This is a genomic window from Pseudanabaena sp. UWO311 (assembly GCF_006937785.1).
Lineage (GTDB): Bacteria > Cyanobacteriota > Cyanobacteriia > Pseudanabaenales > Pseudanabaenaceae > Pseudanabaena.
The window spans coordinates 1-115,343 of record NZ_SJEE01000008.1; the positions used below are offsets into that span (position 1 = coordinate 1).

Annotated in this window: 96 protein-coding genes and 1 pseudogene (1 of these 97 running past the window's edge); 55 read left to right on the forward strand and 42 right to left on the reverse strand. The window is 41.5% G+C overall.

What is annotated here, in order from left to right:
• Positions 1-116: 116 nt before the first annotated feature.
• From PseudUWO311_RS08305 to PseudUWO311_RS08325, 5 genes are all read left to right on the forward strand, one after another.
• Entirely contained in the window at positions 117-314 is a 198-nt protein-coding gene (locus PseudUWO311_RS08305) for a type II toxin-antitoxin system HicA family toxin (protein ID WP_223807508.1), read from the forward strand.
• Positions 315-481: 167 nt separating this feature from the next.
• A complete protein-coding gene (locus PseudUWO311_RS08310) occupies positions 482-1,390 on the forward strand; it encodes a restriction endonuclease (RefSeq protein ID WP_142654735.1) in 909 nt (302 codons plus the stop codon).
• Positions 1,391-1,491: 101 nt separating this feature from the next.
• Positions 1,492-1,809, forward strand: a complete 318-nt coding sequence (locus tag PseudUWO311_RS08315; RefSeq protein ID WP_103666538.1) for an RNA-binding protein — start codon at positions 1,492-1,494, stop codon at positions 1,807-1,809.
• A 312-nt stretch (positions 1,810-2,121) separates the two neighbouring features.
• Positions 2,122-3,009 (forward strand): hypothetical protein, encoded by an 888-nt coding sequence (locus tag PseudUWO311_RS08320; protein ID WP_142654736.1) that lies wholly within the window; start codon positions 2,122-2,124, stop codon positions 3,007-3,009.
• A gap of 20 nt (positions 3,010-3,029) precedes the next feature.
• Positions 3,030-3,752: a rhomboid family intramembrane serine protease gene (locus PseudUWO311_RS08325; protein WP_142654737.1), complete on the forward strand. Its 723-nt coding sequence runs from the start codon at positions 3,030-3,032 to the stop codon at positions 3,750-3,752.
• A 136-nt stretch (positions 3,753-3,888) separates the two neighbouring features.
• On the opposite strand, the gene ilvA is transcribed toward PseudUWO311_RS08325, so the two are convergent.
• Both ilvA and hemC read right to left on the reverse strand, forming a co-directional pair.
• Positions 3,889-5,400 (reverse strand): threonine ammonia-lyase, biosynthetic, encoded by a 1,512-nt coding sequence (gene ilvA / locus PseudUWO311_RS08330; protein WP_142654738.1) that lies wholly within the window; start codon positions 5,398-5,400, stop codon positions 3,889-3,891.
• A 185-nt stretch (positions 5,401-5,585) separates the two neighbouring features.
• Positions 5,586-6,536 carry a hydroxymethylbilane synthase gene (gene hemC / locus PseudUWO311_RS08335; protein WP_142654739.1) on the reverse strand — a complete coding sequence of 317 codons (951 nt, stop codon included), beginning with the start codon at positions 6,534-6,536 and terminating at the stop codon, positions 5,586-5,588.
• Positions 6,537-6,775: 239 nt separating this feature from the next.
• On the opposite strand from hemC, the gene PseudUWO311_RS24350 reads away from it, so the two are divergent.
• From PseudUWO311_RS24350 to PseudUWO311_RS08355, 5 genes are all read left to right on the forward strand, one after another.
• Complete coding sequence (locus PseudUWO311_RS24350) at positions 6,776-6,877, forward strand: Rpn family recombination-promoting nuclease/putative transposase (RefSeq protein ID WP_223807502.1); 102 nt, start codon at positions 6,776-6,778, stop codon at positions 6,875-6,877.
• A gap of 82 nt (positions 6,878-6,959) precedes the next feature.
• Positions 6,960-7,352 carry a DUF4351 domain-containing protein gene (locus PseudUWO311_RS08340; protein ID WP_223807503.1) on the forward strand — a complete coding sequence of 131 codons (393 nt, stop codon included), beginning with the start codon at positions 6,960-6,962 and terminating at the stop codon, positions 7,350-7,352.
• Between the two features lie 324 nt (positions 7,353-7,676).
• Positions 7,677-8,111 (forward strand): putative toxin-antitoxin system toxin component, PIN family, encoded by a 435-nt coding sequence (locus PseudUWO311_RS08345; RefSeq protein ID WP_142654740.1) that lies wholly within the window; start codon positions 7,677-7,679, stop codon positions 8,109-8,111.
• Positions 8,108-8,341 carry a hypothetical protein gene (locus PseudUWO311_RS08350; protein WP_142654741.1) on the forward strand — a complete coding sequence of 78 codons (234 nt, stop codon included), beginning with the start codon at positions 8,108-8,110 and terminating at the stop codon, positions 8,339-8,341. Before PseudUWO311_RS08345 ends, PseudUWO311_RS08350 begins: the two co-directional genes overlap by 4 nt.
• Before the next feature lie 334 nt (positions 8,342-8,675).
• On the forward strand, positions 8,676-11,774 hold the full coding sequence (locus PseudUWO311_RS08355; RefSeq protein ID WP_142654742.1) for a CHAT domain-containing protein: 3,099 nt from the start codon (positions 8,676-8,678) through the stop codon (positions 11,772-11,774).
• A gap of 34 nt (positions 11,775-11,808) precedes the next feature.
• Here the strand turns inward: PseudUWO311_RS08355 and PseudUWO311_RS08360 are convergent, their stop codons facing one another.
• Both PseudUWO311_RS08360 and bchM read right to left on the reverse strand, forming a co-directional pair.
• Positions 11,809-12,477, reverse strand: a complete 669-nt coding sequence (locus PseudUWO311_RS08360) for a restriction endonuclease subunit R (RefSeq protein WP_142654743.1) — start codon at positions 12,475-12,477, stop codon at positions 11,809-11,811.
• A 114-nt stretch (positions 12,478-12,591) separates the two neighbouring features.
• The gene (gene bchM, locus PseudUWO311_RS08365; protein WP_142654744.1) at positions 12,592-13,299 is read right to left on the reverse strand and encodes a magnesium protoporphyrin IX methyltransferase; all 708 of its coding nucleotides are present in this window, start codon (positions 13,297-13,299) and stop codon (positions 12,592-12,594) included.
• A 119-nt stretch (positions 13,300-13,418) separates the two neighbouring features.
• On the opposite strand from bchM, the gene sppA reads away from it, so the two are divergent.
• On the forward strand, positions 13,419-14,429 hold the full coding sequence (gene sppA, locus PseudUWO311_RS08370; RefSeq protein WP_142654745.1) for a signal peptide peptidase SppA: 1,011 nt from the start codon (positions 13,419-13,421) through the stop codon (positions 14,427-14,429).
• Positions 14,430-14,487: 58 nt separating this feature from the next.
• Positions 14,488-15,486, forward strand: coding sequence for a 2OG-Fe(II) oxygenase (locus tag PseudUWO311_RS08375; RefSeq protein WP_142654746.1), 999 nt, complete (start codon positions 14,488-14,490; stop codon positions 15,484-15,486).
• 30 nt (positions 15,487-15,516) lie between these two features.
• Here PseudUWO311_RS08375 and PseudUWO311_RS08380 read toward each other — a convergent pair whose 3' ends face one another.
• Both PseudUWO311_RS08380 and PseudUWO311_RS08385 read right to left on the reverse strand, forming a co-directional pair.
• On the reverse strand, positions 15,517-15,756 hold the full coding sequence (locus PseudUWO311_RS08380; protein WP_142654747.1) for a hypothetical protein: 240 nt from the start codon (positions 15,754-15,756) through the stop codon (positions 15,517-15,519).
• Positions 15,757-16,117: 361 nt separating this feature from the next.
• Positions 16,118-16,255, reverse strand: coding sequence for a photosystem II reaction center protein K (locus tag PseudUWO311_RS08385; RefSeq protein WP_103668670.1), 138 nt, complete (start codon positions 16,253-16,255; stop codon positions 16,118-16,120).
• 106 nt (positions 16,256-16,361) lie between these two features.
• Here PseudUWO311_RS08385 and PseudUWO311_RS08390 point away from each other — a divergent pair, with 106 nt between their 5' ends.
• A complete protein-coding gene (locus PseudUWO311_RS08390; RefSeq protein ID WP_142654748.1) occupies positions 16,362-16,823 on the forward strand; it encodes a hypothetical protein in 462 nt (153 codons plus the stop codon).
• Between the two features lie 111 nt (positions 16,824-16,934).
• On the forward strand, positions 16,935-17,210 hold the full coding sequence (locus PseudUWO311_RS08395; protein WP_103668672.1) for a MoaD/ThiS family protein: 276 nt from the start codon (positions 16,935-16,937) through the stop codon (positions 17,208-17,210).
• A 38-nt stretch (positions 17,211-17,248) separates the two neighbouring features.
• Here PseudUWO311_RS08395 and PseudUWO311_RS08400 read toward each other — a convergent pair whose 3' ends face one another.
• Positions 17,249-17,557: a hypothetical protein gene (locus PseudUWO311_RS08400; RefSeq protein ID WP_142654749.1), complete on the reverse strand. Its 309-nt coding sequence runs from the start codon at positions 17,555-17,557 to the stop codon at positions 17,249-17,251.
• Between the two features lie 157 nt (positions 17,558-17,714).
• Between PseudUWO311_RS08400 and PseudUWO311_RS08405 the strand changes: the two genes are divergently transcribed.
• Complete coding sequence (locus PseudUWO311_RS08405) at positions 17,715-18,371, forward strand: 4'-phosphopantetheinyl transferase family protein (protein WP_142654750.1); 657 nt, start codon at positions 17,715-17,717, stop codon at positions 18,369-18,371.
• On the opposite strand, the gene PseudUWO311_RS08410 is transcribed toward PseudUWO311_RS08405, so the two are convergent.
• The 6 genes from PseudUWO311_RS08410 to PseudUWO311_RS08430 form a co-directional block, all read right to left on the reverse strand.
• A complete protein-coding gene (locus PseudUWO311_RS08410; RefSeq protein WP_142654751.1) occupies positions 18,358-19,044 on the reverse strand; it encodes a hypothetical protein in 687 nt (228 codons plus the stop codon). The two genes, PseudUWO311_RS08405 and PseudUWO311_RS08410, sit on opposite strands and share 14 nt — an antisense overlap.
• 73 nt (positions 19,045-19,117) lie before the next feature.
• On the reverse strand, positions 19,118-19,468 hold the full coding sequence (locus PseudUWO311_RS24355) for a Uma2 family endonuclease (RefSeq protein ID WP_223807504.1): 351 nt from the start codon (positions 19,466-19,468) through the stop codon (positions 19,118-19,120).
• The gene (locus PseudUWO311_RS24360; RefSeq protein ID WP_223807505.1) at positions 19,425-19,760 is read right to left on the reverse strand and encodes a hypothetical protein; all 336 of its coding nucleotides are present in this window, start codon (positions 19,758-19,760) and stop codon (positions 19,425-19,427) included. The genes PseudUWO311_RS24355 and PseudUWO311_RS24360 overlap by 44 nt, the downstream gene beginning before the upstream one ends.
• A gap of 265 nt (positions 19,761-20,025) precedes the next feature.
• Complete coding sequence (locus tag PseudUWO311_RS08420) at positions 20,026-20,376, reverse strand: DUF1257 domain-containing protein (protein WP_103668677.1); 351 nt, start codon at positions 20,374-20,376, stop codon at positions 20,026-20,028.
• A 174-nt stretch (positions 20,377-20,550) separates the two neighbouring features.
• A complete protein-coding gene (locus tag PseudUWO311_RS08425; RefSeq protein ID WP_142654752.1) occupies positions 20,551-22,071 on the reverse strand; it encodes an AAA family ATPase in 1,521 nt (506 codons plus the stop codon).
• A gap of 77 nt (positions 22,072-22,148) precedes the next feature.
• Positions 22,149-22,466: a hypothetical protein gene (locus PseudUWO311_RS08430; RefSeq protein ID WP_142654753.1), complete on the reverse strand. Its 318-nt coding sequence runs from the start codon at positions 22,464-22,466 to the stop codon at positions 22,149-22,151.
• A gap of 287 nt (positions 22,467-22,753) precedes the next feature.
• Here PseudUWO311_RS08430 and PseudUWO311_RS08435 point away from each other — a divergent pair, with 287 nt between their 5' ends.
• Entirely contained in the window at positions 22,754-23,245 is a 492-nt protein-coding gene (locus PseudUWO311_RS08435) for a hypothetical protein (RefSeq protein ID WP_142654754.1), read from the forward strand.
• The gene (locus PseudUWO311_RS08440; protein ID WP_142654755.1) at positions 23,242-23,694 is read left to right on the forward strand and encodes a hypothetical protein; all 453 of its coding nucleotides are present in this window, start codon (positions 23,242-23,244) and stop codon (positions 23,692-23,694) included. The genes PseudUWO311_RS08435 and PseudUWO311_RS08440 overlap by 4 nt, the downstream gene beginning before the upstream one ends.
• An 84-nt stretch (positions 23,695-23,778) precedes the next feature.
• On the opposite strand, the gene PseudUWO311_RS08445 is transcribed toward PseudUWO311_RS08440, so the two are convergent.
• Complete coding sequence (locus PseudUWO311_RS08445) at positions 23,779-25,428, reverse strand: ABC transporter substrate-binding protein (protein ID WP_142654756.1); 1,650 nt, start codon at positions 25,426-25,428, stop codon at positions 23,779-23,781.
• Between the two features lie 177 nt (positions 25,429-25,605).
• On the opposite strand from PseudUWO311_RS08445, the gene PseudUWO311_RS08450 reads away from it, so the two are divergent.
• Positions 25,606-26,097, forward strand: coding sequence for a hypothetical protein (locus PseudUWO311_RS08450; protein ID WP_142654757.1), 492 nt, complete (start codon positions 25,606-25,608; stop codon positions 26,095-26,097).
• Positions 26,098-26,110: 13 nt separating this feature from the next.
• Entirely contained in the window at positions 26,111-26,509 is a 399-nt protein-coding gene (locus PseudUWO311_RS08455; RefSeq protein ID WP_142654758.1) for a GFA family protein, read from the forward strand.
• Between the two features lie 92 nt (positions 26,510-26,601).
• Here PseudUWO311_RS08455 and PseudUWO311_RS08460 read toward each other — a convergent pair whose 3' ends face one another.
• The gene (locus tag PseudUWO311_RS08460) at positions 26,602-26,955 is read right to left on the reverse strand and encodes a HesB/IscA family protein (RefSeq protein WP_103669143.1); all 354 of its coding nucleotides are present in this window, start codon (positions 26,953-26,955) and stop codon (positions 26,602-26,604) included.
• A 422-nt stretch (positions 26,956-27,377) separates the two neighbouring features.
• Between PseudUWO311_RS08460 and PseudUWO311_RS08470 the strand changes: the two genes are divergently transcribed.
• The 4 genes from PseudUWO311_RS08470 (at position 27,378) to PseudUWO311_RS08485 (ending at position 35,555) form a co-directional block, all read left to right on the forward strand.
• The gene (locus PseudUWO311_RS08470) at positions 27,378-28,547 is read left to right on the forward strand and encodes an LL-diaminopimelate aminotransferase (RefSeq protein ID WP_142654759.1); all 1,170 of its coding nucleotides are present in this window, start codon (positions 27,378-27,380) and stop codon (positions 28,545-28,547) included.
• A gap of 328 nt (positions 28,548-28,875) precedes the next feature.
• The gene (locus PseudUWO311_RS08475; RefSeq protein WP_142654760.1) at positions 28,876-33,957 is read left to right on the forward strand and encodes a pentapeptide repeat-containing protein; all 5,082 of its coding nucleotides are present in this window, start codon (positions 28,876-28,878) and stop codon (positions 33,955-33,957) included.
• Between the two features lie 82 nt (positions 33,958-34,039).
• Entirely contained in the window at positions 34,040-34,447 is a 408-nt protein-coding gene (locus PseudUWO311_RS08480) for a thiol-disulfide oxidoreductase DCC family protein (protein WP_142654761.1), read from the forward strand.
• Between the two features lie 238 nt (positions 34,448-34,685).
• Positions 34,686-35,555, forward strand: coding sequence for an aldose epimerase (locus tag PseudUWO311_RS08485; protein ID WP_142654762.1), 870 nt, complete (start codon positions 34,686-34,688; stop codon positions 35,553-35,555).
• Between the two features lie 39 nt (positions 35,556-35,594).
• Here PseudUWO311_RS08485 and PseudUWO311_RS08490 read toward each other — a convergent pair whose 3' ends face one another.
• Positions 35,595-36,539, reverse strand: a complete 945-nt coding sequence (locus tag PseudUWO311_RS08490; RefSeq protein ID WP_142654763.1) for an NAD-dependent epimerase/dehydratase family protein — start codon at positions 36,537-36,539, stop codon at positions 35,595-35,597.
• Positions 36,540-36,717: 178 nt separating this feature from the next.
• Here PseudUWO311_RS08490 and PseudUWO311_RS08495 point away from each other — a divergent pair, with 178 nt between their 5' ends.
• The 3 genes from PseudUWO311_RS08495 to PseudUWO311_RS08505 all read left to right on the forward strand — a co-directional run bounded on the left by PseudUWO311_RS08495 (position 36,718) and on the right by PseudUWO311_RS08505 (position 40,377).
• Positions 36,718-38,541, forward strand: a complete 1,824-nt coding sequence (locus PseudUWO311_RS08495) for an N-acetylmuramoyl-L-alanine amidase (protein ID WP_142654764.1) — start codon at positions 36,718-36,720, stop codon at positions 38,539-38,541.
• A complete protein-coding gene (locus PseudUWO311_RS08500) occupies positions 38,528-39,484 on the forward strand; it encodes an AEC family transporter (RefSeq protein ID WP_142654765.1) in 957 nt (318 codons plus the stop codon). Before PseudUWO311_RS08495 ends, PseudUWO311_RS08500 begins: the two co-directional genes overlap by 14 nt.
• Before the next feature lie 344 nt (positions 39,485-39,828).
• Positions 39,829-40,377 (forward strand): transposase, encoded by a 549-nt coding sequence (locus tag PseudUWO311_RS08505; RefSeq protein WP_190303437.1) that lies wholly within the window; start codon positions 39,829-39,831, stop codon positions 40,375-40,377.
• 376 nt (positions 40,378-40,753) lie between these two features.
• Here PseudUWO311_RS08505 and PseudUWO311_RS08510 read toward each other — a convergent pair whose 3' ends face one another.
• From PseudUWO311_RS08510 to PseudUWO311_RS08540, 7 genes and pseudogenes are all read right to left on the reverse strand, one after another.
• On the reverse strand, positions 40,754-41,380 hold the full coding sequence (locus tag PseudUWO311_RS08510; RefSeq protein WP_142654767.1) for a hypothetical protein: 627 nt from the start codon (positions 41,378-41,380) through the stop codon (positions 40,754-40,756).
• Positions 41,381-41,428: 48 nt separating this feature from the next.
• Positions 41,429-42,010 carry a hypothetical protein gene (locus PseudUWO311_RS08515; protein ID WP_142654768.1) on the reverse strand — a complete coding sequence of 194 codons (582 nt, stop codon included), beginning with the start codon at positions 42,008-42,010 and terminating at the stop codon, positions 41,429-41,431.
• 201 nt (positions 42,011-42,211) lie between these two features.
• A pseudogene (locus tag PseudUWO311_RS08520) lies at positions 42,212-43,275 on the reverse strand (ISKra4 family transposase).
• Between the two features lie 505 nt (positions 43,276-43,780).
• The gene (locus tag PseudUWO311_RS08525; protein ID WP_142654769.1) at positions 43,781-44,086 is read right to left on the reverse strand and encodes a hypothetical protein; all 306 of its coding nucleotides are present in this window, start codon (positions 44,084-44,086) and stop codon (positions 43,781-43,783) included.
• Between the two features lie 212 nt (positions 44,087-44,298).
• Positions 44,299-45,330, reverse strand: a complete 1,032-nt coding sequence (locus PseudUWO311_RS08530; protein ID WP_142654770.1) for a YhcG family protein — start codon at positions 45,328-45,330, stop codon at positions 44,299-44,301.
• A gap of 9 nt (positions 45,331-45,339) precedes the next feature.
• Positions 45,340-45,705 carry a type II toxin-antitoxin system RelE family toxin gene (locus tag PseudUWO311_RS08535; RefSeq protein WP_142654771.1) on the reverse strand — a complete coding sequence of 122 codons (366 nt, stop codon included), beginning with the start codon at positions 45,703-45,705 and terminating at the stop codon, positions 45,340-45,342.
• Positions 45,695-45,949, reverse strand: a complete 255-nt coding sequence (locus tag PseudUWO311_RS08540; RefSeq protein ID WP_142654772.1) for a hypothetical protein — start codon at positions 45,947-45,949, stop codon at positions 45,695-45,697. Before PseudUWO311_RS08540 ends, PseudUWO311_RS08535 begins: the two co-directional genes overlap by 11 nt.
• 354 nt (positions 45,950-46,303) lie before the next feature.
• Between PseudUWO311_RS08540 and purS the strand changes: the two genes are divergently transcribed.
• From purS to PseudUWO311_RS08565, 5 genes are all read left to right on the forward strand, one after another.
• Positions 46,304-46,567 (forward strand): phosphoribosylformylglycinamidine synthase subunit PurS, encoded by a 264-nt coding sequence (purS, locus tag PseudUWO311_RS08545; RefSeq protein WP_142654924.1) that lies wholly within the window; start codon positions 46,304-46,306, stop codon positions 46,565-46,567.
• Entirely contained in the window at positions 46,564-47,274 is a 711-nt protein-coding gene (purQ, locus tag PseudUWO311_RS08550; protein WP_142654773.1) for a phosphoribosylformylglycinamidine synthase subunit PurQ, read from the forward strand. The genes purS and purQ overlap by 4 nt, the downstream gene beginning before the upstream one ends.
• Positions 47,267-47,773, forward strand: coding sequence for a phosphohistidine phosphatase SixA (gene sixA / locus PseudUWO311_RS08555; protein ID WP_142654774.1), 507 nt, complete (start codon positions 47,267-47,269; stop codon positions 47,771-47,773). The genes purQ and sixA overlap by 8 nt, the downstream gene beginning before the upstream one ends.
• Before the next feature lie 455 nt (positions 47,774-48,228).
• The gene (locus tag PseudUWO311_RS08560) at positions 48,229-49,053 is read left to right on the forward strand and encodes a leucine-rich repeat domain-containing protein (protein ID WP_142654775.1); all 825 of its coding nucleotides are present in this window, start codon (positions 48,229-48,231) and stop codon (positions 49,051-49,053) included.
• A gap of 96 nt (positions 49,054-49,149) precedes the next feature.
• Positions 49,150-50,235 carry a leucine-rich repeat domain-containing protein gene (locus PseudUWO311_RS08565; protein ID WP_223807506.1) on the forward strand — a complete coding sequence of 362 codons (1,086 nt, stop codon included), beginning with the start codon at positions 49,150-49,152 and terminating at the stop codon, positions 50,233-50,235.
• Between the two features lie 140 nt (positions 50,236-50,375).
• Here the strand turns inward: PseudUWO311_RS08565 and PseudUWO311_RS08570 are convergent, their stop codons facing one another.
• Both PseudUWO311_RS08570 and PseudUWO311_RS08575 read right to left on the reverse strand, forming a co-directional pair.
• The gene (locus PseudUWO311_RS08570) at positions 50,376-51,551 is read right to left on the reverse strand and encodes an esterase-like activity of phytase family protein (RefSeq protein ID WP_142654776.1); all 1,176 of its coding nucleotides are present in this window, start codon (positions 51,549-51,551) and stop codon (positions 50,376-50,378) included.
• A gap of 4 nt (positions 51,552-51,555) precedes the next feature.
• A complete protein-coding gene (locus PseudUWO311_RS08575) occupies positions 51,556-52,539 on the reverse strand; it encodes a tRNA dihydrouridine synthase (protein ID WP_142654926.1) in 984 nt (327 codons plus the stop codon).
• Between the two features lie 123 nt (positions 52,540-52,662).
• Between PseudUWO311_RS08575 and PseudUWO311_RS08580 the strand changes: the two genes are divergently transcribed.
• Together PseudUWO311_RS08580 and PseudUWO311_RS08585 are read left to right on the forward strand one after the other, a co-directional pair.
• The gene (locus tag PseudUWO311_RS08580) at positions 52,663-53,343 is read left to right on the forward strand and encodes a GIY-YIG nuclease family protein (RefSeq protein ID WP_142654777.1); all 681 of its coding nucleotides are present in this window, start codon (positions 52,663-52,665) and stop codon (positions 53,341-53,343) included.
• 51 nt (positions 53,344-53,394) lie between these two features.
• On the forward strand, positions 53,395-53,589 hold the full coding sequence (locus PseudUWO311_RS08585) for a hypothetical protein (RefSeq protein WP_142654778.1): 195 nt from the start codon (positions 53,395-53,397) through the stop codon (positions 53,587-53,589).
• Positions 53,590-53,606: 17 nt separating this feature from the next.
• On the opposite strand, the gene PseudUWO311_RS08590 is transcribed toward PseudUWO311_RS08585, so the two are convergent.
• The gene (locus PseudUWO311_RS08590) at positions 53,607-54,785 is read right to left on the reverse strand and encodes a glycosyltransferase family 4 protein (protein ID WP_142654779.1); all 1,179 of its coding nucleotides are present in this window, start codon (positions 54,783-54,785) and stop codon (positions 53,607-53,609) included.
• A gap of 298 nt (positions 54,786-55,083) precedes the next feature.
• Between PseudUWO311_RS08590 and PseudUWO311_RS08595 the strand changes: the two genes are divergently transcribed.
• From PseudUWO311_RS08595 to PseudUWO311_RS08615, 5 genes are all read left to right on the forward strand, one after another.
• Entirely contained in the window at positions 55,084-56,277 is a 1,194-nt protein-coding gene (locus tag PseudUWO311_RS08595; RefSeq protein ID WP_142654780.1) for a hypothetical protein, read from the forward strand.
• A 103-nt stretch (positions 56,278-56,380) separates the two neighbouring features.
• Positions 56,381-56,668 carry a DUF3288 family protein gene (locus tag PseudUWO311_RS08600; RefSeq protein ID WP_142654781.1) on the forward strand — a complete coding sequence of 96 codons (288 nt, stop codon included), beginning with the start codon at positions 56,381-56,383 and terminating at the stop codon, positions 56,666-56,668.
• 122 nt (positions 56,669-56,790) lie between these two features.
• Positions 56,791-57,042 carry a response regulator gene (locus PseudUWO311_RS08605; protein WP_142654782.1) on the forward strand — a complete coding sequence of 84 codons (252 nt, stop codon included), beginning with the start codon at positions 56,791-56,793 and terminating at the stop codon, positions 57,040-57,042.
• Positions 57,039-57,632: an Hpt domain-containing protein gene (locus PseudUWO311_RS08610; RefSeq protein ID WP_142654783.1), complete on the forward strand. Its 594-nt coding sequence runs from the start codon at positions 57,039-57,041 to the stop codon at positions 57,630-57,632. The genes PseudUWO311_RS08605 and PseudUWO311_RS08610 overlap by 4 nt, the downstream gene beginning before the upstream one ends.
• 154 nt (positions 57,633-57,786) lie before the next feature.
• The gene (locus PseudUWO311_RS08615; protein WP_142654784.1) at positions 57,787-58,752 is read left to right on the forward strand and encodes an exopolyphosphatase; all 966 of its coding nucleotides are present in this window, start codon (positions 57,787-57,789) and stop codon (positions 58,750-58,752) included.
• A gap of 292 nt (positions 58,753-59,044) precedes the next feature.
• Here the strand turns inward: PseudUWO311_RS08615 and rdgB are convergent, their stop codons facing one another.
• From rdgB to PseudUWO311_RS08645, 6 genes are all read right to left on the reverse strand, one after another.
• Positions 59,045-59,641 carry an RdgB/HAM1 family non-canonical purine NTP pyrophosphatase gene (rdgB, locus tag PseudUWO311_RS08620; RefSeq protein ID WP_142654785.1) on the reverse strand — a complete coding sequence of 199 codons (597 nt, stop codon included), beginning with the start codon at positions 59,639-59,641 and terminating at the stop codon, positions 59,045-59,047.
• Between the two features lie 359 nt (positions 59,642-60,000).
• Positions 60,001-61,974: a DUF3352 domain-containing protein gene (locus tag PseudUWO311_RS08625; RefSeq protein ID WP_142654786.1), complete on the reverse strand. Its 1,974-nt coding sequence runs from the start codon at positions 61,972-61,974 to the stop codon at positions 60,001-60,003.
• Between the two features lie 115 nt (positions 61,975-62,089).
• Positions 62,090-63,232: an Hpt domain-containing protein gene (locus tag PseudUWO311_RS08630; protein WP_142654787.1), complete on the reverse strand. Its 1,143-nt coding sequence runs from the start codon at positions 63,230-63,232 to the stop codon at positions 62,090-62,092.
• Between the two features lie 172 nt (positions 63,233-63,404).
• Positions 63,405-63,995 carry a GUN4 domain-containing protein gene (locus tag PseudUWO311_RS08635; protein WP_142654788.1) on the reverse strand — a complete coding sequence of 197 codons (591 nt, stop codon included), beginning with the start codon at positions 63,993-63,995 and terminating at the stop codon, positions 63,405-63,407.
• Positions 63,996-64,050: 55 nt separating this feature from the next.
• Positions 64,051-66,066, reverse strand: a complete 2,016-nt coding sequence (locus PseudUWO311_RS08640; protein ID WP_142654789.1) for a chloride channel protein — start codon at positions 66,064-66,066, stop codon at positions 64,051-64,053.
• Positions 66,067-66,168: 102 nt separating this feature from the next.
• Positions 66,169-68,493, reverse strand: a complete 2,325-nt coding sequence (locus tag PseudUWO311_RS08645) for a ribonuclease R family protein (protein ID WP_142654790.1) — start codon at positions 68,491-68,493, stop codon at positions 66,169-66,171.
• Positions 68,494-69,351: 858 nt separating this feature from the next.
• Here PseudUWO311_RS08645 and PseudUWO311_RS08650 point away from each other — a divergent pair.
• The gene (locus PseudUWO311_RS08650) at positions 69,352-70,992 is read left to right on the forward strand and encodes an iron uptake porin (RefSeq protein ID WP_142654792.1); all 1,641 of its coding nucleotides are present in this window, start codon (positions 69,352-69,354) and stop codon (positions 70,990-70,992) included.
• Positions 70,993-71,067: 75 nt separating this feature from the next.
• Here the strand turns inward: PseudUWO311_RS08650 and PseudUWO311_RS08655 are convergent, their stop codons facing one another.
• Both PseudUWO311_RS08655 and PseudUWO311_RS08660 read right to left on the reverse strand, forming a co-directional pair.
• Entirely contained in the window at positions 71,068-71,745 is a 678-nt protein-coding gene (locus PseudUWO311_RS08655) for a HEAT repeat domain-containing protein (RefSeq protein ID WP_142654794.1), read from the reverse strand.
• A 15-nt stretch (positions 71,746-71,760) separates the two neighbouring features.
• A complete protein-coding gene (locus PseudUWO311_RS08660) occupies positions 71,761-72,003 on the reverse strand; it encodes a hypothetical protein (RefSeq protein WP_142654796.1) in 243 nt (80 codons plus the stop codon).
• A 182-nt stretch (positions 72,004-72,185) separates the two neighbouring features.
• On the opposite strand from PseudUWO311_RS08660, the gene PseudUWO311_RS08665 reads away from it, so the two are divergent.
• The 5 genes from PseudUWO311_RS08665 (at position 72,186) to PseudUWO311_RS08685 (ending at position 76,752) form a co-directional block, all read left to right on the forward strand.
• A complete protein-coding gene (locus tag PseudUWO311_RS08665) occupies positions 72,186-72,590 on the forward strand; it encodes a DUF3119 family protein (RefSeq protein ID WP_142654798.1) in 405 nt (134 codons plus the stop codon).
• Positions 72,591-72,648: 58 nt separating this feature from the next.
• Positions 72,649-73,926 carry an FGGY-family carbohydrate kinase gene (locus PseudUWO311_RS08670; protein WP_142654800.1) on the forward strand — a complete coding sequence of 426 codons (1,278 nt, stop codon included), beginning with the start codon at positions 72,649-72,651 and terminating at the stop codon, positions 73,924-73,926.
• Between the two features lie 190 nt (positions 73,927-74,116).
• Entirely contained in the window at positions 74,117-74,797 is a 681-nt protein-coding gene (locus PseudUWO311_RS08675; RefSeq protein ID WP_142654802.1) for a hypothetical protein, read from the forward strand.
• A 154-nt stretch (positions 74,798-74,951) separates the two neighbouring features.
• A complete protein-coding gene (locus PseudUWO311_RS08680; protein ID WP_142654804.1) occupies positions 74,952-75,302 on the forward strand; it encodes a DUF1830 domain-containing protein in 351 nt (116 codons plus the stop codon).
• A 142-nt stretch (positions 75,303-75,444) separates the two neighbouring features.
• Entirely contained in the window at positions 75,445-76,752 is a 1,308-nt protein-coding gene (locus PseudUWO311_RS08685; protein WP_142654806.1) for a homoserine dehydrogenase, read from the forward strand.
• Positions 76,753-76,821: 69 nt separating this feature from the next.
• Here PseudUWO311_RS08685 and PseudUWO311_RS08690 read toward each other — a convergent pair whose 3' ends face one another.
• From PseudUWO311_RS08690 to PseudUWO311_RS08705, 4 genes are all read right to left on the reverse strand, one after another.
• Positions 76,822-78,072, reverse strand: a complete 1,251-nt coding sequence (locus tag PseudUWO311_RS08690; RefSeq protein ID WP_142654808.1) for a dihydroorotase — start codon at positions 78,070-78,072, stop codon at positions 76,822-76,824.
• Between the two features lie 83 nt (positions 78,073-78,155).
• On the reverse strand, positions 78,156-79,175 hold the full coding sequence (locus tag PseudUWO311_RS08695) for a hypothetical protein (RefSeq protein ID WP_142654809.1): 1,020 nt from the start codon (positions 79,173-79,175) through the stop codon (positions 78,156-78,158).
• A gap of 81 nt (positions 79,176-79,256) precedes the next feature.
• A complete protein-coding gene (mscL, locus tag PseudUWO311_RS08700; protein ID WP_142654811.1) occupies positions 79,257-79,682 on the reverse strand; it encodes a large conductance mechanosensitive channel protein MscL in 426 nt (141 codons plus the stop codon).
• Positions 79,683-79,861: 179 nt separating this feature from the next.
• Positions 79,862-80,290: a hypothetical protein gene (locus PseudUWO311_RS08705; RefSeq protein ID WP_142654813.1), complete on the reverse strand. Its 429-nt coding sequence runs from the start codon at positions 80,288-80,290 to the stop codon at positions 79,862-79,864.
• Positions 80,291-80,737: 447 nt separating this feature from the next.
• Between PseudUWO311_RS08705 and PseudUWO311_RS08710 the strand changes: the two genes are divergently transcribed.
• Together PseudUWO311_RS08710 and PseudUWO311_RS08715 are read left to right on the forward strand one after the other, a co-directional pair.
• Entirely contained in the window at positions 80,738-81,553 is an 816-nt protein-coding gene (locus PseudUWO311_RS08710; RefSeq protein ID WP_142654814.1) for a mechanosensitive ion channel family protein, read from the forward strand.
• Between the two features lie 54 nt (positions 81,554-81,607).
• Positions 81,608-82,513 (forward strand): LD-carboxypeptidase, encoded by a 906-nt coding sequence (locus tag PseudUWO311_RS08715; RefSeq protein ID WP_142654816.1) that lies wholly within the window; start codon positions 81,608-81,610, stop codon positions 82,511-82,513.
• Positions 82,514-82,643: 130 nt separating this feature from the next.
• Here PseudUWO311_RS08715 and surE read toward each other — a convergent pair whose 3' ends face one another.
• The 3 genes from surE to hisH all read right to left on the reverse strand — a co-directional run bounded on the left by surE (position 82,644) and on the right by hisH (position 84,764).
• Positions 82,644-83,420, reverse strand: coding sequence for a 5'/3'-nucleotidase SurE (surE, locus tag PseudUWO311_RS08720; protein ID WP_142654818.1), 777 nt, complete (start codon positions 83,418-83,420; stop codon positions 82,644-82,646).
• A gap of 166 nt (positions 83,421-83,586) precedes the next feature.
• Positions 83,587-84,102 carry a DUF2808 domain-containing protein gene (locus PseudUWO311_RS08725; protein ID WP_190303438.1) on the reverse strand — a complete coding sequence of 172 codons (516 nt, stop codon included), beginning with the start codon at positions 84,100-84,102 and terminating at the stop codon, positions 83,587-83,589.
• A 38-nt stretch (positions 84,103-84,140) separates the two neighbouring features.
• Positions 84,141-84,764 carry an imidazole glycerol phosphate synthase subunit HisH gene (gene hisH / locus PseudUWO311_RS08730; protein WP_142654822.1) on the reverse strand — a complete coding sequence of 208 codons (624 nt, stop codon included), beginning with the start codon at positions 84,762-84,764 and terminating at the stop codon, positions 84,141-84,143.
• Between the two features lie 213 nt (positions 84,765-84,977).
• On the opposite strand from hisH, the gene PseudUWO311_RS08735 reads away from it, so the two are divergent.
• From PseudUWO311_RS08735 to PseudUWO311_RS08775, 9 genes are all read left to right on the forward strand, one after another.
• Positions 84,978-85,424: a hypothetical protein gene (locus tag PseudUWO311_RS08735; protein WP_142654824.1), complete on the forward strand. Its 447-nt coding sequence runs from the start codon at positions 84,978-84,980 to the stop codon at positions 85,422-85,424.
• A 342-nt stretch (positions 85,425-85,766) separates the two neighbouring features.
• Positions 85,767-93,230 carry a PAS domain S-box protein gene (locus PseudUWO311_RS08740; RefSeq protein WP_142654826.1) on the forward strand — a complete coding sequence of 2,488 codons (7,464 nt, stop codon included), beginning with the start codon at positions 85,767-85,769 and terminating at the stop codon, positions 93,228-93,230.
• On the forward strand, positions 93,227-99,265 hold the full coding sequence (locus tag PseudUWO311_RS08745) for an AAA family ATPase (RefSeq protein ID WP_142654827.1): 6,039 nt from the start codon (positions 93,227-93,229) through the stop codon (positions 99,263-99,265). The genes PseudUWO311_RS08740 and PseudUWO311_RS08745 overlap by 4 nt, the downstream gene beginning before the upstream one ends.
• Positions 99,243-104,777 (forward strand): AAA family ATPase, encoded by a 5,535-nt coding sequence (locus PseudUWO311_RS08750; protein WP_190303439.1) that lies wholly within the window; start codon positions 99,243-99,245, stop codon positions 104,775-104,777. The genes PseudUWO311_RS08745 and PseudUWO311_RS08750 overlap by 23 nt, the downstream gene beginning before the upstream one ends.
• Positions 104,767-106,191 (forward strand): ABC transporter substrate-binding protein, encoded by a 1,425-nt coding sequence (locus tag PseudUWO311_RS08755; RefSeq protein WP_142654829.1) that lies wholly within the window; start codon positions 104,767-104,769, stop codon positions 106,189-106,191. The genes PseudUWO311_RS08750 and PseudUWO311_RS08755 overlap by 11 nt, the downstream gene beginning before the upstream one ends.
• Positions 106,192-106,193: 2 nt before the next feature.
• Positions 106,194-108,401 carry an ATP-binding protein gene (locus PseudUWO311_RS08760; protein ID WP_142654831.1) on the forward strand — a complete coding sequence of 736 codons (2,208 nt, stop codon included), beginning with the start codon at positions 106,194-106,196 and terminating at the stop codon, positions 108,399-108,401.
• Between the two features lie 86 nt (positions 108,402-108,487).
• Positions 108,488-109,774: an ATP-binding protein gene (locus PseudUWO311_RS08765; RefSeq protein ID WP_142654833.1), complete on the forward strand. Its 1,287-nt coding sequence runs from the start codon at positions 108,488-108,490 to the stop codon at positions 109,772-109,774.
• Positions 109,775-109,905: 131 nt separating this feature from the next.
• Positions 109,906-113,334 (forward strand): PAS domain S-box protein, encoded by a 3,429-nt coding sequence (locus tag PseudUWO311_RS08770; protein ID WP_142654835.1) that lies wholly within the window; start codon positions 109,906-109,908, stop codon positions 113,332-113,334.
• A 72-nt stretch (positions 113,335-113,406) separates the two neighbouring features.
• Positions 113,407-115,164 (forward strand): putative bifunctional diguanylate cyclase/phosphodiesterase, encoded by a 1,758-nt coding sequence (locus PseudUWO311_RS08775; protein ID WP_142654837.1) that lies wholly within the window; start codon positions 113,407-113,409, stop codon positions 115,162-115,164.
• A 63-nt stretch (positions 115,165-115,227) separates the two neighbouring features.
• On the opposite strand, the gene PseudUWO311_RS08780 is transcribed toward PseudUWO311_RS08775, so the two are convergent.
• Positions 115,228-115,343, reverse strand: the 3' end of a protein-coding gene (locus tag PseudUWO311_RS08780) for a response regulator (protein ID WP_142654857.1). Its footprint extends 955 nt past the window's final position; only the last 116 of its 1,071 coding nucleotides appear in the window; its start codon lies off the right edge, out of view — the gene reads right to left on this strand; the stop codon is at positions 115,228-115,230.

Here is a 115,343-nt window from a genome sequence, read left to right on the forward strand (position 1 = left end):
GAAGTCGCTGATGGTTTCAAGGAAAATCTACCTATCATTTTTGATGAATATCTTCCTAAATGGAATTATAGAGCTATTCCTCAAAATAACTGAAATGCATAAGTTATTTATTTTTCATTCCTAAGAAGCTATCTAAGCTTGGGTGCGAAGAAATTCCTAAACGTGGTGGTGGTTCACATCGTAAGTGGTTTAATCCAGCTACCGAGAAGGCAACAGTAATTCCTGATTGGAGTGGTCGCGATCTCAAACTTGGAACATTAAGAGCGGCTATCAAACAACTAGGAATTGAATGGTCTGCCTTTGATGGTGCATGATCAATCAGTGGATCTAATCTCTATTTCAACATCAATAATTATTAAGCGATCAGGTTACAATATATGCCTAAGATCAACACATAAATATATTTAGTTTTTTAGCTGAGTTTACTTAGCTTAGCCATCTCAATTCAATCGTTAGACTGTAAGATTACATTATTTGAATTATGCTTGACGTTTTTACAGAAGAAGTTGAGGTTATAGTAAAGGATGGCATCGCAAATCTATATTGGTACAAAAGCGATTTACACAAGGCTTGGCTCCGTTCAGGTGTACCTGCAACGATTCGTGATGAGGTAATTCGTCTTCGCACCAAAGACGATCAGGAATTCTCTAAGCGTCGTCAAATGGATGCCTTGTATGACAGGTTGCGATCTGGAGAATATAATCGTCGCCTAGAAATATCGCGAAATTTTGTTCGTATACTTATTGAACAAAAAATGTTTGTTCCCCAGAGCGAAATGCATCGTGTTGAAATTGCAGAGCGTTGTTCTTTAAAACTCCGAGAACTTATCCGTCAGCAGGAAAAAGAACGAGAACATAATGACAGTCTCCGTGCGAACATCGAGAGGACAAAACGAGAGACATACGAATCAAGAATAGCAAATCTTCAATTAAAATTTGCAGAAGCTCATAACCTTCCACCACAAAAGAAAGGCTATGAACTTGAATCATTGTTTAACGAACTTATGATCATCAGTGGGATTACTGTTGAAGAGCCGTTTAGGATTGAGGGTGAACAACTAGACGGAGCCATAAAATACGATGGTCACTACTACCTAATTGAGTTGAAATGGACATCAGACAAAAGCGACCCAAAGGAAATCGGTCATTTCTTTTACAAAGTGGAAGGAAAACTTCAAGCTCGTGGAATATTTCTATCAATGAATGGATTCACGAATGGAGCAATAACGACTCTACCCAAAGGAAAAAACCTTAAAATTATACTGCTTGATGGAAATCATTTAGCTAACGTGATTTACAATACGTACAAATTTCAAGATCTTCTTGAGTATTCTATTCGCCAAGCTTCGCTAAAAGGTGAAATATACTGTTCACATAATATTTATGGCTGAAGTTCTTCTAACAGCTTATTCCTCGTATCACAGAAAACAGTGGGACTAACTGTTATGCCGATAACACTAAGTTTTTCTTGTTTGAAATAATGGTAAACAGTATGGAGTGCATAAGTTGGGAACAAATCAAATCTAAGTACAAGTTAGGTGAGTTTGTGCAAGGAAAAGTGGAGTTTCATGCGCCATTTGGAATTTTTGTAAAAATTGACGAATCTTCAGTTAAAGGCTTAATTAAAATTCCAGACTTTTTGGATGAAGGTGCGATGAGTCCAGAAATGTACCCTGAAATTGGAACAACAATTGGCGCAATAGTTGTTGGATACAATGAAAGCAATTGTCGCGAGATATATTTAAACGCGAAACCTAGTGTTTTACACAAAGCACTCGTACCCTTGAGAATTCCTGCTTTAACGAGTTAGATCTATATTGCTGTTTTTTGATGAGGGGTGTGAAGCGATCGCATTACATCGACTTGATATTTTGTGGGACTGAATGCGCATGATGAGATCGCAAATCATCAATGATTATTTGGATTGCATTTGACAAAAAAATTATTTAGAAGTAATTTGACAAGAAAAAAAGTTGACTTTAGAGATAAGTGTTGTAAAGTGACTTTCGATCCACTAGCATGGATAGATATTATTTGATCGTGACAAGCCAGAAATGATTTCACCTTTGGTGAAGTTACCTATAAGAGAACTATTTAGAGGTTATTGAAGGAGTTCCATCTAATGTCAATACACATAAGTTGTCAGTGTGGAGAATCTTACGACTTAAAAGATGAATATGCAGGAAGAACACTTAAATGTTCCAAATGTGGCGCAAGTCTTCAGGTTGGCAGTGAGCAAGGTATTCGCGAAAACAAGTATTCATCTGATTCGGCTTTTAACCGAGACAAGTTTCTTCTTCGCCAAAAACTCTTGGCTATTTCTGAAAAGTATGATGTTTGCGACGAGCAAGCAAAGCCTATTCTCTATGTCGAGCGCCCTGCCCATCTACTGAGAAACTTGGGGGCATCCCTAGCAGGGATAATTGCTGGAATTGCTTTTGTCATCTTTATTGCCATGATTTTTCGTGCTGTACCTGAACAGCTAAAGGGTTTTCTCATAGTGTTTGCAATATTTGGATGGCTAGCAGTGACATTTGTCGTTAGCATCTTGCTTTATAAAAAGCGAAATGTAACTATTTATCGCGATAAAAGTAAGCAAGATCCAATTTTGAAAATTTTACAAGATAAGAAGGTTGAAATCCTCACAGCAACTTTTACATTGAGAGATACTAACGGTGACTTAGCAAGATTTCGCAAGAACTATTTATATGACATCTTTCGCAAACGCTGGAACTGTTATGCCCCCGATGGTTCTCTAATCTGCGTTGCAAAGGAAGACTCACTTATTTTGTCACTGCTTCGACGGTTTTTAGGTACATTTTTTGGTCTACTCCGAACTAACTTCATCATCGTTCAAGGCAATAGCGATCGGGTTATTGGTGAATTCAATCGTAATTTTACGATCCTAGATCGTTACGTGCTAGATATGAGTGCTGACCAGCAACACATTCTAGATCGAAGAATTGCGATCGCGATAGGCATTATTCTTGATACTGGCGAACGGCGATAAAAAGTTGCAAATTAAACCTCATGACAACGGAACCAAATCCATCTCCAGATCCCAACTCTAATGAGGAGGTTTCTTCTGAAGAAGAACCTCTTTTGATTACCGATGAAATGTTAACCGATCATCCCGAAAGAGGCAGAGCTGACTTTGAAAGTGGAATGTCTAGCTTTCCACCGTTAACTCTAATATTAATTGCCTTAAATATTGCAGTATTTGTGTGGCAAATTAATACTGGTTCACTATTGAGTAAGGATGCAATTATTGCATCTGGAGCATTAGAAAGATCGCATCTATTCCGAGGCGAATTGTGGCGACTATTCAGTCCAATGTTCCTACATGGAAGTTTAGACCATTTGATTGGCAACTGTTTTGCTCTGTATGTAATGGGAATCGCCTGTGAACATGCGCTTAGATTCAAACAGTTTGGAATTGTCTACTTTTTTAGTGGCTTTTGTGGTTCTTTACTTAGCGTTATGGTGCAGCCAGGTCCATCTGTGGGTGCATCTGGAGCAATCTTTGGACTAATGGCTTTCATCGTTGTATTCCTATATAAGTATCAAAAAACTTTTTTTATTAGAGATCGTCGTATTGGTTTTGTTATAGCAGCTTGGGGACTTTTGACAATTGTGTTTGGGTTTCTCTCCCCATATATTGATAATTTTGCTCACATTGGCGGAGCAATCGGTGGGGCGATCGCGATTCTATTTCAAAAACCTTTTCTGTTAACTAAAGTACATCGCTCTTAAAAAATTTGGTCTATTTATACCAAAACACTAAATGGCGTAGCCATTTTGTGTTTTTAAAACCCTTATAGGGTTTGGTTTTTAATTCGATAATCGCGCTCGCACTTTTCTTTGAAGGTATAAAAAAGCTAAAAACAACTCAACCTAAAAACAACTTATAGACTGGATTTTGGCTCTCATCCCAATAGCGATAGCCGAGAGTATCGAGAAAAGCTTGCCACTCTTCCATCTCTGACGGAGGTACTTGCACACCGACAACAATCCTTCCATAATCCGCGCCATTATTACGATAATGGAACAAACTAATATTCCAATTGGGACTCATCGAACTAACAAACTTCATCAACGCACCTGGACGCTCAGGAAACTCAAAACGATAGAGAAGCTCATTATGAGCAAGAGGCGATCGCCCTCCGACCATATGTCGTAGATGTAGCTTCGTGAGTTCATCATCGGTAATCTCGATCGCAGTGAACGCATTCTCAGCAAAAGTGGTTGCGAGGTTTGCCGCATCTGCGCGATTGACAATCTGCACACCGACAAAAATATGAGCTATTTCTTGATCGGCAATCCGATAACTAAACTCAGTTAGGTTTCGCCGACCCATTAGTTCGCAAAACTTCCGCAAACTGCCAGCATGTTCAGGAATCGTCACTGCAAAAATCGCCTCGCGATGTTCCCCTAGTTCCGCTCGTTCAGCCACAAATCGCAGACGATCAAAGTTCATGTTCGCACCACAGGCGATCGCAACTAGAGTCTGTCCTTCAATACCTTCACGTTCTACATATGCCTTTGCACCTGCGATCGCCAAAGCTCCAGCAGGTTCTAAAATCGAGCGCGTATCCTCAAAAACATCCTTAATCGCCGCGCAAGTATTATCAGTATCAACCAGCAAAATCTCATCAACATATTGTTGGCAAAGGCGAAAAGTCTCTTGCCCAACTTCGCGCACCGCTACACCATCGGCAAATAGACCAACTTGATCGAGGCGCACTCGATGTCCAGCCTGTAGCGATCGGGACATTGCATCAGAGTCAACTGGTTCTACGCCGATGATTTTAATCTCAGGACGTAATCGTTTCACATAGGCTGCTATGCCAGAGATCAGACCACCACCACCGATCGCTATAAAAATTGCATGGATTGGTTTCTGATATTGGCGCAAAATCTCCATGCCAATCGTTCCCTGTCCTGCAATCACATCAGGATCATCAAAGGGATGAATAAAGGTGAGATTCTTCTCTGCTTCCAATTGCCTCGCATGGGCATAGGCATCGTCGTAGGTATCACCATGCAAGACCACCTCACCACCACGCATTTTTACAGCGTTCACTTTTACCTGTGGTGTAGTCACTGGCATGACTATAATTGCTTTTGTCCCTAACTCGCGAGCGCTGAGGGCGACTCCCTGAGCATGGTTTCCTGCCGATGCAGCAATCACACCCTGAGCAAGCAAGTCAGGAGATAATTGCGCCATTTTGTTATAAGCTCCACGCAATTTAAAAGAGAAGACTGATTGCATATCTTCTCTTTTCAGCAGCAACCGATTATTCAATCGCGCCGATAGGTTAGGGGCAAATTCTAATGGTGTTTCTTGCGCGACATCGTACACGCGAGCTTTGAGGATACGTTCTAAATAGTCAGTCTGCACAACGCTATCAACTTAATTATTAATTTTTATAGGTTGCTATGCTATGAGAGACTGCAAACTATAAAAATTGGTTTAGTGATCTATAATTCTACTCTTTTTCTCGTATCTTTAATCAGAAACTTACCCAAAAAAAGCAAAGCGCCCACTAAATAGGCGCTTTGCTTTTTTGAGTAAGGGACTCATCCTCAAGAACGAACTTCTGAGAAAATCTTGTTGAGAATATCTTGAGCGCCCTTATCCTTGAGTTGATGGGCTAGCTCTAGACCGATCGCATCAGGTTTGGTTAAGTCCCCAGTGACTTCTCCTTTGATTAGAGTTTTACCATCAAGGCTAGCAACAATTCCTTTTAATGTGAGCTTGTCAGCATTAATGGAAGTATTCACCCCAATGGGAACTTGGCAACCACCTTCAAGTTCGCGCAAAAATGAACGCTCTGCGAGGCAGCGTTGAGTGGTGGGATAGTGGCTGATTGGTGCAAATAAAGCAAGGATTTCTGGATCTTCATCTCGACATTCGATCCCTAAAGCACCTTGTCCAACTGCATGAAGAGAAATCTCTGCATCGATGATCTCATGAACGCGATCGCCCATTCCTAAACGTTGCAAGCCTGCGGCTGCAAGAATTAGCGCATCATATTCACCAGAATCTAGCTTTTGCAGACGAGTATTGAGATTGCCGCGTACATCTTTAAAAGTAAGGTGTGGGTAATAATGGCGCAATTGAGCCAAGCGACGGAGTGAAGATGTGCCAACGACAGTACCTGATGGCAAAGTTTCGAGGGTTTTGTCCTTAAGCTTTTCATGAACAACCAAAGCATCAGCAGGATTTTCGCGCTCAGTTACAGCCCCAAGCATTAGCCCTTCAGGCAAATTTGTGGGTAGATCTTTGAGGCTATGCACTGCTAAATCTGACTGCTTAGTCAGCATTGAGACTTCTAATTCTTTGGTAAATAAGCCCTTGTCGCCGATTTTAGCAAGAGGAACATCAAGAATCTTGTCACCCTGTGTGCTCATGGTGACGACATCAAACTGGAGATTAGGATGTGCTTTGCTTAGTTCAGCCTGTATCCAATGGGTTTGTACCAGTGCTAGCTGACTTTTGCGAGAACTAATGCGAACTGTTGAGGATGCGACCATAGGACAAACTAAATAATATGAAAAACAATAAAAAACAACAGAATTTAAAAATGAGTAGGGGAGGTGCGTTACGCTAGCTCTACTAAATTAAAAGCACTCTTAAAAGCACTATTTTCTATTCAAACAGGTTTTGCGGCTATTTCGATGCGATCGCCTAAATATAAAATGTAAAGAATTCTTACAGGTCAAAGCTCAGCAAGATCTAGTGGCTTGTAATTAAAATTCGCTAATATAACTTGATGCGAACTGACACAATATTTTTTCAGCTATTTCAAACCTTTGATAGTTTGCTGTTTGAATTGGTGGGATTACCGCCAGAAACAGCAGCAGGATATCGCTAGTTAGCTGATCGAGTGGGGCAAGGCGATCGTGAGAGGAAGATAGAATTTATTGAGACAGTTTTGCTGTATTAAGTTTCCGCAAATGAGTCGAGAGGAGGTTGAAGCGATGTTTACATTAGGTGATCTCAAGAAAACAAGGGTTTATCGGGATGCGCTCCAAGAAGGTCAGCGTCTTGGCAAGCTTGAAGGTAAGCTTGAGGGCAAGATTGAAGGCAAGCTTGAAGGTAAGCTTGAGGGTGTAAAAATCGGGACGCAGCACGGTCAAGTTTTGGGACTAAAGCAGGGGCTAAAGCAGTTTGCGGTAAAGTTGCTGACGAGGAAGTTTGGTAAGGTGACGCTGAAGATGGTTAAGCGGTTGGATAAGTTGTCGGCGGAGCAGTTGGAGGAGTTGGCGGAGGCGGTGTTGGATTTTGAGAAGGTGGCGGATTTGGAAGCATGGTTGTCAAGTAGAAAGGTAAAAGGAAAAAATTTGTAATGGTCAAGCATTTGCGCCACAATATTCAAACTCCTCACAAAAAATCCATGTACGCAAATGCTTAACCCTCTTTGCTCTCGCCGATCGCTTGTGGCTGCGCTGTGAAGTTTGGGCGTAGCATTACCGTTTAGAGGTTGTGGTGAAATGCCTAAATGGTGGCGGTAATGCTGCGCCCCTACGATAATTTTTACTTTCTACTTTTTCCTTTTTCCTTGCTTGGGTGAATGCTTAAAAAAATCGGGGAGATGGAGACACAAGAAAATTTAGTGATATATTGACTGTGCGGTTCATTAGGGTTTGGAAGTATGAGGTGTAAATAGACAATTGTCAAAGATTTATCAAATAGTTGTTGATACTAATGTGCTAATTTCTGGGTTAAGATCCAGTCTAGGTGCATCGTACAAATTGCTTTCTATCCTTAACGATCGCCGTTGGCAAGTTAATGTATCTACAGCTTTGCTTTTTGAGTACGAGGAGATTCTAAAAAGTGCTAGCAACGATTTTGGTTTAACGTTACAAGAGTTGGATTTAGCGATCGCAGCTATTTGTAATATTGCTAATTTCCATCCAATTTTCTTTCTATGGCGACCAATGCTCAAGGATGCAGATGATGAGTTCTTAATTGATCTCGCTTTGAAAGCACAAGCAGATTTTATCATCACTTACAATCAAAGGGACTTGCAACCAGTTGAGAGGTTTGGGATTCAAGTTGTTACACCTAAACAATTTTTACAGATAGTTGGAGAGATTGATTCATGAGAGTTATTGCTGATATTCCTGATGTTCTATACCAACAATTGGAGTCTTTTGCTCAAAGAGAACAAATTCCTATAGATGGATTAGTGGCGATCGCATTGTCGTCTCAGCTTGCTGTGTGGTCAACTAGGGATTATCTAGCAGAGAAGTCAAGGCGGGTGAGTTGGGATGCGTTTGAGAAGGTGTTGGCGAAAGTTCCTAATGGGGAACCTGATGAGCACGATCGCTTGTAAGCGATCGCCAAAAATAACGCCGATCTGTAGGGGTTAAGCATTTGCGCCACAATATTCAAACTCCTCACAAAAAATCTCGATCGCGAAAAATGCTCAACCCTCTTTGCTCTCGCCGATCGCTTGTGGCTGCGTTGTGAAGTTTGGGCGAAGCATTACCGTTTGGAGGTTGTGGTGAAATGCCTAAATGGTGGCGGTAATGCTGCGCCCCTACGATAATTTTTACTTTCTACTTTTTCCTTTTTCCTTGCTTGGGTGAATGTTTAAAAAATTCGGGGAGATGGAGACACAAGAAAATTTAGTGATATATTGACTGTGCAGAGCATCAAGGTTAAGTATGCAGAGTCGCCAAAAATCATCAAAATTTGCCCATCTTTTCCTTTTGCCTTTTTACTTTTTCCCTGTTGGTGGGACTGAGGTAGCGAAAGCGCAAGTGAGACGAGAGGGTAATGCGGAGATAGCTCAGAAATCGACAAATGATACTAATATTCTTGCTAACAGATTTGATCCAAATTCTCGTAATAGAGGTATAGATATAAATCCATCGAATGTAGATGTTTTTATTATTAATCCATCTATTTTTAATCCATCTGTTTTTAGAGATCCATATCAAGAAGCAGAATTACTATACAAACAGGCACAACAGCAATATCAAGCCAATCAATTTGAGATAGCTTTGCAATCATGGCAGAAAGCATTAACTATTTATAGACAAATTGAAGATCATAACAACGAGGCAAATTCACTGCATAGCTTAGGCTTAACCTACGCAAACCTCAGACAATACCAAAGAGCAGTCGACTTATATCAACAATCCCTAGAAATCAAAAAGCGAATCGGGGATCAAAAGGGTGAGTCAGATATACTCGATAGTCTGGGGCGTGCCTACAGAAATCTCGAACAATACCAAAAGGCAATTGATGTCTACCAGCAGGCTTTAGCAATTAAAAAGCAAATCGGTGATCGAAAGGGTGAGTCAGATATACTCGATGGTTTGGGGCGTGCCTACAAAAATCTTGAACAATACCAAAAGGTAATTGATGTTTACCAGCAGGCTTTAGCAATTGATAGAGAATTAGGTAATCGTGATACTGAAGTAAGATTACTCTCTATTCTAGGCGGTGCATATAACATCCTCGAACAATATCAAAAGGCAATTGATTTCTATCAGCAATCCCTAGCTATCGTTAAGCAAATTAGTTCTGTTGCTTGTGCTCTTGACAGCATAAGTACAGATTGTCTTAAAGAGCGCAATATCGAAGGAGATTTGCTCTTTTCTATTGGTAATGCCTACTACCAGATTAGCGATTATCAAAAGGCAATTGATCTATTTCAGCAGTCCCTAGCAATCAAAAAGCAAATTGGAGATCTTAATGGACAAGCAGATTCACTTAGTAATTTAGCCAGTGTTTACCTCGCAATTGGGCAATACCAAAAGATAATTGATTTCTACCAGCAGGCTTTAGCAATCAAAAGGCAAATCGGTGATCGAAAAGATGAAGGGAAATTACTCAGTAATCTAGGTAGCGTCTACCTCAGTCTCGGACAACATCAAAGGGCGATTGATTTCTATCAGGAGGCTTTAGCAATCGCGAAACAAATCAGAGATCGCGATAGTGAAGTAAGCTCGCTCTCCAATCTAGCCAGTGTATACAATCTCCTCGGACAATATCAAAGGGCAATTGATCTCTATCAGCAGGCTTTAGCAATCGTAAAGCAAATTAGCAATCGTGGCTATGAAGGAGCTTTGCTTGTTAATCTGGGCATTGCTTACAGTAGTCTCGAACAATACAAACAGGCAAATGACTTCTTTCAGCAGTCCCTAGCAATCAAAAAGCAAATTGGTGATAGCAGAGGGGTAGGAATTGTACTTGCTAACCTAGGGGCTAACCAATACCGTCTTGGACGATACAAACAGGCAACTGACTTCCTTCAGCAGTCCCTAGCAATCCACAAGCAAATTGGTGATCTTAATAGTGAAGGAACTTTACTCAATAATCTAGGGTCGTTTTTTAACTACCTCGAGCAATCTGAACTCGCAATCCTCTTTTACAAACAATCGATCAACGTCCGCGAAGCGATCCGCAAAGACATCAAAAAACTCGACAAAGACCTCCAACAATCCTATTTAGCCACAGTTGAAGATAGCTATCGCCGACTCGCAGACATCCTCCTCCAACAAAACCGCATCATCGAAGCCCTCCAAGTCCTCGACCTTCTCAAAGTCCAAGAACTCGAAGACTACCTCAAAAACATCAAAGGCAGCGACAGATCCGCACAGGGAGTCAGACTATTAGCACCAGAGCTAGCTCTTAGCGATAAGCTGTTAGCTGTTAGCTTTGACAATGCTCCAGAACTCAATCGACAACTAGCAAACCAAATCCAACAACTTCCCAAATCCGAAATCAACAAAGTTCCCGACTATCTCAACCAAATTCCAAATGGAACCGTATTACTCTATCCATTCATCTTAGGCGATCGCCTCGAAATCATCCTCTTTGCCCCCAACAAACTCCCCATCCGCCGCACCACCAAAATCTCCAAAGACCAACTAGAAACCTTAATTATTGATTTTAGAGCAGGACTCCTTGATGCTGGCTCCGAAGATTTTAGAGAGCCATCAATCCAACTCTATAACCTGCTGATTAAACCCATCGAAACCGAACTCGCCCAACTCAACACCAAAACTATCCTCTATGCACCCGATGGACAACTCCGCTACATCCCCATCGCTGCACTCTATGACGGCAAACAATGGCTAGTCGAGAAATACCAGATTAGCAACCTCATCGCCTATACCCTCTCCGACTTTACACCACAACCCAAAAGCGCACCCAACATCCTCGCAGGAGCCTTTGGTGGTAAAGCAGGCGATCGCAAATTCGGACAAACAGCCTTACCCGCAACCGTCAGAGAAGTCCAAGCGATCGCAAATTCATTTCAAAATTCAGTTACCCTCATAGAAGATCAATTTAGTCGCCAAGCGATCGAATCAAAATTCAAAAATCATAATATTCTCCACCTTGCCACCCATGCCGAATTTAACAGTGGTGCGCCAGACAACTCCTTTATCATCTTCGGTAATGGCGACAAAATCCGTCTCAATGAAATCACTGATTGGCAGATTCCGAACATCGATTTGATTATCTTGAGTGCCTGTCAGACAGGAGCAGGAAAACTTGGCAGTGGCGTTGAAATCTTAGGCTTTGGCTATCAAGTCCAAAAAGCAGTCGCAAAACAGGCGATCGCCTCGCTGTGGTCTGTCAATGATGAAGGTACTCAAGCCCTAATGGAAGCATTTTATGACGAACTGAAAAAAGGTGATGTCTCATCCACTGAGGCTTTGCATAGAGCACAAGTTGCTATGATTAAATCCAAGAAATACAATCATCCAAATTATTGGTCAGCTTTTTTTGCGATCGGCAATGGACTGTAAGATTTGATATCTGAACTAATGCTCTTTTAGAGAGCTATATACTAACCACAGCATTTTGCAATTTGCAAATCGCTTTTAAAACTTGTAGTAACTTTTCTGAAGACTCAGGCTCCATGAGATGTAATGATGGCAATGGTTGGTAAGTTGGTGATGAAGCATTCTGAGGATTTTGCTGAATGTAGAAAAACTCGTAATACACTCCATTAGTAGTTAATCCCCAAACTGTCTGTTGCTGTTCTAAACTTTTATAGGCATAGGTAAATAACTGTGGCAGTCCCTCCGATGCACTAATGCTCGTATTTTTTGCCTCGATCGCTAAAATCCAAAAAGCAATATCGCTAATTGTCGGACGATTCTTATTAATACAAATTAGGTCTAATCTACCTGTAATACTAATATCGCCATCTTCAAGATTAATTCGCTCTATTTCCTGTTCCATTCGCATCTTGATTGGCGCACGATAAAAACCTGCTAGCCGCAGCAATGGCATCACCGTCAGCGCCATTACCATATCTTCTAGCACTTTCCCATCGTTAAGATAGTTCTTGAAGTCATTACGAATTTGAGCTAGTTCGGAAATTTCAAATTCTGACAATGGCTCCAATTGCAGCAGGGATTTGAAAGTGCCATAGGATAGCTCTTGAAATTTGAGGTGAACATAAACTTGATCTAGGGTCAAGGTACTGGCATTGAGGACAGGCATAATTTTATTTTGGCAATCCTTTTGTAAATTATACGAGATTGATCTGTTCAAACCCCAAAGAGTGAGATGCGGCGCGAAGCGCCGCATCTCACTCTTTGGGGTTTATAATTTATTTTAATTGCGGACAGCTTCAATCAGACGAGAGAAATAAAATGAGGTAGCCGTAAATTCTTTGCGCTTGATTGTGAAACCTAACTTTTTCAGAACTTGGTGCACATCAGACTCCTTATGCAAATAAGCGCGAGTCGCTTTGCTTGGACCTGGAACCATATCGCCAACCTTCTTCATCAATATATAGTAAGGATTTTTCGGGGCAAAACTGAGGATTAGACGAGATTTAGCAAGAGAAGCTAAATGGGCGATCATTGCTTCTGATTCGCGATCGGGATAGTGAATCAATACATCTAGACAAATTACAGTGTCATATTCTCCAGACAGCGAAGATAAATCCTTGACCGCAAAGATCGGGTTTTCAGGATCGGCGGCGCGGCTTTTGCCTTCACCTACCATCTTTTCGGAAATATCACTTGCCTCTACCTTTGCACCCATAGCCGCAAGAGGAATGCTGAGACTACCAGTACCGCAACCTGCATCACAGACCGTTTGTCCTATAGCATTTTTGTCATTTTTAAACCAATCTAAAACATAATCGACGGTTTGTTGATGTCCAGTCCGAATATCGCGCTGCACTCGGTTGACATCACCTTCACCATAAATACGCCGCCAGCGATCGAAGCCTGTGGAATTAAAATAATCGCGAACTATTTCTTTGTCTTTAGGGGATTCTTTAGTTGATGTATTGTTGAGTGCTTTATTAGCCATGATTGTGAAGAAAGCTTACAAAAAAATGATTTTAACCTAGAAAGGAGAAGCAGCAAGAAGCGAGGCATCGCCTTTCTAGGTTTTATACTAAACTAAAGCAGCCGCCAGAAAAATTTGCTATGCAACTCAATCGCATCATTGCTCTCGTTTTAGTCGCCGTTTGCTTTATCTCAGCCACATTTGGTATTCAGCGCCGCCAAATGGATGAGGCTTTAAATTTAAAGAAAGTACTCGATCGCGATCGCCTTGAATTAGTCTCCCTAGATGGTGCAATTTCTGGAGCAAGGGCTTCATCATCGAGTGCGATGGCAGTACGCGATCGCCTCCGCGAACTGATCGACGAAGACTCTGTAAAAGGGGTGTTGCTATCAATTAATAGTCCTGGAGGAACCGTTGGCGCAAGTAAAGAGCTGTATGAAGCGGTTAAAGACTTAAGCGAGAAAAAGCCCGTTGTGGTAAGTATGCTGGATCAAGCAACTAGTGGCGGCTACTATGCAGCTAGCTCAGCGACAAAGATTTATGCCAATGCTGGAACATTGACAGGTAGTATCGGCGTAATTTTGAGTGGTTTTAATGCCAAGGAATTACTAGATCGCTTAGGTATCCAATCCCAAACGATTAAAACTGGCCCCTACAAAGATATTTTTTCGCCATTTCGTGAGCTAGGTGATCCAGAGCGTGCCCTATTGCAAGAACTGTTGCAAAGTACCTATCAAGAATTTATTACCGATGTATCCAAGGGGCGCAAACTAGATTTAGAAGTGGTGCGCAAGCTAGCAGACGGACGCATTTATACGGGACAACAAGCTAAAGATAATAAGTTGGTTGATGCCTTAGGAACTTTGGATATAGCGATCGCTGATTTAAGAGATTTAGCTAGAAAAAAATTCAAGTTGCCTGAGCAAAGCGAATTACCAATTCGTAAATCTCCCGCTTCCTTTGAAAGACTTTTAGATCAATTGCTCAGTCAAACTAGTGTTAGTATTGCCTTGCCGTTTTTTGATATTGCTGGTGCTGGTAAAATGTCTGGTGCGATCGCAGATCAGCTCACCTCAAAACTAACTGGTCACAATATGCAAGCAGGAAATTACGATCCACCAATTTTATTAATGCCAAGCTGGTTTAACTAAAGTGGCTTGAGACATATTTTAGATGGCTTAAATCGTCAAAAAGCAGTTGTTTAAATTTATGAAAGCTCAGCATCTGAAATCCAAAACAATTTCTGAAGATACTAATTATCAAGTCGAGCAATTAATTCAGCAGCTTGACAATGTAAAACATATTGCTGATTCGGATTTTTGGATTTCAACTGATGAGATTAAGATTTTACTAAGTCTTGATGATAGCTTCTTTGAAAGACTTAATAAAAAAGTAGCATCTCAAATTCAAGACTATAGATTTTCTTGGCGAAACTTTGAATGTATTTTAGTTGATCGTCAATTTGGGAAAGGCTTTTGGGCTATTAGAAAAAAACTAGATGTATTGTTAAACACTAATAATAGTTCTGCTCAAATACCATCATATCTTCCAGTAATTCAAGATCCCAAACCATCCACAACTAGCGATTCAATCCTCTTAAAGATTCCACCAGATCCAGATGTCATTCCCTCTCCCTACGCGCTAATTGATGATTTTCTTTCACCAAATCAACTAAACGACTTATTGCGATATAGCATTAGTAAACAGCCTGAATTTATCCCCACCACTAACTCAGCTGGTGACCCCAACTATCGGCGCTCATTTTATCTGATACATTTCCCTGAATTCTCAGAGTTAATGATTAAGCTAGTCCGAAAAATTACACCGCAAATTATCGCGCACTTAGATATAAATAACTTTGAAATCGGGCAAATTGAGTCGCAAATGACCGCCCACAATCACGGCAATTATTACAAAATCCATAATGACAGTGGCAGTCCAGACAGTGCGACAAGAGTTCTTACCTATGTATATTACTACTATCGCGAGCCGAAACCTTTCACTGGTGGAGAGTTAGTAATTTATGACAGTAAAATCGAAAATGGCTATTCTGTTGCCGCAGACTCTCGCAAAGTAATTCAACCCACTAAAAACACAATTATATTTTTCCCTAGCGGATGTATGCACGAAGTATTACCTGTGAGTTGCCCAACAGAATATTTTGCCGATAGCCGCTTCACGATTAATGGGTGGGTCAGACATACTTAGCCAAGAAAGCGCTTTGTACCTTCTTAAGCGTTAAGGTTTAGCTAGTTTTTGTTTAACCTTTGAGATTACGCCACTTGCGATCGCACCAGCCATGACAATGCCTAGTACTGGTTGAATCAATGGCTCCCATAGTTGTCGCCATAGCTCCAAGCCAAGATTTATTTTTAATGTTTCGCCGCCGAGTGCAACTAGCAGCCATGCAAAGAAGAAAAATACTAAGAACAAATTAAACATCAAAAATTTGTTCGTCCAACGTCCGAGGGTTTCCATATTTCATTAAAAATAATTTTTTTAGTAAATTAAGTGTGTGCCTTGCAGCAACACACACTTACAGCAATTCCCGATCAAACGAACCACAAGAAACTTTTAACAAGCGTTGCTTAGCAACGCTTGTTAAAAGTTTCTTAGTTTGGGTTTGAGCGAAAGGCGCTATATGAAGCAATTTTTAGCTCCTCTATATATAGTGCATGAGGCTTCACGGCACACACTTATAAAGCAATCGGGGTAACGTTGCCGCTACCCCGATTGCTTATATCGTTTTTGTTTTATAAATGAGCCAGTATAAATGTACAGAATGTACCTAAAAGTTTTTTATAAGTTTTTTTATTAAGTCAAGACTTAAAATTGAAACCTATTTGAAACCGACTGAAGCTTGCCATACAAAAGCGAGTAGCAAGAAAAATACAGGAATCACGGGAAGAACGTTTACCAGTGGATCGAAAATTCTATACGCTTCAGGTAAAGTTGCAATCAATAGACTAAGTGGCATTAAAAATAGACCTCCTTCAAGAGCTAAGATGAATTTTACCACGTCAAAGAAGACATTCTTTTTTCTGAAAATTTTTTATCAAAGGGTTTATAAAATAGGTTTATTTATGGCGATCGCAAAGACTGAAAATCTCAAAAAATTATTACAGGTTTGTAAGGCTATTGTCTTGTCTCTCCTACTATGTATTTGTACCTTTGCCATTAGTGCCAATGCTTGGGCAAGTGTGCAAATAAAGCTGACTAATGTTACCTACGAGTTATGTACTGGCGATGCTGGTAAAAACATGGTGCTAGGCGGTGGCGTGATGTCGGCAAAGTGCTACATGATCAAGGGAAATGCAAGCAATCCTTCAGGCAAAGTTGTGTACAATGCCGATATTTTTGGGCGTATATATGATGCCAATGGCAATGATGCTATGCCTGAAAGAGCGAGACTGGGTGCTGTTGAGGAGATTCCCGCAGGTAATAGCGACTTTCAAATTATGGTAGCGATTCCTGCTGAACAGCCTGAACCTTTAGAGCTTAAGCAATTTAAAGCTTCGGGATTTGCAGGCAAAGTTAGGCGGTAATCGCACTCGCGTTAAAATATAACAAATCCAGTCATATAGAAGCGGAGTTTTGAGCCGCCTCTTTATGACTGTCCAAAAAAGTCTAAAGTTCTCTGAATTGATACAAAAAATATGACCGTTAAAGTTTTAATTCCCACTCCACTCCAACAATTGACCAACAATCAAGCTACTGTCGAGTGTACTGGTGATTCCGTTCAAGCAATTATTGATTCGCTCGAAACTAGTTGCCCAGGCATCAAAGCCCGCATTTGTGATGAAAAAGGTAATCTCCGTCGCTTTGTTAATTTTTATGTCAACAGCGAAGATATCCGCTTTCTTGACGGAGCTAATACTGCCCTCAATGATGGTGATGAAGTAAGCATTATTCCTGCGATCGCAGGAGGCTAGTCCCAACAACAAAGGGATGCAAAGCATCCCTTTTTGTTTCATGGATTGATTAAGGCGATCGCGATTTGCATCATCCAAATTAATGATTGCTTCTTGCTATCTGGCTCAATCTTGCCTTTGTCACCCCAATTTTGTAGCCATTTACCCAAGCCTCCCATTGAGTCACCCATCCATTGCCCGACTTGCGCGAAAATTTGCTGGGGACCAACCCCAGTCAATACCTGAATTGTGAAAATCACAGCAACTACTAAAAATGCTGTTTTAAAGCTAGCTTTAATCACGCTCAGCAACCACCACAACAGTAGTAAAGAGACTATTAATGCGCCGATTACTAGGGGCAAGTTCATAGAGTTTTTTCCAATCCCATCTCAAGTTCAAAGATTTTATACCAATTCTCGAAAGTGTGACTACACTTCCGAGAATTAAAAATCAAACCCAGCAAGATTTTTGAAAATCATATTATTTGGCTTTTGGCATGATCATGCCATTTTTTAAGGATTACAAATGTCATCAGACTTGCAACTATACCAAGCTAGGCTAGACATCTCTGCCTCAGAGTGCGATCGCTTATGGCAGTTTCTTTCAGCGGATGAGCGATCGCGTGCTGATCGATTCAAACGGGAATATCTCAAACGCAATTTTATTTCCGCTAGGGGAAACTTGCGGGAGATTCTCGCGACAAGGCTAGGCTGCGCACCAAAGAAAATAGAGTTTAGTTATAGTGATCACGGAAAGCCATACATTCATAACAACCAGTGTGTTTATTTTAATCTGTCGCATTCTCAAGATTGGGCAATCTATGCAGTAAGTAGCGATCGGGAAGTGGGAATAGATTTGGAATATATCAATCCTCAATGCGATGTCGAAAGTATTGCCGAGCGTTATTTTTTGCCATCAGAGCAGAAAATTATTCAAAGCTTAAACGATCGAGATAAATACCTAGCTTTTTATCGGGCATGGACTCTCAAAGAAGCCTATGGAAAAGCAACAGGAGATGGTATTGCCAATATTCTTGAATATGTGGATGTATCCTATTTGCTAGAGATGCCCATGGGCGAGACTTTACAAATTAAAGATTGGACTCTAAAACTCCTAGACTCAGAATTAGACATAGATTCAAACTATTCTGCTGCCTTGTGTATAGAATCTAATTCTCAATAGGAGCCTCTACTTTGCCCAGTTCAGAGCTAATTTCAGGGATTGGAAGAACAAGGTGATCGCTACACATTGCTCGCAACTTATCAACAAACATAGAGGATTCGGCGAGCAATGTCATATTTTCATAGGCAGATTGATAAACTTCAGAATACTCTGTATTGGAAGTGGATGGATAAACTTTTGCGGCGGCTGTCGTTCCCGAAGGTGTAGTTAGACGACTAGGATATCTTTGAGGTTTAGGTTGAGCAACTGGATTAACCTGAGTCATAGATTGAGTGATCTTAGCAGTCCCAAGCATTGGACGACGAGGAAATGGAAGTGGTGAATTTGATTCGGCTATAGTAGAGAATGCAGGAATTTCTGCGATCTCAGCTTCGCGAGTAGCAGTACGAGGAGGGGTGTAAAAAATTCTATCTTCATAAATCACAGCAACATCACCGCACACCAAGCGCTCAAATTCATGGTTGTAACGGCAATTTGGCTCGCCTTTGCGTTCCCATAAATGCAAAATTTGATTTACTGAAACGGCTTTATATCTTCCTTGAAATAATGATTCGATTACGGCTTGACGCACCCATTCAGGTTTGAAACTGCTCCATGCACGAATCAAATCTTTGATGGTATAACCACCAAGATCAAAACTGTAATGCTGCAATAGGGAGATCGCAATTTCCATCGGGGCGACGTTGGCTGAAATTATGTATCCTTATATTACATTTAAAAGCGAGAAATGTGAAGATCCTCAGCCATCATAAATCTTGGATTTGTTTTGACAACAATATGGCTGCTTCAGTATTAGTTTTTGTATCAAGTAATTCCATCGTTTTCTCAAATAATGCGATCGCTAAATTTGGCAAGACTTGAGAAATCTCACACTCTTGATAAACACCTTCTTCATCTAATCGAAATGCAAATATTCGATAGGCTCTCACATCAATCACCCAATATTCAGATATTCCCAAATCTGCATAGAGCCGCTTTTTTTCATCTAAATCGATCGCCAAAGTCGTATCCGAAATTTCACCAACAAGAGCAGGCGATCGCCACTGTTCTAAATCAATAAATCTTGACTGTCCAGGTCTTCCAAGTTGGAGCATCATCACCAACATACAAAACAATATCGGGAGCTACAGCCCGCTTGCTTTTTTTTCCCATCTGGCATCCACCAAAGGTACTTAATTTGAGGTCAGGAAATTTTATTGTCCAAAAAGCGATAATCATGGGAAACAAATCGCCAAATTTAGCGTGATTAATTCCTTCTGCACCCATTTCTACCCACAAATGTTGATTATCAAAAAATAATTTGCAGCGATCGCTTTTATAATCATCACGCAGTGCCACATAATCATCCCAAGTTGCTTGCTGCCACTGTTGTTTAGGTTTTATTGCCACAATCATTGTTTAGCCCTCACAATAATGTATAAAAATTGCAGCCTGTTAAGGTTTCATGTAGTACAAGAGATTTTTTGAAAGTGTTGCGAAGCAACACTTTCAAAAAATCTCTTGGGTTTTGAGAAAGCGCAAAGCGCTGTATGGAATTTGATTAAGCAAATAAAGTGGAGCTTTGAGCACCTTTATTTTATCAACGAAAAAACAGGCTAGTCAAAGATATGACTAGCCTGTTAATTTGCATAATTAACTCGCAAGATTTGATACCTTACTGCAAAACGAGTTTGACATTGGCATTGCTTAAACCAGGACGCTTCACTTCAGTCAAAGCCTTGTTCACAGCATATTTCTGATTGATCGAGTTGATCAATTCAGTCTGATTGTGCTTTTTAGCAACACCCCAAAGATCAGCAATTAGATCAAACGAACCGTCGGCATTACGCGACCAGCCCAAATCATAATCACCTTCTAGAGTTGCCACGATGTCAGCACGAATACGTTGGCTGTTATAGCCACGAACATCGGCTTCAGTGTTAACACTGATACCCAGATCGCGCAAAGACGACTTGAGTACTTCGGCATCAGTAATTTTTGTGCGAAGAGTGCTGAAATGAGACATAATAGTTTTGCTCCTGTGAATAATTGTGAACGCAATTGTTAACTAGAACGTGAGACATAAGAGTACTGGTGGTTCTTACTCCTATGTTAGCTGCTAGCCTAAAGATCTTTTAATAAGATATCTTTAGAATCTAGCCTTAAATCTGCTGCCTGCAAAAACAGCAGAATAAGCTTTTTAAAACTCCATACGCTGATATTCAGCGACTGAAGTAGCGGCGGGTCTAGCCCGCATTCTTGCCCAGTCACGCAAAGCAGCAACCTGCTCAGTCATCGTGCGTGACAGGGGAGTTGTCGATTTCACAGCCGAAATGATATCTAGCTGTGTAAACTCCCGATCTTGGGCAAAAGCTTCATACATGGCGGCAATTACCGCCTGTTCGATTTCAGCCCCCGAAAAACCATCACTTACTTTTGATAGTTGTTCAAAATCGAATCTTTCTAATTTTTCAACATCTGGACGACGCTTGCACAGATGGATTTTAAAGATATCTCTGCGTTCTTCACCGTTAGGTAAATCAACAAAGAAAAGCTCGTCAAAACGTCCCTTGCGGAGAAATTCTCCAGGTAATTTTTCGATGCGATTGGCGGTTGCCATCACGAATACAGGCGATTTCTTCTCCTGCATCCATGTCAGGAATGTACCAAAGATGCGCGATGACGTGCCACCGTCAGAATCAGCAGAGCCAGCCCCACCCGCAAAAGCCTTATCAAGCTCATCGATAAATAGGATCATCGGTGAAATTGATTCGGCAACCTTGAGGGCATTTCGCAAATTTGCCTCCGACTTGCCAACGGTTGAGCCATCATAGACGCGACCCATATCGAGACGTATCAATGGTAATGACCATAGCCTTGCAGTTGTCTTGGCGATTAGGGATTTCCCGCAACCAGGAACACCGAGAATTAGCATTCCTTTGGGTTGAGGTAGTCCATAATTTCTGGCTCTCTGACTAAAAGCATTTGATCTCTGTTGCAACCAATGTTTTAGCTCTTCGAGTCCCCCGACAGCATCTAAGTCTTCTTCATCTTCGATGTATTCAAGAATTCCGTTACGCCGAATTAATTGCTGCTTTTCCGAAAGAACGATATCAACTTCTTCTTCGGTCAGCTTGCCATTGGTAACTTGCGCTTTACGATAAACTTTTTCGGCTTCGTCCTGAGTTAATCCTAAGGTCGCTCTAACTAGTTTTTCGCGGGTTTCGGCTGACACTTTTTTAGTGCGAACCTGTCCAAGTTGTTGGTCTAGAACCTCTTCGATCGCCTTCATATCTGGCAAAGGAAAATCGAGAACAACTATTTCTTTTTCAAGTTCAACGGGGATTACTTGGATTGGCGACATCAAAATAATTGTTTTCTGAGTGCCTTTAAAATTGGCAACTGCATCACGTAAAGAACGGACAGTTCCTGCCTGATTTAGGAAAGGATGTAAGTCTTTGAAGATATATATTGCAGGTTCTTTATGGTCTGCACGCATGATCGATGCCAAGGCAGCTTCTGGAGACAAACTATTATGCTGAGCGCCTGATGTCTGCCCATACTCAACTAACCCTTGCATCATAGTCCATGTGAACATGCGGCGGACAGGCTTGATTTGGGAGATGGTTGCGATCGCCCTTTCTGCTCTTTCTTCCTCTGGGGTATTGAGGTAGATCAAGGGATATTGGGCTTGAATTAAAATGCTAAGTTGTTCTTGCATATAGTAATACCGAGGTTTGCGCCTCTGTCCTCACCTTGTCTACAGAAAAAGTATTTAGAAAGTGCTGTTGAGTTAATCTAACTTATTGAAACTAGCTCCTCGTCTGGACTATCAGCTTTGCCAACAGTAACAGGTAGTGACTGAGTTCGATTGCCCCCAATTGCTAGCAGTTCACCCTCACGAATCACAACTGTTTGCGAGCAGCTCGGACAGTTGTAGGTTTGATGGGTATGACCAACGCCTGAAGATTCGACAATGTCAGCATGGGCTAGGTAAAAGCTGATGGCTTTATCAGCTAAGTCTGACATCGAATCACCATCAATAGCAGAGCGAATCTTGAGCTGTTGATGGAGCCTTTCGGGGAGATAAAAAGTTACCTTTTGCTTGTCTTGCATAATGGTTAAGAGCAGTGAATACCCAGGTATGTGATTAAGTTACATGGAGAATCTTAAGCTGTCAAGGTGCTATGCTGCCATGACAGCAATAAATTAATATTTCTTTACATAATATCTATGGCTGACATCAAATATCCCCTCCAAAAAGTCAATGGCGGCGAATCGCGTTGCCATTGACTTTTTGAAGGTATAGGAACAAAACTAAGAAATATTTGGTCATGATGTCTAAACAAATATAGAATCCCAAACAATGCATCAAAGCTAATGCATCTCACATGGAGTCAGGTATGAATATTTCTAAAATCAGTCATTCTAATGTGCTTAAACTTGGTTGGGGAACCTTAACGACTATTGTTGCTTTAGCGATCGCTGCTCCTAGTTTTGCTCAAAGTGCAGTTTCATTGGGGAGGAATTTTCGCCCAGATCCAGCTGCTTTAGATGGATCTGGAGGCGGTAGTATCAGTATTGCAAGTATTGCGGGGATTGCCGATAATTGTCGTGGGTTTGCTAATGCTGAGCCAAATCATACAATTACTTTGACTGAGACTTTCCCTGTAATGGATCTTTTGGTTTATTCCAGTAACATTAATGATGATCCGACCATGCTAATTAAAGGTCCAAATGGCTTCATCGTCTGTGCTGACAATGAGTCAAGTGGTCGTAATCCACAATTCACTGGCCGAATGAATAAGGGATCTTACCAAGTTTGGGTTGGTTCCAAAAATGTTAATCAAGCTTTTAGCTACAAGCTGTCTTTGAGTGAAATACGTCAAAAATGAAACTCTTGAAACTGTCGATCGCTTTAACAGGATTAGCTCTAGCCCCGATGTTACTATCAGTGGCTTCAGCGATGAGCCAAGAAACGCTAAAACCCATCTCTCCAAAATTCACTCCTGATCCTCAAGTCTATGTTGGTAAGGCAGGTGGAGATATTCCTTTGGCATCAATTGCTACGAGTAAAGCTAATGGACAATGCCAAGGATTGACACAGCAAGCCCCAAATCATAGTTTGACGGTACAGAGAGATTTTGGCTTTTTAGCTCTGAAGATTTCAAGCGATCAAAATTTGTCTCTACTCGTTAAGGGGCCTGATGGGATTTATTGTCGCAGTGGTAGAGCTCCTGAGCTTTCAGGAGCTTGGGCTGCGGGGAGCTATGAGATCTGGATCGGCACATCTGATGGCGATCGCGCATCTTATCGTCTAACAATTAGTGAGACTAGCCAATAAAATAACGCTAGAAACTATAAAAGGTTGACCTCGCTAAGCGAGATCAACTAAATAACGAAAAAGAGCGCGAAGCGCTCTTTTTCGTTATTTGGAAATATTCCAGTAGGGAAGTTGTTGGTTTGGTTCGATTTTGACTCCCTGTAACCCTTTTTGAGCAAAGGCATATTCTTTATTTTGCCAGAGCGGAATAAATGGCACATCCTCAGCTAGAAGTTCTTGAATCTTTTGAAGTATTTGCGATCGCTTAGCTACGTCACGCTCTTTACGCTGCTTGGCAATTAAATCATTCATCTCTGGGCTGTTATAAAATGATCCTTGGAACTGGCTACTACCCTTTGTGCAGCGATCGCCCTTTACTTCTTCACATTCTAAAAATGGTTTGATGTAGTTATCTGGGTCAAGAATATCGGGAACCCAATCGAGTAGATAGGCAGGATATACGCCTTTATCGATAAAAGCAAACCCGACTGTATTTTCTACGCGCTCAGTTTTGATCTGCAAAATTTTGCCGACGTTTTTTTGGATTGAGGCACGTAGAGTGCTGGCAATGAGGTCACCGTTACCGCCATATTTAGGGGAATACCAAATTGTAATTTGAGCAGGTTTGTCGTCGGAATATCCTGCTGACTCCAGCAATTGCCGAGCCAGTTTGCCGTTGCCATCACCATATTTTTGCTCGAATACTGGTTTAGATTCGGCAAAAGCGCTAGGGATTAAGCTATATAGGGGTGCACGTTGGTTAAAAAATATACGCGATTCCAACAGAGGACGATCGATCGCGGCAGCTAAAGCTTGCCGCACACGCACGTCATTCAGTGGTTCTTGCTGCGTATTTAGCACCATATAGAGTATGGTTGCACCTTGACCAGATGCGATCGTCCAACCATTTTGTTTAGCATTGGTCTCTACATTCTTGACCTGCGTTGGCGTGAGCGTCTGAAAAGCGATATCAACTGCACCAGTTTTAAATGCGTTCAGTAAGTTGGAATTAGAAGAGAAAAACTGAATATCAATACCTTTATTGACAGGCTTTTTACCCCAATAATCAGGAAATGCATCTAAGCGTAAGTAGCTACCTTCGACAAATTGTGTAACTTGATAGGGGCCAGTGCCAATTAATTTGTCGGGCAAGAATAATAGCTTGCCTGTCTTTTCATCTTTAATGTGTTTATAAACCTGCGGCGATATTGCGGCTGCTCCAGTAAATGCCAGAAACTTGGGAAAAAATTGCAAAGGTTGTTTAAGCTTAAAAATCAGTTCAGTTTCACTCGGCACAGAAATGGCTTCGATCACATCGGTCAAGATATATGCTGGTGCGCCTTTAGAATTCATGAAGCGGTCTAAGGCAAATTTCATCGTGTAGGCATTGAAATTTGTGCGATCGTGAAATTTGATCCCTGTTCGCACTGGCACTGTATAGATTAAGCCATCTTCACTAACCTTAGGCATATCCGCCGCTAGTTGAGGAATGATTTCGTTGGAGCCTTCTTTATATGTGTAAAGACGTTCGAGCGTGTTGTAAAAAATATTGCTGATAAAAAATTCGTTGGCATCGGCAGGATCGAGCGTGCGAATTTTGCTGGTTGTGCCCAAAACGATGCGCTCATCAGTGCGATCGCTAATCCCCAGTTTCCCGTTATTGATGATTTTGCCATTTGTACAGGCAAATAATGTGGTTATTGTGATGATGGCGATCGCAAACCAAGCCAAAAAGCGACGCAGCAAATATCTCATTGATCTATTTATTGATTTATTAGCCGAAAACATAACTGGATTTCTTACTGCTAAATCTTCCCACAATGTCGGATCGATGTAATGTTTGAATCAGGAAAAAAAATAGGTATTGTAAAATGAATAATTAGTGGTGCGAGGCAAAGCCTCACGCCACTAATTATTCACAGGGAAGAGAGTATGAAAAAATCTAGTTTGATATTAGTTACTTGCATGTGTCTTTTTGCATATCCTGCGATCGCCTACACGGAACAAGATGTACCTGCACCAATCACGGTTACAGCAAAATCCAAGAAACAATTAGCTAGAGAACTTCTTGTCGAACTAGGTATAGGCAAACAATATGACTTGTTTTTTTGGAATAGTGTTGATATTGGCGTTCATCGAGGGTCGAAAAAGGAATTTAAGATTTGGCTTCAGCAGACTATGGCTCGGCTTGCAGGATGGAAATATGTTGAGTCTCAGTATGTGACACGCTTTGCGACCACCTTTTCAGAAGAGGAACTACAGGAGCTTTTAGTTCTCGCTAAGAAACCATTGATGAAAAAGTTATTGCGATCGCAAATCCAAGCGTATGAAGATACTGGTGAGAAAAGAGCTGGATTGCTTTGGAAATTCTGGGAAGATTACAATGATGGCAATGTTGGTACACCTCCAAATTTTTTGAATTAGTTGTGTAAAATTTATGTCTCTAGTAACTGAACATGCCTCAAATACTAATATCTTGGGTGGCTGTCATTGCGGAGCTGTCCGCTTTCGGGTGAAGGTAAGAAAGTATGAAGCGATCGCTTGCAATTGCTCTATTTGTCAAAAGAAGGGGATTTTGCATTTGATTGTCCCTCCTGAAGACTTTGAGTTATTGCAAGGTGAAGAGAATCTATCAACTTACACTTTTAACACAGGGATTGCTAAGCATCATTTTTGCAAAACTTGCGGCATTCATTCTTTTTATCGTCCGCGATCGCATCCTAATGATTACGATATCAATGTTCGTTGCCTTGATGGCGAAGCAATGGAACAATTTACGATTACGCCTTTTGACGGTAAACATTGGGAAGATAATATTCAGCAGATTACCTCATAAAAACTTTCAAGGATAGGCGGCGCTTTGCGCCGCCTATCCTTGAAATACTAATACCAAAAAGAAGCTGCGCATTGCGCGGCTTCTTTTTGGTATTAGCTACAAGCTACAGGTGCACCAATTTCTTTAGGAGTTGCAAAAGAAGTACCACAACTGCAAGACTTGCTGGCGTTAGGATTACGGAAACGGAATCCTCCGCCCATAAGATCCTCGGTATAGTCGAGTTCTAGACCTTGTAGCTGAGGCAAATTGCTATTGTTAATAACGATTTGTACCCCGTTATATTCATACTGATTATCATCAGATTCAAGTTGATCAACAAAATCCATCAAATAAGATAAACCAGAGCAACCGCCTTGCTTAATGCCTAAACGCAAAGGAGCAGAAGTGGCGCGTTGACTTTGGAGATTTCTTACGCGAGCGATCGCTGCGTCAGTCAATGTAATCATGCGAAATTTTCCTATATACGAATCGTGCTAAGAGCAATATTAGTCTTCTAGTAAGACAAGTGCAATACTAGCTAGAGAAACATTGGTGTAGCCAGCTACTTTGACGGCTTTATAAAATGGTTTGGTAAGAAAGCATTTATGTACGCCGAAAAGACGTACACCTTGATCTAGAAGCAATCCAGTTTTGAAATGAAAATTGCGATGTAGTTTTACAGCCTTAGCTAGGTTGGATTTTGTTTTACAGCAGACCATGATTTTTCTTTCGATAATTCAACAACTTACCCTATGTTATCTCAACCATGAATGAGTTGTGAGGATACGCGACACACCCTCACGCTCTTTTTATCACACAAATGTATAAAAATAGGAGATGTGGTGCAAAGTACCACATCTCCTATTTTTATAAGTACTTGCTAAGTTTTATGCAATTTGCCGATCGCCTCCAGCCTTTACAGTCCAACGTATTTGCCGATATGGACATTGCTAAAAGTCAGGTCAAAGCATCTGGAATGGCAGTAATTGACCTATCGCTTGGTTCATCTGATTTGCCCACTGATGCATTTATTCTCGAAGCGATCGCTGAGGCTCTTAAAGATACTAGTACTCACGGCTATTCTCTATTTGGGAGCACCATGGACTTTCGGGAAGCAGTAGCAGCATGGATGCAGCAGCGATTTGATATCCAAGTTGATCCAGAAACAGAAGTATTAGCGTTAATTGGCTCTCAGGAGGGAACAGCCCATTTACCGCTTGCTTTGCTCAACCCTAATGATTTTGCGCTCTTGCAAGATCCTGGATATCCCTCGCACTATGGCGGTATTCATTTGGCTGGGGGGCAAGTATATGGAATGCCGCTATTAGCAGAAAACGAATTTTTACCAGTCTTTTCTGATATTCCTGAAACAGTTTTAGCACAATCAAAAATGATGGTGTTGAGTTATCCTCACAATCCCACTACAGCAACTGCAACGTTAGAATTTTTTCAATCTGCTGTCAAGTTTTGTCAACAGCATAATCTCGTATTAGTTCATGACTTCCCTTATCTCGACTTAGTATTTGATGGCTCAAAGCCACCTTCGGTTTTACAAGCTGATCGCGATCGTATTGTCAGCATCGAATTTTTTACCATGTCTAAGTCTTACAATATGGGCGGATTTCGGGTAGGGTTTGCCGTTGGCAATCGCGAACTAATTAAGGCATTACGCCAAATTAAAGCCGCTGTAGACTTCAATCAATACCAAGGGATCATGCGCGGTGCAATCAAAGCTTTAACAGGCGATCGCGCATCAATAGATCGAGTAGTAGCCACATTTCAAGAGCGACGAGATGTAATGATCAAGTCACTACATGCGATCGGTTGGGAAATCTCCAATCCTAGTGCCACAATGTATCTCTGGGCGAAGTTGCCTGATCGCTATGCCCATAACTCAGTTGGATTTTGCCTAGATTTGATCAAATCAACTGGTATTGCCCTAGCACCTGGGTCAGGATTTGGCAAACATGGCGAAGGTCATGTAAGGTTTGCGCTGGTGCATCCACCTGAAGTTTTACAAGAAGCTGCTACAAAAATCGGTGCATTTCTGCATAATTAAAAAAATATACTTAAAATCTTTGCCGCCCGTTAAACGGGTGGCAAAGATTTTATGGTTTTATCAACTCTACTTTTATTAGCTTTATTTGTTAAGATTACTTTAAACTTTGTCTGCGGAGAAATAATTAAAGCCTAAGAGAGTCTAGAATAGAACGCTTACTGCTACAGGTTTAAGATTTGCTGATAAAAATCGTTAATTGTTGAAATCATATTTATGTTGTTGTTAAGCTATGGTTAGCAACAATACTTATGTATCCAACAAAGTTGCGATCTGAATTTTAGAAAGCGCCTAACGGTGCAAGCCCGAACATAATGCTGAGGATTGATTCATGGCTTCCAATAAAAACCTCCCACAAAAAGGCCAAGGCGCTAACGAACCAGATAAGAAACAATCAGTGCAGTCTGATGCTGCTGATGTTGATTGGATGATTATGTCGGACATTAGTACGCGAATTGGTGGATCTCCGGCAGTCAAATCAAGCTCGAATCAATCACCAGCAAGATCACCTTCGCAAATATTAAGTAACCAAGAAGCCGCTGATGATCTTGAGGATTTAGAATTTTTGCGATCAATAGGTTTGGATGATGCAATTGAGAGTCCATCTTCTTTAAGGAATACAGGAAATACTTCAGGTAGTTATGGCAGTAAAACTACTGATAATGAGGTTAACAACATTGACTGGTTAATTGTGACTGATCTCAATGTCCGCAAAGAAAATGCGGAGATTAAATCACAATCCAATCCTTCATATCAAGATATAAGTCAATCTCAGACAACGCTTCAGCCACTAACAAGTAACATAATGGATAGTCTAGATGAAGATCTGGGCTTGGATTTAGATGGGTTGGACTTTTTAGAGGATTCTAGTTTTCCTGATCTAGATTCTTTAGGCTTGGGTACTTCAGACTCACTCAGTATTGATGGGTTACAAAATGAGGTAGATAACACCGAAAGCAAGATCCAAGGACTAGCAGAATTGCTAGATGATAACGATGACTCAAGTTTTGATTTAATTGCTGACGAAGAAAATGATGATTGGGATAGTATTTCAGGAATCTTTGAAAACGATTTTGAACAGTTATCTAGTGAACCCAATCTAGACTTTGCCGATGAATCTGCTGACATACCATCTCAAGTTTCGGAGATTTTTGGAGCTAGTGAAGATGTTTCAGGAAATGTGGATTTAGGTTCTGATTTATTTTCTGAGAATAATACTCCAGAAGATTTATTGGTCGGTGATTTAGATTTATCTGATCAGATTCAATCTGAACTTATAGTTGAAGATTTTGAAATTAGGAATAGCTTTCAAAGCGAACTGCAAGACGAACTACAAAATGAACAAGAGCATGAATCTTTTGATGGATTTGAGGTTAGTGGTCTGGAAGTAGAATTTGACAATAAAATAGATGATGACTTTGGAACATTACAGTCTCTGGAATTCGATGGATTTGAATCAGATAATCTAGAAGCAGAATTTGACAATAACCTAGATGATAACTTTGACACACCTCAGTCTCTAGAATCATTTGATTCAAATGTTGCTGAAAATGAGTTTTGGTCAAATACTTCGTCAAATATTACAACTGAATCCATCCTTGATGATTCAGTCGAAAATACATTCACTAATGATTGGGGAGTGGTTGCCGAAAATGCGATCGATGATGATGTCGTTTGGGATACTACGCCTAGCGTGGCTAATGCTCTAGTGTCATCTACATCTATTGACAATGCTTTTGGGATGACTGACGACTGGGAAAGCCAGTCAACGACACATCAATCTGAAGTAGAAAAAAATACTGATTTTGATCTGCCTAATCTAGATTCTTTAGAGGTAGCTAATGTATCTTGGGATACCACTCCTAGTATAGATACTGATGAGCGAGGACTATCCACTTCTATTGACAATGTTTTTGAAATATCAAATGTGTTGGAGAGCTTGCCAACCCCAGAGCTGACTGAAATGGAAGAACATATTGGCTTTGATCTTCCTAATCTAGATCCTCTAGATTCTTTTGAAGCAGAAGGATATGTTAACTTTCTGCCTAATGTAGATTCTAGTTTAGACTCTGTTGAGCCAGGATTCGAGTCGGAATTCGTTCTGCAACCTGAGCCAATTTTTGAACAGTCTTTTGATCAGATGGATAATGAAATAGAAGCTGAAATTGGACATGGTGAAAGTTGGAGTATGGGGCTTGAAACCGATGTAATCATCGCTGATGACATTGGCGATGAGACGAATTTGGTGTCATCGCTGGAAGATGACATAATTGTCACTGATTTTACTGAAGAAGATAATTGGAGTGCAAGTCTAGAAGCTGAAATTGGCGTTGCAGCTGAAGAGTCTGATTGGAGCGCAGGTCTAGAAGCTGAAATTAGCAATGGTAATGATGTCATTTGGGATGAGGCTTTAGTCGAGTCAGAAGACTATTTACCACCAGCAGAAGAATCCTCAGAAATATTTAATGATAATTTGTTAGGTTTAGTTGACAATGGTGTAGCAGACCAGACTCTCAATGAAGACTTAAACTTTGCTGAGAATCTTGATGCCAACGATTGGGTGATCGCAAATCACGTCAATAATCTAGCTGAAAGCCTCAGTGAATCTGAAGTTGTTGATTTAGGGATTCCAGAAATATATGATGATTTTAATGAGATATCAGAAGATATAGATATCCCAGAGCAAATTACCGATCAGCATCAATTTGAAGATTTCAATGAGTTTATTGATCCGTCAGTTGATGGTATGGAAGATGGCGAATTTGACTTTGCTGGGAACTCTGTATCGCCATCTTCAGAATGGGATAAACTAAGTGAATCTGTTGGAGAGAGAGTTACAGACTCTGATTTCGATAGTTTTGCTGATAGCTTTTCTGTTGAGGAATCTACAGAATCCAGTTTGGTTGATAACTTTACCAGTTACAACGATAGTATAGAAGCTGAAGCAGATTTCGTTGGTGATTATGAAAATTATACAGATAACTTTGCCTTGGACTCAGATGTACCTGATAACTTTGCTAGTTATGCTGATCGTATAGATGCTGAAGCGGATTTCGCTGATGATTATGCGGATAGTTTTGGTAATGATATAATTCCCCAAGTCCAAGCAAATTTAGGAAGCCCTAATTGGGATGCAAGTACGACTGAAGCAAATGCTCTATCTAGTATAGAGGATAGTATGCTGGATGAAGATTTTGATCTGGCAGCTTTCGATGAAGATAGTTTGCTAGAGGCTCCTAATCCTGACTTCAACCTTGGCAATATTCCTACAACACTCACTCCAAGTCGTTCTAACTCTGATACTTTTCTGGAAGATTCAATCACTTCAGAATTTACCAGTCAACATTCTTCGAGCAATCCTTCAGATAACTTTGAAGACAATGTAGTTTCACAAATTGATCAATTTGAAGAAATTTTAGTAAATGATTTAATTAATGACAATTTTGAAGAAGTGAATTTTGAGGAAGAAGCTTTAGCTCATGATTTGCTTAACGGTCTCGTATCAGAATCAGATGATTTTATGCTCGCAAAAGAGTCATCCACTATGCCAACTCCTATGCCAACTCCAAACTCAAATTTAGCTGCATCTACAAAGTTCGATCTAGGAGCAAGCGATCGCGACTTTTTAGATGATTTTGATCTAGAAAGTATCGACCCACTCGATGATGACGGATTCAACGACGCATTTGCCTCCGCGCAAATATCTACTGGGTTAACTCCATCAGCGCCACCAATTGTACCAATGCCTCCGAGTCTTCCTCCCCTCACTAAACAAGAACCGACTTCTCCATCTATTAATTTACCACCACCACCATTTCTACCGCCATTACCTCCAAAGCGCAACCCTACTCAGGGAAGTACAACTCCAGCGCCAGCATATCCTGCCGCAAATGCGGTCGGTCGGCCGCTTCCCCAAAATAGAATGGGCAGAAGAAGTGAAGAAGATGATTTTGATCGATTTCATGATCAACCAGACCAACATAGAAATCGACACAAACCTATCGGCTCAATTGATGAGGGCTGGTCAGATTTATTAGATGCTGACACGGTACTTTCTGGAGGAAGATCTTTGTCAGAAGCTTCCTATTCTGATATGAGCAGTGCGACCCCTCCTAGTGTAGGGAAATCTGCAGGAAGAGCTTCGCAGGGTAGAGAAAGGAAAGATCGCAATTCTCCTTCTAGTATTTCTAGACGCAAAGAAACTGGGTTGCCAGATTTTAATGATCTTGGCTTAGAAGTTCATGACGACAATACAGACTGGTCAGGGCTGTTGGATAGTGGTGATTTATCTGATAGCATCACCACTATCAGCCCTCAAAGTACACAGGTACCTTCTCGAGTTAGAACTAATCCAATAGTTGATTCTCGCTCTGATATGACTGGTGTGAGTGAGACTAGGGAAATTCCGCGCGATCGCCGTAACCAAATGGCAAGCTTTGGTGATTCAACACAAGCGCGTATGAGTGCACCTCCCGATCAAATGGATTTCAATCGGTTTACCGAAGATAACTATGATGCATATAGTGGCTATGAACAGCCAGCTCCGCCGCCAGCCAAAACTTTTAGCAAGCCAAAATTAACCATACCTAGTGTCAGTTTGGAGTTGCTATGGCAAAACTATCTCAAAATTCCTGCGATCGGATTAGGTGTGATCGGTGGAGCTTTTCTGCTTTATACATTTCTCAACAGACCGATTTTTGATTTGGGTCTGCGATGGGGTCTGTTTAAAGATGCCAGTGGAAGAGACTTTACAAATGCAGACTTCAAAGGAGCGAAGCTGGATAATGTGGACTTCAGCAAAGCTATTCTCACAGGGGCGAAGATGCAAGATGCTAGCCTTGTTGGGGCAAACTTTCAAGGTGCAAATCTTGATGGAGTAAACTTTGCTAAAGCCAATCTGAATAGAGCTAGATTGATTCAAGCTAGTGTGATTTGGGCAGAGTTCGGCAGTGCCCAGATGAATCTTGTCGATTTGGCAGGAGCAGATCTGACTCGTTCTAATTTTGTTGGCGCTAAGATGGAAGGAGCTAATCTAAAAGATTCTAAGATTGGTGCTCAAGGAACTGAGAAGGCAACAAGATTTAGTGCGACGACTTTGCTAGCTTGGCAAATTGTCAATGAACCTCGCGAAGGAAGAAATTTGGCTGACCAAGATCTGTCAGGTTTGAATTTAAGCTTTACGAGTCTTAAACGCGCCAATCTCACTAATGTTAAGCTCAACTATACTGACATGACGAATACAGATTTGAGTGGAGCCAATCTCTCTGGGGGGCAGATAAATGGGGCTAACTTGAGTGGGGCAAAGCTGAATGGTACTAATCTAACTGGTGTACAGTTTGATAAAAGCAAGCTACCTAAGACAGATGAGGAAACAATCTGTCCAAATGGTAAGAAAGGACCTTGTAAGTTCTAAGTAAGCGCTGCGATTTAGTTTTTTGTGGCGCGGCAAAGCCTCGCGACAATAAAACTGGTTCTTTTATTTAGCCAATCTCACTATGTTCTACGCTGTAGTTTATGACGGTAATTGTAATCTCTGCGCTAACTTTGTCAGTATCTTAGAGAAGTTCGATCGCGGTCGTCAGTTTTGCTATATCCCGATGCAAGACGATCAGACATTGCAGCAATTTAATGTCACACCTGAAGATTGTGAAATGGGGATGATTTTAGTTGATCGCACTGATCCTACGCAAAGATGGCAGGGTAGCGATGCGGCGGAAGAAATTACGCGATTATTGCCAATGGGTAAAGCTTTAATTGCTGCTTATCGGGCGATCGCGCCAGTTAAAGCTCTTGGTGACTCAACCTATATCCAGATTCGTGACAATCGTTATAAATTGTTTGGAAAACGAGATCGCACGTATCACACTGCTTATCCAGTTGGCTGTGCTGCGATCGTCAAGTAGTGACCCAAAAAATGTAGGGGCAATTCATGAATTGCCCCTACATTTTTTGTTTTTTAATTTTTTTTACCCCAAAAAAGAGTAGGTCTAAAAAGGGAAGGATTTATATGGGTAAGGATAGGCGGTGCTTTGCGCCGCCTATCCTACTATCCAAAAAAGGATGGCGGCGCAAAGCGCCGCCATCCTTTTTTGGGGGTTCTAAGCGATATAATTATTTTTGGAAAGTTACAGGGCAAAATCTGTGTATAAAGTCTCCTCCGTACAAAAGCAATACAATACCTATACATTGTCTGATGACAGTGCAGGTTCTCAGATAGAAGTTGTTCCAGAACGTGGTGGCATCGTCACTAGTTGGCGCATTAATGGTCAAGAGGTCTTCTATCTTGACGCTGAACGCTTTACGCATCCTGATCTGAGTGTTAGAGGTGGCAATCCGATTTTATTTCCTCTCTGTGGCAATTTGCCTAATGATACTTACAATGTTGACGGAACTGATTACAAAATCAAACAGCATGGCTTTGCCCGTGAGTTACCTTGGACAGCTACAGCGCAGAGCAATAGTGACGGTGCAAGTGTTACGGTTGAGTTAAGCAGTAACGAACAAACCAAACTTGTTTATCCCTTTGACTTCCATTTAGCTTTTACCTATGTATTGCGCGGCAACACTTTAGAAGTTCGTCAGGAATACAAAAACCTTTCCTCTACGCCAATGCCTTTCTCCTCAGGGTTTCATCCTTACTTCCTCTGCGGTGACAAAAGTAAAATCGAGGTAGATATTCCTTCAGTTGGCTATCAAGATAATCGTACTAAAGAGAATTTCGCTTTTGACGGGAAGTTTAACTTTGAGCAAGATGAGATTGACTCGGTATTTGGAAAGCTTTCCAGTCGTTCAACCTCAGTGACTGATAACGATCGCAAACTTAAGATTGCGATCGATTATGATGATTTTTATACTTATCTTGTGTTTTGGACTGTTAAGGGCAAGGAATTCTATTGTCTAGAGCCTTGGAGCGCAACTCGTAATTCTCTAAACACTAAAGAGTATCTAACCGTGCTTGAGCCTAATGCTAGTTGTACTGCTGTTATGCAGATTACAGCAAACTTCTTTTAAACCCAAAAAACAAGGCGGCGCTTCGCACCGCCTTGTTTTTTAGCTTTGAGTTATTTGTTCATCCGTGGAAAAGTCAATATCGGCTTGCTGACGATTGGAAGGAAGATAGTCTTGTTCAAAAGATGTTTTTAAACCAGACAATAGATCGTATTTGGGATTCCAGTTTAAATCTTGCTGGGCTTTGTTTACTGAAGCAAAGAAGTGTTGTAAGCGAAATGGGAATGCTTTCTTTTTACCAAAGTCATAATCTTTGGGATTGTAATAGACAAAGTTGAGTTGACTAGGATTTTTGCCTGCCGCGATCGCACATTGTTGGGCTAGACCGATAAATGTGACATAGCGCGTATCAGAAACATTGTAAATTTCGCCGATCGCTTTTTGATTGCCTAAGATGGCTGCCATTGCGGCAGCAAGATCATCAACATGACCGAGTTGGGTGATGAATTTGCCATTGCCAGGGATCGGGATTGGGCGATCGCGGACAATGCGATCGAAGAACCACGCTTCTACATCATTATAGTTTCGTGGTCCATAAATATAGGTAGGTCGAATGGAACTGTAAGGAAATCCAGATTCAGCACGGACTTGCTGCAAATAGGCTTCAGTGTCCAGTTTGCCTTTATGTCGGCTTTTGGGATCAATGGCATCGGATTCGTGGTAGGGCAGAATATCGCTATTGAGATACACGCCTGCGGAACTCATATATACAAAATGCTGAATGCGATCGCGAAAAATTTCGACTAGTGGCTGAGTATCACTGAGTTCGCGACCGTTATTATCAAAAATTGCATCAAAGGATTCGCCACTAAGTTTATCTTGCAATTGCTGTGAATCAGTGCGATCGCCAATAATTGTGCGAAGTCCTGCAACGGGTGATGGCTTCTTACCCCGATTAAATAAAGTTACTTCATGTCCCTGTGACACCAACAATTTGACTAGCGGCACACCAATAAATCTTGTGCCACCCATTACTAAAATTTTCATTTTTTAATTGATTTTAATTACATTTACGGATCCCAAAATCTGTACCGCCCGCCTAGCGGGCGGTACAGATTTTGTTTTTGTTAATCTCAGAATATATCGTTTTGCGCTGTAGATTCCGCGATGACGCTAGTATTAAATGGTCTATTTGTATTGCCAATCTGAGCAAGTAATTTGAATTATGCGGCGACTGATCGGAATTTTTGTCATTGGACTGTTGAGCTTTGTCTTTGCGATCGCTGTGGGCGCACAAAATTTTGTGCCACCTACGCAACTGCATCTTACCTATCCGCCCTTGCAACATACCACCACCAGCGATCGTCTATTTTTTATTGGTACTGCGCCTAAAGATGGCAATGTCAGTATTAATGGCAAAGCTATATCGCGTACTGATAAAGGACATTTTGCTCCAAGCTTGCCGCTTCAGTTGGGTGAAAATAATTTTGCGATCAAGTACGTTGATAGCACAGGAGATCGCAATAGTGAGCGTCAGATTAATATCAAAGTCTTGAGAGAGTCACGCATTACCATGCCTCCAAAAGATTTTGGATTTGTCAAAGAGTCACTATTGCCAACTGTGGATACGGCGCGACAACCCAATGAAAGATTCTGCTTTGATGCGATTGCTACGCCTAATTCAACAGTTTTAGTGAGAATTGGCGATCTCGAAATCCCGCTTTTGCCTCGTCGTCGTAATATCCAATTACCGCCAAATTCTTCTGTACTGACAGGCAACAATGAAGCCACAGCCGAGTCACCCTCAGGATATTTTCGTGGCTGTACAACTTTTGAAAAGCCAAGTCAATTGGGACAACCTGAATATGAAATGCGCTTGGGAGATCGTGTAGTTAAACAAAAAGCCAAAGGCAGCCTAGAAATTCTCTCCCCGAACAATATTCAAGTTGCCGAAATAACTGCGATCGCGGCTGATGCAAGAACTGGTGCAAGTACTGATTTTTCAAGAATCACGCCTTTGCCTAAAGGAACCAAAGCTGTCGTGACAGGCAAACAAGGTGATTGGCTAAGGCTTGATTATGGCGGCTGGGTGAGAAAGAGTATGGCAAAGCTTGAAGTCGCAGAGTCTCCACCACCCTCAATTGTCCGCAGCATTAATACTAAGCGAGTATCTAATCAAAATAATCTGTGGACAGAGGTGACAATCCCCTTAGAAGTGCCAGCACCGCTAGCGATTACCCAAGGTGATCGCGTATTTTCTTTCTCTCTCTATAATGTGACTGCTCAGACCGATACGATTTCAATCGATCCAGAATCGATTATTAATAAACTGGAATGGGTACAAACTGACCCTAATAAGGTGACCTATACGATTAGTCTCAAACCCAAGCAGCAATGGGGATATAAAGTTCGCTACCAAGGTTCAAATCTGATTTTATCCCTTAAGCATCCACCGCTTCTTACGTCCACATCAGACAACTCTCAGCCACTTCAAGGTGTGAAGATTCTTGTTGATGCAGGGCATGGAAGCTCTGAAGACTTAGGATCGCGCGGCCCCACAGGCTACCCCGAAAAAGATGTCACACTGATCACATCAAAATTATTTCAAACTGAGCTACAAAATCGCGGCGCTATGGTCATTATGACCCGCACTGATGATTCAGATGTTCTTTTGGAGCCAAGGGTCGATAAAATTAATCAAGAAGAACCAACTCTAGCGATTAGTATTCATTACAATGCTTTGCCTGATAATGGGGATGCAATTAATACGTCAGGGATGGGAAGCTTTTGGTACAATCCACAAGCTGAAGACTTTGCCAAGTTTATTAATACCTATGTCGTGAAAAAGCTGAATCGTGCGGATTATGGAGTTTATTGGAATAATCTTGCGCTCATCCGTCCCACAACTGCTCCATCCGTACTTTTAGAATTAGGTTTTATGATCAATCCTGTCGAGTTTGAATGGATAATCGATCCACAACAGCAAAAGCTACTTGCTAAGACCCTTGCCGATGGCGTTACCGAATGGATTTTGAATGCTGTTAAGTGATCCCGACCAATTTTGGTCTATCTTCCATTTTGACGAACTGATCAATGCTTATATCCCACTGATGGTATGGACGGGTGTCGGCTTGGTAGCGTCTAGATTTGCGCCAATCAATACCTCCAAATTTATGGGTGTTACTCTCTACTGGGTAGGAGTACCACTGCAATTATTTGTTCTTGCCAGACACACACAATTTTCTGATACTCCCTATATTCCCTATGTGGCGATCGCCGCATTGATGCTCAGTTGGCTGTTAGCTTTAGTCGGTTGGCAGTTTGCGAAACAGGCGCATAGCGATCGCTCTAGTTTGGGTAGCTTTATTTTGGCTACGATGCTTGGCAACACAGGCTTTGTGGGCTTGACGCTAACCAGTTCTCTAGCAAGTTCTACCTATGCTGATTGGGCAGTTTTATACAGTATCGCCAGTAATGTCGCAGGCAATTATGGCATTGCAGTTTTTATTGCCAGCTACTTTGGCAAAAGCGATGTGAAGCCGCCTTGGTGGAAGTTATTGCTGGATGTCGCCACTGTGCCGAGTCTATGGGCTTTTGCGATCGGTTGGTATACGCGCCCCATCGGTTTACCTGATGCGATCGAGTCGAGTCTGGATTTAGGGGTATGGGTGACGATCGCCTTTGCTTTGTCTCTAGTAGGCTTACGATTAGGCAAAATCGAGAAGTGGGACAGTCTGAAACCTGCGGCGATCGCCGCTTTTTTGCGCGTGGCGGTTGTGCCTTTAGCGATCGGGTTGGGAGCGACGATGTTTGGACTCCGCAATGATCCGCGCCTGATTCTCACGCTGATGTCGGGGACTCCGACAGGTTTATCGGTACTAATCCTTGCTGAAGTCTATAACCTTGATCGCGATTTACTAATTAGCACGATCGCCTTCTCTTTCATCGGACTAATTTTTATGCTGCCGATCTGGATTGTCTTTTTTGGCTAAAGAACAGAAGTTGTGCTTTTGAATATTTTAGCAGTCTTGTCTTGGGGTAGAGATTGAGATCTCCGACTTTTTTTGTGATTTTGAAGGTTGTTTATGATATCAAAGAAAAAGTCGGAGATCTTGTCTTTGGATAAAGGTTTAGATCTCCGACTTTTTTTGTGATTTTGAAGGTTGGTTGTGATATCAAAGAAAAAGTCGGAGATCTTGATTTTGGGCTATGAGTTCAGATCTCCGACTTTTTTTGTGATTTTGAAGGTTAGTTGTGATATCAAAGAAAAAGTCGGAGATCTTGGCTATCTAGATAATCTACAATCTAGACATGCTATATCTTTCAACGAAACTCTATGCAAGAGCATTATTACCACGTTTATAATCGGGGGAACAATTACCAAGCAATATTTTTTGAAAGAGAAAATTATTTGCATTTTTTAAGGTTAATTCGTCAATATTTGGTTTCTCAAAACATCGTGGTTTTAGCCTACTGTCTAAAGCCTAATCATTATCATTTTTTAGTTAAATGTGATAGAGCTAGTCTTTCAAAGGCAATGCAGATCGCTTCTCTAGCTTATACGAAAGGGATTAATAAACGGTTTAATCGAGTTGGCGCTCTATTTCAAGGAAAGTATAAAGCTGCATTGGTAGATTCTGATGAATATTTGGTTCATCTGGTGCGTTATATTCACCTTAATCCAGTTAAGGCAGGATTAGTCGAGAACGCTCAAAAATGGGAGTTTTCCAGCTATTGTGAATATGCAGGTGTAAGATGTGGCACTCTACCCAAATTAGAAATGATTCGCTCACTTTTTGATTCGGAGATGCAATATCAATCTTTTTTGGAAGGAGATACTCTGCCCCTTTTGCCTCAAGTTCAAGCGTTGATGCTAGACGAGTAGAGGTTTAAGAGTTCAGATCTCCGACTTTTATTGTGATTTTATAGGTTGTCTGTGATAGCAAAGAAAAAGTCGGAGATCTTGGCTTTGGATAAAGGTTCAGATCTCCGACTTTTTTTGTGATTTTATAGATTGTCTGTGATAGTAGAGAAAAAGTCGGAGATCTTGGCTTGATAGCAAAGAAAAACCGTCAAAGGTAGGATAAATTTCAATAAATTTGGCAAGCTGAATGAGTGCTTTTTGATAGTTGTAAAAGCGTTGTTTCTAGCGAATGTCATTTTGCATAAAAGTTTTTGGTGATATGTGAAAAGCAAGAGGTTATAGGACTCGGTAAAAGCGGGATTACGCAAACCAAAGTCATAAAAATTAAAGAGATACTTTAAGATTTATTTTGTGTTTTATCATCAGTTTTCTCCTCTCCCGTACCTCTTGTAGGGCTGAATTCTAACTCTAATTTTAAGCCGAAGCGATCAGCAATATTTTGAAAGTATAGTTCGGACATTGTGCGTGTACTATTAATCGCTTTTTCTTCATACGTCTTGATCGTTTTATCAAGACGTTCTTTAATATACTTTTCAACATCAGCTTTTTGCCCTTTCTCGTCTAGAGGAATATAGTTCGGATTGTTACTCTCATTTGGCACAATGTAACGGCTCATACTACCAACTTGCTTTGGTGGAGAGAGTTTTACTCGAAGTACTCCTCGATTGTTTTCTGTGACAACTTTAATATCAGCATCTTTTAATGAATATCCATAGAAAACTGTCGCAACATCATTTCGGATATAGAAATTATTTTTCCCAAACCAACTCTTATTCTGATTGAAATTGACGTAGTTAATGCTATAGCTTGCTTCTAAATTAGCAATTTCAGTGTTATCTTGCTTGATTTTTGCCAAGATTTTTTGCTCTATCTGCTTCTCTTTTATTTCTGAAAATTGAAATTGGCATCCTTCAACAAATAAGATACTGATATTCAAAAGAACAAAGAGATTTATCCATTTCATGATTTTTTATAAAAAATTGGTGTGTTAATTGATTGAGTATATCATTAATTATTTTGATACTGGCTCTGAACAATAAATACGCAGATAGCGAGTCAGAATCTTTTTACTGTTTTCTGCAATTCCATTCCATTGCCCATCTTCATTTAATTTTACAAGAATTTCGATATCACTTTTCTTCCGCGTTGTTGGTGTTTTAGTATCAAAAGAGTCACAATCTGTTTTACTATAATCTCCTTTCTCTTCAGCCTCAACAAAGTCACTTCCAATAATTGTTGGGCTTGGCATGGCTTGAAAATCATTCTTACAAGCTGCCCCATGATATTGATCAAATAATTTCAGCGTGTCGTTATAACCAATGTCAACGGTATATTCACGAGAGCATACGCCCTTAATAGTCTTATTATCATCTTCTTTCTTGTAATCTATAATAGGAATATAAACGAAACCAGTGAATAGTTTATCTGCTCGCTTAGGTTGCAATGCTTGTATAGAGATAGATTGTTCACCTTTAGGAATAAACTTATCCCAGATTGCTGTGAGTGATGCTGACTGTTTTAGATATATATTTCCTATTACAACACAGATAATAACAGTGATCACAGTAATTGCAATAAATTTGAAAATCCTCATTTAAATACTTTCCCTTTTTAATTTCAATTCAGATTACTAATAACGTTTACTTGATTTAAAAGTCTATAATTTCATGAGCCATCACTCTCCAAAGGTCTTTTCTGGTTTGTATTTGTAAAACAAATTGTATATTTTAACTTGCTACTTGAGCTAATATTTAAGGCTTTAGAAGAGGGGAGCATGTCACTTTTTTGGGATAGTCTAGAAAGCCAATAAACCATTGAGATAAGCACAACGATGTGCAAGCACCTGAGGGACATTATCTTTGTTCCACTGAGCACCAGAGATTTTAGTGCGACGGTCAATCTGCTTTACCGCAGATTCAACTGCTCCTGAACCGATAGAACAAATCTGCTCACTCTGATAGTAATCATAATTGACAATACGGTGTCTATGTTTTCGGAGATAGGCACAGAAATTAACAGCCTGCCTGCGTTTACACTGTTCAATAAGAGTAATAGTATCATCAACATTACCTTTCCAAAGTAAAGCTCTCGCATCGTTTAAGCGACGTATTGAACCACCAACTTTTTCTAGATTCTCCATCAGATGATACCAATCGAGAATTTCACGTCGTTGCTCTTCAGTAGCGATGGGCTTAATCAAATTCCATACTCCATCATGTCCATCCCCTAAACAAGTTATTGGCGTACTCAAGGGTTGCTGGCGTACCCAATCGACTAACTGCTGATTGTCCTGAAAGCAAGCTCCAGTAGCAAACTCATGCAATCTCACTCCTTTATAGTCTAGCCATCGACATTCTTCCCCCAGAGGTGTTCTGATGCGGATCTTACCGCCATCTGCACTCAGTTCGTTAATCTCTTGCTCTGCTTGGGGTAATTCAAAGGTTTGTCGATGGACTAAACGCTGTTGGGTCTTGGCTGGGACTCGAATTCCTGTAAACATTGTCACATCTGCTTCGGTGTGTTCATAGGAGCTATTTGCACTGACTCGCAAACAACATATTTCCAGATATGGACTCAGACGAGTATGTGCCTTAATTCCCAGTTGCTCTGCTTGTTGAGTGGTTACAGTTATTTCTCCAAGGATGCTTTTGAGCTTGCGTTCTCATCCTTCTGTTGTTCCTGTACTTGTTGAGACAAAAAAATTCCTACTTCGGGCATCACATGCTGTTGCATCTGTTCTCGCACGGCTTGTTCGATCCCTGAAAATGTCTTTAGCGCTTCTAGTTCGGTATTTGCGTAAAGTATTTTGGCGATCTCCTGCACATGTTCTTGTAATTTCTCGGCTTGTTCTGGTGTCATGCTTTTACTGGCCTCTAAATTATTCTATTTTCCCTCCTTTTTCTCGCTTTTTGCAAAAGTGACATGCTCCCTTAGAAGAGACTCTAATTCTTGCAAGAGATAATTAATAAACCAAACCAATTGAGGGTTATTATCTATGTAGGTGTTGGAGTAAATAAAACAATGACTGAAGTAATCTTGCTACATCTATTCTATCCTGAGTTGGGGGAAAGACAAGTAATAGTACTAAACCCACCGCCACAGTAATTACACTAATTATGAGAGATTGTTTGGACACTTTTTACTACCTTTCATACAATATTTTTTCTGCCCCAGCAAAGTTGAGTCCTTCATTGTCAGACTTTACTATTCTGGGCAGGTTGGCTTTTGTTAGAGACGGTAAACGATAGATGTGTTGTGAACATAGAGTAGATGGCTTTGGCTGTAGCATTGTCGAGAGATTTATTAGAATCTAGTAAAACGAGTCCAGCGACAAATGCATTAACTACAACTGTAATTTTATATGTTAAGAAAGAATTGCATTTGTATCTACAAGCTCAATACATCCTTCTAGCACAATTTCCTGTAAAACAACATCTGCGACAGAAATTTGCCAGTTAAACTCAGTTGGGATTTCGCTTTCCTGTGGGGAATTCTTAGAACCGACCACCAAGTACCAATAATCTTCATCAAGAAAATTTGGAAATTCCTTAATCAAACTAGAAACTCTCGTAGAAAGCTGAAATTCACTATAATTATCTAAATAGTGAATCACATCAATAGGTGTAACAACTGCTTTAAGAATGCCATTTGTATATTCTTTTATTTGCATACTTTTCTAATGAAAGGAATTTGTTTTAATATCGACATCAGTGTACATCAATTTGTAGTGATCACCTACTCATCATCAGAAATAGAAGATAGAATACCCTTGCTGTCGGTGCTTCACTGCTACCCATCGGCGCAAAGCCTCTCTATGCATGGATGACAGGTTTCTGGTTATTGGGTATGGCAAAGTCAACATTCTCATTAAAATAGAAAAGCCTACATTCCCCCTAACAACCTAGCCACCTGCTCTGGAGCTGGCAAATGTCCCTGCAACTCCAACGGCAAAGACGACACAATTTGATAAGTGGCAACCCCGATCGCCTGATTCGATTGCCGCAACGCATACTCCACAATCGTGCGATCCTTTGACTTACAAAGAATAATCCCAATCGCCGCATTCTCACCCTCCAACCTCACGCGATCGTCCAAAGCTGCCAAATAGAACTGCATCTTCCCCACATATTCAGGCAAAAACTTCCCAATTTTTAACTCAACCGCCACCAAACACTTCAGCCCACGGTGATACAACAACAAATCAATAAAATACTCCTCATCACTAATCTCTAGACGATATTGACTACCCACAAAAGTAAACATCCCACCCAGCTCTCGCAAAAATGGTTCCACTCTTGTCAAAATCGCCTTCTCAAGTTCGCGTTCACTATGTTCATCCGCTAATTCCAGAAAATCAAATGTGTAAGCATCCTTAACCGCAAGCTTAGCGCGATCGCGCATCTCCTCTGACAAATTTTGATGGAACAAACTGCGATCAAAATTTGTTTGATTCAGCAAAGTCTTTTCGTAGGTCTTGTTCTCAATTTGGTGAATCAACACATTTTTTGTCCAGCCAAATTTTTGGGTCATGCGAATGTAAAACTCTCTCTGCAAATCGTCTTTACACTTCTCCAAGATCACCAAATTATGAGTCCAGCCAATTTCTGCAACCAATGGTTGCAGTTTTTCGTTTGTGCGATAGGTTACATAAAAACTTCGCATATTCCAAATATTCCGCGCCGAAAAGCCAGCCATACCATGAAATTCTATCTGCAAATCTTGAGCTAATTGTTCCACCACTGACTTACCCCAACCAGCCCTCTCTTGGCGAATAACGATTAACTCACCAATATCCCAATAAAGCGCCATTAACTCTCGATTAACCGCCTTTAAAGCCTCATATTGTGCAGCACGAATCCGATGCTTCACCGCCACTAACAAACTTCGATAATCTTCTGTAACTTCAATTGCCATATCTTTAGATTATTCATCATCCCCAGAAATAGAAGCCAAAATACTCAAAATTTCAGCAGAGCTTATATCATCGTGATCGCTCTTTGAATAGATAGTCAATAGAAGTACATTAGTCGGAGACTCAACCTGATAGACCAAACGATAACCCGCGCTTTTCCCCTTTTGGATATTGCTATTCTTTACCCTGACCTTAATCACAATATAATTTTCACCCAGACCAGCAATGCGATCGCCCACAAAATTACCAGCCTGAATTTGCTCAAAAACATCTTGAGTATCTGACCGAATGTTACGATATCGCTTTGATAAAGTGCGTAGGTTCTGCTTGTACTCAGGCGACAAATCAATTTGCACTAAAGGACTATCATTCAGCATCGATTCCGTCCCACATTTTTTCAAAAGGAATACGTTGTCCCGCCTTAGCCTGCTGAAAAGCCCTTTTCAAACTTGCCTTCACCTCCTCAATAGGCGTATCATCAGGATCATCTTCCAATTCCTGAACTGGTTCAGAAAACAACACAATCACACGGACACGACTAGATATGTCCTCATCAAAAGGCTGATCCAGCAATAAATGTCCTTCGCGATCAATTGTACCCGTGACTTCTACTGCTCTCATATAGATGATCTCACTGTAATGAGAAATAAAAATATACTATAGCCTAATCATCAAAAGGCAAAGATTACCTTTCGGCAGAGCTAATGTCCTCGCATACCCAACATTCTTAATTAACATAAAAACGCCGACATTCCCCCTAACAACCTAGACCTGTAAAGACACAGATCCCCAACTTTTTCTAAGCAAGCAAAGACTATTTGTAAACTCACCAAAAAAGTCGGGGATCTTAACCTGTGCTTTTTAAGTTATCTTGCACCTAGGCACTTAACTTTTTCTGGTTTATCTTGCTATATGATCGATGATGTCAGTCATATAGCAAATATGGCGATCGCATCTCACCATTTCACAGCAAGCATGAAGTATCAAGCCCGTATATTTGTCACCTTACGTCCCTCAGTTCTCGATCCCGCAGGTACTGCTGTCCAGTCTGCACTCAAACAAATGGACTACCACGTTGACTCAGTCCGCATTGGCAAGTATGTCGAAATCATCCTAGATGCAGCAGATGAAGCCGAAGCATCTCAAAAGCTAAATGAAACCTGCGATAAGCTTTTGGCAAACCCAGTAATTGAAAATTATCGCTTTGAGCTAACAGTTATTGAGGAGTCAAAAGCATGAAATTTGGCATCCTCGTTTTCCCTGGCTCCAATTGCGATCGCGATGTTGCTAGCGTTACCAGTGGTATTTTGAAACAGCCCACAAGGCTAATTTGGCATACAGACACCGATATTAGTGACTGCGATGTAATCGTCGTGCCTGGGGGATTTAGCTATGGTGATTATTTGCGCTGTGGAGCGATCGCCAGATTTGCACCCGTGATGCGATCGCTACAGGAACATGCAGCAAAAGGCAAATATGTACTCGGTATCTGTAACGGGTTTCAGATTTTAACTGAATCTGGATTATTGCAAGGCGCTTTAGTTCGCAATCGAGATTTACATTTTATTTGCGATCGCGCCCCTCTAAGAGTTGAACGCAACGATTTAGCCTTCACTCAGAAATATCAAAAACAGCAAGTTATTACCTTACCAATCGCCCATGGAGAAGGCTGTTATTTTGCGGATGCTGATATCCTCAAAGAGCTTGAAGACAACAATCAGGTTGTTTTCCGTTATTGCGATGCGATCGGTAATCTTAATGAAGAAGCTAATCCCAATGGTTCGTTAGACAATATTGCAGGAATCTGCAACAAGCAAGGCAATGTACTTGGGATGATGCCTCATCCAGAACGTGCAGCGGAAGGAGTGTTGGGTGGAACTGATGGCAAGGCGTTATTTGAAGGACTAGTGGAAGTATTAGTTGAGGGCTTGTTAGTCAATGCCTAGTTTGTATCTAATCCGCCACGGGATAGCCGAGGATCGCGAGAATTACGAAGATGATACGCAACGCCCTCTCACTGAGGAAGGGCGCAAAAAAACCAAGCAAGTTGCCAAACGTCTCTATGACTTAGGTTTGCGGTTTGATCTCTTGCAAACTAGTCCTTTAGTCCGCGCTCAACAGACTTCGGAGATTTTTGCCAATATCTTTAGCGAATGTCCTGTGCAGCAGCTATCAGAACTTGCCCCTGATGGCAGTTTTGAAGATTGGCTCAAACGGGTAGCTGCATGGCTTGCTCAACATCCACAACCTGCAAGAGCGTCATTAGGAATTATTGGGCATGAACCAGATCTAACCACTTGGGCAGAAATGCTGATCTGGGGAGAAGCTAAAGGTGTTTTAGTTTTAAAAAAAGCTGGGCTTATTGGTATAGTTTTACCTGAAAAGCAACATTGGACTAGTAATGGAATTCTATTTCTATCCATTCCTCCCAAGCTACTAATTTAATCAAGCTTTGGCTTACACAAACAAACCAAGAACTTCAGTTCTTGGTTTGTTTGTGTAAGCTATATTTTTTAGGCGATCGCAAAATTTCCTCTATCTAGTTCGCCAAGTCCTAATACCAAAGCAAGAAGTAGCGTAGCCACTTCTTGCTTTTAAAACCCTTGCTGGGTTTGAGCTTTAACCCACAAAAGTGTAGTCACACTTTTGTGGGTTGGCATAAAATCTTTCGGGAAGTTGAATCACTGATTAATTCATTCTACTTTCTCATTTTTAGCCAGCCAAATAACTGAATCTACAGTTAAGCTTAATTGTTTTTCCAGCAAATTAGGCGTATGCAACATCTAAGCGAAGTTTATTTCTCTATTGATTTCGATTGGTTAGAGATCACATCAACATCCGTTCACGATCACAGACTTCCTTTCGGAAAGGTAGTAAAATTTTAGCAAAACGGAGTCAACATGAAATTGTCTTTAACCTTTAGTGTTATCTCTGCTCTAATCCTACTAATTTTTCAAACCCCACAAGCAGAGGCAGTTCCGAGAAATAAGCAAAGCTTTGAACAGTGGTGTCTGCAAAAAGATTCTCTTTCCGCAGAAACTAGAAAAACAGTGGCGTTACTTCTTGATAAAGCTGGCACGGAGCGATGCAAGTTAGCTAATTTAAGACTAAACAAACTTTCCAAACTTTTCCTCACAGACAATCAAATCACTGACATTACGCCCATAGCAAGTTTGACGAGCCTGACTTACCTCGATCTCAAAGACAATCAAATTAGCGATCTAAAGCCACTAGAAAGCTTGACTAATTTGTCTGACCTCAGTATTGAAGGCAATCAAATCAGCGATATCGCCCCTCTTGGTGATTTGACAAAGTTAGAAGGACTCTTTCTGTCAGGTAATCCCATTAAAGACGTGAAGCCTCTAGAAGGTTTGACTAACCTGACGGTTCTTGAACTCATTGACAATCAAATTAGTGATCTAAAGCCTCTATCGAGTTTGAAAAAGCTGAAAATACTTTGGCTTAGCCGCAATCAAATCGTTGACGTGGAGCCTATAGCGAGTTTGACGAACTTAACTGAACTCGGTCTCGGCGAAAATAAAATTAGAGATATTAGACCACTAGCAAGCTTGACGAACTTGACGGAACTCTATCTCGATCGCAATCAAATCAGTGATATTAGCCCTTTAGCGGTTTTGGCTAAGATGACTCAATTTGGTCTTAGCCAAAATCATATTAGTAAAAAGGTCTGTCCAGTTCAACCAGAGTCTATTTGCAGTTTTTAGATTCTTTCTATGTACGCCGATCCTTGAGCTTACTTTTCATAAGCGATCGCAGACACATCTCCACAGAAGCAATAAAATTCTAAAAAGCAGGAACCTATGATGCAAATCTCTTTAACCGCTAATGTTCTTTTAGTCGCCACACTTCTCCTATCATTTCCTACTCTACGAGCAGAGGCAGTTCCGACAAATAAGCAAAGCTTTAAGCAGTGGTGTCTGCAAAAAGACTCTCTTCTCACCGAGACGAGAAAGACGATTGATGTGTTGCTAGAGAAAGCTGGCACAAAAGACTGTAAGTTGGCTAATTCCAAGCTTAATAGTCTTGATGAACTGCAACTCTATGGGAAACAAATTAGTGATCTTAGACCTTTAGAAAGCCTGAATAATCTGAAATATTTGGGATTTAATCAAAATAATATCACTGATATTAAGCCTTTGGCAGGTTTAACTAATTTGAGATACCTCGTTCTAGGTAGTAATCAGATCAGCGATGTCAGACCTTTAGCTAGTTTGAAAAACCTAAATGGACTCGTGCTCTCTGGCAATCAAATCAGTGATATTAGCCATCTAACAAATTTGACTAATTTAACTGAGCTATATCTCATTAACAATCAAATCACTGACACTAAGCCACTAGCAAATCTGACTAATTTGACTGCGCTTGATCTTTCTATCAATCAAATTAAAGATATTCAACCTCTATCATCGCTGACTAACCTGGCCACACTAGGTCTTATACAGAATCAAATTAGTGATGTTACTCTATCTAATTTGACTAAATTGACTGATCTTTTCATCGATGACAATCAAATCAGTCAGATTCATTTAGATGGCTTGACTAATTTGAATAGGCTTCTCCTCTCCAAAAATAAAATTAGAAATGTTAATTTAACGGGCTTACCTAAATTGACTATCCTTGGTCTTAGATCTAATCTAATCAACGATGTTAAGCTTGTGACTGGGCTAACTAATTTGGAGTGGCTCGATCTTGCCAAAAATAAAATTAGCGATGTAAGCCCTCTGGTAAGTTTGACTAAATTAATTGGACTTGATCTCACCAATAATCAAGTTAGTAATATTAAGTCTTTAGCGATTTTGCCCAATTTGACTGATTTTAGAATCTCCGACAATCCAATTTCTCAAAAGGTATGTCCGTTTAAACGAGCTTCTATTTGCAGCTTTTAGCCTTTTCGGTAACTACTGATTTATACCAAAACACAAAATGGCTACGCCATTTTGTGTTTTTAAAACCCTTGCTGGGTTTGGTTTTTAATTCACGAAAGTGTTGCCACACTTTTGTGAATTGGTATTACTAGATTCTGAGTCTAAATACGCTTTAGGCGAAACAGCAGGAATTGGGTGAATTGACTATCGCTAAAATTATCATCGCTTACTAAAATGAGACTTGGCGAACCATCAGCTAAACGGGGACCGATCACCATTCCTTCTAAATTATCTAATTTAATCCCAAGAGTTGCTAAATCTAATACTAGCTTTTTACGGATTGATCGCACATTGGGACTAGTCCGAAAACTTTTGATGGCTGAAGTATCATTGGCATCACCTGTAAAAATCTGCCAAATTTTTGCACTAAGTCCATTGCCGCCATTAGAACGCTCAAGGGTAAGAAAGTGACCGCCACGATCAAGGGCTACGATGTCATTGACCCCAATCTGAGTGACGGGAGGAGTCATAGCTTCAACAGGATAGCGATGCTCGGCAACAATTAGTGGCGCAATGTTGCCAACTAAGTAATGCAAAAATCGGCTTTCAGATGGTTGTTGCTGATCGGATTGAGCATCTTGGGCAAGAGCATTTTCCGTAACTGTAAAGACACGATAGGGATCACCAATAGAATCACGAATTATTGTGAGCGCTTCAAAACCAAGATTATCTCTTACACCTTGTGGCTCTGCTTTAGAAATATCGCTCCTGTTAGGATTTGGATCTTTTTTTGGCTCGAATAGATAGCGCTGAGGAATCGGCAAACTTCTGATCCATTTACCTGTCAATAGGTCGAACTCATCAATAAAGGGAGGAATGCCTTTGCTAGTTACGCCTTCACTGGAAATTAGTACTGTACGATCGCCTGTTAATGCTATGCCTTCGGGATCAACTTCACCATTAGGATAGGTGTTTCCTGTTTTGTCTTTGAGGAAATCTACGCCAATTACTTCCACTTTTTCAAGATTCGGCTGTTCTTTTTGAGGACTGAACTTAAGTTTGAGAGCATAAAATCTGGCAGGAGCAAATTCACTACGATCATCAGAAATTGCGTAGAAAATATCAGTATAGCGATCGTAAGCCAGTCCCGACAAACCACCAATGGGAGTATTCTCAAACTTCTGTTTTGGTAATTTATACTCATTGACAAAATCTAGCGATACATTCAGAAATGTGCGATCGCTTGCTATTGCTGATGCATTATTAATGCTCAATATTGCCAAAAATGCTAAGCAAAACCCAATTAATAACTTCCAAGAGCTTTTCGGTAAGAACATATACTTATTCACAGGATTCACAACTAGGACGAGCTACCAGATTTTCGTATGGATCGATCGCAAATGGGATGTCAGGCTCAGCGAGTAAATGGCGATCGCACAAATCAAAAAGCTCTTGCTTTGACTGCACTAATCTCATTCCTGCTAGAAACTGCCCTTCAGGATCGATGCCAGTGCCGATAAAGTTTAAAAACTTTTTTAGACAATTAACGTGGGATTTCTCTTTGAGATCATCTCGGTAAGTAATTGCAAATAGATGCTGAATATATTTATACACATCAGAAAGGGTAATCACTTGGACTGGGTTACCTGCAAAGCGATCGCGAATTTGTTGAAAAATCCAAGGATTACGAATTGCAGATCTACCAATCATCACTCCTGCCGCCCCAGTTTCTTGTAGAACCTGTTCGGCTTTGAGGTAAGAAGTTACATTGCCATTGGCTAACACAGGACAATTCACAGTCTGCACCGCCTGACGGATTAGATCATAATGTACTTCACCGCGATACAACTCTTTGACTGTGCGACCATGTAAGCTCAGCATATCAATTTGATATTGATTGATGAGTTGCAATAGCTTTTCAAAATCATCAATCGAGTCAAATCCCACGCGCATTTTGACTGTAAAGAGTCCCGAAATTTGCGATCGTAGCGCTTCAAAAATGCGCTCAATAGTTTCAGGTTCACGCAATAAGCCTCCACCGACATTTTTGCGATAAACTCGCGGGGCAGGGCAGCCAAGATTAAGATCAATTCCCGCGATCGGATAGTTGGCTAATTGTTTGGCAATCCTTAAAATGTCAGGAATACTTTCGCCGATTAGCTGAGCAAATACAGGTCTACCAGTTGTATTCAGAGTGATTGACCTAAGAATCTTTTTATCGATATTGGAATTAGCATAGACTCGAAAGTATTCTGTCACATAATAATCAGGACAGCCATATTCGCTTAACATTTGCATAAACGCAAGATCGGTGACATCTTGCATTGGGGCGAGTGCAGTCAGAGGTTGCCCTTTGATAATTTGTGATGGTAGAGCTTCTGGCAAAATATCTGACTATAATTTTTTAGACGGTGTTCAGAGCCGTTAAAAAAAATTATAGCAATCATCATGAGCGATCGCCCCACTCCTTACAGCAGTAAAAATAGAGATAAACTCATTCCAAGCCAAAATATAGAGCCTAGTGGATTAAGTTCTCTTACAGAGGCTAGCTATGAACAGGGATCGCTTTTTAGTGAAGGTATACAGAGAAATTCGCGACTCTATGACAGTGGCGCGAGCTATGAAATGGGAAGTCAGTCATTACAGGTATGGAAACAGGCGATAGCGAAGTATCAGAGTTCCATCACTACAATGATCCCCGCAGTCCAAACTTCTCTATTTGACTTGCCTTCTACTCACTGCGATCCCCATGCGATTAATCCTTTTGCATTACCCATTCAACCTGCTGAGTTCTATCGTTTACCCAGTCGTGGCAGTGACGACGCTTGCATATACTTTGTGATCGACCTCACTACAGAGTTGCAATCACCCGTGCTATTGTATATTGGTGAGACATGCAGATCTCACAAGCGATGGAAAGGAATTCATGATTGCAAACGGTATCTCCTTAATTACCGCGATTTGCATAATACCCACAACCTTCAGACACAAGTTGTCATGAGCTTCTGGTGGGACGCTCCTTCCTCATCACGTCCACGGCAACAACTTGAACGAAGCTTAATTGAAAAATGGCGATCGCCATTTAATAAAGAAAACTGGAGCTTTTGGGGAACTCCTTTCGTAAATTGACTCGTCTGTAATTACACATACTCACATAACACTTAAAGCGAAAATATTATTATGTCTTCTCACAATTTGAATCCAAATCCCGATTCTAGCGAATTATGGTTTGCCAAGTTTTTTATCGGTAGCATGGTTTCGATCTCTTTGCTGACAGTAATTCTATCTTTTCTGCCTTCACCATCAGGCTTACGCAATTCCCCACAACTTAAAACCTCATTATTGAAATCATTGGTCATTACTGCTGCTGTTTAACTTGAAAGGCGTGACCTTCAGCTTTTAACCTTCAAAAAAACAGCCTCAGTTTGCTCAGCAAGCTTGTCCCAAGCAAAGCTTTCTCTTAGATCTGCCTGAGCATTATTTACTAAGGTTTTTGCATGTTCAGGATTGTGTAGGATCTCGATTATGCCCTCAGCTAAGGAATCAGCATCATTAACGCGAGTTACTATGCCTGTAACTTGATGGCGAACTACTTCTGGTAATCCGCCTGTATCGGAAACTACAAGCGGAATTTTCGCAGCAAAACTCTCAAGAGCAACGATCCCAAATGGCTCGTATAAGCTGGGAAAAACTGCACAGTCAGCGACCTTCTGAAATTTCCAAAAATCAGCGTCTGCCATAAAGCCTGTAAATAAAACTTTGTGATAAATACCAAGATCCCATGCTTGACGCTGGAGCAGGATCGAATAAGCATCGCCAGTACCGATAATCACCAAACGCACTTGATCATTCATCGCCGCGATCACCTTAGGCATGGCATTTAGCAAAATATAAATGCCTTTTTCGTATGTAATCCGTCCAACAAAGTAGATGATTGCTTCTTCAGGCTTCGCGTATTGCGCCTTTAGAGCTTCAAGATCATATTGATGCTCTGCTGTAATATTTTGCCAACGCTCAACGCTCAGCCCGTTATAGACGACATCAGTTTTCTCGGCAGGACAATCTAGCGCCCGTTGCAATTCGCCACGCATATACTGAGAGCAAACAATCACTCGCTGTGATGCCTGAGTTAAGCGGATTTCTTTATGATGGATATATCTTTGAGTATCGTTATGAATCCCATTACATCTTCCATACTCAGTTGCATGGATCGTCGTAACTAGAGGGATCTGAAATTCGTTAGTAATCGCGATCGCGGATTCTTCTACTAACCAATCATGGGCATGGATTAAATCTATAGAATTATTTGACAAGAACTCTCTCGCAAAGTTCAGCATACTTGCATTCATTTGCACAACCCATTGGAAAAAGTCATTATTGACTCCAACGAAAATACGGTACACATGAATTCCATCAACGGTCTCAACTGATGCCCCACGTTCGACGGCAACAGTGATTAAATGCACCTCATGACCGAGCTTAACAATTTCAGGATATAGCTCTGCTACGTGACGAGAAATTCCTCCAATGATGCGTGGTGGAAACTCCCAAGCTAGAGCGAGAATACGCATGATATTTAAGTAATATTTGTATTAGTAAAAACGATAATCAAAGCAAGAACAAGAACTAAGTTATAAAGCTTCACTAACTATAGCAACTATCTATCTATAGGAATGTAGAATTTTGCTGTTAAAGAAACACAATATTTTTGTTAAAAGTGTTGTAAAGCAGCACTTTTAACAAAAATATTGTGTTTCTTTTTAACGTAAAGCACTGCAATACTAAGAAATGGCTCAAGATATGTTAATCTCACAGCATAATTTGTGATACTTTTCATGGCAATCGTGTGAATTGTGACTGGAGGCAGTAATGACAGAAAACAAAACTAAAGAAGTAATTGAGGGCGTTTCTAAGCAAGTTGGGCAAACTTGGACAAAAGTACAGCCGCAGTTGCAAGCGCTATTACTTAAACTTATTAAAAGTTTGCTGCCTGCACTAAGTAACCTGCAAACAAAGCTCACCAAGTCTGAATTGGCGACAAAAGAAGGTGGAGAGACAATTGCAGCACCAAGCTCAGAAAATCTTTCTAGCAACCCTACTCTAAACAAAGCTTTAAATATAGGAAAGGGCTTTTCGGCTAAGGCGATCGCATCTCTAATTGTCGCCTTAACAAAACTCAAACAAAGTCTTGACGGTCAAGAAAGTACTTTGGATACGGGTGAATCGGCGGGCTTGCTTAATGCCTCCAGCGAAGCCGACTCTCCACTAGTATCCCAAGTCAAGCAGGAATTTGGTATTGCTTGGAAATTTGTCAAAGAGCAAGTTACACCGAAAATTTTGTCGTTTCTACAAATGACTGTAGACAAGCTTGATCCGATCGCGACAAATGTTTGGCAAAAGGCTTCGACTAAGGCGGCGGCAACTCCTTCTTTGGTAAATTCTTGGGAAAAGCTCCAAGAAAATGATGCTTGGAAAAAGACAGTGACCGCAACTGCTCCAATTTGGCGTTCAATTAGCGAGATTGCAGTACAGGTTCCTCTGTCCGATGAAGTTAAGCGTATTCTTGATAAGCGGGCTGGTACTATCGCTTTGGTCACTTTATTTTCACTGCTGATCATTTTGAAGCCATCCCACGCACTCAGCCAAAATGTTAAAAAAGTTGCAGCAACACCAGCACCGATTAACAAACCAATCACTACTGCTAAGAAGCAGCCACCTGCTGTTAATAAAGACTTGGTAAAGCCAGAGCGTGGTGATGTCCCTTTAAATGCTGAACAAATTGCGATCGCAAAGATTCAGACCCAAGTTTCAGAAGTCGCTAACCAATATGGCGAATCTCTGCTTGGTTCTGTGCAAACCAACTTTAAGCGTGGACGCTTGATTGTGGCACTTAATGATGGCTGGTATAATTTGGAGCCAAGCCAACAGACTCAATTGGTGACAGATTTACAAACGCGATCGGAGTCACTCAATTTCAAGAAACTATTTGTCTCAGATGCCCAAAATCATTTGATTGCGCGTACTCCTGTAACTGGTAACGAAGTAGTGATTTTGAGACAGTAATTTTTAAACCAGACCAACCCAAAAAATCATTGAGAGTTCTGCTTTGCAATACTCTCAGTGATTTTTTTAGGTTTTTATCTCAGCGCAAAGCGCTGTAGTTCTTATGGCAGAAGTAAAAGATCAAAGACATCCTCAGTACACTAAAGATCGTCAAATTGTGAATGATTTACTGTCTCAATCCGCTCCTAGTAACCGTGATTATGCTGATCTAGCGCGTTTAATCGTTCGTTATAAAGGATTTGTCGGGGCGAGAGATATTCAAGCTGATTTACTTAAGGTTCTGAATAATTGGCAGTTAACCGAAGAAGCACTATTTACCAAAACTAGAGCAATCCATGAGGTTGGCAAAGTCTATATGGCTCAGGATGAAGGGCAGGATGATTGGGCATAAAAAATAAGATGGGGCGATTTGCCCCATCTTATTTTTTATGCCTAAGAGATCAATACTTCGGACATTTTTTTGACGAGGTTATAAGCATTACAGGGCAGTCTTTCTGAGAATTACGGTATTAAATGGCTTCGAGCCTAACCGCTCACAACCATTTAAATAACAAGCGAGATGCAGTGGTAAATGGTTTGGAAGGTGTTAATGCTTTGAAGCGACAAACTTATGATTTAGTCCTTATGGATATCCAAATGCCGATTATGGATGGATTGACCGCTTGTCAGCATATTCGCCAGATGCCAGATCGAGATCCTTGGATTATCGGTCTGTCAGCAAATGCCTTTAAAGAATTGCGGGAACTTCTCTATCTGCGGGCATGAATGATTACCTCACCAAGCCTCTCCAAATTGAAGATTTAGTTTTAACCCTACAAAGAGTTTCCGAGCATTTACAATTAGGTAAACCTGATGCGGAGCAAACTAAGACTGATTTGCTATCTCAAAATCTAAAGCCATTAACAAAAGTTCTTGATTCGTCAAAAGTTAAAATTAGTGATATTGATCGATCTATTACTCCATCTAGTATTTATATGCAATTTGATGTTTCTATCTCTGGGCTTGCTGTAATCAATGTGTCAACTATGAATATGTTAGAGAAATGTATAGGTAAGCAGGCTCTCGCAAAGATTATTGATTCTTACTTAAAAGATTCGGGGCAGGCGATCGCAATGATGCGACAAGCACTGGAGCAATTAGATTTTGCCAAACTTAGCTTTGAAAATCATGCATTTAAAGGTGGAAGTGGGACTTTAGGAGCCGATAGACTTGTGGCTATTTGTAAAGAGTTAAGCTTTCTTTGCAAGTCAAATAGTCAGGCTAGTAATGTCGAAAACTTATATATAGTGATGCATCAATTAGAGATTGAGTTTGACAAGGTGTCTGAATTCTTACAGCAAAAAATTTCTGCTTAGACCAGTTATTATTCAACCCCAAACCAATAAATTTTTAAAGGTGTTGCGAAGCAATACCTTTAAAAATTTATTGGTTTGGGGTTGAGCGCAAAGCGTTATAGTTATGGACAGAATCATAAGTAATGTTTTGTAAGATTATCTAAGGCATCAGATTATGTCAGACGCAACCAAAAAATATCGCTTAATTACTCGTAGTGATTTTGACGGTGTAGTCAGCGCTGTATTGCTCAAAGAACTAGATATGATCGATGAGATCCTATTCGTTCATCCTAAAGATGTGCAAGATGGGAAAGTCGAGGTCTGCGATCGCGATATTTTGACTAACTTGCCATATATCGAGGGTGCATATTTAGTCTTTGATCACCATATGAGTGAGACGATGCGCATTTATGATACTCCAGAAAATCATATTATCGAGGGTGAAGCACCATCAGCGGCAAGAGTTGTTTATAACTACTATGGTGGCAAATTAAAATTTCCGCAGATTTCGCAGGCGATGATGCTAGCGGTAGATAAATGCGATTCAGCACAGTTTGATATTGATGATATTTTGCATCCTAAAGAATGGGTATTGTTGAGCTTTTTGATGGACTCTCGGACGGGTTTAGGAAGATTCCGTGAGTTTACAATTTCTAACTATGCCTTGATGATGGAGCTAGTTGATGCTTTTCGCAGCATGACTATTGAAGAGATCATGGAACTTCCAAATGTTAAGGAGCGCGTGGAGCTGTTTTTTGTCCAACAGGAGATATTCAAGAGACAAATTCAGAGCTGTGCAGAAGTCCACGATAAGCTGGTTATAGTTAACTTGCAAAATGAAGAAACGATTTATGCTGGCAACCGCTTTATGATTTATGCCCTATATCCTGAGTGTAATATCTCTATTCACCAAATGTGGGGAAGGCAACAGCAAAATTCTGTTTTTGCTGTTGGTAAGTCTGTTCTCAATCGCACCTGTCCAATTAATATTGGTGAGTTGATGTTGAGGTATGAAGGCGGTGGACATGCTAATGCGGGTACTTGTCAAATTGGTAATGAGCAAGCTGAAGAAGTTAAACAAGAACTGATTGATATTATTACTAGAAATAATGTAGCTCAACCTGCAATGTTCCTCGAATAGTATTTAAGAGCGTGTTTGAAAAGTTTTTTACCCCCTCTAACTCCCCCTTGCAAAGGGGGAGAATTTAAGTTTCTCTCCTTTGCAAGGGGGGATTAAGGGGGGTAAAAGTAGAAATTTATGTCCGCTTGGAGACTTCTCAAACACGCTCTAATACCAAAACACAAAATGACGTAGCCATTTTATGTTTTAAAACCGTTACTGCGTTTGGTTTTTAATGCCCAGAAGTGTCGTCACACTTTGGTGAATTGGTATAAAAATGCAAAATAGAGTGGCGGCACGAACTGCCTCCACTCTATTTTGTTAAATTCTGTAGTTTGTCGCGCAATATGGCAAGTGCCTTAGCGCGATGACTAATTTTAGCTTTGACTTCTGGTGGAATTTCTCCAAAGGTTTGTTGAAACTCTGGTATTAAGAAAATTGGATCATATCCAAATCCACCACTCCCTCTGGGCGCATCGGCGATCGCACCTTTGCATAGACCAATTGCATCAGCTGCGATTGCACCATCTGGTGAGGCGATCGCGATCGCGCAAACAAACTGAGCTTCACGATTAGCCTGATCCTTAAGTTCAGATAAAACCCGATTAATGCGATCGCTATCTGTATCAGCGTATCTTGCGGAAAGTACTCCTGGAGCGCCATTAAGCGCCATTACTTCAAGTCCTGAATCATCAGCGATCGCCCATTCTCCCGTAGCGATCGCGACTTGAGAAGCCTTAAGATGAGCGTTCTCAATAAAAGTTGCACCCGTTTCTTCGACATCAATGCTGTCAGGTTTAAGAATCAGGGTTACACCTAAGTTAGCTAAATAATTACGAAACTCTTTTATTTTGCCAGCATTACCACTGGCAATTACTAATTTTTTTAATTGAGTTGATATATCAGACATTTGTTAAACGATTATTACTATAGGGATCATAAAAATTACCATTTATATGGCTTAAATTTATAATCATTGGCATTCTTTTAATTGAAGATAGCGCGTTACGCCATCTCTAATTTGGCTTACAGCAATTTTCTGTCAGACGAATAATACCAAAACACAAAAGTGTGGCGACACTTTTGTGTTTTGGTATTATTGGGGTTTTCAAATGAGTGCGTACTCATTTGAAAACCAAAAACAATCCTAGTAATGGTTTTGAGTTTTCATTTTGCCGTAGGCAAAATGAAAACTGCAATACTGTAAATTTTTTAAAATTGTTGCGAAGCAACAATTTTAAAAAATTTATAGATTCGGGTTTGAGCGCTCTATGGTTTTAGTCCAAAGAATAAATCAGATTGGAAGCGATCGCTAGTTTCGGAGTAGACAAAAACTGCGCCACCTAATCGATCAATCACTTTTTTGATCTCATCAGGTAGCACTGGTTGCGATGACTTGTCTTGACTTGGTGGAATATCAGAATTCGGTGCAAACAAGAGAAAGCCCAAAGTCGCGACTTGTTTGGCGATCGCATTAACATTGAGATAAAAATAGCCAAAGTTTGGTTGTGGCATGTCTGCGATCGCGTCGCGAAACATCTCTGATTCAGCAAGAGCAGGTTTGGGAATTGGCACAAAAGCTGATGCTGTATTCGCTCCTAACGTCAGCATTAAAGTCTGGCGATCGCGCCAACCATAGGCAAAAATGCTCTGAGTTTTACCAGTTTCCCGCGTATCGGGAAACTCAAAGCTTGTAAGAACAGTAGCTCCAATCTGGCGCTTTTTGACTTGGATGAAATCTCCACCTAATTTGGAGAGTTGTTTAGTTAATTTGACAAGAGTTGCATTAGCCACATCAGGTTTCGATGTGCGAATTAACGCTCCTATGGTCAGATCAACGCCAATCTCTTGAAAAGGTGAATGATCGCTAGGGAATACCACAACTGCATATTCTCCGTCGATCCAAGAGATGATATCTTTCTCAATATCGAGATCAAATCCAGTACCAACAATCAATGGAGTGATCATTCGCACGCCTTCGACAAGAATCTTGTAGGTTGATTGCTTTTTAGACTCCTCAACAAACCATTGCCATTGACGATTGAGATTGCGACTAGTAATTGCTCCATAAACATTTGACGGCAAGTATGATAGTAGGCGATCGCGAGTTGCCGTATCCTTGGGGCTAGGTGATCTCACTTCCGAAAAATAGCTATTACTCTGACTGCGAATACCCTTGGGTGTTACCCATGTAAAGAGATCAAAACTGCTGTATTGAGACAACGTATATTGCAAGCTTTCAATATATTCTTGTCGGCTAAATCCTGGGATTTCTGAAGTCTCTGGTAAATCCGCAGCTAAAAGTTCGGAAATTTTACCTAGCTCTTTAAAATCGCCATAACCAGCAATTAGTGATCGATTCCACAGAGGATTGTTTAGAGATCGCAAAAAGAGTGGATTATCTGCTAGAGATGGCAACCTTTGCTCAGGCATCTCAGCAGATGTATCAATGATTTTCTGAATCATTTGACGATTAGTCGAAATTACAGCAATTCCACTTGGTAGTTTGGCGATCGCAAATCGCTTAATACTGAAATTGGGAAAGCTTGGGGTAGTTGGCTCAATTTCATCAGGATTGGAGTCCTCTTCATGATCTTTAGTATTTATCGGCGTGTTTTGTTTTAGGCGCAGCAAAGATTGCAGTGAATTTCGCGAGTTCAATTTATGAGAAAGAACTGGTTTTTTGTCCCCAACGGAATCCTCTTCTAATTGCCATTCTAAGATTTTGACATTTTGATATAGAGTTTCAGTGGGTTTCGGCAAATCAAGACTTTTTAACTTTTTAAGAAAAAGCTCAAACTTCTTGTCATCAGCGACGGTCGATAAAGCTGTAAAAGTAAACTCGAATTTGTTGTCCGTATTACTAAAGAAAGTGATCGCTACTTCTTTGCCTAACCAAGGTTGAATATCTTTAGCTATAGAGATTTGAGGAAGCTGACCAAATGAGGTCAATAGTTTGTCAATTGCTGCAACAGGATCAGCTGTTTGAGATGTAGCTAACATCTGCCAAGATTTAGGATCTAAATCCACCATTACTAGACCGATCGCGTTAGTGGGAATCTGCTTAGCGATATTAGTAGAGCGTTGCGTGAATTGATTAGAGCCAGACCCCTCGATGTTTTCGACAGGTGTAGAGCTTTTTGAGATTTGACTAGATATCGGATTACCAATCGAATTTGCGATCGCAGGTAATGCCGATGTACTAGCACTAATCGCCAAAACTGTAGCTAACAAACTCCTCACTTAATAAAACCTCTTTAAAGTAAATGGTGAAATTTTGTAATTAGAAGAGGCAGCGCGAAGCGCTACCTCTTCTAAAGAAATTCAAGGGGCTTAATGCCCTTGTTATGTATGGACTTTAGTTAATATTACAACTAGCAATCTTCGCTAAAAGTGCCGCATACTGAGCCTGAAATTCTTTCGCTTTAGGATCTTTGGACTGATGCCATGATGCTAACCAAAGCGGTGTAGGGAAATGTCCATCAGGAGCAATTTGCGGAGAAACAGTATTGGATGCAATCCAAGTTCCATTTTGTCTCCACCCAACGCGATCACTAAAGGTTTGCCAACCTTTCATTGCCTTATCTTCTTCTATTACAGCACCAAAAATCTTACTTACTTCGTCAGCTGAAGTATTCTCAGAAGCAATTTTTGGCGCTTTTAGAGGCACTGTCAAAGCTTCAGTTCTACCTGATAAATTAGCTGAGATTAATTGCATCAATTGAGGTGATGCCTTAATTTGATGAGCTTTCTGTGCCAAAACTTGCTCCTGAGACTGTTTGATTTCCTTAATCAGAATTGGTGCGAGGGCGCGGAATTGATTGTTAGGATTTGCTACCGCAGCGCTTACCGATTCCATCAACTCAGTCCAAGTCGCTAGACCAAAGCGATCTCCTATTTGCTGTAATTGAGCACAAATTACGCCTAGATTTTGGCGACTGCGAGGACTATCAGGCTGTTTAAATAGCTCCAGCATACTTCGCAACTTGAGCGGGACTTCTGACTGAAATGCCGACAACATTCCCCTAGTATCAATCTTGGTCTCAGGTTCTAACAAAGTTGCTTGGGTTGCTTTTCCTGAGATTAAATTTTGAAGATGACTTTTGAGATTCGCAAAGATTTGATCAGAACCAGCCATGACAGTATCAACAGCATCTTTGGTTAGCCCATAAGGACTTTGCAAATGCTCGACAAGTTCTTTCATCTTGTCAAATGCTTGTAAAAAGAGGGTCTGTAAATCTTGATCAACTTGAAAGTTAGTGTTTTCACGCATAACTTTGAAGTAGTCCTCAAAGTTATGGGCTACATGTTGAATGCTGCTAAATCCCAACATAGCAGCCCCACCTTTAATTGAGTGAGCTGCGCGGAATATTTCATTTACGGATTCAGAGTTCCCCATCAGTGATTCTAAATCAAGCAACCCTGACTCAATTGTCTGGAGATGTTCTTTCGCTTCCTCAATAAAATAGCCTGTAATCTGTTTTTGTTTATCCTGATCCATGACACTAACCCCTGATGATTTGCCTTGTGAGTTGATTATGAAACTTCTACATGAGACTGCTAGCTGTATAAGTACTTGTACAAAGTAAATTACCCAAACTTGTAAGGTTGTGCACCGAAGGGGCACAACCTTACAAGTTTGGGTTTGCAATTAATTATGTCCATTTACTTATTTATCCCAGAATTGATGACATATAGATCTGATTTTGAGCGCTGAATCCATACCGCCCGTTACTATACTTGCGCCAAAGAGTATCAATAGTTTGCAAATCATCACAGGAAATTTGCTTCATCTCCTCAGCAGTCAAAACCGAGCCAATGTTTTTATTTGCTGCTTGGCACATTACGTTCCATGTTTCTTGATTTGCTTCTTGCCATTTGCCATTAGATAGCAAAGCTTTTAGCTTCGTATAGTCAACACCTGTATTTGAGTTTAATTGCTGCGAATGAGTATTTGTATCATCATTGGCGATCGCCAGTATTTTATTAGAACGACGAAACCTTAAAGTCATTGCCCCTTTGCTTTGACCATCACCTAATAAAATTGCTTCACCAGTATCTGTGAGCTTGATCGAAATTTCCACCTCATCTAGTGCTAACCCATTAGCTTGACTCGGCGCACTGTCTGTAGCGAGCTGCTGGACTAAACTAGCAAGTTTTTGAATGCTGTCTTTAATCTTAGTGGTGTTGACCGATTTAATCGACTCACCATTAGCGCGATCGCTATTTCCCACAAACTCAATTAGTATTTCTTCGCTATCCATGACATCCTTGTTTGGGCTAATTGACCAGATATTTAAGACAATCTCTGCGTAAATTTTAAGAGGAAATTGCCTCAGAACTGTGAATATCTGACTCTCGGTTTAAGTTATTGGTTAAAGTGCTATCTAAAGTGTTACTCAGAGAATTATTTAAATTAATTAAATTATTGTCTTTATTGTTGCTCTTGTCATTACCACCATTGCTAGAAATACTACTAGAACCATTACTAGAAACACTAGTTATAGCTGTATGAGTATGATTAGCAATAGTTACAGTCGATTTAGTCGCTGTAATTCTAGCAGCAATCGCCCGTTTTGTTAGTGCTGTATTATAAGCGGTTGTAATTGCTAAGCGATCAACCATTCCAATTACACGCTTGGGCTGATGGCGATCAACTACGGGCATCTGCCGCAAGTCCCTAGCTGCCATGCGTTTTAGGGCTTCAGCAAGAGATTCATCGGCAAATGTGCAAAGTACTTCGCTAGTGCAAATATTCTGCACAGTCAATTCTTCAAGCGGGCGATCGCTTGAAGGAGCCGAGAGAATTCGCTTAATATCTTGTGTGGTGAGGATGCCTTGCAAGTGATTAATATCATCAAATACGAGAGCGCTGTGATGATAGCCGCTGGTAATAAACTGAGCAGCTTGTAGCAATGGCATCGAATATTTGACCGAGGCAGGATTGAGGGTCATGACTTCTGCGATTTTGATTTTTTCGAGAACTTCGATATCGGCTGGTAGCCCCGACCATTGCATAATCATCCGATCTGAGGATTTTGACGTGTCAATTTGGTCGAGTACCCATGCACAAAGACCAACGGCTGCCATCAGTGGTAAAACGATACGATAGTCACGGGTCATCTCAAACAATAACAACACAGATGTTAAGGGGGCGCGAACTGTGCCCGCCAAAACTGCTGCCATTCCGACAAGGGCATAGGCTGGAGAAGCGGCGATCGGGATCGAGGCGGGGAAAAAATAGGCGATCGCCTGTCCATACACACTACCCAGTACAGCTCCTAAAAAAATCGAAGGGGCAAAGATCCCGCCAACAAAGCCACTAGCAGAACTAATCGCCGTCAGCAAAAGTTTAACTACCAACAAAATAATTAACAAAGGGATCGTGAAAGGGGTATCTTGCAGGATTGATTCCACCGTTTCATAACCGATCCCAATTACTTCAGGAAAAATTAAGGCGATAATGCCAACGCTTAGTCCACCAATCAGCAGCTTGATTGGCATAGATAAGGTTCGCATGAATGGGGCGATTGCCCATTCTCCAGCAAAAAATTTCTTAGCTTGTTTAATCGATCGAGTAAACAAAAGCGCCACGACACTGGCTAGTACACCCAAACCGAGATATAGCGGTAACTCCCAATAGCTGCGCACCTCATAGACAGGCAAACTAAATGCTGGTCGCTCACCGAGGCTAATCTGGGAAACCAGCGCCGAAATTACTGAAGCAATAACAACAACACTGACATCCGAGTTGGGGCTGGATTTATTAGTGCGATAGGAATCGCGCAGCAATACCTCTAAAGCAAAAAATACACCTGCGATCGGGGCATTAAATCCTGCGGCTAGCCCTGCGGCTCCCCCAGCTCCTATCAGTAATCGAATTCGCTCGCTAGAAAATTGCAGCATTTGGCCCAGCAATGATCCAATATTGCTTCCCAGCTCAACGCTAGGACCTTCAGGCCCTAGCGAAGCTCCCGCGCCCAGAGAAAGGGCAGCCGCCACAGTTTTTAGAGGAACTTGCGAATAGGATAACCCTAGTTCACGATTAGAAGCCTTAGACTCAGCTTGATCTAATTTGTCTAATTTGAGGCGTAAAAGGCTAACAACTAGTGCTCCCATCATCGGAATAAAGATGATTGCCCAGTGCCACTGATTGCTAAGAACTACGGCTATTTTATGCCAATAGAATTCTTGGGTAAATAAAATTAGCTTGCGAAATAGGGTTACACCAGTACCACTGATTACGCCCACCGCGATCGCAGAAACAAGCATAACCGTCTCCGCAGAAGGCTGAAGACGGTTTAGAACGGTCACCAATAGGCGGGAAAGCGACATGGTGGAGAACTCGTGGAGAGGAGTGATTAGGAGCTAAATCAATTCAGTATTTAAGCATGATGGACTGAAGCATTGCTTCTGTCTATCATGTTATGTTAGCGATTAGTCAAGATTTTCCGTGTCGATCTCTTCAGAAAATTCTTCTGAATTATCTTCAGATTCTAAATTAGATTCAGAGGTATTTGACAAGTCGCGATCTCCCTCAGTGTTCACTACTGCAACTAAGTCGATTTGCTGGCGATAGTAATCTACTCCCTTAACCTGTACCTCCACACGATCGCCCAAACAATATTGACGACCACTGCGACGACCAACTAGCAGGGTTGAAGCTCTTGCCCTGCCTTTGCCGTTAATCAATGGGAACTCATACCAATCATCTTTAAGAGAACTGACATGGACTAAACCTTCAACTAAGAGGGATTCAATCTCTACAAAAAATCCATAGGACTGAACGCTAGTGATGATGCCATAGAAGTTCCCACCTGTATGCGATCGCATAAATTCTGCTTTCCGCAATCCATCAAGATCGGAAATGGAACGATGATATAGAGCATCAGCTTGATTTAGCTTTGGCACAACGACTTCTAGATCTTCAATCAATTGACGTTCTGTCTCAGGTGGTAAAACGCTCCAATTCACCTGACCATGAGCGCTAGAACTGCGAAGATTTACGCCATCCTTAATTCGGATGCTACGGCGATCGCGACCTTCTTCAAATACAGTATGCAAAATGCGCTGAATCAGTAAATCAGCATAATGGTTTTGGGGAAACACACCATGCACATAGGGAAGATCGATTAAGCCTAAGCCGAAGTGCAGTGATGGTGTAAGTACATATTCACTGGTCTTAAACATAGACATTAGTAGATATTTGAGAATATCCCGAGTCGCTTCTTGTTCAAGCTGACTAACTTGCCCCAAAATTCGATGCAAATCGGCAATCTGGATCTGATCAGGTGTTTCTAGCAGCGCCGAAATCCCCATACTCTCTAATAGCTTTGTCCAGTCATCAACTTTTCCTTGATCGGGAGGAATTTGACGTAAATAGATGGTTGGAATTGATAGAGACTGGAGATGCGAAGCGATCGATTTGTTTGCCAAGATCATTATTTCAGTAACATTTCCAGAGATCTGCAAAGTTAAGGGAACGACTGTCAATCCTCGCACACCCTCATCCGCTTCTTGAGAAGGAATCTGTGGCAATACTAGTCTAATTGCATTAGAGCGCTCTTGGAGAAAAGAGCCCACCTTAGCTATTAAATGTACCAATCCTTCTACTTCTGTATCAATTTCTTGGCTAGGTGCATCTTCATCAACTGCCTCTTTCCCATCAAGAATTTGTTGGGCTCTCTGATAACTTAAGTTAGCACGAACCAATATTGCTGAAGGCTGAATCTCAAACGAAAGCATATTACCTTCGTGATCCAATTTAATCAGTACTGACATCGTCAGATATTCAGGCTGATTAAATACATTCATCTCTGGCAACATCGGCAAAATCGTATCACCCAAGAAAAATGAACGTAGACGCTTTTGCGCTTCTAAGTCCAAAGGTGAACCTGCTGTTACATAAGTTGCCACATCAGGAATATGTACACCCAATTCCCAACCACTTTCCACCTCTGCGATCGAAATAGCGGCGGCATTACCAATTCTGACTGTCAGGGTCTTACGTAAATCGAGACGATGCTTGAGATCGGCTTTTCGTACACCTCTAGGCAAACTTGCGGCAGCCGTAAGAGCCTTGGCACTGAATCTTCTTGGTAAATTATGCTTGCAACAGACTAGATCAATATCATTCGTTGACTCAGCATCATCGCCTAAAACCTGCAAAACTCGTCCCAATGGCAAGTGATTGCCTAGTGAAAATCTCACCATTTCTAAATGTACAAGCTTGCCAACAGCAACATCTAGGTCGGGTGTTTCCTCATCTGGTACAAGTTCGACTTCAAATAGCAAGCGATCATCTAGGGGCACGGCTCGATAACTATCACCTGTTAACTTTACGGTTGATAGTAAAGTTGGATTTGATCGCTCAAGGATCAAACGCACTTCGCCTTCAGGCGATCGCCTGCGCACGCCATCTTTAGTTACCCGCACTAATACGCGATCGCCGTTCCAAGCATTGCTCAGGCGGCTCTCTCGCACATATATATCTTCAGCGCCCTCGACATCTTGGATCGCAAAGCAAAAACCTTTGCTCGAACAACGCAACCGACCTTCGACCAATCCTTCTTCGTGGATGCGGCGATATCGACCTTTGTCTTTTTCGAGAATGCCAATTTTTTCGAGTGCATCAAGAGCAACTTGGAGCCGACGAACACTTTTGTTGTCATCACCAATCCCAAGTTTTTTTTCGATCGCCTTGGGCGTAACTAGCTTGTCATCAGAGAAATTGTCTAACAGTTGATTAATCGAGAATTCCATGAGGCGAAGGTCGAGCGATTGTTTAAGGTGAGCAAATTAGAGCAAACGAGGGGTAACAAAGTAGCAACCTACGAACACAAACTACAAGCAGATATCAACATCGCAAATCAGCGATAATCAAGCTTTCGGCAATTAGAACAGGCAGACAACTTTAAGAGATTCGACTTATTGTCAAAACGAAACTGTGGAAGTTAGTCTATCTTCTTAGAGACGATCTTGATAGCTCTGCGACATGATTACAGATTAAATGCAGGATAGTGAAATATGGATCGAAACGCATATTTCTGTTTATCCCGAAGTGCATTCCCCAAGAAATCTTAGATTATCTACGATTATCTGTGTAGGGAGTTTAGCTCTAGCTTTTTGCCATGCTTGTAGGGCTTAGGTAACTTACGAATTTGCAAAGTTAGCTTCTATAGTTTTCCCCTGCCGATCTTATTTTAGCCCAATTGCTCCAGCAAATATTTTGGATATTAACTTTATTCGACATTGAGATTCAGCGATCTCTGCATCTCAATGTCTTAGGACAAATCAATCCCTAAAGCTTTGCGCTCAAATTTGAACGAATAAATTTTTTGTGGCTCGTTTGGTCAAAATTTTCTGTAAAAGATTGTAGATGCACAGAAAAGTACCATCTTTAGGTGTTTATTAGATTTAATTCAGTGCAATCCATAACTTATTGAAATATCGCTTAGAAATCAGAAAAGCAGGAAATAATCTATGTCATAAGTTAGGTTTAGCTATAAATAATCAGCATATGTGTTGATAAACACTTAACTTTTGACACCGATTTTTGCTACATTCACTACTGAGACAAGTGTAATATTGTCATGTTGTGAGGAAAGGTAATTTATTTATATGTCTAAATTTTCTAACAAAAATTATAGCTTAGCAGTTTCAGCTGCTATTGCCGCATCTGCACTTATTGCTGGTGCTGCCAATGCTCAAGCTTCTAAAGACTCTGAAGTTGTTCGCTCCGTAGGTGCTGATTCCCTTGTCGAACAAGTTCAGTTGCGTCCTAGTGCTGTTGCTCAAAATGTAACTTCAGTATCTCAGCTCAGCGATGTTCGCCCTACTGACTGGGCTTTCACCGCATTGCAATCCTTGGTAGAGCGTTACGGTTGTATCGCTGGATACCCTGACCGCACTTTTCGTGGTAAGCAAGCAACTAGCCGTTACGAGTTTGCTGCTGGTTTGAATGCTTGCTTGGACAAGATCAACGAAATCATCTCCGCAGGTTTGGCTGACAAGGTTAGCAAAGAAGACCTCGCAACTTTGCAAAAGCTCCAAGAAGAGTTTGCTGCTGAACTCGCAACCCTTCGTGGTCGTGTCGATGCTCTTGATGCTAAGACCGCTAAGCTCGAAGCTCAACAATTCTCCACCACCACCAAACTACGCGGTGAAGCTATCTTCGGTCTAGTTGGTGGTTCTGATGGCGTTACCACGCCTTCTAGTACTAACATTGCTTTTAACTACCGTGTCCGTCTCAACTTAGACACCAGTTTCACTGGCAAGGATTTGTTGAGAACCCGTTTACAAGCAAGCAACACTGCTAACTTTACAGATTTAGCTGGAAGCAATAGTACTCGCCTATCTTGGGATGGCTTTGCTACCTCTGCAAACAGTTTTGAAATTAACCGTTTGTACTACAGGTTCCCAGTTGGCGACAACCTTAAGGTATATGTTGCACCTATTGGCGCTCTAGAAGATGTTCTTGACCCTCTAAACCCACTCGAAAGCGACGGTCAAGGTACAATTTCTCGCTTTGGTCGTTTCAGTCCCTTGACTCGTATTGCTTCTAGAGGCGGCCCCACAGCAGCAACTTCATCTGGCTCTGCGATCGCTGGTTTTGCTTGGACGCTTTCAGACAAAATTAGCTTCCAAGCAGCTTACACCGCATCAAACGCTGCTGCTGCTACTGGGCAAGGTGGAATAACTGGTGGTGACACCAAGATTGCTGCTCAGTTTGTGATCAAGCCTTCTGAAGCCTTAACTTTTGGAGTTGGTTACGCAAATGCTTACACAGTTGGTAACAGCCTTGGCTCTGGTTTGAATGTTGATTCTATCGGTGGATCTGCTGCCGCCGTTGCTGGGATTAGTGGTATTACAAGCAACACTGTTGTTGGTAGCTTGATTTGGGATATTACCAAGAAGTTTACCTTCAATACATGGGGTGCTTACACTTTTGCTAACTCTACTGGTGCAACGACTGCTGGTACAACATTCACTAGCTGGTTAGCAGCAATCTCTGCTAAGGATTTGTTCACTGAAGGCGATCTTGCTGCGCTTTCCTTTGGTCAGCCTCTATTGAGAACTGGTGTTAGTGGCGCTGCACAAGGCAGTACTGATACTCCTTATCACCTGGAAGCTCTATATCGTTTCCGTGTTTCTAAGAATATCAGCATCACTCCTGGTGTTTACTTTGTATTCAACCAAAACAGCGCCAGTGCTAATGGTACTGCGACTGTTGGCGTAATTCGTACCACATTCTCCTTCTAAATTAATTTAAAAAGGGGCGCGTTGCGCCCCTTTTTATGACAAAACAAAAAAGAGCGCACTGCGCTCTTTTTTGTTTTATACAGAGTCTAAGAATGATCGCGTTGCTTCAGCAACTTGGGGCATGGGATCATTGGCAAGCTTTTCTAGAGAAACTTTGGCTTCAGAGCCACCAAGCTGTACTAGCGACTGTGCAACTCGATGTCGGATTTGCCAATCGGGATCGTCGATCAGAGGTAACAATAGCGAGACTGATGCAGGATTGCCAAGATCACCAAGAGAGCCGATCGCAGCAATTTTAACGAGTTCATTAGGGCTTTGTAATGCCTCGGCAAGTAGCTCAAACGCTTGAGGATCGCCTAGCTCACCGATCGCAGCAATGATACTAAATTGAAACATCCAGTCGTTGGTAGACTCGTAGGCAGTTTTCAGTAGATCAAAGGATTGGGTAAGCTGTAGAGAACCAAGTGACGCTGCTGCCGCTGCACGGACATCAATTTCAGGATCGATTGATAGGCGATCGCTTAAAATTTCTAGGGATTTTTCTAAATTAACATTACCGACTGTGCCAAGTTGGCTAACTGCATCATAGCGGATGCGAGCATAGGGGTCTATCGCAGCGATTGTAAGTAAATCAAATCTTTCAGATACGGGAAGAGAGCGACTAGCATGGAGGGCTTTCATCCGAATACCCATATCATCTGTAGCTAGTTGCTCTCTTAAGGATTCAAACTGAATTTCTGATGTTTCGCTCACAAGAAAATCTCGCAATTAATACGCTAACGTTTCTAGTGTCTCACGTAAGTAGCTACGCACGAGATCATCAAGAACGCTTTCTTGTACTACGACAACATCTTTGGGATCGCCTTTGGGGTCACCATTTCGCGAACGCTGCCATTTGTCAAATCCTGAACTGGTTGCGATCGCTTGTTTGAGATGACTCCAGACTTTTGGATCTTTAGCTGCTTCATGCAAAGGGAGATCCAAGTCATTCGCTGTTGAGGATAAGTTCATAGACATTTCCTAAGCTTATTATAAAGATTACAGGGGAAAGATAATGTAGCGATTAGCGAAGAGCGAACTAAACTAAAGCATACAATTAACTTATTAATATTTATCCTATCATTCCAATAAGTTAGCCATAGATTTAAAATTAAATGTATATCTATAGATAGAAATCAATAATTTAAATCATTATGACTACTTCAAACCCTTTTGTTGACCCAAATATTGCATCGCAGGCTACAGAATTAAGCCCAAACTATGCAATATCCGTTGTAATTATGTTGGCAGGATTGCCACTTATATTGGTTCAACCGATTGCTGCGGGTGTAGTTGCAATTTTGGGATTGTTTTTAGTTTATCAAACCGCTACGATTCGATTAGTATTTACCGCAACAGATTTAGACGTTTATCGATCGCAAGAAAAATTCCGTACTTTCCCTTATCAAGAGTGGCAAGATTGGAAAGTATTTTGGTTTGGATTTCCGATTTTGTTTTATTTTAAAGAAGTAAAAAGTATTCATTTCTTACCAGTTTTATTTGATGCACAAATGCTTAAAACTTGTTTGGAAAAACATATTCCTTTAAAAAAATCTTAGTATAACCCAGAGAATAGGAGTGGCGCTTTGCGTCACTCCTATTCTTTATAAGGAATTTATGAACTACTTTGTGGGGATTGACTTTGGGACTTCGGGAGTAAGAGCGATCGCTATTAATATATATGGCGAAATCTTGGCGATCTCTCGCACTGAATATGACATTCGTGATTATGAAACATGGCAAGCCGCACTTTATGAAGTAATTGCTAGTTTGCCTGAGGAAATTAGACGAAACACAAAAAAAATAGTCATTGATGGCACTTCCGCAACGGTTTTAATTTGCGATCGCTATGGGAAAGTGATCGCACCACCCATGATCTATAGCGATGCTTGTAGTCAAGAAGTCTTAGAGCAAGTGAAAAAAATTGCACCATCACAACAAGCAGTCTGTAGCGCGACTTCAAGTTTTGCCAAATTAGTTTTCTGTCTTGAGAATGAAGAGTCGAGACCTTTATTCTCAAGTTTGTATTTTTTACATCAAGCAGATTGGCTGGGGTTTTTACTGCATGGCAAATTGGGCGTGAGTGATTATCACAATGCTCTGAAATTAGGTTACGATCCCAGCCTTTTAGAATATCCTGCTTGGCTAAGAGATTGGGCGTTACGAAATCCTGCGTTAATTTTGCCTGAGGTATTAGCGCCTAGTAAGACTGTAAGCATAATTCAGCAAGCGATCGCCTCAACATTAAATCTGCCCTTCGATTGTGAGATCGGCGCAGGCACGACTGATAGTAATGCGGCTTTTTTAGCTAGTGTTGGGACGGCGCTACCTGAGATCGGGACAGCAGTTACTTCGCTTGGCTCGACAATGGTGTTGAAGGTCTTAAGCGATCGCCCGATCAATGATTCACGTTACGGTATTTATAGTCATCGGTTTGAGTATCCTAATTTTGGCTGTTTATGGTTAGTTGGCGGAGCTTCAAATGTTGGCGGCGCGGTATTGCGACAAATTTTTACAGATCAGCAGTTACAAGATTTGAGCGATTGCATTGATCCGAATATTTCTAGCCCGCTAGACTATTACCCCTTAACAAAAAAAGGCGATCGCTTCCCGATTAATGATCCCGAACTCTTACCAAGATTAAGTCCTCGTCCTGACGATCCTGTCAAGTTTTTGCATGGATTGCTGGAGAGTATGGCAAGAATTGAGGCAGAGGGCTATAAACTTCTGCAAAATTTAGGAGCTTCTCCGATTCAACAAATTTATACCGCAGGTGGTGGGGCAAAAAATCAGGCGTGGACAAAAATCCGCGATCGCTATTTACAGATCCCCATGCAACAATCTATCCAAACCGAAGCGGCTTATGGTGCTGCATTATTAGCAAAATCAATTTAGGGGTTTTCAGCACCTAGGGTGCTGAAAACCCCTAAATTGGTTTCATAATAGGTAACTATGCATAATTAAATATAAAATCCCAAAAACTGTACCGCCCGCTGCGCGGGCGGTACAGTTTTTGGTTCTAGTTTTTTTAATTGTGCCAAGGTATTTAGATTAGGCGTAGCCGTAACCCACAAAAATAGAGATTATGATTACTCCACTCAAGCGCAAAAATTTTGATGAGCTTATTCCTGCCGTACCCACCTCAGAGCAGTATCAATACTACTGGGGAGATGGACAGAGTGTATTTCGTCGTATAGCTATTTCGATCGCTTGTGTGATTGTGTTCACAATTCTCTATAACCGTGTCCACGAGAATAATCCCAGTAGTTTTGCTGCCTTAATCATGTTTGTTTGTGCAGCATTGGGCGGACTGTATTGGATGTTGGAGCCAATTGTCTTAGCGAGTGTTCGTAATGCTAAGCTGAGGCGTTTTGCCTACTGCGGATTTTGGCAGGCTGAAGTATTAGATGTGTATGTCTCTCAGGAAGTGTTAGCTCGTGCAGAAAAGGTAGACTCGCGGGGACGCATGGATGTTAGCTATGACGCGGAAAGTTTTTTAAATATTGAGCTTGGTGATGAGACAGAGTTTGTAACAACTTTGCGATTACCGATGAAGCGAGAACTGAAGCGGATTCGACCTGAGCAAACAGTATTTATGTTGCTATTTTCTAACGATCGCCGTTTTGGACGAGTTAGTCGGATCACTTCTGATGCATATATTCCCCAATACAATCTGTGGGTCGGAGATTATCCTTATTTACGTCGGGATACTTTCGTGGATCTGACTAAGTTCATGGTAAAGCGATCTCAAAAAATTACTAACTGAATAAAAAACGAAGTCTTTTTCTTCGGTTGCTCAAGCGATCCCAAAGCTTAAGAAACTTGGAATATGTGCGCTAGGTCACTGCTAGTCATGGGACTATCTCGTAATCTGGGATCATGAATTATCAGAGCTAGCAGCTACTAGCAGGTTTAAAAAAATGTTTAATATTCAATCACGAAAGATAAATACTGACAACTTAGAAAATCAACTTAATCAATTAACTTGTATTTATCGTAACGAAAGCGAAATAATGCAAATTATTCGCATATCTCAAACTAATGCCGCTTTTTTTGAGAGAGTCATTCTACCAAATCAATGCATTCAATTCTCTTCATCTGCTGATTCTCTGTTAGAAGTATGTGAAGGCATAATGTCAGGTTCAGTTTATAGCGATAGGATTCCTTGCTATCAACTAGCGATCGCTACAGATTTAGATATGAAACAAAATATTACGAATGCTAAAGAATCAAATAGAAATTCTCAAGATGCATTTGCTGTAGCTGCGTAATCTTAATCATAATAAAACCCAGAAAGTAGAAGGGAACGCAAAGCGTCCCCTTCTACTTTCTGGGTTTTAAAATTCATAGCGTCCCAAAAAAACTACAATAAAAGCTAATAGAAATAGACAAAAATCAAAACGAATTAAGACTGTGACATATAAAGTTGGACTTCTCGGATTAGGAACAGTTGGCACAGGTGTTGCCAAAATTCTCCAAGACCCTGCGGGTCGCCATCCCCTGCTACCTAATATCGAAATTTCTCGCGTTGGTGTGAGATCGCTAGCTAAGCAGCGTGATGTGGAGATTGATCCCAATATTGTCACAGATGATTTGGAGGCGATCGTTAATGATCCTGCGATCAATATCGTGGTTGAAGTTATTGGGGGTATCGAGCCAGCTAAGAGTTTGATCTTAAAGGCAATTGCTAATGGTAAGCACGTTGTTACCGCCAACAAAGCTGTAATCGCTAGATATGGCAACGAAATTTTTTCCGCAGCCACACAAAAAGGCGTATATGTGATGTTGGAAGCGGCGGCATGTGGCGGTATTCCTGTAATCCAAGCGCTTAAACAAAGTCTTGGCGGCAATCGCATTAGCGAATTAACAGGGATCGTTAATGGTACAACCAATTACATTTTGAGTCGTATGTATTTTGAGGGTGCTGATTTTGACAAAACCCTCGCCGAGGCACAACAGTTAGGTTATGCCGAAGCCGATCCTACAGCTGATGTCGATGGCTATGATGCGGCTGACAAAATGGCAATTTTAGCGAGTCTTGCCTTTGGAGATCGCATTAAACTTGAAGATATTTATCGTGAAGGTATTCGCTCTATTACTAGTGCTGATATTGGCTATGCCAAAGAGTTGGGTTTTACAATTAAGCTCTTAGGCATTGCGCGACGTACTGATAGCAATACTGGCGGCAAAGATGACAGCAATCTGGAAATTCGGGTACATCCGACCCTAATTCCCATCCAACATCCGCTTGCAAATATTCATGGTGTAACCAACGCGGTGCGTATTGAGGGAGATCCCATCGGTGAAGTTGTATTCTCTGGTCCCGGTGCAGGTGCAGGCGCAACTGCTAGCGCCGTAGTCGCAGATATTATTAATGTTGTCGCAGCACTAAAATCTATGCCCAATAACGTCAATCAATTGATGGGCTGTTCCCACGAGCATTACGCTAAAATTGCCCCAATTGAAAATACAGTAACGCAGTTTTATGCAAGATTGCTAACCCATGATAAGCCTGGGGTAATTGGCGATCTTGGAACTGCTTTTGGCAAGCACTGCGTTAGCTTAAATGCAATTTTGCAAAAAAATACCATTCATGATGGACTTGCTGAAATCGTGGTAGTAACCCAAAGAGTGAGTGAGTACAACTTTCAGCAAGCGATCTCATCAATTCGTGAGTTACCAACTTTACACAGTATTCCTACCGTGCTCCGAGTTTTGTAAGTAATTGTACTTATTTAAAGGAGCAAAATGGGAAGAATCTCTTTGCGATTCTTCCCATTTTGCTCAGTCTCATACCAAAACTTTGCCGATGAGCGATCGCCCCATATAGTTACTATTTCTCGATTGAGATGTGATCGCACTATCTTTTGCTAGCCATTCTAAGCTTGGGTCAAAAAGAGTTGATAGTTTTGGTGGAGTGAGTCCGAAGATTTTAGCTGGGTTAACACTAAGGGCTTGCCAAAGCTCACTAGCGGTTAATAGTCCTGTAATCACTAAGTTTTGCCAGAGGACGGGCAGGGCAAACTCTAGACCGATCGCACCTACGGGTGCAACTTCAAAAGGCACAACTTTTTCTTCATATGCGCAGGGAGTATGGTCGATCGCAATGCTATCAATTGCGCCTGATTTAATACCTGCAATCAACGCTAGGCGATCGCTTTCGCTGCCAAGGGGAGGGCTCAAGCGAAGATTGGGATCATAGGTTGATAAGTCGCGATCGCAGTGACAGAGGTGTAACCAAGTTGTGCTAGCTGTTACAGGTAGTCCATCATTTTTTGCTTGAGTAATTAGTTCCACACTCTGCGCTGTGGAGAGACGCATAAAATGGGTGGGTGCTTTGGTGAGGCGAACTAACTCAATTAAGGCGGCGAGGGCAGTAGTTTCGGCAGCGGCGGGATAGCCAGTCAGACCATATTGGAGAGACCATTTACCTTCGCGAATTACGCCACTACTTGCGAGTTCAGGATTTTGGGGAAATAGGGCAATAAGTTTACCAAGCGGTTTGACATATTCCATGGCGCGGCGAACTAGTTGTAAATTGGCAATTGGTTTGCTATCGGTAAAGCCAATTACGGATTCGGATAGCTCGGAAAGATCGGTGAGCTGTTTTCCCTCTAAGCCTTTGGTAATCGCTCCCCAAGGTTGGATAATATCTCCATGTTTTTGCTGCACATTGCGCCAAAATTCTAGGGCGGCAATATCATCGATCGCGGGTTGTGTGTTTGGCAAAACGCCAACTGTGGCGAATCCACCGTTTTTAGCTGCTTGCACCAACTCAGATATAGTTTCTCTAGATTCATGCCCTGGCTCACTACTAGTACTGTAAATATCAATTAGCCCTGTTCCTAGAACAATGTCTGAGCGCTCATCAATATTGGTTTCTTGAGGGATTTGGGACTGATCGAAGTTAAGGTGGATTTTGCAATCGCTATCAATAAATACATCCGCAAAAGTTTCCGCAATATTTGAAGATGAATCTGCATCAAGAGTGCGTACTTGTTTATAGATAACTGGATACGCGGTGGAAGTTTCTAAGGGCATTTTTGACAAGGAAAAAGTAAAAAGGAAAAGGAAAAAACAAATAATTTCTTTTTTTCCTTTTTCCTTTTTACTTTACAACGCTTTTACTGAACAATATTTAGTGATCGCTGATTTTGGTAATAGCTGCGCCATTGCCATTTGCCTTGTGGCTCTATAGTGGGTGTAAACACGCGTACATCAAGCGAATTTAAGCCAATTTCTTGGACGATAATTTCGGGGTAGCGATCACCATTGATCTCTTGGATGCCATATAGGGCATAACTGCTCACACTATCGTTGATGTAAGAAAGTGCTCTAGTATGGGTCAAAATTGGCTCAGATACCCAATCTCCATTTGCCGATTTTCGTAACATCACTAACATGCTGTACTCTTGACGCTCAAGGGCGGATCGGGCAAGAAAATCTTTCCACACTTGGGGATCAAATCCTGCTGGACGAATTGGATTATCGAGGCGTAAACCTGCAATGATTTCAGGCTGATTGTCACCGTCGATATCCACGCATACTAACGACGCGATCGCAACTTGCGAGAGTGCGGCTTGAGTTGCACCAAGTTTTAGAAATAAGTTACGTGATTTATCTAGAACAAGGGGTTGGATTTTACTGGGACAGTTAAAAAAGTAGGTGCGATCGCTTGCCGTATTAACACGATCGCTAGCTACAATTGTCAGATTGGGCTGACGCAAAATTGTAGGATCAAAGCTTTTTGGTGGCTGATTTTTCTCACTGTTGGTTGGTGCTTGCACTTTAAAACTTGCGATCGCGCCAAAAGCGTCTGAGCCACGCACTGCGCTCACTTGGAACATGCCAAGAGGCTTGCCAAACTGTACTAATGAAAAACTACTGCCTATAGGGATCGATTGAATTACTCGATCTAAACTGCCGAACTGTTCCACTAAATCCGAAGGGACGATTCCCTCTATAGTCTTACCATCGGGAGAAGATTGGATAAACAGGAAAATAGGAACAGGTGTTTTATCTGCTTCAGGTTTTTTATCATTATTGGGACTAACGCAAGCATTGAGACCAATAGCAATTCCTAAAATTACGAGAGATGTAGATATAGAGTAATAAATTGTGTTTTTGAATTGTCTAAATGGCATGGTATGCAAGCAGTCTAGAGGTATCTGTCCAAAAATATAAGTGTATGCTTTGCATACACTTATATTTTATTGGGATTTATTCTATTTGGATTCCATCACTTCTGCTAAACGTTCGACAGCTAATGTCAGACGCTCTTGAGGATCGGGCTTGACTTCTTCAGTCGCAGCTTCTTCACGAATTTCTTTACGCTTCGCCGCCTCAAAAGAACGAACGATCAAGAAAATCACAAATGCGATGACGAGAAAATTAATTACTGCTGCAAGAAACACACCATATTTAATTCCATTGATTTGCAGCTTAGCAAGATCTTCCACATTGGCAGCTTTGAGCGCTGGATTCAGTAATACAGGAGTGATTATATCCTCGATCAAGGATGTGACAATTTTTCCAAAAGCACCGCCGATGACTACTGCAACAGCTAAATCGATCACATTGCCTTTCATGATAAAGTCCTGAAAGTCTTTCATAAAACCTCCAGCTGCACGTCTACCATTTTGTAAAGCCATAAAGTAACTCTCTTCAAACTAAGTATGATTTTAATGCGCAGCATTTTTTGCCGCCTATTACCTACAGTGGTTTGCGCTCAATCCCGAACCAAAAATTTTTAAATACGGTGTTGCGAAACACCATTTTTTTAAATTTATTGTGGTTTGCCTGATCGTAAATTGCTATAAATAAACAGATTTTAATTATCAGGCTTTTGATCACGTTTTACTGATCTTGATTCGTTACGTTCAGACAAAATCTTTAACGATGGTAAGGCGATCGCTTGATGACGATATAACCGATACATCAAATACATACAGAGTGCAAAATAGCCCGAACTAATGGTTGCCTTAATGAGTTCGGCGGTAACTTGTAAAGTTTCACCCTCTGCTGGTACGCCACCCATTGCCCCATAGGCGATCGCCCAAGTCAGCATCAAGGCGATCGCCACTTGGCTAACATCGCGGACTTTACGGCTGCTTCTTTGACTAACCAAGGCTAACGCCGATGGAATCAGTCCAAATACTGGCATTAAACAAAAAAACATTTCAATTCGTTCTTTGGTCGAATCGCGAGATATTTGTTCTGGTTTCTCGATTAGGCGATCGCGCTTAGAATAACGGCTCATAACTTTACCTTTGCTTCTGTGACGATGTTAGCTTTCATACATCGCTTTGCGTTCAAACCCAAACAAATAAATTTATTGGGTTCTGCTAATCGTAAAGCAAGGAACCACAAGAAATTTTTTAAAAACGTTGCAAAGCAACGTTTTTAAAAAATTTCTTGGTTCGGGTTTGAACGTAAAGCGATGTAAAAGCAGGTCAGATAATTCTATAAAAATTAATAAACTAAAAAACTCTATGAGATTTACACCACCATAAGTCAAAATCTATAACGGTCAGTCAGATATGGCGGTTTTCATTGTGCCGTAGGCACAATGAAAACTCCAAAACTTTACTGGGATTGATTTGTTGTTTTCAAATGAGTTCATACTCATTTGAAAACAACAAATCAATCAAAATTGGCGTAAAATTTACAACTTCGTTAATTTTAAAGGGAGAAAGTCTTTACTTCTATGGATGCAGCAACTATTCAAACTTTTATTGCAACTAACTTAAATCTGCTTGCTGGAGCCGCATTTAAAGTTGTTGCCGCGATAATCCTCTGGTTTATCGGGCGCAAACTGATCGATTTTTCGATCTCCATTACCTCCAGTACGCTAAAAAAACAACGTATTGATGCAACACTGATCAGCTATCTAACTTCTAGCCTTTCGGTGTTATTAAACATCATTCTAGTTGTAGCTATTCTTGGATACTTTGGTGTTGAAACAACCTCTTTTGCTGCTCTTTTAGCAGCGGCTGGTATAGCGATCGGGGCGGCATGGAGCGGCTTATTAGCTAACTTCGCCGCTGGGGTATTCCTGATTGTCTTGCGTCCATTTCAAGTTGGCGATTTTATCTCTGCTGGGGGCATCACAGGCACGGTTGTAGAAATTGGCTTATTTGTAACAACCATCGATACACCTGATAATGTGCGTACATTTGTTGGCAACAACAAGCTTTTCTCTGACAATATCCAAAACTTTTCTACAAATCCTTACCGTCGCGTTGACCTTCAAGCACAACTGGATCATTCTGTTAACTCCAATGAAGCAGTGCGAGTTCTCCAAGAAAGGATTCGCAATATTCCCAATGTGGTTAGCAATCCTGCACCAGTAATTGAAATTATCGACTTCACTCCCATGGGACCAGTGCTTGCCGTACGTCCTTTCTGCAACAATGCTCACTATTGGCAAGTCTACTTTGACACCAATCGAGTTATTCGCGAAAGCTTTAGTGAATCAGGATTCCCTGTTCCTCAACAACACTTCCAAATCCGTCAATCTTAAATCCCAAAAACCTCGCTTAGCGAGGTTTTTGAGTAATCATTATATTTCTGAATTATGCAGCCAACTAAATTCCCATCGATTATTACGCCTTCTCAAAAAGTCCGCGTCATTGCTCCTAGTGGTGCATTACGTGAAAGGGAACGCTTTGAGCAAGGACTAAAAATCTGGTGCGATCGCGGTTATGAATTGACCATGCCTGATGATCTTAGTCAGCCTTGGGGCTATTTAGCTGGAACTGACGAGCAGCGCTGCCAGCAATTTGTTGAGGCTTGGAACGATCCTAATTGTGTAGCGATCGCCTGTGCTCGAGGAGGCTATGGCTCAATGCGTCTCCTCGAAAAACTTGATTGGCAAGAACTTAGCGATCGCCCCAAATGGTTAATTGGCTTTTCTGATATTACGGCTCTACTCTGGGGCTTGGCAAAACATAAGGGGATTGGGGGCTTACATGCACCAGTGATCACAACATTAGGCAATGAACCAGAGCGATCGCAACAGCAATTATTTGATTGGGTGGAAGGAAAAGTTGATGCGATCACATTAGAAGGGGAAGGTTGGAATAATGGTCAAGCAACAGGTGTTCTCTTACCCGCAAATTTAACCCTTGCGACACATATCATCGGTACGAATATTTGTCCTGATCTGGAGAATGTAATTTTAGCGATCGAGGATGTATCCGAAGCTCCTTATCGGGTTGATCGCATGTTAACCCATTGGCGTTGGTCGGGACATTTGCAAAAATTAAAAGGGATTGCGATCGGGCGTTTTAGTCAATCGGAAGTTTCTACTCCAAGTTTTACAATGGAAGAAGTATGGCGCGATCGGTTGACAGATTTAGGAATTCCAATTGTGATGCATTTACCATTTGGGCATGATGGCGAAAATGCTCCCTTACCCGTTGGTTGTATCGCTGAACTTGATGCCGACAATGGGACTTTATCTTTCTTGCGATCGCATTAACCCTGCACTCAAGTGCGGGCTAAAAGCTTAAACCCGTTGAAACGGGTTAAATTTCTCTAGTCGGTTTCAACCGACTTTAGCTTTTAGCCAAGAACTTGAGTTCTTGGTCTATTTACGCTTTGTACGCAGATCATAGAGCCGTTAATTTTTCCGTCCATGTTTGCAGAAATGGCATCGCAGCCGCCAGAGTCAAATCATATTTAAGCGGTGTAATTGTCACGTAATTATCTCTAATTGCTTGAATATCTGTATCCGCTTCCGCTTCTTCTTCAACTACTACACCAGATAGCCAGTAGTATGTTTTGCCACGCGGATCGATGCGCTTCTCAAATAGATCCTTATAACGACGAATTCCTAAACGAGTTACTACAGCTCCGCAAATATCTGCTTCAGGAATTGCGGGGATATTTACATTCAGTAGAATTGCTTCTTCGAGAGGATAAGTGGCGATCATCTTGACTAATTTTTTAGCAAAATTGGCAGCAGCACTAAAGTCTGGATGTGTGAAACTAGCCAAGCTAAAGGCAATACTTGGCACTCCTTCTAGTACTCCTTCCATCGCAGCCGATACCGTACCAGAGTACAAGACATCCGTTCCCAAATTCGCGCCACGATTAATTCCAGATAAAACTAAGTCAGGGCGATCGCTTAATAATGCATCAAGTGCTAATTTCACAGTATCCGAAGGTGTACCCGAACATGCCCAAGCCTCAATTCCCGCAGGATAAACTCCAGAAATTTGATCAACTCGCAAAGGCTCTTGTAAGGTAAGGGCATGTCCTGTTGCTGATCGCTCACGATCTGGACAGACAACCGTAATCCGATGCTCAGTGTCACTAAGTGCTTCAGCTAGCGCCCTTACCCCTGCTGCATAAATGCCATCGTCATTACTAATAAGAATATTCATTTTCAAATATGAAATTTACAGCAATTTGCAATCAAAATAACCACAAGAGTTTAGTTAAAAGTGCTGCCTTGCAGCACTTTTAACTAAACTCTTGGTTTTGGTTTCAGCGCTTTGCGCTGTAAGACTCACAATACTATAAAGGCTCGCATTGCGAGCCTTTATAGTATTAATCGAGGGTAATCACCCATGAGCCAATATATTGAGGTACGGGGATGTCAGCTCGCATGACTCTGCCGTCAAACTGATAGAAACCGCTATAGTCAGGATTTCGGACGTTAGATAGCACGGCTCGAATTGCTGTTTTGGAAGGAATAGCCTCTTTAGGGATGATTGTAATACGGCGAGTTTCTTTATCCCAAGTTGCCGATTCAATCTCTAAGTCTTTGCCCCCACGGCATTGATCGGTTACGCGCAGTTTCATGTCTGATGTATCAAAGCTGCCATTAAAATGATCTGGGTAGGTGATGATCACTTCGGAAACTTTGAATTTCTGTGGCTTTACTTCTAAATAATAACGATCGCTACGACCACTGCCGCCATTATCAAGACAATAGTCAAGTGCACTATCTTTGATTCCGCCAAACAGAATAAATCCTGAGTTGGATTGGGCGCGAACTACAGATGGTGAAACCACAGCACAAGCTACAGCTAGACAGGAAACAATACCCAGTTTTTTGATCATTTGGATCTTCATAAATCTCACAAGACATTACTATTATGCTACGCACTGATCATTCTGACGAAATTTGATAGCAAATGTATCCCGTCATTGGATGATTTTTCGGGATGAAATTGTACTGCCATCACATTATCTGTGGCGATCGCTACTGTAACTGTTTGGCTGCCATGGGTTGTCGTCGCGGCTGTCACTGAGCTATCAATGGGTGCGGTGTAATAAGAATGCACAAAATACATCCAAGGACTAGTGCCTAAGTCTTGCCAAAGCGGACAATCTGTTTGCCTTAGTTCTAGCTGGTTCCAGCCCATATGCGGAATTGTCAGACTTGGCTCATGACTAAATCGTTTGACTTGACCTTTGATGATGCCTAAGCCTGCTTCTTGCCCCTCTTCGCTGCTTTCAAATAGGATTTGCATCCCTAAGCAAATTCCTAAAAATGGCTTGCCCGATGCGATCGCATCATGTATTGGCTGTTCTAGCTTAGTCGCCCGCAATTTTTGCATCGCAGGATCAAATGCTCCTACCCCTGGCAAAACAATAGCATCGGCATCAGCCAACTCTTGGGGATTATTGGTGACGATTGGGGTTGCGCCTGCCATCTCTAAACCTTTGCAGGCTGAGTGTAGGTTGCCCATGTCGTAGTCGATCACTGCCACAACTGGCATGATATTACTCCTGTTTAATAGCCTTGCAATGGGGAACTTTAACCCCCTTTATCCTTTCTAATACCAAAACACAAAATGGCGTAGCCATTTTGTGTTTTTAAAACCCTTACAGGGCTTGGTTTTCAATTCACAGAAGTGTGGCAACACTTCTGTGAATTGTTATAAAGCGATTATAATGGCTGAAGTCCTGAAAAATACATCATGAGGTTTAGGATGGCTGACAGGCGAATTGTTAATCATGTTTTATTAGTGCTAAGTATTGGCGCGATCGCACCTTTAGCGATCGCTAAGCAAACTGTTGCCGAGGAGAAAGTCAGCATCCCCCAAGCACCAGTCGAGCCAAGTCTTTGGTGGAAAACTCAGCGATTACAGCAAGGTTGGGTGGAGAAGATTGAGATCGATGCAGAATCAAAACAAGCGATCGTCACGATTAATACAACTAGATGGACAGCTTCTGATTATTTACAGAGATTTAGCTTTCTATTTAAGCTAGGCACTGAAGCTCAAAAGCAAAACTTTAATGTGCTGTTACATAATCGTCGAGCTCAGAAGATTGCTGAGTACAGTACCATTGAGGAGCGTTGGCGCATTGATCCTAAATCTTTAGGCGCTGAGCCTTTTCGAGTAAATTCCCCAGAAATTTTTCAGCAACAGTTTTAATACAAATAGGAATTACGCAAAAGGACGAAATGTAGGGTAATTCATGAATTGCTTCTACGGTAAAATGTGGGCTTTAAGACTTTTTTGCGTAAGACCTAACAAACATAGAAAATTACAACAATTTTCTATAATTACTTGTGCAAAATAAATTACAAAGCCCTTAAAGTTTTTCCCTGCTGGGAGCAACTTTAAGGGCTTTGGGTATGGTTATTTACAGCGCTAAGCACTGTAACTTTCAAAATATCCTAGCCATTTTAAGAATTACTGTAATAGGTTTAGACTCTCTACAAAACTCTGGCTGTAATATATACAAGAAGGCAGATTTGGATACTTCAATCAATTATGGCTAGTAGCGATCGCTTTATCCCAATTCAAGGCTATCAACTAGAGCAGCAAATTTATGCTGGTAGCAGAACAATTGTCTATCGAGGCATATGCATAGCTGATAGTCAGCCTGTCGTGCTGAAAATATTGAGAAGCGATCGCCCGACACATCAAGATTTGCTACGGCTGCGAAACCATTACACAATTGCAAAAAGACTCAACTCCCAAGGCATCGCCAAACCTATTGGCTTAGAAAACTATGGCAATGGCTATGTATTGGTAATGCCTGATGAGGGATATATCGCTCTTTCAGATTACGTTTCAGGTAATCCTATCAATCTGACCGAAGTTTTAGCGATCGCGATCCAACTCGCAACAATTTTAGACGATCTCTATCGTCAGTGCGTGATCCACAAAGATATCAACCCCAGCAATATTCTGATTGAACCGATTACGAAACAGATTAAGTTAACTGATTTTGGACTAGCGACATTACTGCCCCACCAGACGCAGATGCTAGTTAGTACAAATATCTTAGAAGGTACACTCGCTTATATGGCTCCCTGTCAAACAGGACGGATGAATCGGGGGATCGACTATCGCTGTGACTTTTATGCTCTAGGCGTAACTTTGTTTGAGCTATTGACAGGAGAATTGCCATTTAAGTCAGACGATCCCTTGGAAATAGTGCATTGTCATATTGCCAAGCCAGCACCACTAGTAAGCAAATTGAAACCAGAGATCCCAGAGGCGATCGCCCAAATTGTCTTTAAACTAATGGCAAAAAATGCCGAGGATCGTTACCAGAGCGCATTAGGTTTAAAGCACGATCTCGAAGTTTGTCTGAATGAGCTTAACCAGACAGGAAGCATCACTGAGTTTGCAATTGGCGAAAGAGATCTAAGCGATCGCTTCACGATCCCCGAAAAACTCTATGGACGCGAAGCAGAAGTTAAAACCTTATTAAGAGCCTTTGAGCGAGTTTCCCAAGGCGAAGCAGAACTAATGCTAGTAGCAGGATTATCAGGCATCGGCAAAACCGTCGTCATTAATGAAGTCCATAAACCAATAGTGGAGAAACATGGTTACTACATCAAAGGTAAATTTGACCAATACAATCGCAACATCCCTTTTTCCGCCTTTGTCCAAGCTTTTCGCAACTTGATCGGACAACTGAAGAGTGAAAGCGACACGCAACAGAAAGTATGGAGAAGCAAAATCCTTGACGCAGTGGGAGAGAACGGGCAAGTCATCATTGAAGTGATCCCAGAGCTAGAAGGAATTATCGGCAGTCAACCCAACGTAATTGAACTATCAGGAAATGCAGCTCAAAACCGCTTCAACTTACTACTGCAAAAATTCATTCAAGTTTTCGCCACACCCGAACATCCCCTAGTCATGTTTTTGGACGACCTACAATGGGCTGATTTATCTTCATTAAGGTTAATACAACTATTAATGCAAGACACAAAACAACTATTGATGTTAGGAGCCTATCGAGATAACGAAGTATCGCCAGTTCATCCATTGATGATGACAGTATCAGAAATGATCAAGACGGGCTTAACAGTGAAAACAATTACCCTGCAAGCATTGAGCCAAGCCTATATACATCAATGGATTTCCGACACCTTGATTTGCGACTTGCCCAGCGCCCAACCATTAACAGAATTGGTATATCAAAAGACCGCAGGAAATCCCTTTTTCTCGGTGCAGTTGCTCAAAGCTTTATATGAAGAACAGAGTATTACCTTTAACAGGGATTTGCATAATTGGCATTGCGATATCGCAAAAGCGAGACTGACTCATGCCGATGATGTGGTTGAGTTTATGGCAAGCCAATTACAGAAGTTGCCATTAGAAACTCAGGATGTCCTGAAAGTGGCTGCTTGTATTGGCGCACGGTTTGATTTACAGACCCTAGCGATCGCCTCCCAACAATCTCCAGAAAGTTCAGCACAAGCACTATGGCAAGCATTACAAGAAGGTTTTATCATTCCCACGACGGAAGCCTATAAGTTCTTTACACAGACTGATACGAATGCTGTTTTACAAACTGATGCGAATGCAACTTATAAGTTTCTGCACGATCGCGTTCAACAAGCTGCTTATTCTTTGATCCCTGACGAGCAAAAGCAGTGTACGCACTTAACGATTGGTCAACTGTTACTTAGAAATGACTCAACAGCAGAAACACCAAATCGCTTTTTTGTCACTATTAGCCACTTGAATATTGGGCGCGGGCTTATGCAATCCGTAGAGAGAGAAAGACTGTTACAATTAAATTTAGTAGCGGCTCAAAAGACGAAAACATCAACCGCTTATGCTGCTGCAACTCAGTATTTAAAAATCTGCATTGAACTTTTATCAGAAGATAGCTGGAATACAGAGCCTGAATTGACTCGAATAATCTATGAGCTGTTCGCAGAAGTTGCTTATTTGAGTACTAATTACGAGCAAATGGAGGAATACGTTGCGATCGTACTTTCTCAGACTCAAAATCTAATCGATAGAATGCGAGTGTACGAATTCAAAATATTGGGGATAAAAGCACAGGGTAAATTACAGGACTCGCTCAATCTTGGATTGCAATTACTTGCTTTATTAGGAGTATATTTTCCAGAGAAACCAACTCCTGCCTATATTCAACAAGTTGCAGAGAACACTAAAAGTTTATGGATGAATAGTGACATATTGGGTTTGTTAGATTCCCCTCTGATGAATGATCCAGAGCAGCTAACTAAAATGCGAATCCTCACGCAAATGACACCCTCTGCTTTCCAATCAGATCCAAATTTGTTGTCATTATTGATTTTTAAGCAGATCGAGTTGTTAATTACCGTTGGTAATTGTGAGATTTCTCCCTTCTCTTATGCTGAGTATGGAATACTGCTTTGTGGAGTTATGGGTGATTTTAAAGCAGGATACCAGTTTGGACAACTTGCCTTAAACGCTCTTGAGAGATTCCAGTTAATGGGTGGTAAAAGTCGCACCTATTTTATTGTACATAGTTTTATTAGTCATTGGACTGAATCACTTCGTATATCGCTACCCTATTGCAGAGAAGCTTATCAAATAGGACTAGAAACAGGCGATTTAGAGAGTAGTGCGTTAAATGCTGCACTCTATTGTTCTTCGGCATACTACGCAGGACAAGAATTATCCTCCCTCGTTGTAGAGATGAAAACCTATTTTCAGTCAATCTCGCAGCTTAAACAACGAACGACGCTGGGTTTCCATTCTATCTATTATCAAACTGTGCTGAACTTACTCGGACAGTCTGCTCGCCCCTATCAGTTAGAAGGTGAAGTTTTTGCTGAAGTGTATGAACTGCCACTGCTTCGAGAGGCTAATAACTATGCAGCCCTTTGCTACTTATATAGCAATAAAATGATTCTCTGCTATTTATTTGGTGAATATCAGTTAGCCGCAGAGTATGTCGTGATATTGGAGCCCTATGCTGGCAGTATGGTTGGGACATTTGTTGTTGTGATTAATTGCTTCTATAGTTCTCTGACTTTTTTACAATTATATCCTTCATTGATTGATATAGAGCGTACTCGATGTCTTGAAAGAATCGAAGCCAATCAAGAGAAACTGAAGCTATGGGCAGAAAACTCTCCGAGGAATCATTTACACAAGTTTCACTTAGTAGAAGCAGAAAGACAACATATATTAGGGAATAAACTAGAAGCAATCGAACTTTACGATCGCGCGATCGCTGGTGCAAAAGAAAACAGTTACATCCAAGAAGAAGCGCTTGCTAATGAACTCGCCGCAAAGTTTTATCTTGATTGGGGCAAAGAAAAAATCGCTCAAGTCTATATGACTGAAGCCTATTATGGCTATGTGCGCTGGGGCGCATCCGCTAAAGTCACCGACCTCGAAAACCGCTATCCCCAACTACTTGCTCCTACTCTTCGAGACTCCTTTGGCTCTTTCCAAAAATCTACTCACTCTTCTAGTAGCACCTCTGAAACAATCGATTTAACGACTCTACTAAAAGCATCTCAAGCAATTTCTGAAGAGATAGAGCTTTCAAAGCTCTTAGATGCGCTCCTAAATATCGCAAATATTAATTCTGGAGCTGATAAATGTGTCTTACTGCTGCAATCAGAACAAGAGATGCAAATTGTCGCGCTCGTGGAATCTGGACAACCTTCGCAAATATTCTCTTCTCCCATATCCATAGAACACAGTGAAGATATGGCGATTGGTATCGTCAATCAGGTCAAGCATAGTTTAGAACCCATAGTTTTAAATGATGCGCGACAAGATGCCCAATTTGTAAGCGATCGCTACATCCTCAAATATCGGCCCAAAAGCGTTCTATGTATGCCCATTCTGAAACAAGGCAAGTTAATCGGGATTTTATATTTAGAAAACAGCTTGACCATAGGAGCATTTACCAGCGATCGCCTTGAAGTCTTAAATCTAATTTGCTCTCAAGCTGCAATTTCCTTAGAAAATGCCCAACTCTATCAAACACTTTATGAGAGTGAGAATAAATTCAGAAGGCTAGTGGAAGGAGCCAATGACATGATCTGGGCTGCAAATTACGACGGCATATTTACCTATCTCTCTCCCCAATTTCAGACCATGTTTGGTTTGTCCATTGATGAATGGGTTGGACAATCCTTAATGAAATTGATTCATCCTGATGACTTAGAAAAGGCTATTGCACCTGCTAGATTGGCTCTAGAGAAAGGAGAGAAGCATCAAAACATAGAATTCCGTCACCTATGCCAAGATGGTAGTTATCTATGGGTAACACTAAATATGACCCCCATCCTTGATGGCAATGGAAGTGCGATCGGGCTACAAGGGATTTTGCGTGATATCAGCGATCGCAAAAATTTAGAAAAAGAACAAACACGTTTGTTGAGAATTCTAGAAGCATCTTCAGACTATATTGGTACTGCTAGTCCAGATGGTGAAATTACTTGGACAAATCAAAGATTACGCCAACTCCTAAAATTGGAGGAAAACGAAGCTCTAGCATGTCATCGGATACAAAATTTCCATCCTCAATGGGTCTTGGATCTATTTTACCGAGAAATAATCCCTCAAGCAATTCAACAAGGTTATTGGACTGGAGAAACAGCAATATTGACTCCAGATGGACAAGAAATTCCTGTATCGCAAGTTTTGATGGCGCATAAAGCCCCAACAGGCGAACTAGAATACCTCTCAACGATTATGCGTGATATCAGTGAGCAAAAAAGAACAGAAGCAGCTTTACAATCATCTGAATTAGAACTACGCAGCTTGTTTTTGGGGATGGATGATGTTGTCTTTGTGGTAGATCGAACTGGAAAATATCTTAAGATCGCCCCAACTAATGCAGACAAGCTTTACCTACCTCCCGATCTACTCATTGGCAAAAGTATTCAAGAGATTTTCCCCGCCGAACAATCTGAGCAATTTCTATCAGTAATCAGACAAACTCTAGACAAGCAACAAACTCAAGAATATGAATATAGCCTATTGATCCAAGATCGAGAATTTTGGTTTAGTGCAAGATGTTCTCCCTTGTCTGAGCAATCGGTCATTTGGGTGGCTCGCGATATCAGCGATCGCAAGCAATCAGAAATTGCCCTCCGCGAATCCCAACTGTTCCTTCAAACTGTAATTGACACTTTCCCTCTTGTCGTATTTTGGAAAGATCGACAGTCTGTCTATTTAGGTTGCAACCAAAAATCTGCGAGCGTTTGTGGTTTAGGCTCCCCCGCAGAAATTATCGGCAAGACTGACTACGACATGCCTTGGGCTGAAACCGAAGCCGATACTTATCGCGCTGGCGATCGTAAAGTCATGGACTCTGACGAAGCCAAACTTGGCATTATCGAGACGCAAGTGCGTGCTGATGGTTCAAAGATCTGGATTGAAACCAACAAATTGCCTTTGCATAACCTTAACGGTGAGGTGATTGGCATACTGGGGACTTATCAAAATATTACCGATCGCAAGAAAGCAGAAGAAGATATGCGAGATAGCGAAGAACGTCTACGTTTAGCACTCATGGCTGCGAATCAGGGACTATACGATCTCAATCTGCAAACTGGCGAAGCGATCGTCAGCCCTGAATATGCCACTATGCTGGGGTACGAGCCAGCCGAATTTCATGAAACAAATGCCAAGTGGATCGAGCGGCTGCACCCAGACGATCTAGAGCGAGTTGCAGGTACTTATTTAGCCTATGTGAATGGAGAAATTACCAATTACATCGTAGAATTTCGACAACGCACTAAAAACGGTGACTGGAAATGGATTCTCTCCCTTGGCAAAATTGTCGAACGGGCCGATCTTGGGCAACCTTTACGGATGTTGGGAACTCACACAGACATCAGCGATCGCAAAGCTGCTGAAGCACTACTTCAACAACAGGCTAAACAGCTCGAAGAATATACCCAGACTCTAGAACAGCGAGTAGAAGAGCGCACCCAAGAGCTTTCGCAAGCTCTATCCAATCTTCAGTCCACCCAAGCAGGACTAATTCAATCTGAAAAGATGGCAGCCTTGGGACAAATTACTGCTAGCGTCGCCCACGAGATCAATACCCCTCTGGGCGTAATTCGTGCAGCTACAGGCAATATCAACGAGGCAAGCAATGTCTCCCTTCAGCAACTGCCCCAAATTATGCAAAGCTTAACTTCTCAACAGCAAGCAGAATTTATCGCTCTAGTCAAGGCAGCAATTCAGAAACCGCAATCCCTATCTACCAAAGAAGAACGACAACTGCGACGACAACTGCAAAGCGAACTGGACAGCCAAGGTATTGCTGATGCTAGTGGCATTGCTAATCAACTTAGTCAGATGCAATTAGGTTCCGATTTACATCTTTATCAATCCATTCTGCAAGCTCAGAACTGTTACGAAATTTTAGAGGTGGCTTACAAACTGGTTTTGCAACATCAGAGTATTCGCAGCATTCAACAAGAAGTAGACCGCGCCGCCAAAATTGTTTTTGCGCTCAAAACATACAGCCATCGCAGTAGTGACGCTGGAGAGAAAAGCCTGATTCAAATTAGTGATGGTATCGAAATCGCCTTAACGCTCTACCAAAGCCGATTGAAGCAAGGAATAGAGGTGATTCGTAAATATGAGCCAGTCCCCGAGCTTCTTTGCAATCCAGATGAACTTACCCAAGTGTGGGTTAATTTAATTGACAATGCCATCTATGCTATTGGTAAAGCTGGTACTTTAGAAATAGCGATCGCCCCGCAAGCAGGACAAGTGGTAGTTGAAATTACTAATTCGGGAGCGGCAATTCCCGATGAAATAATATCGCGACTATTTGAGCCGTTTTTTACAACTAAGCCGAGAGGAGAAGGTAGCGGACTGGGCTTAGATATTGTGCGCCAAATCGTACAGAAACATGATGGCGAGATTCAAGTAAGCAGCCAATCGGGTCGAACGACTTTTAGCCTTTACTTTCCATTGCCTATCGATCCCATGGACAGGAAGGAAGAACTGCTGTGAATCCACAAAAAATGAACTCAAGCGATCGCTTCCCTCGGATTGACGGCTACCTGCTGACTGAAGAACTTCACGCTAGTGCTAAAACCATAGTCTATCAAGGTATTCAGCTTAAAGATACTCTACCTGTAGTATTGAAACTATTGAGAAGCGATCGCCCCTCAATGCAAGATCTACTGCACCTGCGTAACCACTACACAATTACCAAAAATCTCGATTTGGCAGGGATTGTCACACCCCTGAGTTTAGAATCCTTTGGCAATGGCTTTGTCTTGGTCATGCCTGACGATCGTAGTACTGCTCTATCAGAACATATTGCCTTACGTTCTTTGAATCTAGCAGAGTGTTTAGCGATCGCCATTCAACTAGCCGAAATTCTGCATGATCTGCACCAGCAGCATGTCATCCATAAAGACATCAAGCCCGCTAATATTCTGCTCCAGCCTGAATCGAAACAAATTAAGCTGATCGACTTTAGCCTTGCCTCTTTACTGCCCAAAGAAACCGCAGAGATTGCCAGCCCTAACGTTTTAGAAGGGACATTAGCCTATATATCACCAGAGCAAACAGGACGGATGAATCGCGGAATCGACTACCGTACAGATTTCTATGCCTTGGGTGTGACCTTGTTTGAACTATTCTCTGGGCAGTTACCATTCCCATCGGACGATCCCCTAGAACTGCTGCACTGCCATATAGCCAAGCCTGCGCCCTTGGTCTGCGAATTGAAACCAGAGATTCCCTTAGCGATCGCCCAAATTATCTTTAAGCTAATGGCGAAAAATGCTGAAGATCGCTATCAGAGTGCTTTAGGTTTAAAGTACGATCTCGAACTCTCGCTCAATCAATTTAACGCAACGGGAACTATTCCATCCTTGGAAATTGCGACAAGGGATCGAAGCGATCGCTTCACAATTCCTGAAAAACTCTATGGACGAGAAGCGGAAGTATCAGCCTTGCTAGCTGCCTTTGAGCGCGTCAGTTCTAGTTCCAGTGCAGCAGAAATGATGCTGGTGGCGGGATTCTCAGGGGTGGGCAAAACTGCGGTGGTGAATGAAGTTCATAAGCCCATTGTCAAACAACGGGGCTATTTCATCAAAGGTAAATTTGACCAGTTTAATCGGAATATTCCCTTTTCAGGATTTGTGCAAGCTTTTCGCGATTTGATTGGACAATTGTTGCATGAAAGCGATCGCCAACTAGCCCATTGGAAAACCAAAATTCTTGAAGCCGTGGGTGAGAACGGTCAAGTGGCGATCGAGGTAATTCCTGAGCTAGAACTAATTATTGGACATCAACCTGCTGCTATCGAATTATCCGCTAGTGCTGCCCAGAACCGATTTAATAACCTGTTTCAGAAGTTTATTCAAGTTTTTACGACATCACAACCACTAACCATCTTCCTAGACGATCTTCAATGGGCGGATTCGGCTTCTCTAAACCTTTTGCAATTGTTGATGCAGGACATGGGGCATCTCTTGATTTTGGGAGCCTATCGAGATAACGAAGTATCTTTGGCACATCCATTTATGCTGACAGTTAATAGCTTGAAGCAAGCAGGGGTAATGATTGATACGATCGCCTTGCAACCCCTCAGTCAAGCCGATATCAATCAATTAGTGGCAGACACCTTAAGTTGCGATCTCGCCTATGCAAAGCCGCTAACCGATTTGGTATATCTCAAGACCCAAGGCAATCCCTTTTTTACCACCCAATTTCTCAAAACCCTACATCAAGAAGGGTTCATCCATTTCCATGTAGCTGATGAAACCAGCCAAGGCGGATGGCAATGCGATCTCAGCCAGATCAAGCTTCAAAGCTTAACCGATGATGTCGTAGCCTTTATGGCGCAACAGCTACAGAAGCTTCCTCAAACTACGCAAGCCATACTAAAGCTAGCCGCCTGTATCGGATCACAGTTCGATTTGCAGACCTTAGCAATTGTGTCAGCGCGATCGCAGATAGATACTGCTACGACATTATGGAAAGCACTAGCCGAGGGCTTAATCGTTCCTCTCAATCAAATCTACAAATTCTTTCAAATGGATTCTGAAGTTGTTCAAGAAAATTCTTCTGGATTCCAAATTGATGATTCTAGTTCCTGTTCTTATCGATTCCTTCACGATCGCGTCCAGCAAGCAGCCTATTCTTTGATCCCAGACTCTCAAAAAGAAGTCGTTCACCTAAATATCGGTCGATTGCTTTTGGCTCGTACACCCCATAGCGATCGCGAGTTGCCACAATTCCAGATTGTGAATCAACTTAATCGGGGCATATCTCTGATTAGTGACTCAGGAGAGCGCGAAGAACTGGCTTATCTCAACTGGCGGGCGGGAGCAAAAGCAAGGAGCGCCACTGCCTACGAAGCGGCGATGAATTATCTCGATACGGGTTTACAGCTTTTATCGGCGCAATCTTGGCAAAACCAGTATGCCCTTAGTCTCGGACTGCATCAACTCACCGTCGAAGTCGCCTATCTTGCCCATAATTACGATCGCATGGCAACAATAATGGCGATCGGCTTGCAAAATGCGAGGAATCACCTAGATCGGGCGAAATTCTACGAAACTCAAATTCTGGCGTTAGTAGCCCAAAATCAAGTAAGGGCGGCGGTGGATTATGCCCGTAAGATTCTATCCATTTTTGGTGTGCGCTTTCCCAAAAGTCTATCTAAACTGCGAACGATTCTAGGATTCTTAGCGACGCTCTATCGCATGGCTGGTAAATCGCCACAGGATTTGCTCAAATTGCCTGCCATGTCCGATCCCTATAAATTAACAGCCTGTAACCTGCTAAATGCGATGGGTGCAGCTTCCGCAAGTGGAATGCCAGAGATTCTGCCATTTATGACATTTATTGGACTGTCGCTCTATCTCCGTTATGGCAATATTCCCAAATCTTCGATGGCTTATACGATCTATGGTTATTTGCTCTGTGAGCGGCTGGGACGAATCGATCAAGGCTATGCCATAGGTAAAGCCGCGATCGCCCTATGCCATCAGACCTCCTCAAAAGCAGCTTTAGCTCCGACCCTATTTCTGTGGCAGAGGTTTATTGCCTATCGGAAGGAATCCCTACGAGATTTGTCACCAATATTATTGGAAGCCTATCAAGTGAGTTTGGAAGTTGGCGATATTGAATATGCCGCTTATAGTCTCTGTGTCTATTTTACTCAAGCCTATTGGACAGGGCAGAATCTCATGGACTTGCAACGGGATGCGATCGCTAGTCGTGCGGATTTGCAAAAGCTCAAGCAACGTGCCATGACCGATGTATTCGCTCTCAACTGCCAGTGCTTAGAAAATCTCATCACCGAAACTGAGGATGTTTGCCAACTCGTCGGTCGGTTCTTTGATGAAACTGCGATCGCCTCAAGCGATCGTCAACTACAGGTGCAAACCAGTTTTCGCAAGCTCCATCTAGCTTTGTTGTTCGATCGACCTAGGCTAGCACTGGAACAGATCGCCATAATTGAGACGAGGCTAGAATCAATTGATGGAACGTTTATCAAAACGCTGCTCTATTTTTATGATGCTTTAGTTAGGTTAGTTCTGTATCCCCATCTAGGAAAAGCCGAACAGAGACAGGCTCTCGCTAAGGTAAAGACCGATATCAAACTTCTGACCAAGTTAGCCAAATCGGCTCCCATGAATTATCAACACAAGCTGCTTTTAGTGGAAGCGGAAAATCTGCGCGTTTTGGGCAAGTCTAGCCAAGCGGGAGAACTTTACGATCGCGCGATCGCTGGTGCTAAAGAGAACGACTACACCCAAGAAGAAGCGCTTGCAAACGAACTTGCCGCCAAGTTTTACCTCGATCTTGGTAGAGAAAAAATCGCTCAAGTCTATATGGTTGAGGCTTATTATGGCTACATCCGATGGGGCGCAACTGCGAAGGTTGACGATTTAGTGACTCGATATCCAAAATTACTGGCTTCTATTCAACAAAATCCTCCTGTCCCTGACTTTTTGGCAAAGTCTTCTAGCCATACCACCAGTGGAGTTTTAGCTACACTCGATTTAGCCACAATCCTTAATGCTTCTCAATCAATTTCTAGTGAAATTGAACTTGATAAGCTCTTGGGAACGCTCCTGAATATCGCGATCGTCAATGCTGGTGCGGAGAAGTGCGTCTTACTACTACAAGTCGAAGAGGAGCTACAGATCGCCGCTCTCGGCACATCTGGACAGCAGCCGCAAATCCTATCCACACCGATATCTCTAGAACTAAGTCAAGATGTAGCAAGGAGTTTGGTAAATTGGGTTAAACGCAGTTTAGAGCCTCTAGTCTTAGCCGATGCGAGGGAGAATACGCAGTTTGCCAGCGATCGCTACATCATCCAGCACCAACCCAAAAGTATTCTATGCACGCCTATTTTGAAACAGGGAAAGTTGCTGGGCGTTTTATATTTAGAGAATAATTTAACCGTAGGTGCATTTACTAGCGATCGCATCGCCGTTCTTAATTACCTGAGTACCCAAGCCGCGATCTCCCTTGACAACTCGCGCATCCTCTATGAAATCCAGCAATCTAAGCTCGATCTTCAGCAGAGTAACGCATTTCTGGAAGCTCAGAGGGAAGCTTCTCCCGATGGCATTTTAGTGATTGATAAAAATAGACGAATTAGTGCCTACAATCATGGATTTGTAGAAATATGTCGCATTCCTCAGCATATTCTTGACACCAATGATGATTACCAACTTTTAGGATTTGTTTTGGAACATTTAGCTCAGCCTGAGGAGTTCTTAAAAAAGGTGGAATATCTCTACGAACATCCGCAGGAAGCTAGCTTTGATGAGATTAACTTAAAGGATGGACGGATTTTAGAGCGGGCTTCCACCGCAGTAATACTGCCATCGGGAGAGTATTGCGGTCGCATCTGGAACTTCCGAGATATCAGCGATCGCAAAGCAGCAGAAGCTCAACTCCATAATCAAGCACGACTACTGGAAGAGTATTCCCAAACCCTAGAGCAAAAAGTGGAAGAACGCACTCAAGAACTATCTCAGACTTTAGCTGACCTCCAAACTGCCCAAGCCGAATTAATCCAATCAGAAAAAATGGCAGCCCTAGGACAGCTCACGGCTAGCGTGGCTCATGAAGTCAACACACCTTTAGGAGTGATTCGCAGTGCCACAGGCAATATTATTGCTGTGTTTAACGTTTTGCTGCAACAATTGCCAGTATTAATGCAACGCCTAAATCCTACACAGCAAGATGCTTTTATCGCTTTGGTAAATACTTCACTTCAGCAACAGCAGTCTCTCTCAACCAAAGAAGAACGACAACTGCGACGACGATTGCAAACAGAACTGGATTCTTTGGGGATAGCTAAGTCCCAAGAGATTGCCGACCAATTCGCCCTCCTGCGGATAGAATCATCTCTAGAAGCCTATCAGCATCTTCTCGAAGCACCTGATTGTGATGAAATTTTGCAGGTAGCTTATAGGCTGGTACAACAAAATCAGAATGCCATTAGCATTCAACAGGAAGTCGATCGCGCCGCCAAAATTGTCTTTGCACTGAAAACCTACAGCCACCAAAGCCAATCGGAAGAGAAAAGCCTCATCCAGATTAGTGACGGCATTGAGATAGCTCTGACGCTCTACCAAAGCCGATTGAAGCAAGGAATAGAGGTAATTCGTAACTATGAGCCAGTCCCCTATCTTCTTTGCGACCCAGATGCGCTTACACAGGTGTGGGTTAATTTAATAGACAATGCCATCTATGCGATCGGTAAAGCGGGGACTCTAGAAATTGCGATCGCGCCGAGATCAGGACAAGTGGTAGTGGAAATTACTAATTCGGGGGCGGAAATTCCTGATGAAATCATGTCGCGACTATTTGAGCCTTTTTTTACAACCAAGCCAAGAGGCGAAGGCAGTGGACTGGGCTTAGATATTGTGCGTCAAATCGTCCAAAAACATGGGGGTGATATTCAAGTAAGTAGCCAAATAGGAGAGACCAAATTCAGTGTAAGCTTACCTCTAATAGTCTTAGACTCTAAAGAACCTCATGCAGACAGCATCTCAAGGTAGCCATCTGTTTCCACTGATGGATGGTTACGACCTAACCCAATTGCTTTATGTAGGCAGTCACAGTCTTGTCTATAGGGGAATACGACTGTCTGATAAGCAACCTGTGGTTCTGAAAATGCTCCAAGGTGATACTCCATCCTTTCAAGATCACTTGAGGCTACGCAATCACTATATCCTCACAAAAGCGATGAATCTATCAGGGGTGGTGAAGCCACTGGAGTTAGTTGCCTATGGCAATGGTTCTGTGTTAGTGATGTGCGATGACGGTTGCCGATCGCTACGGGATGAGGTGATTGCGAACTCCTTGACATTGGCTGATTTTTTGGCGATCGCCCTACAACTTGCAGACATCCTTGACGGACTCTATCAGTATCGGATCATCCACAAAGACATTAAGCCCAGCAACATCCTGATTCACCCCACTTCAGGGCAGGTGAAGCTGACCGACTTTGGTTTGGCTTCGCAATTGCCCCAAGAAACTCAGGAACTAAAGGCTATCGGCATCTTAGAAGGCACACTAGCTTATCTATCACCAGAACAGACTGGACGCATGAATCGCGGCATCGATTACCGCAGTGATTTCTATTCCTTGGGGGTCACTTTCTACGAACTGTTGACGGGGCAACTACCTTTCCAGAGCGCAAATCCTCTGGAGTTAGTCTATTGTCACTTGGCAAAGGAACCTATGTCTTTGGAGCAAGCCCAAGGTAAAAATATCAGATTAACAATTCCAAAGGTCATTTCCGATCTGGTGCTGAAACTAATGGCAAAAGATGCAGAGGATCGTTACCAGAGCGCATTAGGTTTAAAGCACGATCTCGAAGTTTGTCTGAATGAGCTTAACCAGACGGGAAGCATCACTGAGTTTGCAATTGGCGAAAGAGATCTAAGCGATCGCTTCACGATCCCCGAAAAACTCTATGGACGCGAAGCAGAAGTTAAAACCTTATTAAGAGCCTTTGAGCGAGTTTCCCAAGGCGAAGCAGAACTAATGCTAGTAGCAGGATTATCAGGCATCGGCAAAACCGTCGTCATTAATGAAGTCCATAAACCAATAGTGGAGAAACATGGTTACTACATCAAAGGTAAATTTGACCAATACAATCGCAACATCCCTTTTTCCGCCTTTGTCCAAGCTTTTCGCAACTTGATCGGACAACTGAAGAGTGAAAGCGACACGCAACAGAAAGTATGGAGAAGCAAAATCCTTGACGCAGTGGGAGAGAACGGGCAAGTCATCATTGAAGTGATCCCAGAGCTAGAAGGAATTATCGGCAGTCAACCCAACGTAATTGAACTATCAGGAAATGCAGCTCAAAACCGCTTCAACTTACTACTGCAAAAATTCATTCAAGTTTTCGCCACACCCGAACATCCCCTAGTCATGTTTTTGGACGACCTACAATGGGCTGATTTATCTTCATTAAGGTTAATACAACTATTAATGCAAGACACAAAACAACTATTGATGTTAGGAGCCTATCGAGATAACGAAGTATCGCCAGTTCATCCATTGATGATGACAGTATCAGAAATGATCAAGACGGGCTTAACAGTGAAAACAATTACCCTGCAAGCATTGAGCCAAGCCTATATACATCAATGGATTTCCGACACCTTGATTTGCGACTTGCCCAGCGCCCAACCATTAACAGAATTGGTATATCAAAAGACCGCAGGAAATCCCTTTTTCTCGGTGCAGTTGCTCAAAGCTTTATATGAAGAACAGAGTATTACCTTTAACAGGGATTTGCATAATTGGCATTGCGATATCGCAAAAGCGAGACTGACTCATGCCGATGATGTGGTTGAGTTTATGGCAAGCCAATTACAGAAGTTGCCATTAGAAACTCAGGATGTCCTGAAAGTGGCTGCTTGTATTGGCGCACGGTTTGATTTACAGACCCTAGCGATCGCCTCCCAACAATCTCCAGAAAGTTCAGCACAAGCACTATGGCAAGCATTACAAGAAGGTTTTATCATTCCCACGACGGAAGCCTATAAGTTCTTTACACAGACTGATACGAATGCTGTTTTACAAACTGATGCGAATGCAACTTATAAGTTTCTGCACGATCGCGTTCAACAAGCTGCTTATTCTTTGATCCCTGAAGATCGGCAACAGTCAGCTCATTTAGCAATTGCGCGATTGCTGCGACAAAACACCCCAGATGCAGAACTGGAAGCCAATATTTTTAAGATTGTTAATCACTGGAATCGCGCGATCGCCCTTCTGATTGATCCACTGGAAAAAAACAATCTCGCTCAATTCAATTTAATTGCTGGTCGCAAAGCCAAAGCCTCTAACGCCTATGAATCGTCTTTAACATATTTCACTATAGGGCTAGCTCTCCTCGGCGATCTAGGCTGGCAGAGCCAACCTGATTTGATGCTGACCTTGCATGAAGGCGCAGCAGCAACAGCTTATCTCTGCGGTGATTTTGCTCAAATGGAGCAGTGGGTTAGCACGATCTTAGCGCAAAGGCTGGAGCCTCTTGATCTGGTTAAAACCTATGAAATCCAGATTCAAGCCTATAGTACGCAGGGTCAGTTTTTGGAGGCGATCGCGATCGCGCAAAATGCCCTAGAGAAGTTCAATATTCATCTTCCCAAACAACCAACACCCGCTGATATCGTTCCCGCAATGCAAGATGTGGCGACCCTGCTCAATGCTCGAACTGCCAATGATTTACTTGATTTGCCAGTGATGACAAACGCGGAATCTTTGGCAAGTATGCAGCTACTTTCGAGTATTAACCCAACCACTTATCTTTCTGCCCCCTTACTGTTTCCGTTTGTAATTTTGGCTCAAGTAAAACTATCGATTCAAGCAGGTAACTCTGGGCTGTCATCTCTTGCCTACTGTTGCCATGCTATTTTGTTGAGCAGTGTTTTAGAAGACTTAGACGCAGCATACGAATTTGGTCAGCTAGGACTGAAACTGGCGGAAAAGTTCAAACTTCCAGATGTTCAGGCTAAGGTGAACTTTACCGTCGGCTCCTTTATTCTTCACTGTAAATCCCACTGCCAAAATAGTCTAATTCTCTTGAAAGAAGCATTCAAAATGTCGCTGGAATTAGGCGATTTTGAATATGTGGGTCATAATGCTAATCTTATTTGGCAAATTGCCTATGCTGTTGGTCAAGAATTAGCGACACTACAAGAAGAAATAGAAGTTTATATCGCCACACTCCTGAAGCTAAAGGTTATTACGAGCGCAAACTCTGGTTTAGCTTTTTTGCAAACTATCAAGCGATTACAAACTACTAAGAATCAGGATTTGTTGACTGCCGAAAGGGAGTTGCATCATACCTTAACTGTTTCAAATAATTTAGGTGGATTACATTCTTATTGGGTTTATCGACTAACCGCATCCTACTTGCTTAACGAAATGGTTGAGGCAAAACAAGATGCGGTTGAAGCAATCCAAACCTTGGCGGCTGGGGCAAGTCTAATTAACATACCGATTTTTTACTTTTATGATTCTCTGACAGCCTTAGTTGACTTTGCAGAGGAAGCAGACAAAACAGTAGTTCTTGATCGCATTTCTGAAAATCAGACCAAACTGCTCCATCGTGCTTACTATGCGCCAATGAACTTTCAACACAAATATGATTTAGTGGAGGCAGAGCGATATCGTGTTTTGGGCAATAAACTAGAAGCAATCGAACTTTACGATCGCGCGATCGCTGGTGCAAAAGAAAACAGCTACATCCAAGAAGAAGCGCTTGCTAACGAACTCGCCGCAAAGTTTTATCTGGATTGGGGCAAAGAAAAAATCGCTCAGGTCTATATGACTGACGCATACTATGGCTATGTACGTTGGGGGGCAGCCGCTAAAGTCACCGACCTAGAAAATCGCTATCCTCAACTACTCTCGCCAATACTTCGAGACTCCCTCGGCTCCTTCAAGAAAAAATCTACTAACTCCTCTAGTAGCACCTCTGAATCAATCGATTTAGCGACTCTGCTAAAAGCATCTCAAGCAATTTCCGAAGAGATAGAGCTTCCAAAACTTTTAGAAGCGCTCCTAAATATCGCAAACATTAATTCTGGTGCCGATAAATGCGTCTTACTGTTGCAATCAGAATCAGAGTTGCAAATTGTCGCGCTCGTGGAATCTGGACAACCTTCGCAAATATTCTCTTCTCCCATATCCATAGAACACAGTGAAGATATGGCGATTGGTATCGTCAATCAGGTCAAGCGTAGTTTAGAACCCTTAGTTTTAAGCGATGCGCGACAAGATGCCCAATTTGTAAGCGATCGCTACATCCTCAAACATCGACCTAAAAGTATTCTATGTATGCCCATTCTGAAACAATGCAAGTTAATCGGGATTTTATACCTAGAAAATAGCTTGACCATAGGAGTATTTACTAGCGATCGCCTTGAAGTGCTAAACCTAATTTGTTCTCAAGCTGCGATTTCCTTAGAAAATGCTCAACTTTACCGCACCCTAGAGCAAAGAGTCGAAGAACGTACTCAAGAGCTTTCCGAAGCCTTAACAAATCTCCAGACTACTCAAGCCGAATTAATCCAATCGGAAAAAATGGCAGCCCTAGGACAACTTACAGCGAGCGTAGCCCATGAAGTCAACACACCTCTAGGAGTGATTCGTAGTGCCACAGGCAATATTATCACTGCTTTGAAAGTTTTACTTCCACAATTGCCAGTATTGATGCAGCAACTAAATCCTATACAACAAGCTGCATTTATCGCTTTGGTGAATAATTCGCTTCAGCAACGGCAGTCTCTCTCAACCAAAGAAGAACGACAACTGCGGCGACGATTGCAAACAGAACTGGATGCTTTGGGAATTGCTAAAGCCCAAGAGATCGCCGACCAATTCGCCCTCCTGCGGATAGAATCATCTCTTGAAGCCTATCAGCCCCTTATCGAAGCTCCTGATTGCTATAACATTTTGCAAGTCGCTTATATGCTGGTGCAACAAAGCCAGAATGCCATTAGCATTCAAGAAGAAGTCGATCGCGCCGCCAAAATTGTCTTTGCGCTCAAAACCTATAGCCACCAAAACCAATCTAAAAAAAGCCTAATTCAAATTAGCGATGGCATAGAAATCGCCTTAACGCTCTACCAAAGCCGCCTCAAACAAGGAATAGAGGTGATTCGTAAATACGAGCCAGTCCCCGATCTTCTCTGTGACCCAGATGCGCTTACACAGGTTTGGGTTAATTTGATTGACAATGCGATCTATGCGATCGGTAAAGTGGGTACTTTAGAAATTGCGATCGCGCAGCAAGCAGGACAAGTGATTATTGAAATTACTAATTCGGGGGCGGAAATTCCTGATGAAATCATGCCGCGACTGTTTGAGCCATTTTTTACAACCAAGCCGAGAGGCGAAGGCAGTGGACTAGGCTTAGATATTGTGCGTCAAATCATTCAAAAACATGGAGGTGATATTCAAGTAAGCAGCCAATCTGGACGAACTACTTTTATAGTAATGTTGCCTTTGTCAAGGTCGATGGGAGAATCTGATGTTAAATAGACGACGTTTTAACCAGATGTCTCTAGGAGCTTTGGGCTTAGGACTGGCAAGCTGTAACCAGACTAAATATCTGACTAATACCAGTAGTGGACAGTCATCAAGCAAAGCCGATCTCTTGATTTGGTGGGAGCAGGGCTTTTTGCCAGAGGAAAATGAACAAATTAATCAGCTCATTCGCAGATGGGAAAAAAAGTCTGGAAAAGTTGTTGATTTGAAATTGCTCCCCGTTGCTCTTATCGATCAACAGTTAACAAATTTTATCGGTCAATCGGAATCCAACCAAATTCCTGATATTGTTTACTCCGTGGGTGTAGATGCTAGCCTCGCACCCAAATTTGCTTGGCATGATCAATTAGTCGATCTTACGGATGTAATCACTCCCATTCAGAATAAATATACAAGTATTGCCCTCTCCCATGTTTTCTATCACAATCAAGTTCGTAAAGAACGCAGTTACTATGCGCTCCCATTGTGGCAATCCGATGAATACATTCACTATTGGGAAAGTATGCTTGAGGAGATTGACTTAACGCAACTGGATATTCCGCGAGAATGGAATCAGTTTTGGCGATTTTGGCAAACAGCTCAAAAGGAGTTGCGAGCAAAGGGGCGATCGCAGATTTATGGAGTGGGATTATGTATGTCGGCGATCGGGTTTGACACCTATACATCCCTGAAGATGTTTATGGATGCTCACAACGTTAATGTGGTGAATGAGTCGGGAGAATTTCTTTTAAGAAAACCAGAAAATCGTCAGCAGTTTATAGCCGCACTGCAGGAATTTACTAGCTTCTATTTGCAGGGATATACGCCACCTCAATCAGTACGATGGACAGGATCTGGAAATAATAACAGCTTCCTAAATAGTGAAATCTTAATGACTCAAAATCTCACGATGTCGATTCCCCTTACCCAAAAGTTATCCCATCCTCAATACGATCGCGATGCGATCGCGAGATATCGTCAGATCGTGACGATCGATCGCCCTCTAAAAGTGGATGGTGGTGAATTGCTAACGCGCAAGGGAACGAAGCAAGCGATCGTACCTAAAAACTGTAAGAATCCAGAGCTTGCCAAAGATTTTTTGCGTTATCTAGTTAGTCCAGATAACTTGATGTCATTACTCAAAGGCTTTAAGGGGAGAGTTTTTCCCGTGATGCCTGAGCTATTAAAAGATCCCTTTTGGAATGAGCCGAATGATCCCCATCTTTCATCAGCTCTGAAAATATATGCCCGTCCTAGCTACGTTCCTTATGAGGTGATGCATTCAGCTTTTAGTGAGGTGCAAAATCAACAGCTTTGGGCAAAAACAGTTCTCAAGGTGGTGCAAGACAAAGCCTCGGTAGTGGAATCGGCAGATTGGGCAATCACCAAAATTCAAGATATCTTGCAGTTAGCGGAGAAAAAAGTTTGAATATGATGAAAGGATGGTTGCGGCGCAGTTTACTCAGGCAAATGGTTAGCTATTTCTCAGGTTTGTCAGTCATTACCGTGAGCGTAGTGGCTATTGGCTCTTATTTTCACGCCCGCAGTTCTCTATCAACGGAAGTCGTCAACCGCCTCACTGTAGCAACACAACTAAAATCCTTGCAACTCCAAAAGTGGTTAGAAAATCAGTTGCGAGACATTCTTGTAGTCAGCCAAGATGTAGAAATTCAAGAGTTACTAGGTCAACTGCTGGCTTCCGATCCCAGTCAACCTGCTTATCAGAAAGCTTACACCAATCTCAAAAAAAATATTGGGCGTATTAGTCTTGTGAAGCCGAATTTAGGTAGCATTCGTGTTACTCGAAATAGTGGTTTTGTGATCTTCTCTTCCACTGATTCTAAACTCGAAGGAACCTATTTACCCTTGGGCGATCCCGCCACCTACTTTACAAGCGATCGCATTAATACAGTTGTCCCTAATTTTTATATTTCACCACGCACCAACAAAGTTTCCATAACTGTCACTACATCACTTTTAGATGAAAATAATGTCAAAATGGGAGCTGTGACTGCCGATTTTAATCTAGATTACATTGACGCATTGATTCGCGATAATACGGGGCTGGGGGAGACAGGCGAAACGTATCTAATTGGCAAAGCTGGTACTAAAACCATTTTTGTTGCTGGCAATCAAATGGAACCTAAAGATCCGTCACGGACAAAAGCGGTATATAGCGATGGTATCGATCAAGCGATCAAGCAACAGAGTGGATTTGGCTTGTATAACAACTATGCAGGAATTCCTGTGGTCGGCGTTTATTGGTGGTTGCCTTCCCAAAACTTAGCATTAATCGCCGAAATCAACCAAGATAAAGCCTTTGCTCCAGCCGATCGCTTAGCAATTAATATTCTGATCTTGGGCTTTTTATCTTCTAGCATACTTCTCATCGCCATTTATCTATTTTCTCGCCAAATTACCCGCCCGATTTTAGCAATTAATACTACCGCCGCACGTTTGGCTGAGGGAGAGCTAAACCAAACCGCACCAATCATGACTGAGGATGAGGTGGGAGTCCTTGCCCAAACCTTTAACAAAATGGCAAAACAACTAGAAATCTCTTTCCACAAATTGGAAGAATATTCCCAAACCCTAGAGCAGAAAGTGGAAGAACGCACTCAGGAACTCTCCCAGACTTTAGCTCACCTTCAAACTACCCAAGCAGAATTAATCCAATCGGAAAAAATGGCAGCATTAGGACAGCTTACTGCAAGCGTCGCCCATGAAGTCAACACGCCTTTGGGAGTGATTCGCAGTGCCACAGGCAATATTATCGCTACTTTGAAAGTTTTACTGCCACAGTTGCCAGTATTGATGCAGCGCCTAAATCCTTTACAACAGGCTGCTTTTATCGCTTTGGTAAATACTTCACTTCAGCAACAGCAGTCTCTCTCAACCAAAGAAGAACGACAAATGCGGCGACGATTGCAAACAGAACTCGATGCTTTGGGAATTGCTAAAGCCCAAGAGATCGCCGACCAATTTGCCCTGCTGCGGATAGAATCATCTCTAGAAGTTTATCAGCATCTTCTCGAAGCACCTGATTGCGATGAAATTCTGCAAGTTGCCTATAAGCTGGTGCAACAAAATCAGAATGCCATTAGCATTCAACAGGAAGTCGATCGCGCCGCAAAGATTGTTTTTGCACTCAAAACATACAGCCATCGCAGCAGTGAAACTGGGGAGAAAAGCCTGATCCAAATTAGCGAGAGCCTCGAAATCGCCTTAACACTATATCAAAGTCGCTTGAAGCAAGGAATAGAGGTGATTCGTAAATATGAGCCAGTCCCCTATCTTCTCTGCGACCCAGATGCGCTTACACAGGTGTGGGTTAATTTAATTGACAATGCTATTTATGCGATTGGTAAAGTGGGTACTCTAGAAATAGCGATCGCGCAGCAAGCAGGAAAAGTAATTGTTGAAATTACTAATTCGGGAGCGGAAATTCCTGATGAAATCATGCCGCGACTGTTTGAGCCATTTTTTACAACCAAGCCGAGAGGCGAAGGTAGCGGACTGGGCTTAGATATTGTGCGCCAGATATTGCGAAAGCATGATGGTGATATTCAAGTAAGTAGCCAGAATGAGCAAGTCACATTTTCGGTTATTATTCCTCTATCTAAAGACATAAAATGCTGATCGCCAATTAATCCCACTCAGGATTTAAATTATTGAACAACAGCTTATTTAAACCCTTTTTTATTAACTCCGACTTTAGAAAAATTATGGTAATTAAACCGACTATTATTTGTGTTGATGATGAACGCAATATTCTGCTGATGTTGAGAAACCAGTTAATGCATTTTTTCTCAGCTTGCAAAATTGAAATTGCAGAAAGTGGAGATGAAGCTCTGGAAGTTATTGAGGAAATATTATCTAATGGGGGTGATGTTGCTTTGGTAATTGCTGATCAGATTATGCCGAAGATGAAAGGAGATGAGTTTTTGATCGAACTCCATAATCTCCATCCTGAGATCCTAAAGGTGATGCTAACTGGGCAAGCCAATGTTGAAGATATTGGCAATGCAGTCAATCGAGGAAATCTCTATCGTTTTATATCTAAACCTTGGAATGAAACAGATTTGAGGCTAACAGTAGTGGAAGCTTTGCGGAGATATGAGCAAGAGAAACAACTTGCCAAGCATCAGTTAGCCCTTGAGCAAACTAATCTAGAACTAATAGAGTTAAATGCAAATCTTGAGAGAGCCAATGTAGAACTTAAGAGAGTTTCTAAATTAAAAGACGAGTTTCTTGCCATGATGAGTCATGAATTACGAACACCATTTAACTCGATCTTAGGCGTGTCAGAATGTTTGCTTGAAGAAATTTATGGTCAGATCACCCCCTCTCAAAAGGAGGCAATCACCATCATTGAAAATAGTAGTAATCATCTTCTGAAATTGATTAATGACATTCTATATTTCACAAACCTTTCAACAGATTTAGTGAAGCTTGATCTCGAATCTGTAGCGATCGCCGATTTATGTGATTCTAGTTTAGACGATGTGAAACAACAGGCGCTCAAAAAGCAAATTCAAATTACGCTAAACATATCTCCAGACATAGAATTCTTTGAAGCCGATCCGCTGCGGATGAGACAAGTATTAGTCAACTTACTTAATAATGCAGTTAAATTCACCCCCACTGGTGGCAAGGTCAGTTTGGATGTAAAGATAGACCAAGCACCTAGTAAGCTTGTACCATCTTCTAATGTGACTAAGACATCAGATTCGTTAGAGCAGGTAGCTGATAATCAGGAAGTATTGAATATTAACTCTTGGATTTATTTTGCAATTACTGATACTGGGCTGGGCATCGCTCCTAGCGATCAAAACAGGCTATTTCAACCGTTTATACAGATTGACAGTGGGCTTAACCGTAATTACGAAGGCATAGGAATAGGGCTTTCAATAGTAAAGCAAATCGTTGAACTACATAATGGTTATGTTGAGTTAAGCAGTCAGCTTGGTCAGGGCAGTTGCTTTACTGTGAGCATACCATTGAGGTCTTGAGTTACTATCTAATTACAGTGCAGTGCGACGAAGAAGAAACATTTTTATAGAAAGGCAAAGTCAATAAATCACTATTTTTTTGCGGAGATAGCAGGATTAATTTTCGTCAATTTTGATTTTGGAGATAAGAAATGAGCAAACCAACCATCCTTTGTGTTGATGATGAACGCAATGTTCTCTTGACCCTTAGAAATCAATTAATGCAAGACTTCCCTGATTTTATGATTGAAATTGCGGAAAGTGCTGAAGAAGCTATAGAGGTTGTAGAAGATCTTCTAAGCAATGGGATAGAGCTGCCACTTGTGATTGCGGATCAGATAATGCCTAGAATGAAAGGCGATCAGTTCTTGATTGAACTGAATGATCGCTATCCTAAAATCCTCAAAGTTATGCTCACTGGGCAAGCGAGTGCCGAAGAAGTTGGTAATGCGGTCAATCGGGGTAGTCTATATCGGTTTATGTCAAAGCCATGGAATAAGCAAGATCTGCAACTAACCGTGTCTGAGGCATTACGGAGTTATCAGCAAGATCGCAAAATCGAGCAACAATACTTAGATCTTGAACAATCCAAGTTAGAGCTAGAAGATCTAAATTCCAGTTTGGAAAAGCTGGTACAAGATCGCACTGAACAACTACTGATTAGCGAAGAACACTATCGCATTCTTTCAGAATTAAGCCCTGTGGGGATCTTTCGCAACGATGCTAAAGGAAACTGCACCTATGCCAATGCTAAAACCCTCCAAATCACTGGACTTACTAGCGAAGAAAATTTAGGTGATGGCTGGGGTAAAAACTTACATCCCGATGATCGCATTTGGATGTATGCTGCTTGGACAAATTTTGTCGAACAGTCAAATCTTGGTCATAAGGTCGAATATTGTATCGAACACAGATATCTCTACCCTGATGGTTCAACCAAATGGGGCTTTGTACAAGCCGTTCCCGAACGCAATACCAATGGTGATGTTGTCGGATTTGTTGGCGCAGTATCTGATATTAGCGATCGCAAGAAGAACGAAGAATTATTAAGACTAAGCGAACAAAAACAACGAGCCTTGATCGAAGCTTTGCCAGATCTAGTAATGCGGGTTAGCCGAGAAGGGATATATCTTGATTTCTATGCGACTAGTGCTTTTAGAGTGATTGGGAAAACTGGAGATTTTATCGGTACTCATATAAATGACAGCCTCCCTCCTGAATTAGCCGTAAGACGTATGAATGCGATTTCTAATGCTATAGAAACTAAAGAAATGCAAATATACGAGCAAGAGATTTCAGTCGGGGGTATCTTACAAATTGAAGAATGTCGGGTAGTAGCTTGTGGTGAAAATGAAGTTCTGATCTTGGGGCGTGATATCAGCGATCGCAAACTTGCTGAAATAGCTTTACGTAAAAGTGAATCCCATAAAGCTGCATTAATTAGAGCTTTACCTGATCTAATCATGAGAATCCATAAAGATGGAACCTATCTAGAATTTCATAGTACAGAGAGCTTTAAAGTGTTTGGGGATGCTGAAGACTTTGTTGGGAATAATCTAGATAAGGATTTATCTCCTAACGTAGTTGAACAAAGAATGAAGATGATCAATGCAGCCCTTGAAACTGGGGATATTCAACTTTATGAGCAAGAGATCTTGGTGGATGGCAAAATCCAAACCGAAGAGGTGAGAATTGTCCCTTATACAGATGATGAAGTTTTACTGTTAGTTAGAGATATTAGCGATCGCAAGCAATCAGAAATAGCACTCCAAAGTTTATTGGAAGGTACAGCCTCGGTTACTGGACAAGAATTTTTCCCAGAATTAGTTAAGCATATTGCGATCGCCCTCGATGTTTCCCATGTCTTCATTACCAAGTTGTCTGGCGAAAATCTAGAAACTGTAGCGTGGTATGCTGACAAACAGATTCAGCCTAATCTTACCTATCCAATTGCATATACTCCATGCGGCTCTGCTTTTCAAAATGGCATCTACAGCTGTTCTTCTGGAGTAAAACAGCTATTTCCTCTTGACGAGGATTTAGTAAAAATGGATGCTGATAATTATATGGGAATGGCCCTACAAAATTCAGATGGTAAGAAGGTTGGGGTGATTTGCGTATTAAATCACGAACCTTTAGATAATCCAAAACGGGCAGAACTATTACTGCGTATCTTTGGGGCGAGGGCATCTGCCGAACTAGAGAGAATGCAGGTATTCGAGGATTTACAAATATTGAATACAGAGCTAGAGCAACGTGTTCAGGAACGAACACAGGAACTATTAAAAGCACGTAACTTTCTCGAAGCAATTATTGAAAATATACCAGTGGCTCTATTTGTTAAAGATGGAAAGGAAGAAAAATTTGGTGAATTTTTACTATGGAATAATACCTGCAAACTCATGTTCGGTTGTGATAAAGAGCAAGCACTTGGCAAATCAGTCTATGATTTTTTCCCGAAAGAGCAATCTGATTTCTTTAATGAGAAAGACCGATCATCATTTGCGCTTGGTAAAATAGAAGATATTCCTGAAGAACCAATTGACAGTTTGACGTTTGGGCGCAGAATTCTTCATACAATTAAAGTCCCTGTATTCGATGAGCATGGTAAGCCCGATTATTTGATCTGTATTTCTGAGGATATTAGCGAGCGCAAAGCCACAGAATTAGAACGCGATCGGCTTCTGCAAGAATTATCTCAACTAAATAAAAGCCTTGAACTTCGAGTCGAAGAACGAACTGCCGCACTTGTAAACGCCCAAGAGCGGATTATTGCCCAAGAAAAACTTGCCTCCCTCGGTACGCTCACGGCTGGTATTGCCCATGAACTGCGGAACCCTCTTAACTTTGTCACAAACTACGCGAAAGGCTCAATTGAACTCAGTCAAGAATTGCTAGAGACAATTCAGCCTTTGATCCCTTCTTTAGATCTCGATACCTCTGATTTTGTAACATCCTTGATCGCAGATCTTCAAGAAAATTCTACGTCGATTCGTGCTCATAGCCAAAGAGCTGAAAATATCATCTCCAATATGATGCAGCACGCTCGTACTGATGATGCAAAGGCAAGCCCGCAGCCGACTCAAATTAATGATTTACTCGACCAATCCATAAAACTGGCGTATCACAGTAAAAAAATGCTAGATAACAACTTCAACATCACAATTCTAACTGACTATACTGACAATTTAGATTTAGTCGATCTAGTCACGGGATCCATGAGTCGGGCTTTCATTAATCTTATCGATAATGCTTGTGATGCCATGCGCCACCAAAAGGATCTTCTAGATTTCTCTAAAGATACAGAAAACTATCATCCCACGCTCTGCCTTTCAACGCGCAGTCTCGGCGATCGAGTCGAGATTAGGATTCGTGACAATGGCTGTGGAATTGCCCCAGAGATCCAAAACAAGCTCTTAGACCCTTTCTTTACAACTAAACCTCCTGGAGAGGGCACTGGGCTAGGGCTTTTCCTTACTCACGATATAATCGTTAAGCAACATAAAGGTACTTTAACGATTAATCCAATTGCTAGTCAATTTACTGAAATAATTGTTACCATACCTTACAGATATACTTAAAAAAAAGATCCTAATTCCAAATCAGAATAATTCATGTATTGGTATTAAGGATACCTACGCCAAAACTCAACTATGAAAGAAGGGACAAATTTAGTATTAGTCGTTGATGATGAGTTTGAAATTCAACGCTTATTTAAGCAAATATTTAGAAAAAGAATTCGGAATGGAGAGCTAAGTTTTCAATTTGCTCAAAATGGGGTGGAAGCATTAGAGATTCTACGGGAATCCAATTCGATTGACATGATTTTGACCGATATCCAGATGCCAAAAATGGATGGATTAACCTTATTGACAAACTTAGCAGAGTTTGAATGCCCACTGAAAGCTGTAGTTATTTCTGCATTTGGCGACATGAAGAATATTCGCACAGCGATGAATCGAGGGGCTTTTGACTTTCTGATGAAACCCATTGATTTTGAAGATTTAGAAATTACAATTAACAAAACTTTGGCGTTTGTTCATGATTTGAGAGCGCAAAAGCAAAAGCTACAATCAACGCTGGATCGACTCCATAGCTTAGTTTTCTATGATCAACTGACAGGCTTAAGCAATCGCTATGGACTGTTGCAAAAAATTGCTAAAAGTATTGAATTAAAGCGAACAAAAGGCATGGCTTTCGCTGTATTAAAGCTAGATGTAGAACGCTATCCCATCATTAAGTCTGGGTTTGGTCATACGCTTAGCGATCGCCTCCTAGTTGAAATTGCTCGTCGATTGGGAGACTGGGATATTTCATCTAAGGTCGTAGCCCGATTAGAAAGCAATGAATTTGCGATATTGATACAGGATGTTAAAAATTTATCTGTCATTGAAAACTACATTGAACAACTTCATCAGCTTTTCAATCTTCCTGTTCAACTTGACGAGATTACCGTATCATCAAAGACTCATATAGGTGCAGTCATTAGTGATCTAGAAGATAGCCAACCAGAAGACTATTTGAGAGCGGCTGACACTGCCTTCGACTATGCAAGAAATGATAGGGAGCGTACTATTTTCTTTGATAATAGTATGCAACAGAAGGCTATTCATCGGGTAAACCTTGAAGTTAATTTGCAAGAAGCGATAGAATCTAATCAAATCCTAGTGTATTATCAGCCGATTTTTTCATTGCAAACAGGTAAGATTAGAGGCTTTGAAGCTTTGGCGCGTTGGCTGACCACAGATCAGAGATGGATCTCACCCCTAGAGTTCATTCCATTAGCAGAAGAGACAGGATTAATTGTTCCATTAGGTCGTTGGCTTTTGTCAGAAGCTTGTGCACAAATGGGGCGATGGAAAGCTCAATTTCCTGATATTTGTCCAGACAGCATTAGCATTAATCTATCGAGTTTACAATTAATTAATTCAGAGCTATTGGAAGATATCGATCGCAGTCTAAGCTCCGCAGGCTTGAATGGAGAAAGCTTGAATTTAGAGATTACTGAGAGTGTCTTAATGGAAAATGTCGAAACTGCGATCAATGTTTTAGCTCGACTTCGAGAACGCTCTATTGGACTTTCAATTGATGATTTTGGCACAGGTTATTCTTCTCTCTCTTATCTCCAATCCCTACCTATCACGGCTTTAAAAATTGATCGTTCGTTTATTAAAGATATTGACACAAATTCTAATAGTCTAGAAATTACTTCGATGATTATTAATTTATCTAATCAGTTGAAGCTGAAAGTGGTTGCCGAAGGTATAGAAAAAGATTCCCATACTAACGTTTTGCGAGCTCTTTCCTGTGACTATGGTCAGGGTTTTCTGTTTTCTCCAGCAGTTGATGCAACTGCTGCAACTAATCTAATAGCTGCTCAGGGTTTTATGGATGAAGCGGTTTGTAAATGAGCACTTTGGAAAAGTCAATAATTTTTAAAAATTATTGGCTTTTGCTCTTAAATCCCAGAGCCCTTATCGTTTGCTATATTTCTCGACTGTTGTCAGTAACTCCTTTTCCCCAAATGGTTTAGTTAGATATTCAGTAGCACCAACCATCCTAGCTTTGACGCGATCTATAAAACCATCCT

Coding starts and splice junctions, on each gene's coding strand:
- PseudUWO311_RS08640 (WP_142654789.1), bottom strand. CDS start 66,066: ATGTCGCTTTCCCGCCTATTGGTGACCGTTCTAAACCGTCTTCAGCCT.
- sppA (WP_142654745.1), top strand. CDS start 13,419: ATGCAACTCAATCGCATCATTGCTCTCGTTTTAGTCGCCGTTTGCTTT.
- PseudUWO311_RS08540 (WP_142654772.1), bottom strand. CDS start 45,949: ATGAGAGCAGTAGAAGTCACGGGTACAATTGATCGCGAAGGACATTTA.
- PseudUWO311_RS08525 (WP_142654769.1), bottom strand. CDS start 44,086: ATGCAAATAAAAGAATATACAAATGGCATTCTTAAAGCAGTTGTTACA.
- PseudUWO311_RS08670 (WP_142654800.1), top strand. CDS start 72,649: ATGAACTACTTTGTGGGGATTGACTTTGGGACTTCGGGAGTAAGAGCG.
- PseudUWO311_RS08595 (WP_142654780.1), top strand. CDS start 55,084: ATGACAGAAAACAAAACTAAAGAAGTAATTGAGGGCGTTTCTAAGCAA.
- PseudUWO311_RS08410 (WP_142654751.1), bottom strand. CDS start 19,044: ATGGAAATTGCGATCTCCCTATTGCAGCATTACAGTTTTGATCTTGGT.
- PseudUWO311_RS08355 (WP_142654742.1), top strand. CDS start 8,676: ATGCAGAGTCGCCAAAAATCATCAAAATTTGCCCATCTTTTCCTTTTG.
- PseudUWO311_RS08760 (WP_142654831.1), top strand. CDS start 106,194: ATGATGAAAGGATGGTTGCGGCGCAGTTTACTCAGGCAAATGGTTAGC.
- PseudUWO311_RS08425 (WP_142654752.1), bottom strand. CDS start 22,071: ATGCAAGAACAACTTAGCATTTTAATTCAAGCCCAATATCCCTTGATC.
- PseudUWO311_RS08405 (WP_142654750.1), top strand. CDS start 17,715: ATGTCATCAGACTTGCAACTATACCAAGCTAGGCTAGACATCTCTGCC.
- PseudUWO311_RS08390 (WP_142654748.1), top strand. CDS start 16,362: ATGGCGATCGCAAAGACTGAAAATCTCAAAAAATTATTACAGGTTTGT.
- PseudUWO311_RS08775 (WP_142654837.1), top strand. CDS start 113,407: ATGAAAGAAGGGACAAATTTAGTATTAGTCGTTGATGATGAGTTTGAA.
- PseudUWO311_RS08665 (WP_142654798.1), top strand. CDS start 72,186: ATGACTACTTCAAACCCTTTTGTTGACCCAAATATTGCATCGCAGGCT.
- PseudUWO311_RS08515 (WP_142654768.1), bottom strand. CDS start 42,010: ATGAGGATTTTCAAATTTATTGCAATTACTGTGATCACTGTTATTATC.
- hemC (WP_142654739.1), bottom strand. CDS start 6,536: ATGGTCGCATCCTCAACAGTTCGCATTAGTTCTCGCAAAAGTCAGCTA.
- PseudUWO311_RS24350 (WP_223807502.1), top strand. CDS start 6,776: ATGCGAACTGACACAATATTTTTTCAGCTATTTCAAACCTTTGATAGT.
- purS (WP_142654924.1), top strand. CDS start 46,304: ATGAAGTATCAAGCCCGTATATTTGTCACCTTACGTCCCTCAGTTCTC.
- PseudUWO311_RS08690 (WP_142654808.1), bottom strand. CDS start 78,072: ATGCCCTTAGAAACTTCCACCGCGTATCCAGTTATCTATAAACAAGTA.
- PseudUWO311_RS08430 (WP_142654753.1), bottom strand. CDS start 22,466: ATGCAAGACAAGCAAAAGGTAACTTTTTATCTCCCCGAAAGGCTCCAT.
- PseudUWO311_RS08510 (WP_142654767.1), bottom strand. CDS start 41,380: ATGAAATGGATAAATCTCTTTGTTCTTTTGAATATCAGTATCTTATTT.
- PseudUWO311_RS08500 (WP_142654765.1), top strand. CDS start 38,528: ATGCTGTTAAGTGATCCCGACCAATTTTGGTCTATCTTCCATTTTGAC.
- PseudUWO311_RS08470 (WP_142654759.1), top strand. CDS start 27,378: ATGCAATTTGCCGATCGCCTCCAGCCTTTACAGTCCAACGTATTTGCC.
- PseudUWO311_RS08600 (WP_142654781.1), top strand. CDS start 56,381: ATGGCAGAAGTAAAAGATCAAAGACATCCTCAGTACACTAAAGATCGT.
- PseudUWO311_RS08735 (WP_142654824.1), top strand. CDS start 84,978: ATGGCTGACAGGCGAATTGTTAATCATGTTTTATTAGTGCTAAGTATT.
- PseudUWO311_RS08580 (WP_142654777.1), top strand. CDS start 52,663: ATGAGCGATCGCCCCACTCCTTACAGCAGTAAAAATAGAGATAAACTC.
- PseudUWO311_RS08455 (WP_142654758.1), top strand. CDS start 26,111: ATGTCTCTAGTAACTGAACATGCCTCAAATACTAATATCTTGGGTGGC.
- PseudUWO311_RS08570 (WP_142654776.1), bottom strand. CDS start 51,551: ATGTTCTTACCGAAAAGCTCTTGGAAGTTATTAATTGGGTTTTGCTTA.
- PseudUWO311_RS08460 (WP_103669143.1), bottom strand. CDS start 26,955: ATGATTACATTGACTGACGCAGCGATCGCTCGCGTAAGAAATCTCCAA.
- PseudUWO311_RS08380 (WP_142654747.1), bottom strand. CDS start 15,756: ATGGAAACCCTCGGACGTTGGACGAACAAATTTTTGATGTTTAATTTG.
- PseudUWO311_RS08310 (WP_142654735.1), top strand. CDS start 482: ATGCTTGACGTTTTTACAGAAGAAGTTGAGGTTATAGTAAAGGATGGC.
- PseudUWO311_RS08400 (WP_142654749.1), bottom strand. CDS start 17,557: ATGAACTTGCCCCTAGTAATCGGCGCATTAATAGTCTCTTTACTACTG.
- PseudUWO311_RS08420 (WP_103668677.1), bottom strand. CDS start 20,376: ATGTCTCATTTCAGCACTCTTCGCACAAAAATTACTGATGCCGAAGTA.
- bchM (WP_142654744.1), bottom strand. CDS start 13,299: ATGGCTAATAAAGCACTCAACAATACATCAACTAAAGAATCCCCTAAA.
- PseudUWO311_RS24355 (WP_223807504.1), bottom strand. CDS start 19,468: ATGATGCTCCAACTTGGAAGACCTGGACAGTCAAGATTTATTGATTTA.
- PseudUWO311_RS08325 (WP_142654737.1), top strand. CDS start 3,030: ATGACAACGGAACCAAATCCATCTCCAGATCCCAACTCTAATGAGGAG.
- PseudUWO311_RS08450 (WP_142654757.1), top strand. CDS start 25,606: ATGAAAAAATCTAGTTTGATATTAGTTACTTGCATGTGTCTTTTTGCA.
- PseudUWO311_RS08590 (WP_142654779.1), bottom strand. CDS start 54,785: ATGCGTATTCTCGCTCTAGCTTGGGAGTTTCCACCACGCATCATTGGA.
- PseudUWO311_RS08350 (WP_142654741.1), top strand. CDS start 8,108: ATGAGAGTTATTGCTGATATTCCTGATGTTCTATACCAACAATTGGAG.
- PseudUWO311_RS08360 (WP_142654743.1), bottom strand. CDS start 12,477: ATGCCTGTCCTCAATGCCAGTACCTTGACCCTAGATCAAGTTTATGTT.
- PseudUWO311_RS08435 (WP_142654754.1), top strand. CDS start 22,754: ATGAATATTTCTAAAATCAGTCATTCTAATGTGCTTAAACTTGGTTGG.
- mscL (WP_142654811.1), bottom strand. CDS start 79,682: ATGGCTTTACAAAATGGTAGACGTGCAGCTGGAGGTTTTATGAAAGAC.
- PseudUWO311_RS08385 (WP_103668670.1), bottom strand. CDS start 16,255: ATGCCACTTAGTCTATTGATTGCAACTTTACCTGAAGCGTATAGAATT.
- rdgB (WP_142654785.1), bottom strand. CDS start 59,641: ATGTCTGATATATCAACTCAATTAAAAAAATTAGTAATTGCCAGTGGT.
- sixA (WP_142654774.1), top strand. CDS start 47,267: ATGCCTAGTTTGTATCTAATCCGCCACGGGATAGCCGAGGATCGCGAG.
- surE (WP_142654818.1), bottom strand. CDS start 83,420: ATGAATATTCTTATTAGTAATGACGATGGCATTTATGCAGCAGGGGTA.
- PseudUWO311_RS08315 (WP_103666538.1), top strand. CDS start 1,492: ATGGAGTGCATAAGTTGGGAACAAATCAAATCTAAGTACAAGTTAGGT.
- PseudUWO311_RS08650 (WP_142654792.1), top strand. CDS start 69,352: ATGTCTAAATTTTCTAACAAAAATTATAGCTTAGCAGTTTCAGCTGCT.
- PseudUWO311_RS08395 (WP_103668672.1), top strand. CDS start 16,935: ATGACCGTTAAAGTTTTAATTCCCACTCCACTCCAACAATTGACCAAC.
- PseudUWO311_RS08535 (WP_142654771.1), bottom strand. CDS start 45,705: ATGCTGAATGATAGTCCTTTAGTGCAAATTGATTTGTCGCCTGAGTAC.
- PseudUWO311_RS08320 (WP_142654736.1), top strand. CDS start 2,122: ATGTCAATACACATAAGTTGTCAGTGTGGAGAATCTTACGACTTAAAA.
- PseudUWO311_RS08505 (WP_190303437.1), top strand. CDS start 39,829: ATGCAAGAGCATTATTACCACGTTTATAATCGGGGGAACAATTACCAA.
- PseudUWO311_RS08530 (WP_142654770.1), bottom strand. CDS start 45,330: ATGGCAATTGAAGTTACAGAAGATTATCGAAGTTTGTTAGTGGCGGTG.
- purQ (WP_142654773.1), top strand. CDS start 46,564: ATGAAATTTGGCATCCTCGTTTTCCCTGGCTCCAATTGCGATCGCGAT.
- PseudUWO311_RS08725 (WP_190303438.1), bottom strand. CDS start 84,102: ATGATCAAAAAACTGGGTATTGTTTCCTGTCTAGCTGTAGCTTGTGCT.
- PseudUWO311_RS08695 (WP_142654809.1), bottom strand. CDS start 79,175: ATGCCATTTAGACAATTCAAAAACACAATTTATTACTCTATATCTACA.
- PseudUWO311_RS08750 (WP_190303439.1), top strand. CDS start 99,243: ATGCAGACAGCATCTCAAGGTAGCCATCTGTTTCCACTGATGGATGGT.
- PseudUWO311_RS08575 (WP_142654926.1), bottom strand. CDS start 52,539: ATGCAAGATGTCACCGATCTTGCGTTTATGCAAATGTTAAGCGAATAT.
- PseudUWO311_RS08705 (WP_142654813.1), bottom strand. CDS start 80,290: ATGAGCCGTTATTCTAAGCGCGATCGCCTAATCGAGAAACCAGAACAA.
- PseudUWO311_RS08645 (WP_142654790.1), bottom strand. CDS start 68,493: ATGGAATTCTCGATTAATCAACTGTTAGACAATTTCTCTGATGACAAG.
- PseudUWO311_RS08340 (WP_223807503.1), top strand. CDS start 6,960: ATGAGTCGAGAGGAGGTTGAAGCGATGTTTACATTAGGTGATCTCAAG.
- PseudUWO311_RS08475 (WP_142654760.1), top strand. CDS start 28,876: ATGGCTTCCAATAAAAACCTCCCACAAAAAGGCCAAGGCGCTAACGAA.
- PseudUWO311_RS08710 (WP_142654814.1), top strand. CDS start 80,738: ATGGATGCAGCAACTATTCAAACTTTTATTGCAACTAACTTAAATCTG.
- PseudUWO311_RS08565 (WP_223807506.1), top strand. CDS start 49,150: ATGATGCAAATCTCTTTAACCGCTAATGTTCTTTTAGTCGCCACACTT.
- PseudUWO311_RS08740 (WP_142654826.1), top strand. CDS start 85,767: ATGGCTAGTAGCGATCGCTTTATCCCAATTCAAGGCTATCAACTAGAG.
- PseudUWO311_RS08610 (WP_142654783.1), top strand. CDS start 57,039: ATGAATGATTACCTCACCAAGCCTCTCCAAATTGAAGATTTAGTTTTA.
- PseudUWO311_RS08585 (WP_142654778.1), top strand. CDS start 53,395: ATGTCTTCTCACAATTTGAATCCAAATCCCGATTCTAGCGAATTATGG.
- PseudUWO311_RS08605 (WP_142654782.1), top strand. CDS start 56,791: ATGGCTTCGAGCCTAACCGCTCACAACCATTTAAATAACAAGCGAGAT.
- PseudUWO311_RS08440 (WP_142654755.1), top strand. CDS start 23,242: ATGAAACTCTTGAAACTGTCGATCGCTTTAACAGGATTAGCTCTAGCC.
- PseudUWO311_RS08765 (WP_142654833.1), top strand. CDS start 108,488: ATGGTAATTAAACCGACTATTATTTGTGTTGATGATGAACGCAATATT.
- PseudUWO311_RS08635 (WP_142654788.1), bottom strand. CDS start 63,995: ATGGATAGCGAAGAAATACTAATTGAGTTTGTGGGAAATAGCGATCGC.
- PseudUWO311_RS08770 (WP_142654835.1), top strand. CDS start 109,906: ATGAGCAAACCAACCATCCTTTGTGTTGATGATGAACGCAATGTTCTC.
- hisH (WP_142654822.1), bottom strand. CDS start 84,764: ATGCCAGTTGTGGCAGTGATCGACTACGACATGGGCAACCTACACTCA.
- PseudUWO311_RS08490 (WP_142654763.1), bottom strand. CDS start 36,539: ATGAAAATTTTAGTAATGGGTGGCACAAGATTTATTGGTGTGCCGCTA.
- PseudUWO311_RS08715 (WP_142654816.1), top strand. CDS start 81,608: ATGCAGCCAACTAAATTCCCATCGATTATTACGCCTTCTCAAAAAGTC.
- PseudUWO311_RS08680 (WP_142654804.1), top strand. CDS start 74,952: ATGTTTAATATTCAATCACGAAAGATAAATACTGACAACTTAGAAAAT.
- PseudUWO311_RS08480 (WP_142654761.1), top strand. CDS start 34,040: ATGTTCTACGCTGTAGTTTATGACGGTAATTGTAATCTCTGCGCTAAC.
- PseudUWO311_RS08660 (WP_142654796.1), bottom strand. CDS start 72,003: ATGAACTTATCCTCAACAGCGAATGACTTGGATCTCCCTTTGCATGAA.
- PseudUWO311_RS08755 (WP_142654829.1), top strand. CDS start 104,767: ATGTTAAATAGACGACGTTTTAACCAGATGTCTCTAGGAGCTTTGGGC.
- PseudUWO311_RS08445 (WP_142654756.1), bottom strand. CDS start 25,428: ATGAGATATTTGCTGCGTCGCTTTTTGGCTTGGTTTGCGATCGCCATC.
- PseudUWO311_RS08615 (WP_142654784.1), top strand. CDS start 57,787: ATGTCAGACGCAACCAAAAAATATCGCTTAATTACTCGTAGTGATTTT.
- PseudUWO311_RS08675 (WP_142654802.1), top strand. CDS start 74,117: ATGATTACTCCACTCAAGCGCAAAAATTTTGATGAGCTTATTCCTGCC.
- PseudUWO311_RS08560 (WP_142654775.1), top strand. CDS start 48,229: ATGAAATTGTCTTTAACCTTTAGTGTTATCTCTGCTCTAATCCTACTA.
- PseudUWO311_RS08375 (WP_142654746.1), top strand. CDS start 14,488: ATGAAAGCTCAGCATCTGAAATCCAAAACAATTTCTGAAGATACTAAT.
- PseudUWO311_RS08495 (WP_142654764.1), top strand. CDS start 36,718: ATGCGGCGACTGATCGGAATTTTTGTCATTGGACTGTTGAGCTTTGTC.
- PseudUWO311_RS08630 (WP_142654787.1), bottom strand. CDS start 63,232: ATGGATCAGGATAAACAAAAACAGATTACAGGCTATTTTATTGAGGAA.